This is a genomic window from Carnobacterium maltaromaticum DSM 20342 (genome assembly GCF_000744945.1).
GTDB classification, from domain to species: domain Bacteria; phylum Bacillota; class Bacilli; order Lactobacillales; family Carnobacteriaceae; genus Carnobacterium; species Carnobacterium maltaromaticum.
This window is the reverse complement of sequence record NZ_JQMX01000001.1, coordinates 461,372-576,714: the sequence shown is the minus strand read 5'-3', so window position 1 is coordinate 576,714 and position 115,343 is coordinate 461,372. Positions and strand designations below refer to the sequence as shown.

Genomic DNA, 115,343 nt, shown 5'->3' with positions numbered 1-115,343 from the left:
TTTTCTGATATTTTACCTTTATGCATCACTCCCCCAAAAAGTAAGGAGTCATCTTCTGTATGAGCAACAATGGCTGTATTATTTTTAGCTGCCTCTACCATGGCTAAATACATCGTTCCAGCTGTTTGAACACCCACACCATCGTTTGTAAATGCAAATGCACCTGCAGCTAGTAAGCCTGGTTGATTAACTAGTTCATCACTTTTTAAGCCTGTTGTAATAGGTGCATAATGTAAAACTTTAACAACAGCATCTTTTTTAATTAGTGCTTGTAATTCCTCAAATTTTTCAACAGTATCAGGAACAGGATTTGTATTAGGCATCGCACAAATTGTAGTAAATCCACCTCGTGCGGCAGCTTCACTACCTGTTTGAATCGTTTCTTTATATGTGAAACCAGGCTCTCTTAAATGTACATGAACATCAACTAAACCGGGGGTAATCAAAGCATCTTGACCATCAATTGTTTTTTCAGCTTGGATTCCAATCAAACTTAAATCCGTCCCAATTGCTTCAATTTTATCATCCTTAATCATTAATTCAATTGCCTCTAACTCATTACGATGGTTCACCATTTTTACATTTTTAATCCAAGTATACATTTAGTTGCCTCCAAGTTTTTATTTTTAAATTTTATTGAATTAGACCAGCTTTTCTCACACCTTAGAAAAATCAGCAAAAATAGTTTCAGTAGATAGCTACTATCCCTATTTTTACTGACCTAGTTTTTCTATTCTAAAACAGCTTCCAAGATAGCCATACGTGTATAAACACCGTTGGACATTTGTTGAACAATTCTAGAGCGTGGGCACTCAACTAATGACCCTTCTAGTTCAACATCTCGATTTACTGGAGCAGGATGCATAATGATTGCATCTGGTTTCATTTTACTTTCTCGCTCTTCAGTTAATCCATAGGTAGCTAAATATTTTTCTTTTGAGAAATTTCCGTAATATTCATGACGTTCATGCTGAACTCGTAGCATCATCATAACATCAACTTCTTCAACTAACTCGTCTAATGGCAAATACGTACCAAATTCATTGTAACTTGCATCAAACCACTCTTCTGGTCCAGAAAAGAAAACTTCTGCTCCTAATCGATTTAATAATTGCATATTTGAATTGGCCACTCTAGAATGAGTTAAATCACCCACAATTGCGACTTTCAATCCTTCAAATTTGCCAAATTCTTCATAAATTGTCATTAAATCTAATAGAGATTGGCTAGGATGTTGGCCGCTACCATCTCCACCGTTTACAACAGCTAGTTTAATCCCAGTACTTGCAATTAACTCTTCATAATAAGCTTCATCACCATGACGGATGACAGCTACATCAACACCTAAAGCAGACATCGTTAAGACCGTGTCGTAAAGTGTCTCACCTTTTTTCACACTACTAGTAGCAACTTCAAAATCAATAATATCCAAACCTAATTTTTTCTCAGCCATTTCAAAACTTTTATGGGTTCTTGTGCTATTCTCAAAAAATAAATTCACTGCATATTTTGGATACTTAGGATGATAACTTGCTCCATTTTTGAATTCTTGCGCACGTTTGATTAAAGTCATGACTTCTTCATTGCTTAGTGCTTCAACTGAAACTAGATGGTCTAATTGTAATTTTTGAATCGTTGCTGTCATGGTAATTCCTCCTTAGTATGTTGAACTTACAGAATCAGGCTTGACTATATCCTTGAATCTTATTTTATTTATGCTTTTGCTTCGTGTTCAATTTCACTTTGTGCTTTTTTTGGTAGGATTAGATTTAAAACAATTCCTACAACTGTTGCTAAACTCATCCCTGATAGGGTTAACGATCCAAATTGGAAATATGCACCACCAATTCCAATCACTAAGATAACTGAAGCGATAATTAAGTTACGTTTTTCATCAAAATTTATTTTATTATCAATTAGAATTCTTAAACCGCTTGAAGCAATAACTCCGAATAACAGGAAGCTAATTCCCCCAATAACAGGACCTGGAATACTTAAGATGACTGCACTAACTTTTCCAACGAAACCGAACAAGATGGCTAATGTTGCAGCACCTCCGATGACAAAAACACTATGAACTTTTGTTAAAGCTAAGACGCCAATATTTTCACCATAACTAGTTGCAGGTGGTCCTCCTAATAAGGAAGCAACAACTGTAGCGGCTCCATCAGCGAAAAGAGTTCTTGATAGACCTGGTTTCTTAAAGAAATTACGCTCTGTAATTTTATTTAAGACCATCAGATGACCGATATGTTCACTCATTGTGACAAATGCAATTGGTGCCATTGTCGCCAAAGCTGCTAGTGAAAAGGCTGGTTTATAGGATAAAAACGGAATTTCAAATTTCGGAACCTGGAACCAAGCTGCTTCTTGAACACCTGATAAATCAACGATTCCAAAGGCTAATGAAAGAATATATCCTCCAACTATGCCAATTAAAATTGGAATTAAGCTTAAGAATCCTTTTAAATACATGTTGCAAACAATTGTAATGGCTAATGTTGCTAAAGCGATTAAAATATATGTCACATTGTAATTTTCTGGTGCGGCTGTTGCGTGTTCATACATTGCTTGTGTTGCTGCTGTTCCTGATAAACTAAGACCAATTACCATTACAACCGGACCAACAACAATTGGAGGTAGCACTTTATCTAACCAATCAGATCCAATTAATTTAATCACCAATGCTACAACCCAGTAAACTAGCCCTGCATACAAAGCACCTTGGAATGCCGCTGGATAGCCACCTTTTTCGATGACAAGAATCATCGGTGTAATAAAAGCAAAGCTACTTCCCAGATAAGCTGGTATTTTACCTTTTGTGATTGCTATATAAAGAAGTGTACCGATACCAGATGTCACTAAGGCGATACCAGGATTCAAACCAACTAAAATTGGAACTAAGACTGTTGCTCCAAACATGGTAAAAAGATGCTGCAGGCTTAACCCAAACCAATGGATAGTGCCCGGCTTCTCATGAATATCTAAAACAACATTTTCATTTCTAAACTTTTCTTGCGACATAAACAAATTACTCCCTACTCGTTTTCATTATATTTTTTTATAAAAAGCTCTGTGAGTTCGCTCATACGAACTAGCTTACAAAAAAAGAACCTAGTGTCTGAGTGAGACTGCTAGGTTCTTCTAATTTATGCATAGAGTTAAGCCTCTAAACATAGCATAGTGTGACCTTCTGTGCCTCTCTGGACTCAGTTAAAGTTTCACTTTATTTAATTTTTTGTATACTTACTTTATCAAGCCCATCTAATTCTTCAACTTCGACTTTAATTTGCTCATCTAATGAAGTTGGGATATTTTTCCCAACAAAATCAGCACGAATTGGCAATTCACGGTGACCGCGATCAACTAATACTGCTAGAGAAATCTTACGAGGTCTAGCAATATCCATCAGAGCGTCTAACGCAGCACGAATTGTTCTACCCGTATATAACACATCATCAACTAAAATAACTTGCTTTCCTTCAATTGAAACTGGGATATTTGACCCGTTGATTTCAGGCTCACGTCCATCGCTTGTATGAACATCATCACGGTATAAAGAAATATCTAACTCACCAACTGGGATATCAACACTTTCTAATTGTTTCAAACGATCAGCAATTCTTCGAGCAATATAAATGCCTCTGGTTTTAATTCCGACTAAAACTAAATCTTCAATCCCTTTGTTTCTCTCGATAATTTCATAAGTGATTCGAGTTAAAGCACGTTTCATCGCGGCAGCATCAACTACTTCGATTTCTTTTCTTTCCGTCATGTTTAAACTCCTCTCAAATTTGGTATTGGCTCATTTCCACAAAAAAACCTCTCACCTAGTTTAAGGTAAGAGGGCACAGTTAGTCTATCTTTTACAAAAGTCTTAGCCTATTCCAAGCTTAACTTTTGTGCATGCTCCTTCTTAGCCTCACAGGACTATTGTTAAAGGAAATATTTAATTTTTTTACTGAATTAAATATACCTAATTAAGGGTTTAATGTCAATCATTATTTCTTAATTCAGTTAAAGTTTCTTCGAAAATTTCTGGAATTGGTGCTTCAAAAGTCAGAAATTCACCAGTCGTTGGGTGTTTGAAGCCCAATACTTTAGCGTGTAAAAATTGACCATGACCTTTAATCGTTTTTTTAGGACCATAAGTTGGGTCGCCCACAATTGGAAATCCAATATAACGCATATGAACACGAATTTGATGGGTTCTGCCAGTCTCTAGTTGTAATGAAACAACTGTGTAATCTTTCAATCCCTCAATTACTTTAAAATGAGTGACCGCTGGACGACCATCATCAATAATTGCTTGTTTTTTACGATCTTCCTTAGCACGTCCAATCGGTGCATCAATTGTTCCTTTTTCATGAGGAATTTCACCATGAACAAGCGCAACATATTCACGTAAAGATGTTTTATCTTTTAATTGAGCTGCTAACTTTTCATGTGCTTGGTCATTTTTAGCAACCATTAATAATCCAGAGGTGTCCTTATCAATACGGTGTACAATTCCTGGACGAACAACGCCATTAATACCAGATAAATCTTTAATATGATACATTAATGCATTGACCAGTGTTCCAGTCATATGACCTACAGACGGATGCACAACCATTCCTTGAGGTTTGTTAACAACTAATACATCTTGATCCTCATAGACAATCTCAAGGGGAATGTTTTCTGCCACAATTTCTAAAGGAACGGCTTCTGGTTCAATAATTGATATCTTATCACCTTGTTGAACTTTGTAATTCGCTTTTGACGGTTCATTATTTACTAAAGCATCGCCTTCTTTAATCCATTGCTGAAGTTGTGAACGGCTTTTATCAGGTAAAAGTTCAGTTAAAACCTTATCTAAACGTCCTTTTTCTTCATTTACTGTAAAATTATGTTCATCAGTGGTTCTCATTTTTTCAAATCCTTCTTCTGTTAAGACAGCTTTTTATTTTTTTCATCTAACAATACATAGAGAATAATTATGGCAACTCCAATACTTAAGGACATATCCGCAACATTAAAAATCGGGAAATTCATAAAATCTAAACGAATCATATCTACAACATACCCTAAACGTAAGCGATCAATAAAGTTACCCAAAGCACCTGCTAATATTAATGACAAGCCCAAAGAAAATAACCAATTGCCTTTTGCGTATTTTTGCATAATATAGATAACAGCAATTACTACTGCAAAGGTTATAATGTAGAAAAACCACATCTGACCCTCTAAAATACTCCATGCAGCACCCGTATTACGAATATACATCCATGATAAAATTCCAGGAATTACTTCTTTAACTTCATATAAATCAATATTGTTCACGACTACATACTTTGTAATTTGATCTATAACTAGAATTACAGCCGCAAGTGCATAATAAACAATCATTATATACCTCCTTGAATAAAAAGTTTGTGGAGCCGGTCAGCTCTGGCAAGAAAATAGGGAAATTTGATATGGCGTTTTTTGCCATCTCGAAATTTCATCTTTTTCTAGAAGAGTTGGCTCATAAAAACTAGCCTAATAAAAAGTTTGTGGAGCCGATTAGCTCTGGCAAGAAAATAGGGAAATTTGATATGGCGTTTTTTGCCATCTCAAAATTTCATCTTTTTCTAGAAGAGTTGGCTCAAAAGAACTAGCCTTGATAAAAATCTTCTACCTCTTATTCTACAATAATAGTGGACGTAAGGATAGCTTTTTATTCCTAGATTTAGAATTTAGTAGAATAAACAGGTTAATTTTATTAATGATAACAAATTCTTAGCCTATTTATTTTTCTAAAATGAAAAAACCATCTACCCTCAGATGGTTTATTACATTTAAAAGACTAAAACTGGGGTTCCTACAGGAGCAATAGCAAATAGTTTTTCCATAACTCCAGGTGGTGTATTAATACAACCATGAGATCCTACTGTTAAGTATAAGTTTCCCCCGTACGCTGATTGCCAATTTGAGTCATGAATTCCTACTCCATCCCAATCAATCGGCATCCAATATTTGACTGGTGTTTCGTAATCGACACCGCGCAAGATAGCATTTGGTTCACGATTCCAAATATAGAAAGCACCTGGTGGAGTGGGAGTAGTTGGCTTACCTGTTACAACGTCTGTCTCTAGAGCCACTACACCATCTTTGTAAAACCACATATGTTGATTTGTTAAATCAACCTCTACATAAGTTTTCCCAATATCAACTCCATACCCACTACCTTCATGTTTCGGCTCTCTATCTTGTAAATTCGTTTTTGTTCGTATATCAGCAACTAATGAATTGACCTCATCATTAACTAAAAACGTCCATCCATAAATTCCTGGCGGCACATCAACTATGCCCTTTTTTGTACTAACAAACTTACGAGATTTAGTTTTAGTGCTATATTTAGTTGCCAATTCTGTCAAATAACTTGTAACTTTATCTTCATCAATCACAATATTATTTTCAGCATCTAAACTAATCCACTGAAATAAACGTTCTGCCGAAATAGTTTCTTTTTGGTCAACAATTAAATAAGATATGTCTAATTTACTAAGGCTATTTGCTTCATTTGTTATTTTGATTAGCTCAGGATTATCTTTATAAATAGTTGGTTTTTGATAATAATCATCTAAACTAATCCGAGTTTCTTCTGATTCGATTGTCATAATCAACGAAGCTTTCACTTTATCTAAATCAAATGTATTCCCCATAACTTCTGGCTTTAAGTTAAAATTACTTTCGGTTTTCTCTATTTTGGCATTCTCTGGCTTGATACGATTAGCACTCACTAATGGCAATCCTGCGAAAAATCCAGCAAAAGTTTCTTTATTGTAAGTGATTTTTTCGAGTTTTTCTTTTTGAACTTTATTTTTCAAGATTCGAATTGGCCAACTCCACTGATCTTGTTGATCTTTTATCAGCGTTAAACTTTCAGTAAAATCATCTGTGATTCCTACGTCAGACCCAGTGAATTTAAATAATTCCATTCCACCTTCCGTGGCAACAAAAGTTTTTCCCCGATATGATTTCTGTAGCTCTTTGTTTACTTGAAAAACAGTTTTATTAGAAATATCCATATCGTTTATCATTGTTTTTGGTAAAAATTTGGTTTGATACGTTAATGCTTTTCCTGTATATATTCCTATAACTATTAATAAAGCTATACTACTAAATATAATTGCTATTTTTTTAAAAGACATCATCTAATCCTTTCTAAACCTTTAAATATAACTATAGTTACAATTATACCGTACCTTCTACTTTTTTTCAATTTCTTATTCTAGATTTAGATGCTTAATCAAACATAACTAAAAAAGCTCCAGAAAATTCCAAATTTCTGAAGCTTTTTAGTAAACTATTTATTTTTGACTACCATAGACTTTCATTGCAGCTAACGTTGCTTCACCTTTAATAATTTCTCCACCATGGTAAAGAATTGCTGCTTCCAATGCGCCAAGCGTATGAAGTACATTTTCTTTTCGACTACTATAGCCCATATTTCCAATCCGCCAAATTTTTCCTTTTAACGAACCAAATGAGCTTGCAATTTCTACACCAAACTCGTTTAAAAGAGTGCTTCGAACAGCTTCTCCATCCACACCATTCGGGATTTCAACACATGTAACAGTCACCATTTTAGATTTAGGGTTTCCAAATAAATTAAGACCCATGGCCTTGATTCCAGCCATCATAGCCTTCTCATTTAAAGAATGACGTGCATAACGCACCTCTAAAGTTTCTTCTTCAACAATACGTAACCCTTCATGGATCCCATAAATCATTGAAGTCATTTCAGTATGATGATTAATATGTTCTGGTCCCCAATAACGTTGGATTTGGCTTAAATCTAGGTAGTTACTTTTAATAAAGTCAGAGTTGCGATGTTCGTCTGACAGGCCTAATTCCATTTGATAACGTGAAGTTAAAATATCTTCTACTTTTTTATTGTAGGTAATTGGTGACATACCGGAAGGAACACTTAAACATTTTTGAGTTCCACCAACAGCTATATCAATCCCCCATTCATCAACTTTAACAGGTGCACCGCAAAAAGTAGCTACTGCATCCACTAAAAATAAATGACCATTTTCTTGGCAATATTGACCAATTTCTTTAAGTTCTTGAATTTGTCCGGTTGATGTTTCACCATGAACTAAAGCAACTACTTTTGGGTTAAATTCTTTAATTGCTGCAATAACTTCCTCTGGCGAGAATGTTTCGCCCCAAGTTTTTTCAATTAATTTAACTTCACCACCCGCTCGCTCTGCTAATTCCACAAATAAATAACCAAAGCGTCCATATGCAGGGACTAAAACACGATCACCTTTTTCAACTAAACCTAGCATAGCCGCTTCCAAACCTGAACGAGATGTACCATCTACAACAAAAGCCTGTGCATTTGTTGTTTCAAAAGGTGTTTTTAACAGGGTGGATACTTCCCCCATTACTCTAAAAAATTCTGGATCGTACTGCCCAATAATCGGTGTAGATAGCGCTTTTAAAACACGAGGCTCAACTTCTACTGGACCTGGTGTCATAATTGTACGCGTTGGCACTGAAAGTTGTTTAATCATATTTTTTTCCTCCAATTAAATAATTTCTAGCTAAATAGATTGATTGTATTCATTAAATTTGTTTTTTTGTATAAACTAAACGTAATTCCATAAAATTTAATGCCTATTTAGCAATTAAATGACATGTTCTCACTACTATTTTAATCGAAATCAACTTGTGAATCTTTGTTCAATACAAACAATAAAACAAACTATATTCGTTCAAACTAACTAAATTCAGATTGCTTTAACTTAAAAAAAACGGTAAGATAGGAGAATAATACCAAAGAGATAGGAGAATTTTTCATGACAACAATTGGCGAATTATTACAAATTCCACGTTTTTCAAATATTCAAGTTCTAAACAGCCATGCAGATTTAACTAAAATAGTGGATACAATTGAAATTTCTGAAACTCCTGATGTGGCCGCATATTTACCTAAAAATGTTTTTTTACTGACAACAGCTATGGTTTTCAAAGATGACCCTAAAGGATTATGTGATATGCTTCGGTCATTAAATGCACTACCCGCAGCAGGAATCGGCATAAAGTTAGGACGTTTCATTAACGAGCTAGATCCAATGGTTTTAGCTGTTGCTGATGAATTAGGCTTTCCTGTACTTCAAATTCCCTCAACCGTTACTTTGGGTACCACTTCCCATCAATTATTATCCTATTTATGGGACACAGAAACTGAAAAATTAAATTTCGCACTAGATATTCAACAAAAATTTTCAAATATGATGATTAAAGGAGCAACTTTAACCTCTTTAACCAGACATCTTGGAAGTATTTTAAAAAGACCTGTATTACTTATTAATCCTTTTCTTGAAGTCGTTGCAGAATCTCGTCATCTTCAAAATGATCCTAAATTTTCAAATACCACCATTGAAAAAATAAAGCCTAAATTGAGAGAAGCCCAATCTTCAGGCAAAGAGTATTCTTTCCTTTTAGAAGACGAGGAAGAAAACCCACTATTAGTTTCTGTTTTTCCAATTATGAGCAGTGCCTATTTCCCATATTTACTAGTTATTTTTAAAGCCGATCAAATTCCCTATCCTTTTTCACAGTTTGCTATTGAACAAGCAAATACTGTCTTATCCTATACTTTATATAAAAACTTGAAATTAACAGAAAATCTTTTAAATCAAAAGAAAGATTTTTTCTATCAATTAAGTGAAAAAAAACTACCTGCAGAAGCAAAATTAATCAATTGGTTAGATTATGGTAAAGATTACGGAATAATTAAATCCTCGTATTATCGTGTTATTATAATTAATTTTGAAGAAACCTTACTTGATCAAACGAATCAGCAACTTTCTGATGATCGTTCTTATTTAAGTTATGAATGGCTAGAAAAACAAATAAACCTGCATTTTAAAAAGGCACTTTTATTTCCTATCAAACATACCCATTATTACGCATTGCTTTTGCAAAAATCAACTAATTTGCTTGCTGATAAGTTAGTAGCGATTCATAATGGATTGATAGATCAACTCCCAATCTCCTTAAATTTTTCAATTGGGAATGAAGTAACGGACCCTGCAAGTATTCATTTTTCTTTTAGAGAAGCTATGGATGCCCTTGATATTAGCTTAAAAGAAGATGTTCAACCAGTTGTTACTTTCTTTCAATCAAAAGGTTTAAACAAGTTAATCGATTATGTACCAAAAGAAGATATTGAGCACTTTTGTTTGGTAAATTTAAAAAGTCTGGCTTTTCCTCGCAGTGAAATGAATCGTGAATTGAGGCGCACACTAAAAGTTTATCTTGAATCACAATGTGAAATCACTATCACAGCAAAAAAATTGTTTATCCATCGTAATACAGTGAAATATCGAATCGCAAAATGCGAAGAATTATTTGAATCTCCGATTAATGATCCAAAACTATCATTAAACCTACGATTAGCATTAGTACTATCTGATACAGAGGACCAAATTTAACTAAAACCCACTTACTTTTTATGTAAAAAAGTAAGTGGGTTTAATGCTATCAATTAAGCGGGTAATACACGTGTCCCAGCTTCGCCACGAAGAGCAGCAACAGCTTCATCTAAGGAACAGATAATGGATTCTTTCCCTTGTGCTGCAAAAGCAATCGCAGCTTCCATTTTAGGTCCCATACTGCCATCAGCAAAATGACCTTCTGCCATATATTTATTAGCATCTGCTAACGAAATTCCTTCTAACTTCAACTGATCTGGTTGACCATAATTTAAATATACATTTGGAACATCTGTTAAAATCATAAAAACATCTGCATCTACTTGCTCTGATAAACGTAAAGCTGAGCGATCTTTATCAATAACAGCTTCCACGCCTTTCAAAAAGCCTTTTTCATCTGCTACAACAGGAATACCTCCGCCACCTGTTGAGATTACAACAGTATCCATTTCAATTAACGCTTTAATTGCAGATACTCCATGAATTTTAACTGGTTGTGGCGATGGAACAACACGGCGATAACCACGTCCAGCATCCTCTGCCATTACCCAACCTTTTGATTTTTCTAATTCATTAGCTTCTTCTTCAGTAAAGAAAACCCCAATTGGTTTTGTCGGTTCAAGAAAAGCAGGATCTTTAGCATCTACTTCAGTTTCCGTTAATAAAGTGACAACTTCTCCTTTTACATCTGCTAATTTCAAAGCGTTTTTCAAAGTTTGTTCCATCATGTAGCCAATGAAGCCTTGTGATTCAGCACTACAAACATCAATAGGTAGAGGCGGAACAAAAGCTTTAGCTTCTTCATTTTGACGTAAAATATTTCCTACTTGCGGACCATTGCCATGAGTAACAACTACTTTATGACCGGCTTTTTTTACTTCTGCTATTAAATCTGTGCTAGTTTTAACGTTTGCTAATTGATTTTCAAATGTTGCCTCTTGGTTTGGACGTAAAATAGCATTTCCTCCAAGCGCAATGACTACGCGTTTTCCCATAGTTAACTTGCCCCTTTTTTTATGTCTTTTGTTCCAATTAATAATCCCACCAAAATCCCTGTTAAGGTATCTATTCCAGATGTATGGCCATTTTGAATTATTTTTGTAAGAATATCTGGTAAAGCAGTCTTATTTTTTGTGCCAGCTAAAACATCGATTAGTTGGTTGATTGATGTGCTAAACCGCCCTTTTAAAGCAGCTTGCAAATATGCCTCACTAATATCTGTTGTTAATTTTTCTGATGAAACGAATGTCTCTAATATAATTTCAAATTGATTATCTATTATAGAAAAACCTTTTTCAAGGCTTAACAAACCAACTAAAAAATCATCACCTGATGGAGTTAATCCTTGTCCTCGACCAATAAAGTAGCGTAATCCATGTTGAATTTCAACTGGGTTTTCTGAAAATAAATAACCAATAGCTTGTTTGTTTTCGATCATCCAATTGTCCAATATGAATTCAGTCGTAGGCAAGTATTCACCCAATCCATTTCGCTTTTTTTCTTCCTTACTTGCCCATTTAAATAAAGAATCAACTGCGTCACTATTTAGCTGACCTTTTTTTTCTAGAGCCACAGAATAAGGAGTACTATTTTTTAAGGATAGGCTATATTCTAGATTTTCTTGATTAACAAATGTTAAATTATGATAATGAAATCGAGTGTTTTTATTTAGTTCTGCTTTAAAATGAACTAAATTTCGAAACGTCAAATGAAGACCAAATGGCAATTCACCATTTTTATCTGTTCCAATAAATAATAAATTCCCAGCCTCATCTACTAAATTCACACCATTTGTAAATTCACTATGAAGTTGCCAAATACTATCTGGTATTAACTCGTTGATTCGCTCAATGGGGTATTTCCAGACCTCAATCATTTGACAACCTCCTTTCGTGAATTAAACTATTAATCAAAGCAAAATAGCTTTTTACACACCTTATTAATCTGGTTTCAAAAGCTTGCTTCTCGTAAACTTCATCAACTACGCTCAATCGAAAGAAACCGATTGTTTGTACTTGTCTCCAGTTTAATCAAAGCAAAACAGCTTTTTACACACCTTATACTTAACTATCCATTCCTAATTTTTTTTGCATAAGCAACAATCGCTTTTTCAAAACATTCAATTGGTGGATGGACGGTTCCTGCTCCAATTTGTCCTGCTCCAGCTTTTTTATTCGCAATTCCTGTATTGATTACTGGAGTAATTCCAGTTTCAACGACTTTACGAGCATCAATTCCTAAACAAATCCCTTGGAAATCCCAAGTTGGAACTGTGAAATTAGGGTTTTGATCAATCACAATTTCTAACATTTCATTGCTGATCGCTAATGCATCTTGGAAACCACCTGTTCCGATAAAACGGGTAACTGCAGGTGCAGCTATCATAGCCATTCCTCCAACACCAAAGGTTTCAGTAATCGCACTGTCTCCCATATCCGGGCTAGCATCTTCTCCTGTAAATCCTGTAAAGTACAGTCCTTGAGGCGTATTTACAGGGCCTGTGAACCATTCGTCACCCATCCCACTAATACGGATACCAAAGTTTTCTCCATTGCGACACATTGCTGTGACAATCGTTCCTTCTTCAATCATTCGTGCTCCATCCATAACAGCTTTAGTTGCAGCCATCATAATATTTAAGAAGAATTGATCTGTATCAGCTAAAAATTTAATTACAGCTTGACGATTCGTATCATCCATATCTAAACCAACAATAATAGGTGCCATTTCTTTTAAGAATGCTAATGATGCAGCAATGTTACGTTGATGGAATTCATCTCCCATTGCAATTGCTTTAGCAATTAAAACATTTAAGTTCAAACCATTTTCAATTGTTTTTAAAGCTTGGCTTAGTGTTGGTCCTAAAACATCGCGCATCCAACGTAAACGATTTACAACTTCTTCTGAATAAGCCCCAAAACGTAAAACTGCTCCAATACCTTCATTCATAGTACAATAAGCAAAGTTACCATCTGTTTTATTTTCAACAATAAAAACAGGCATATTGCCAGAAGTAATTCCGCCCATTGGTCCGACTGCATCGAAATGATGACATGGCATAAATTCAACTTTGCCACTCTCTAATAAGGCACGAGCACTTTCTTCATCTGTTTCCCATTCTTCAAATAATACTGCTCCAATACATGAGCCTTTCATTGGATCAGGCATGTTTTCCCACTTGATAGGTGGACCTGCATGAAGTAAGACTTTTCCTTCTAGCACTGGAATAGCTTCTTTGGCAGGAACTACATCTAATAAAAAGGGTGAAGATGCAACTACTTTAGCTGCTACCGCTTTGTTTGCTTCATCAATTGTTTTGTATGTCATTGGTATGGCCTCCTAATAATTTTAAAATGCTCTATTTAGTTTGATAATTGTTCAAGAAATATAAGACTTTTTGCAATCTTACATCTCCGCCTGCAGCTGGACGCCAATCAAATTGGACAGCTTTCCCACCCGTTTCACGGATTGCTTCTGAAAAGCTTTTTAGACCAAGGTTAATTACATAAGGCTGAGTCGTTAATAGAGCTGACACTTTTTCAGATACTTCTGGAATTGCAACAGGTTCAGTTGCATCCGCTGCTTCCACTTTTTTCTCAGTGTCCGTTACTTGATAGCCTAAAATACCTAACCCTGTGCGAACAGCTTTATTATTACTTTCGCAAACAATTACGCCAGCTTCTTCTAAAATTTCTTTTTGACGCATCAAGTTTTGAGGGTCACTAGTTGTTCCAACAACTGTTCCTAGAACAACTAATTCGCGACCTGCTGCATGGGCTTTAGCTTTAACTTCTTGGATTGCTGGTGCTAATTCGCTTGCCATATCCATATGCGCGCCGTAACCTAAAACAACATCTAATAAGATAATCGCCGTTTCAGCATCATCTGCAGCATGCTTAATCATTTCAATACGTTTTTCTGGATCAATCATTGGATGAGGTTTTCCTTGAGTATACATATCATCCCCTAAATCAATGATTTCATTACCATCTGTTTTTAAAACAAAGCCATCTTGTTTAATTAAACCGTCTTTTAATTGAAGAGCATCAGCAATTAACATACCTGCTTCGCTCGCTAAAGTTCCCCCTGAATAGTAGCCTTTTAAATGCTTTTGATTTGGTTGTAAGATTACTTCTGGAATTGTAATTGATTCATCAAGCGCTGTTACTTCCTTACCATTTAAAACATCAACAGCCAATTTTGCAGCCTCTTCAAGCGTATAAGCAAAATATAGATTTTTTTCATGATGGGTTGGTTTTTCACCTAAGAAAATTGCAACAACTGGTTTTGAAACTTCTCTTAATAGAGCCACAACTTTGTCACGAACAACTTTTGCAGGTGGCTTAGAAATCACAACAATGACTTCTGTTTGAGGATCTTTTTCCAAAGCTGCAATACTATCCAACATTGTAATTCCACCAATTTTTTCAGATAAATCGCGACCGCCAGTTCCAATTGCATTCGTCACTCCTGCACCCAATTTATCAATAATTGTTGAAACTTCTTGAATTCCAGTGCCAGAAGCACCAACAATCCCTATTTTTCCAGGTCGAACAATATTTGTAAATGCCATAGGAACGCCATTTATAATTCCAGTTCCACAGTCAGGTCCCATGACTAACAAGCCTTTTTCATGTGCTTTTTGTTTCAAATGTAATTCATCTTCAATTGTCATGTTATCACTAAATATAAAGGCATTTAATCCTTCATCAAGGGCTTTTTCAGCTTCTAAAGCTGCGTATGTTCCAGGAATAGATAGTAAAGCTAAATTAGCATCTGCGCCCATTTTCATCGCTTTATCCCAAGTGCGAACCGTTTCATCTGCAACTTCATTGTCTGATGTAGCTTGAGAAGTTAAAAATTCGTCCACTTCAACTAAAACTCCATCAATAATAGAAGCATCTTCTGTATCTAAAACAATTGCTAAATCATTAGCTGACGCTTTTTCTAATTCTGGTGTGCGTAATCCACTACCGCCCATAATATCTTTATTAGCAGGTGTTCCCATCATAATAGAAACTCGATTTACACCGTCCATCGTACTAATTTTATTGGTTAAAAGCATTAAAACAACTGAGTCTTGGTAGGCATTTTCTTTAATAATTGTGTGCAACATTGAAATTCCTCACATTCTTTTTTTAATTTTTATTCAGCAAATTTATTTTTGTGATCGTATCGATCAAAATGAATGGCATCACCAATCAGATAATTATAGATGTCATCAACAATCTCAATGCCAGTTTCTTCATACTTCTTCTCACGCATTCGACCACGCTCACCAGGATAGTTAACTTCTGAAAATCCTTCACTAGGTTTAATTTCTTTGAGCTCATCTAGCATTTGACTGATGTTTTCTTTAAAGAGGTCTAAATCTGTAAAGAATGCTGGATTAATAACGATGTGTAATTGGCCAAGCTCACGACCAGCTGATAAATCATGGTACATAGAACTGACATGTTTGCCGAATGGTAAACCCAATAACATGCCTGACAAAATATCTACCATCATCATTAAGCCATAGCCTTTTGGTCCTGCAATTGGAACTAAAGCACTTACTTTGGTTGAATCAGTGGTTGGATTTCCGTTTTCATCAACTGCCCATGTATCAGGAATAGCTTCATTTCGTGAACGAGCATGAAGAACTTTACCCCAGGCTTGAACCGTTGTCGCCATATCAAAAGTAATCATCCGATCATCATGGCTTGGAGCAGCAAAGGCAATTGGATTGGTTCCAAAATAGGCTTCACTTCCACCAAAAGGTACGACCATTGTATCGGATTGACAGACAGAGATCCCAACTAAGTCATTTTCAGCAGCCATTTCAACAAAGTAGGCTAAAGCTCCACTATGTGACATATTTCGTACTCCGACAACTGCTAAACCTGTTTCTTTAGCCATTTTGATTGCCTCATCCATCGCCAACTTTGCAGCAACGTGGCCGGAACCATTATCAGCTTCAAACACACCACAACTCGGAGCTGTTTTTTTAAAACTAAATTCTGGACGATTTGTAATGCCACCCTTTGCAATTCGCTCAGAATAATATTCAACTCGAACAGCACCATGAGAATGAATGCCTCTTGCATCTGCAAAAGTCAAAACATCACTTACAATTTCAGCATGTTCTTTCGTCAATCCTGCCGCTTCGATTTTTGCTTCAATAAGTTTATGCAATTGCTTCTTTGGTATTTTCATAGTCTTCCTCCCTCTAAAATAAATTTGTCTATTCTTCCCCAAACTACTATTTATATCTGGTTAATTTAACTTCTCATTTGATAAATCAACCTAATTTTCAATTTTAGTGACTAGTCTTGCTCCCCAAAAGCACTAGCCTTGTCATAGCGATTAAAATGAATCGTTTCACTAACTAAATAGTCATAGATTTCTTTCACTATTGGAATACCCTCTTTTTTATATTTTTCAGAAACAATTTCAGATAGTTCCCCTGGATATAAAACTTGATCAAACCCTGATGCCGGCTTCGTATTATGAAGCTCTTCCACCATTTGATTCACATCTGCTTTAAATTTATCTAAATCAGTAAAGAAGCTTGGATTAATAATAATGTGTAACTGTCCTAAATTACGACCAGCTGTAATATCAGTATACATGGAAGAAACATGTTTCCCAAATGGTAAGCCTAATAAGGTTCCAGATAAGATATCGACCATCATCATTAAGCCATAGCCTTTTGGACCAGCGATTGGTAACAATGCTTTTACCTCATGAGGATTAGTTGTTGGATTGCCTGAACCATCAACGGCCCACGTATCTGGTATATCAACATTGCGAGCACGAGCATCTAAAATTTTTCCCCAAGCTTGAACCGTTGTCGCCATATCAAAAACAACAGGAGTATGATCTTTTCTAGGGGCAGCAAAGGCAATTGGATTGGTTCCGAAATAAGGTTCTGCACCACCAAAAGGTACGACCATTGGATCTGACTGACAAACTGATAAAGCAATCATATCAGCTTCGGCTGCTTGTTTAACAAAATAAGCTAAAGCTCCACTGTGCCCCATTTGGTGAACACCTACAACGCCAATTCCAGTCTCCTTAGCCAAACGAATAGCCTCTTTCAAAGCTTCATTGGACGCATAATGCCCAACTCCATTATCGGCTTCAAAAATCCCTGTACTTGGTCCAGTTTGATTGAATTTAAAATTAGGTGTTAAATTACTTCCACCTTTAGCGATTCTTTCAGCATAATAATCAACCCGAACAGCTCCATGAGAATGAATACCTCTTGCATCGGCAAAAGCTAAGGTTTCAGCTACAGTATTTGCATGTAAACTTGATAAACCTGCTTTTTCTAATTTTTTTTGAATTAATTCATGTAATTCGGATTCGGTTACTCGAACCATTTCTAATTCTGTCATGACTAAAAACTCGCTTTCTACGAATAAAATTTATATTTGTGCATCTCGGTTACAATCTTTAGAGTATAAATAACTAAAGCTTTCATCACGTCCAACTGCATAAGTTGCTTGAGGAACGTATGCTCCCATAAATAAATAGTCTCCCTTTTTAATTGGTAACCATTCATTATCTAGTACATAGACTCCAGCACCCGATAACATATAAGCACCGTGTTCTTGGACATGGGTTTCAATATAACCATGGCTAGCTCCAGGTTTAAAAGATAGAATATGGAAATTCATATCAAACCCTAAACCTTTAGGTAGTAAATCAGTTAAAAGAACATCGCTCATACCTTCATACTCTTCAGCTTGAATGTCATTTGTATTTCCAGAAACTACATGAGCTTCATATCCATCAATTGCTTCATAGCGTTTTTTATATAGGAAGAGTTCACTATTTTCGCCATAAATATTTTCTAAATACATTTTTTTTCCAGCGGGTAAGTAGACATAGCCTCCATCCGTATGAATGTATTCGTTTTCACCATCACTTATTTTAACTTTTCCAGAAAGTACATAGACAAAAGTCTCAACTCCTGGTTCACCGAATCCACGTGTATTTTTCCCATTTGGTAACAATGTAACCAAATAATCAACAAAGCTTGCACCTAATTTAGGTGATGAAAGAATTGATAGTTCACAATTTTCAAAACCTGGAATTGTATTATTCACTAAACCATCTGGTGGAATCAAAGCAAAGTTGCCTCTTCTTATAATTGAACGTGACGCTAATAAATCATCATTGTAACCTGTATTTTTATTTCTATAACCCATTTAAAAATCCCTCACTTTAATTTTCTTCTGTTTTATTGGTTGAAATGAGGCTGAGAAAGTCTCAGCCTACATTCCCAATCTATTTGCTAAAAATACTTATTTCGCTTTAGCTTTTTTATTTTTCATCATAATGTTGGCTCCTAAAAATAGAACGGTCCCAACAACCATGATAATAGCTGATAAAAAGAATCCATTAACTTTTGAACCTGTAGCATCAGAGATCACTCCTGTAACCCAAGGTGCCAATACTGAGGAACTCATACCAAAGAAATTGAAGACTCCAAAAGTTGTTCCATAGCCTTTTTTCGGTGCAGTATCCCCGATATAAGAAATGATAATTGGTTCAACAGCTAATTTTCCTAATAATCCATATAACACTAACCCAACAAGTAAGACACCAGATGTAGGAGCCATAACAGTTAAAACAAGCATCGCTGCAGCTAATAATTCTAGTACAACAATAAATTGAATTTTTTTGTCTTGAAACTTATCAGATAAACGACTAAAGAACAACGCTCCAGGAATAGCTGAAAAAGCAACTAAGGCAGAAGAAAAACCAATTGCAACCCCTTCAAATCCACGTTCTTGCTGTAAAAATGATGGCAACCATGTAACAACCATATAATAGCCATAACATGTTGCGAAATAAAGAACATAGGAAGCAATCATATGTGGAGCAAATAAAGTGCTCATTGAAACTTTATCCTCAGGATCATGTTTTGCTTTAGCCGTTGGATGATTCACAACAGCATCTGGAGTCGTACGAATAACTTTTATAAAGACAATCATGATTAAGACAACTAAGATTGCTACTAAATACATCATAATTTGCCAAGGCAAACCTAATTGTTTTACTAGTAAACTTGATAAAATAAGACCGATCCCCATACCCACTGCGGAACCACTATTAATAATTGCTGTTGAAAGTCCACGACGTTCTTGCGGAATACTTTCAGATGATAATGAATAGGCAGAACCATAATAAGATCCACATCCAATACCAGCCATTAAACTTCCTGCATAAACCATAGTAATACCATTAGCATTTGCAATGACGATTGCAGCTAAAGCAAACAATGTAAAACCAGGAATTAAAACCATTTTCTTCCCAAATTTATCAACTAAAATACCTGCTGGAATTTGCATCCCTGTATAACCAAAGAAATAAAAGCTGGCAATAGCCCCTAAAGAACTATCACTAATTCCGCCACCTAAAGATAGGTTTAACTCTGGAAAAATTGGCGACAAAGCTGAACGATAAATCCAAATAACTGTCCAACCTAAACACAACATAATAATAATCTGTTGCCAATATTCCAAGCCTTTTTTCTTTGCAACTTGCTGATTCTCCATTAATAATTCCTCCTATAATAAAAAGTTTGTTGAGCCGGTTAGGCCTGGCAGAAAAATAGGGAAATTTGATGTGGCGTTTTTTGCCACCTCGAAATTTTATCTTTTTTCCGAAGGACTGGCTCAAAAGAACTGGCCTTAATAAAAAGTTTGTTGAGCCGGTTAGCTCCGGCAAGAAAATAGGAAAAATTGATATGGCGTTTTTTGCCATCTCGAATTTTTATCTTTTTCTCGAGGAGTAGGCTCAAAAAAACTAGCCTTAATAAAAAGTTGACCCAAATAACTCACTAATTTATCGCATTTGGGTCAATTAAAATTTTCTGATTAACTAGTCTACATAAGCTAACTTATAAAGTGCCGCTGCCATTGTTCGAACACCCTCAACTAAATCCTCGTTTTTAGTATCTTCAGCTGGGTTATGGCTAATTCCACCAATACTTGGTACAAAAATCATAGCAGTTGGAATATGAGGTGCAATAATTTGTGAATCATGACCCGCTCCACTATGCATCATTCGATAATTAATTCCCTCAGCTTCAGAAACTTCTTTTAACACATTGATAATTTTTTCGTCCATTGGAACTGGAGGCTCATTCATCCAAAGATCAATCTCAATCTCCATTCCCATTTCCTCAGCTATTCTCTTCATATCTGCTTCAATTTCAGCTGTAAAAGCATCTAATTCAGCTTGATTGGTATGACGACAATCCATCGTGAATAGAACTTCTCCTGGAACAACATTAACTGTATTTGGTTTTGGTTCAACTTTTCCAAAAGTTAACACTAATGGTTCTCCAACCTCACGAGCCTTATCAATTGATTGAGCACATATTTTACTAAACGCGTAAACTGCATCTTTACGGTATTTCATTGGTGTCGTTCCAGCATGATTTGCCTGACCTTTTAACACAATTGTATAGCGTTTTTGTCCAACAATGCTTGTCACAACTCCAACTGATTTGCCTTCAAGCTCTAAAACATTTCCTTGTTCAATATGAATTTCAACAAATGCTTTAATATCATCACGAATTGGTTCAGACTCATCTTTAAAATCAAAACCTACATTATGCATAGCATCGACAAATTTTATGCCGTTAAAATCTGAAATATCAATAACATCTTCTTTTTTCGCTTCATTAAACAGGTTTTTACTTCCCCAAAATGCATAAGGAAAACGGCTACCTTCTTCTTCAGCCATTGAAATAACTTCTAAACTACGTAATGGTTGACCATACTTTTCTTTTAATAATTTAACTGCTAAATAGGCCGATAACACTCCGAATTGCCCATCTAACTTCCCACCGTTAACAACGGTATCAATGTGCGAACCAGATAAAATAGTTTCTTCTGGATATTTAGATCCTTCTAAACGACCAAATAAATTGCCAATAGCATCAAATTTAGTTGTCATGCCAATTTCCTCTAATTTAGCCTTGACGCCATTTTGAGCTTCTAACCATGAATCAGAGTACAATAAACGTGTTGTTCCGCCTGTAGGATCTGCGCCAATATTAGAAAGCCATTTAACACTTTCTAGTACTTCCTTATCTAAATCTAAATGAGTCATTTTTTTCTTCCTTTCTTGGATAAAATTGATTCAACTATAGGTCTTTACTACACTTATAATTGTAAGCGCTATTCATTGAGATAGCATTGTCCAAATAAGCTAAATCCATGTGCAACTCTTTGTCCATAACAGCCAAATCGCTTTAATCAATTCGTTCCTTTTGCTCTGGTACTTTAGTCAACATTTCGTTATACTAAAATTAAATTAAACGTACAGACTACTTTTTTTAGAATGTACCAACTCTTGGAGGGATTTCATGCTCTTATACAAAGATTTTATTTTTCATACAACTGAAAAATACCAATTAGAAGCATCACTTTATCAACCAACAGGCACCCCTTTAAATCAAACCATCATCTATCTCCATGGCGGAGGGTTAATATGGGGTTCACGATTTGATTTACCTGAAGAATATATTCAATTATTTTTATCAGCTGGTTATCACTTTTTAACATTAGACTACCCTTTGGCGCCAGAAGTAGAACTTCCTGAGATTGAAGCTGCCATTCAAACTGGGATTAACTGGTTTTTAAATCAAGCTAATCAGAGCTTAGAATTAAAAAGTAATGAATTTATTTTATTTGGTCGTTCAGCCGGGGCTTACCTTGGATTTTTATATCAAAAAAACGCCCTAGCCGTTCAGCCAAAAAAATTCATCAGTTTTTATGGTTATCACAGTATCAATGAAGCTTTTTATTTAAGACCTAGTTCATTTTATCTTCGCTATCCTAAAATTTCTGAAGAAACAAAAAAGGCCTTAATTCAAACAAAGCCCCTTGTTTCTGGGCCATTAGAGACTAGGTACGCTATTTACATCTATGCACGACAAACCGGCCGATGGATTGATTTAATTTTACAACACCAACAAAACTATTCCAACTATTCCTTAACTAATGAAGAGCTGAAAATGTTACCTCCAACTTTTATTGCTCAAAGTACTGCAGATCAAGATGTTCCCTATTCAATTGGAGCATACTTAAATCAACATATTTTAAATAAAGAGTTTATAACAATTGAAGGTCTAGCTCATGATTTTGATAAAGACCCGAACATTAAAGAAGCTCAAATGACCTATCAAAAATTAATCGTATGGCTTTCTAAGGACTGATTTATAAAAACGGATTACTTCTCTAAGAGATAAGTAGTTCGTTTTTTTCTATAAAAAATTATTAAATATCTATTAGGTTTTAATGTGGAAATATTTAAGATACATGGAATTTATGTCAATTAGGAGTATAATTTCTAATAGAGAATACTCTCTGTATATTTATATGAAGTAATTCAATATTGGAGGACGAAAAACTGTGAAAAAAGAAAAAACCTTTTTCGGTCAACCTAGAGGATTATCGACCCTCTTTTTTACTGAAATGTGGGAAAGATTTAGTTACTATGGAATGCGTGCTATTTTAATTTATTATATCTATGATTCAGTTGCGAATGGTGGACTTGGCTATTCAAAATCCTTAGCCGCTTCAATTATGGCAATTTATGGTTCAATGGTTTACATGTCTAGCGTCATTGGCGGTTGGCTAAGTGATCGCGTTTTAGGTAGTCGAAAGACAATCTTTTATGGCGGGATTTTAATTATGATTGGACATATTATTTTAGCTACCCCTTTTGGAGCACCTGCACTATTTGCTTCAATTGCTATTATCGTATTAGGGACAGGGATGCTAAAACCAAATGTTTCAGAAATTGTTGGTGGATTATATCATAAAAATGATTTAAGGCGAGATTCTGGTTTTAGTATTTTTGTAATGGGAATTAATATTGGTTCATTCTTGGCTCCAATTATATTAGGAGCTGTTCAAAAAGAATACAACTATCATGTCGGTTTTTCTATCGCAGCCTTTGGGATGTTAGCTGGTTTAATTCAATACTATTTCCAAGGGAAAAAATATTTAGGTACTGTAGGTCTTGAACCTACTAATCCGATTTCAGAAACTGAAAAAAGTGCAGTCTATAAAAATTTAATCAAGGGTATAGGGCTTCTCGCAATAGTTATTTTAGGTGCGGCATTACTTGGAAAATTAACGATTGAATTTGTTATTTTCCTACTAAGTATTTTAGGGGTAGCATTACCTGTTTATTATTTTACTAAAATGATTCGTAGTAAAGATGTAAATGATATGGAACGTTCTAGAATATGGGCTTATATTCCCCTTTTTATTGCAAGTATCTTTTTCTGGTCGATTGAAGAACAAGGGTCAGTTGTCTTAGCTATCTATGCTGATGAACGAACAAATTTAGATTTTATGGGTTTTCACCTAATTCCAAGTTGGTTCCAGTCACTCAACCCCTTATTTGTTATTCTGATGTCAACAATGTTTGCTTGGCTTTGGACGAAACTTGGTGAACGTCAGCCTTCAACAACCATTAAGTTTTCAATAGGAATTGTCTTTGCTGGTCTTTCTTTTGTTATATTAGTCATCCCAGCGTTATTAAATGGTGTGGATACTTTAGTTAGCCCATGGTGGTTAGTTCTAAGCTTTTTCCTAGTTATCGTTGGTGAAATGTGTTTGTCCCCTGTTGGATTAAGTGCCACAACAAAACTCGCGCCAAGAGCTTTCCAATCTCAAATGATGAGCGTCTGGTTTTTAGGTGATGCAGCCGCACAAGCAATCAATGCTCAAATCGTTTCCCTTTACTCACCAGAAAATGAAGTTATGTATTTTGCGATTGTCGGCGGATTTACAATTGCTGTTGGTTTACTATTATCTCTGATGAATTCAAAAATAAAAACGTTAATGCAAGGCTTGAATTAAGTAATAAATGAAAACCATTCTAAAGCTCCTTATTTCCAGGTCTTTTAGAATGGTTTTCTTTGTAAAATAACTATTAAAATTAACTATCTAAGCGGCTTAAATATTAAGTTTATGTCAACTTTGTGTTTTACGCTAGACAAAATAGTAAATTGACGTATAATGATGGTAACACAACAGAAAGGAGTGACAAATTAAAGATGATAACAACAACTATTGAAAAAGTTTGGGCAATTCAAGGCTTACTATTTAAAAATGAAGATTATCAACTTGCGTTAGAACTAGAAGATAGTGGAAATCGTGTTCAGTTACGCTATATCGTTTTAAATGAAGATTCGCCAAACTATCAAATCAACCAAGAATTTGGTTGGAACCAATCAGATTTCGAACTTTACAAAAGTTCCCGCGATGCAGAAGAAAACCTTCTAGTAATCGCCTAAGAGTAGGTTATTGCAGCTCGTCCATGAGGGTAGCAACCTACTTTTATTCATATAAAATAAACAGTCATCCCTTCTATGTAAAAGAAGAGGATTATTTTTTTGTCTTTTTTTAATCTTATATGTTATATAGTCGCTGAATCGATTTAGCATTTAGCTGCTGACTACCTTGAGTTAAATCTAAAAAATAATTCAACTGCCATTTTTGCGTTTGGATTGCTTGTGGATTATCCGGCTGATCCCACAATGGATAAACTCGAAACCCTCTTTTCCCTCCCACCCCATTGACTGATAAAATCCCTTTTTCAATTAATATTTTTTTTGGAAAAACAAATTGACCGATATGCTCACCTAATCTTGTATTAATCACGACAAAATCCATTTTATCTTGACTTGTGTACGGCTCAATTATTCCTTTCACATTTCTTTTCCATAAAGTAACAAACTGGCCTACTTTTGTTGGTGTGGTTTTCGCTACTCTGAATCTAATCAATAAATGATCGAGCTTAATTAAATAAGCCCCATACTCACTATTTTGTTTTTCAACCTCCCAATCTAATTGATTCCAGTCAAAATAACGAAAAACTTCTTCTGTAGTTACGATTAAATCCGGATGAATAGAAGCTTCAGTAAGCTGTGGATTATTATCTAACTTCCTTTTTTTATTTTCCATAATTAGAATCCCTACCTTTTCAATTTAATTTAGTATAACAAACAAAACCAGACAACTGAATGTCACCTTTTAAACAATATGGTTTACATAATAAAATTACTGTATACTAAATTTTTTTTACAGTTTAATGACAATTTTAACAAATTATAAATAATCCATTAAGCTTCGGCTTAATTCTTAGGCAGTTGGATAGATTCATGTTATAGTAAAGGATAGTAAAAGTGTAGAAAAGGTGGATCAAAATGAAGAATAGAAAAGATTATTTAAAGTTACTATTTTTGATCAGCCTATCCGTATGCTTAATGTTCTTTATTAATGAGCATTATATTAAAGCTGATAAAAAAAATCCAGTCATCTCATCAACTGAACCAGCGGTCACTCCTAAGAAAAAGACGAAAACCTCTGACTTACCTATTTCGGCTCAATTGGATGTACCCTTACTCTATCAATTTGACGAACCAAGTCTTTATAATGGCTGTGAAGTTACTTCCTTAGCAATGCTAATTCAGTTTTACGGATCAACAGTTACAAAAAATGAATTAGCAGATAATCTTGTTAGTGTTCCTTTAATGGACGATGATGGCTATATGGGTAATCCTAATCAAGCTTTCGTTGGAGATGTTAGCGGGAATGATTCACCTGGTTTAGGTGTTTATCATGGTCCTATTGCTAATTTAGCTAAAGAATACGTTGGAAATGAGAATGTACTTGATAGCACTGGTTCTGATTTTACCGATGTTATGGCACAAGTTGCCGCTGGTAACCCTGTTTGGATTATCACCACAGCAACATTTTCTCCTGTAGATGATTTTTTTACTTGGGAAACAACAACTGGTAAGATTGATGTAACATACAGCATGCACAGTGTTGTGGTAACTGGCTATGATGCTGAATCAATTTATTTTAATGACCCTTATGGTGAAAAAGATGCTTCTATGGATAAAGAAAATTTTATAGCTGCTTTTGAGCAAATGGGCTCTCAAGCGATTTCGCTTTTCAATAATTAAAAAACTGACTTAAGCAGTCTCCCTCTGTATCCAGGAGCAACTTAAGTCAGTTTTTTTTTTATTTCTCAATTAATAAAGTCTTGCCAATACTTAACAAACATAAATAAGCTACTTTAACAGGTTTGCCACTGATATTTTCAAGGGCTTCTCTATATAAATTCATTTGTCCACGATAGTTCTTACTAATTTTTTCAAGTGCTATTGTAGAGTTTTTATCTACATAATCTGTTTTAAAATCATATAAAATCAACCCATCTTCTTCTTCAAGAAAGCCATCAATGATTCCATGAATCAATAGCTTATCACTGGCATCTTCATGCATATCCGTAAATATTTTTTCAGCATCCATCAATAATGAAAATGGCGCTTCGCGAGTGACTAATTTAGGCTTTTCCAGCATTAATTCACCTAATTCTGTTGTAAAAAAAGCTAATATCGCATCTACTTGGATCTTTGTAGCTAACTTATCTGTTAATAAACCTTTTGCAACGAATGTAGCAATTAAATCTTTAACACTTTCTTTTGTTGGAATCTGTGTTAAATCTATATTTTGCATGATTAAATGCGTCGCTGTTCCAATTTCGGCAGCTGATGGTTCACTTTCATCACTCATAAATTTAGGACGAGATAATTTTTCAGAAACAAATCGATTTCGAGGTTTATTTACATCAATTTTTACCATTCGAGCATTTTCAGGCTCTTCAAACAGCCGCTTAATTTCTGACACCGACTGATAACTAGTAGTCCGTGTCGCACTTTCGTGAGTATACTCATACTCCATGCGCTTAACAGCTAGTTGAAAAGCTTCATCATTTTGATGTTTGTCATTATTTTTAGCTTGTACTTCTAAATTTTCTAACCAGGTTGAGTCTTCTTCCAAGTCGATAGTTTGTATATTTTCACGTATTGAGCTCTCGTTGTGAAATGAAACCTTAAAACGAGCTGGATGTTGCCAAATACTGCCAATTTTTGCTGGAGTTTCTAGATAATCGTTTTTCCCATCTGGATGTCTGACTAATGACATTCCAATCCATTTCATTAAGCTAGAGGCATTAAAACGTTCACTACTTGGTAAAATAGCTTCACTATAATGTGCCGTTTGGCCCCATTCTAACCAAGCGGATTCTTCATTTTTATACGATCCGACTAAAAATAATTTTTCTTCCGCTCTTGTGACAGCTACATATAACTTACGCATTTCTTCAGATAATAATTTTTTCTTTTTTTCTATTTTTAAAGCAACCTCTGGCAATGTTGTATAACTAATTCTTCGCTCTAAATCTTTAAAACTCGTTCCAACACCGTAATCTTCATTAAATAAATAACTTTTTTGAATATCCTGTAAATTAAAGCGCTTGGTCAAATCTAAAACAAAGACTACTGGAAATTCCAAACCCTTACTTCCATGAATAGTCATCACACGCACGGCATCTTCAGACGCTGAGATTGCTGTAGGTTCAGCCAAATCTTTATCTTTTTCTTGCATTTTCTCAATAAAGCGAACAAACTGGAACAATCCTTTAAAGCTACTGACTTCATAACTCTCTGCTCGTTGATACAAAGCATGCAAATTGGCTTGACGCTGTTTTCCTGAGCTCATTCCACCAACGTAGTCTAAAAAGCCTGTATCTTCATAAATCGTCCATATTAAGGTCACTAATTGTTCACGTCTAGCGATTCTGCGCCAGTTCTCTAATTGCTCCATAAATCGTTTAACTTTTTCAAATAGAATCGTATCAAAATGACTGGCTTTTGCTTGACCTTGATAAGTTTTATAAAAATTTTCTAGTGCTGCGTAATAATCACCCGTTTTTTTCGTAATTCTAATTGAAGCTAGTTGATTTTCATCTAATGCAACAATCGGCGAACGTAGCACAGCAGCTAACGGAATATCTTGATAAGGATTATCAATAATTTTCAAAAGTGCCATCATAATTTTGATTTCTGTAGTTTGAAAATAATTTTGCGTATCACTAACATGAATTGGTACAGACATCCGTTTAAAAACATCCAGTAAAATCAAATTATTTTTTTTAGTTGGAGTCAATAAGACAATATCTCGATATGAAATCGGTCGATTAACCTTTTTATCTTTATCATAAATGGGAAATTTCTCAGCAATTAATTGTTGAATACGCTGAGCGACCATTAATAACTCACCTTCTGTTTTATCATCAATCCGCATGTCCCACTCAACCGATTCAACTTCTTCAGAGTCAGTATCCTCATTAGAGCCTTTTTCGTAAATCAACAGCTCTGGTTGGTGGCAATTGGTTTCTGGAAAATCAGGAAAACCATGAATTAACTTCGCATCTTCATCATAAAATAGTTGACCAACAGATTTATCCATTAATTGTTCAAAAATTAAATTAGTAAAATGTAAGACTTCCCCTCGGGAGCGGAAATTTTCAGCTAAAATGATCCGTTCGCCATCAATATGTTGACCAAATTTTTCATATTTTGTTAAAAATAAACTCGGATCAGCTAAGCGAAAAGAATATATAGATTGTTTGACATCCCCCACCATAAATAGGTTTCCATTTACAGAATCTTCACTACTTAGCCAACGAATAATATTTTCTTGTAATTGATTGACATCTTGATATTCATCCACTAGTACTTCACTAAATTTTTCTCGATAGTAGTTAGAAGCTTCTGTTGGTGACCATGTGTTTCCTTCAAAATTCGCTAAAATTTCTAAGGTTAAATGCTCTAAATCATTAAAATCCAGCACATTTTGACGACGTTTTTCTTTAGAATAAGCTTCTGTAAATAACTGTGTTACCCGTGCCATCTCGTCCACTAAAGGTGTCGCTTTTTCCATGATTGCGCTCATTTCTTGCGGAGAAGTAGTAAAATAATCTGTCACAAGTTGATTGTATCGTTCTTTGTATTGGTCTCGTAATGCTTTTAATTCAGCTCCAGCTTCTTTAATGCTCTCATCTGCGGCTTTTTTTACTGTAGCTATGCGCTCAAATTTAAAAGCACTTAGTTGATTATAGGCTGTTTCATAGTGATTTCCCATAATTGATTCCAATAATTCTTCAAAAAATAAGGTTTCACTAAAAACAAGCGCATGTTGTTTGGTTAATTCTTCAGTTCCTTCCGCGATACTGCTAGCCTTTTGTCCTGTTGCAATTAATCTATATAAACTCTCTATTATTTGCGGTTTTAAAAGCTCTTTAAATAATTTGGTATCTGCTAAATCACCAGAATCCACTCGATATAAATCCGATAAATGTTCTAACCATAAACGAGGATTTGGGTTTGCTCTAGAAAATTCATATAGAGAAAAAATTAATCGCGTTAAACCATCATCATTGCGATCATTTGAATAGGTGGCCGTTAAAGCATAAAAATCATTATTATCCGTACCATAAAGCTCTTCTCTTAAATCACTCCAAACATCTTCTTTCAATAACAGCATTTCCGTTTCATCTGTCAATAAACGAAAGACCGGATCTAAATCAATTAAATAGTAATAACGACGAATCACTTGCAAACAAAAAGCATGTAATGTACTAATCGAAGCTTGTGGCAATAAAGGGACTTGTTTGACTAAGTGTTGTTTCATTGCTACGTCGCCCTCGCCAGTGATTGCTTTTTGAATCGCAACTTGAATTCGAGCTTTCATTTCGCGTGCAGCGGCTTCTGTATACGTGACAATTAACAATTCATCAACATTTACACCTGCTTTAATTTTTTCAATCACACGCTGAACTAAGACCGTTGTTTTACCAGAACCAGCCGAAGCAGAAACTAAAATATTATGCCCTTCTTCGTAGACAGCCTGCCATTGTCCATCTGTAAAGCGACTATTCTGTGGTTTAATAGGCAATTCCATCATTCGGTTTCTCCCTCCTTACTAGCCATGCGACGTAAAACCTCTTTTGGATCAATCGGTTCCACTCGATGATAATTATTTTCTGGCAACATCACATCAAATTCACAAACCGAACGAAATGGACACATGCCACAGGCAATTCTTTGTTTATCTTTATAATATGGATTTAAATCAGTTGCTCCTGCCATGATTTTATTCCCAGCTTTCGTAAATAATTCTTGATTGTGGGATCTCAAAGCATTCATTTCTGATTCATTCACAAATTTAGCTGATTTTAAACTTTCATTTTTTAATTCGCGGTAAGGATAAACAATCGAGCTTTTAGTTGGTTCTAAACTTTTATCAAGTTGCCGCAACATTGCTTCATCTTCAAGTAAAATTCCATCTAACTTGAAAGGTTTTAATAGCTCTTCTTGATAATTTTCTTCATCACTGATTTTATCATTTGAAATAAATGGATTTTTGACATGTAAATAAAAAGCACCTGAAGGTTTAGCCTTTCCTCCAATTAATGTCTCAGAATTCATTAAAGCTGTATCCAAATAGGTAATCATTTGCATCGCTAAACCATAATAAGCATCACGGTAATCAAAAGTATGTGCGCTTGATTTATAATCAATGACACTTAAATACTGTTCCCCAGCAACTTCCATCGTGTCTACTCGGTCAATTTTGCCTCGTACATAAAGTTGTCCTTGGTTTTCTAAAGGCAGAACCAGCCCATCAATGCCTTTTTGACTGGCTATCTGACCAAATAAAACTTCAGTTTCAACTGTCGTCATCCCGCTACGTCGACTTTGATTGGCTAAAGCCCACGCCACACGCTTAATTGTATTTCCTAACTGAAAACGAATATAATTCATTCGATTAGATGTCGACAAAATCAGATATTTTGGTTTTCCATATAAAACTTCTAAAACATCGTTTGCGACATTCTTTAAAGAAGCTTCGTCTAAATTTTCTAATTGTAAGTTGCGTTCTTTTAACGATTTAAATAATTGATCCAGAGCATCATGGAAAAATTCACCTGTACCGGCGGAAGATAACTCAAAAACATCTCGTTCTTTTAAGCCTAAACCATAAGTTGCATAATGTTTAAAATGACAAGAATAAAAATTTTCCATTCGTGATACAGAGGTGTAAAGATCCTTACCATATAGCTCCTCAACAATTTCAGGCTTCAATTGAATCGGAACGTTTTTATGCTGTAAACTACTTTTAAGCCTTTCTAATAACGCTCCTGTTTTAGTGCCATCCATTTTGATTCGGTGATATAAACTTAGCCAAAATGGAGGTATCTCTTCACCATTTTCTTTTCTTTGACGCAATAAAACTAATAATTGTGTTAACGTACTTCGTTTTGTTCCAATAAATTCCAGTTGTTCTTCAATAGAGGCTGTTGGTGCTAAATCGGCGACTGTTCCAACTTTTTCTTGAATTATAATTTCTAATCCCGCAACTATTCGTTGAACATAAGGGGATAATTTTGGACCCTCTTTTGAATCATCTGCCACTGGATAACTAAAAATCAGCTTTTCTGTTGAGGCTAAATAGGCTAGATACGCTAAGTAAGGTTCATTAGCCGTTTGCGCTTCAATCGAAGGCCTTAAATACTTGCCTTCCTCTAAAAATGCAGAAAATAGTTCGCGATCTGTTTCTGTTAAAACACTTGCATTTTCACTCTTAGCTGGCAAATTTACTTCTGTCATACCTAAAATAAAGGTAACTTTAGTTGTACCGATTCGTGTACTTTCAATACTAGAGAAAGTAACTTGATCAATACTTGGAGGAATCATACTGTAAGTGGCTTGTTCAAAACCAGTCATGATAATTTCATAAAAAGCGTCTAAGTCAAAAGATGTTTCCCCTAAAACCTCAACATATTCATCTAACAATTGTAAAAATGTATCCCAAGCTTGCTCGTGCTCTTTAGAAGTCTCTAGATCACCAGATTCAATGGCTTGATCACGCCAAAAAGCGATTTGATCCGATACTCCACTACTTTCTAAAAAGGTATAAACGATTTCTGCAGCAGCTAACCCATTCTTTGCTTGATCTAATTTTTTAAACAATGGCTCAAGCAAATTTTTCAGAAAAAGACGGACACTATTAGAAATTTCTTCAATTCGTTGATCTTCTGTTGTTTGTCCAGCATTCTCTTCATGAACAAATTTAGTATAATGCCATGGTTTATTAGAGGTCCAATGATACCCTTCATAGCCATAAGCTAAAATAACATTTTCAGCAATGTCAATTTGACTTCTAAATTTATTCACTTGTTGTTGCCTGACTGCGACACGTATTTTTCGATCATCAGATAACTCAGAATCGCTTACAGGAATAAGTAACTCTGTTCTAAGTAACCGCATAATATCTTGGTAACGCCAATTGTATTTTTTGATAGCTAGAAGTGCTAGTACAAATTCAACTAAAGGATGATGATTCATCGTTTCAGCTTGATCGTTAAATAGCTCTATATCATTTTCTTTAAAGATTGGATTCACAAGTGCCCGATAGTCATTTAAATGACGGGTTAAAACCAATACATCTTGATAACGATACTTACCAGATTCCACTAATCGTCGAATTTCTTTTGCTACATGAGTCACTTCTGCTTGCTTATCGCTTGCTGCCCAAACTTCAATGCCTTCATTGACTGAAATAAGCTCTTTAGCTTCACTATAATTACTGGGTAACAGGCGGCTACTTGTCAACCAAAAATCTTCCAATTGATTTAATTCTTCTGAATACTCAGCTGATTTTTCAGAAATGATACAATCCTGTTTCACTGGAATATTCCCATTACGAGCTAATTGATAGAGTTGATAGTAGGTTTCACCTGTTGCATAAAAAAGTTCATGTAAAGCTGGTTTTTCAACTGGATAGCCTTGATCTAAATTAAGTGCGATTGTGACATCTTTACATTTTTTTAAAAGTGCTCCAATTAGTTCCTGTTCCTGAGCGTTAAAACTTTGGTAACTTTCGATATAAATCGTTGTTTGACTTAAATCAAGCGTTTCAATTTTTTTTGTTAATGCCGTTAAAATATCTTCTTTTTCAATATAAGAACCAATTAAATTTCTTTCAAAACCACGGTATAATAATAAAATATCTTGTAATTTTAATTTGAAATCAGCTTCTTTAAGACTGTCACCTTGCTTTGCAATAATTTCTGCAACATCAGCTTCATTGATTCTGCCACTACGAAGTTCTAAAAACAACTCCGTCAACTGTTGCACGAATCCTGACTTCCGGACCTCACCACGATAAATAGTTAATTCTTCTTCATGCTCCAAAAGTAATTTACGAATTAACATAGCCAGCCCAGCATTTGTTAATTGTGGTTTAATGAAAAGATCACTATCTTGTAAAAAATACCAAGCCAATCGACTAAAACTAAATACTTGAAGACGCATAGCACCCATTATTTTTTGTTCATTAAAAGGAGGCAAATCAGCTAACCTCTTTAAGACTGAAACTTCCGCTTCAAATTGAATATGATCTGGAACTAAATAAAAAATCATTGCCTGCTTGTTATTTGTGATTGTAGTGGCAATTTCTTCTAGCATTATTGCTCTTTTGTCTGTATTTCCACGTCCTAAGACAAATTGCAAACCCATTTTCCCACAACCTTTCTAAAGTTGACTCATTGCTATTTTAACATAGTTTAGACTTTTCGGGCTTTAATTTTCACTCAATAAAATAAATTAAAGGTCTCTTATTTTGACACCTTTCAGTGATAGAATAAATTTAATCAAACGAAAGGGGAAGATATAAAATGAAAAAAATGTTTTTAACTTCATCATTTAAAGATAGCTTCCATTACCTAGAAGCATTTGCCAAGGAAGAATTACGAGGAAAGACAGTTACTTTTATTGATACAGCAAGTCTAGTAGAAGAAATGACTCATTATGTTGATTCAGCCATTGATGCTTTTAATCAATTAGGAATGCTCATCGAAAGACTAGATATATCTAGACAGAATCGGGAATCTATCGAAAAAACCATTAAAAAAAATCAATATATTTACGTTTCAGGTGGAAATACTTTTTATCTTTTACAAGAATTAAAAAACAAAGCAGTTGATACTATTTTACTTTCAGAAATTAATAAAGGTAAAATATATATTGGAGAATCAGCTGGTTCAGTTATTATGTCTCCAAATATTGCGTATATAGCACTAGCAGATAATTCCGATAAAGCAGATAATTTAAGTGATTATACTGGATTAAATCAACTAACTGGCTACCCTGTACCTCATCTTAACAGTGCTTTTCTAGGCAAGGAAATGAACGAAATAATAAAATGCTATCAAGATAAACTCGAGCTTATTCCCATTACGGATGAACAAGTCATTCTATTTGAAAATGACACTATAACAATTATTTGAAATAAACTTAGTAGAAAACCAAGGGGATAACGCTTTTAGTTATTACTCTTGGTTTTTATCTTGTATCCAAAGCTTTGATCAGTTCAACTAATTTCAATGATGTATTCCAGTTACGAAGGGTCCAATCATTTTGTTTAAATAACTTCTGATAGTCTTTCAACAACTTTGATTCTAATTGCGGACCAGTGATTTGCATACAAACAGCTTTTTTGACTATCCAGCCTGATTCAACATCATTGCTTAAAGTTAATGCCTCTATGTCAACTATTTCTTCTTGTTGATAGGCTAGAATCAGTTGTTGATCATCACGCAATCTGCTTGCAATCGAAAGATTTTTCTCAACTATTTCTTTAAATTCACTACCCGTATAAATCACGATTGGAATTAAAAAACCTGCCAATTGACTTAATTTCAACTGAATCTCTTGAGCCAATGCTACTGTATCCATCTTTTTGCCAACCATAACAACATTCCCGCTACGAATATAGGTTGTAACTTGAGTAAAGTTAAGTGATTCTAGCAGCTTTTTTAAATCTGACATGGCTAAAAGATGATTCTTACCAACATTTATCCCTCTTAATAATACAACATAGCTTTCCATAAATTACCTCCCAAAATTGTAACTAGCAAAAAAGCGCAGACCTACGGAATAAATTCCTGAATAAGTTGCGCTTTTTACCTAACATACTAAAATAAAAAATAGAGAATTCCGAGCATTAAAATCGTTCCTAAAGAATAAATAACCTTAAATTTTGGTACACGTGTTTTATGATGAAATAAGGTCATACCTATTAAACCACCTAATCCACCACCTAAAATACCAAAGGACAATAATGTTTTTTCTGGAATTCGCCACAATCTTTTTTTAGCTCGATACTTGTCTACTCCCATTAAAATAAACAATAAACTATTCACACTAACAAAATAAAGACATGCTATAATTGTATCCGACAATTATCTTTCCACATTCAACTTAGCGATTTCAACAATCACATCTGTTGCTTTTCTCATACTTTCAACGGCTACAAACTCATAACGTCCATGAAAATTTTCTCCACCTGCAAAAATATTTGGTGTTGGTAATCCCATAAATGAAAGCTTAGAACCATCCGTTCCTCCACGAATAGGTTCAATTATAGGTTTAATTCCTAAATTAATCATAGCTTTTTCAGCTAAATCAACAATTGATAAATCTTTCTCAATAATATCTTTCATATTATAGTATTGATCAAATAAAGTTACATTTACTCGCTCTGAACCAGACTCTTCATTGATTTTGTTAGCGATATCTTGTAATTGATTTTTTCTTGCTATAAATTTATCATGATCATGATCTCGAATAATATACGTCATTTGGGCTTCTTCAACTTCTCCACTCATTGAAACTAAGTGAAAGAAACCTTCACGCCCATCTGTTTTTTCTGGAACTTCATCTTGTGGCAATGCAGCATCAATTTTTAAAGCTAATTTCAAAGCATTTACCATCGTATTTTTAGCTGTTCCTGGATGAACATTTTTCCCTTGGATTTTAATTTCAGCTTGGGCAGCATTGAAACTCTCATATTCTAATTCACCAACAGGTCCGCCATCCATTGTATAAGCAAAATCAGCTCCAAAATTAGTAACATCAAATAAATCTGCTCCAATCCCGATTTCTTCATCTGGACCAAAAGCAACTTTTATCGTTCCGTGTTTAATTGTTTTATCTTTTAAGAGTATTTCCATCGCTGTCATAATTTCAGCAATTCCCGCTTTGTCATCTGCGCCAAGTAAGGTCGTGCCGTCGGTTGTAATCAGCGTTTGACCGATATAATTTTTTAAATTAGGAAAATCATTTGGAGCTAAACGAATATTTTCCGTTGCACTCAAAATAATTTCTTCACCATTGTAATTCTCATGGAACTGCGGATTCACGTTTACTGCATTAAAGTCAGCCGTATCCATATGGGCAATAAAGCCGATTGTTGGCACTTCTTTATCACAATTACTTGGCAATGTTGCTGTAACAAAACCATTTTTTTCATTATATGAAACTTGTGACATCCCCAAATCAGCCAACTCTTCTTTTAATGTTTGGGCAAACTCTACTTGACTTTGCGTAGAAGGAACAGTCTTACTTGTTGCATCTGAACGTGTTTCTGTTTTAACATAGCGTAAAAAACGTGGAATTAAATTTTCATACATATTGAATACATCCTTTCAGTTTTCCTAAATTAGTTGTTTAAATAAATGTAAATGGATCGGTATTTAGTGTTGACTGTACAATCTCTATATCCCAATGATTGGTTTGAGACCATTCAGTAAATAAATCTGCTAGTTCCGAAATGCAAATACTTTCAATATGGTGTCCCGGATCAATTACAGTCATGCCTGAAGCCAACATGTCATGGGCAGTATGATAATAGACATCACCTGTGATATATACATCCGCTCCATGTTTTTTGGCATCTAAATAATAATCACCTGCAGATCCACCACAAATAGCTACCCGCTGGATCATTTTTTCCGGTGTTGCTGTCACAACTCGTAAACCTGAAACAGAAAAAATTGTTTTTAACTTCGTTGCAAAATCTAAGACTGTAATTGGTTCTGCTAAATTTCCTACTCGTCCAAAACCATAGCTATCAACAAAATTTTCAATTGTATATAAATCGTAAGCAGGTTCTTCATACGGGTGACTACTAAATAAAGCCCGTTCGACTGATTCTGTTAGACGTTGCGGGAAAATAACTTCAACTTTAGCTTCATTTACTTCCTCTGCTTGATTTAATTCACCAATTGCTGGAAGTGCATTATTAATAGGTGTGAAACGACCAACACCATCTAAAGTATAGCTACACAGCGCATAATTAGGACCGATTTTCCCAGCACCAGCAGCTGTTAAGGCTTCTCTAACTTGCTTTTCATGAGATTTAGGAACATAGGCTGCCATTTTTTTATAGCTTTCTTGCTTAGAAATAGACATAATTTCTGTATTGTCTAATCCAATCGCTTGTCCTAACCAATCATTTAACCCGTTTGTGGCTACATCTAGATTTGTATGCGCTGCATATACGGCTATATCATGTTTTAACAGTTCTGCATACATCTTATTTTGTGGATTGTCGATCACCAGATTTTTAGCACCACGGAAAATTGGCGGATGATGTGCAAAGATTAAATCAACATTTTGTTCAATTGCTTCCGCTACAACTTCTGGTCGGACATCAAGTGTAACTAGAATGCGTTTAATCGTTTTATTTAATGTCCCGATTTGTAAACCAACTGGATCACCATTTTCAGCTAAGGACTTTGGCGCAAATTCTTCGAATTTTTGAATAAATTCATTTCCTAGAATTTTTTTCATTGGATTAACTCCTCAATTTCTGCAATTTTAGTTTTAAATAGAGCTATTTTTTCTTTTTGGTCACTAGTAGCTGCCTCAAGGCTTGCTAAAATAGTATATTCTTTTTCTAGCTGACGTTGCCATTTTTTTATAAATAAGTCAGGATAATTTTCTTTTAATTCCAAACCAAATTTTAATTCGGACTGACTATAGCTTGGCTGTACGATGCTTTTTTCAGCGACAATAATTTCATATAATTTAGCGTCTTCTTCTAATAGCTCTTCTGCAATAATTTGATAATCGTGATCCATTAACCATCTGCGAACATTTTCTTCACCAATATTAGGTTGTAAAATCAAACGTTCTCCACCTGTTAATTTTCCCGCATGGAACCCATCATCTAAAATCGAGGCAATTAACGTACCACCCATTCCACAAATTGTAATCGCTGTAATTTGGTCTGCTAAATCAATAACGGCAAGACCATTTCCTAGACGAACATCAATCATTGCTTGAAAACCTAAACGCTTAACTTGCTCTTTTGCAGTTAAAAAAGGACCTTCAACTACTTCTCCTGCTACTGCAAATTGAATTTTTTTTTGATAAACTAACGCACATGGTAAATAAGCATGGTCCGAACCTATATCAGCTAATTTACTATTATTTGGTACATAATTACTTGCTTTTTCCAAACGTAATGATAACTGCTTTTCATCCATAAACTAACTGTCCACTCCTTTTATGATTCTTATCTATTATACACTAAATGTCAAAAAAATTCCTTACTAATCCAATTCATTTAACAGATAAAACAGACAAAAAAGCTAGCAAGAAATAAAAATCCCTTGCTAGCTTTTTAAGACTACACTGTATGAATTGTCAACGTTTGTCCAATAAATAATAAATTATGCTTCATATCGTTCCAATGTTTAATTTCAAGTGGTGAAACATTGAATTTTTTAGAAATTGTGTAAAGTGAATCACCTTCTGCTACTTGGTATTCTTCTTTAACACTCCCTTGGTTTAAATCTGATGTTGTTTCATCAAATGCCAACGTGCCATTTTGTTTTTGTTGGAAGCCAGTTAAATTAGTATTAGTATCTTCTACTTTTTTTGTATCCGTTGCAGCAGCAGATACATTTTCAACTGGTGCTACCACTGGTGGAGCAACTGGAGCCTTTTTAACAATCAATTCTTGATTCACAAAAATTAAATCGCTAGTTAATTGATTCCATTCCATCAATTCTTGAACACTCACACCAAATGTATTTCCTAAATCCCATAATGTATCGCCACTAACAATAGTATGCATAACATCTTGTTGAACTTCAGTTTCCGAAACCTTCTTCACACCGTCATCATATTGTGTCAAATCATAGGTCTCAATTAATTGATCTAGCTTTTCAGCATACCTAGTATCTGTCGCATATTTTCCAGTTAAAAAAGCTGTTGCATCTTTATAAGATGTTGTGTTTGATTTCCAAGTACCTGAATAAAAACTTGCATTAAATGACGTTCCACCAGTTAACAACTTAGAGTAATCTTCTAATGATTCTTTGTAAGAAGGATATTTTCTAAATTCTCCTGTAATTTGATAATAATTTCCACTACCATCATCTTCTAACGTCAATAATGCTACAGATTGATTTTCGAAAGTTCCTTTGATTCCAAATAAATTATAATTAGGCTCACTAGATAACGAGCTATTTCCCGATCCACTTTCTAGAATTGCTTGGGCAATCATAACAGATGCATATAAATCTTTTTCTGCGCCAATTTCAGCAGCAGATTCAGAAATCTTATCAATAAATTCTTGCGTGCTCTGATTTTTAACAAACATAATTTTTTCTGCTTCTGAATGATTGGCTTCTGGTACTTGAACCTCAGCAATATTTTGTTGTGATACTTCTTCTTTAGAGAAAGGACGAGTCGTTTCTACTTCCACTTTAGGCGTAGGTTTTGTTTCAACTATCGGTGCCACGGGTTTCGTTCCAGGTGTTTCTGGCTTTACTTCCGGTTTTGTTTCAGGCGTCTCTGGTTTTGTCTCAGGTACTTCAACCTCTTCTTTAGGTATCTCTGGCGTTTCCTCAATTGGTGTCTCAGGATCTACCGGTACCGGTGTTGGAGCTATTTCTGTGGCTGTATCACTAGCAGAATTTGAGCTATCAGCAACTGCTTTAATAACGCGTTCACTAGTCGTTGCATTTTCTTCTGCACTAGCTAAAACAGAAAAAGTTGGAATTGCTAAAGATGCCATTATAATAGATGTATTCACAATTCCAGCACTTTTACGAATCATTTTTTTCTGGTTTGTTTTTTTCAGTTCAGCAATTCGTTCATTTCTACTTTTCATCATTTTCATTTCCTCCCATAGTAGTCACATCAATTTGTGAAATTGAGTTTATCTTTGTATCAATATCTTCAAATAGATTTGTCACGTCTAATTTTGTTCCTAAAATAGTTTGTTGCGTTTCTTGCAATTTTTTTTGAAATAAAGCCAATTCAATGGCAGCTTTATTTTTATAACCTACCACTTCTTCATCTGCTGTTTCAACAATTTTGCGAGCGCGCATTTTAGCATCAATTAAAACTTCAGCAATTTCAGCTTTTGAATTTTTTAATTCAAGCTTAATTTGATTCTTTTCTTCAATTAATGTTTCAATTTGAATTTCTTGTAATTTTATCTTTTCCAATAATTCATCTTGAGCAAATCTTGTAGAATCCTCTTTCACTACTTCATTATATCTTGGGGTTGTATCAAGTTGATTTTGTAACACTTGATTTTCAGAAGCTAGGGAATCTACCATCTTTTTATAGTATTCTAACTTTTCTTCAACATCTTGATAATGTGCAGGTAAAGCTTTTTCCTTAAATGACTCTTCTTGAATTTGATTTTTTTCTAGCTCCATAGCTTTATAAGCCTCATAGGAGTGTCTTAATTTTTGACGAATTCTACGATTTTCTTTCTCTAATAGGCTAACTTGCTCGCGCAAATTTTCTGTCATAATAACTGCTACACTCCTTTAATTTTTCAATTTTTTAAAAACAAGTTATGTACATGTTCTTATCTAAATCACTCAATTAATACTTTTTTACTTATGTTATTAATTATAACACAATTTCTTCTATTTAAGCACATAAACTCCTTTCTTTTTTTTCCATATTTGAAGGAAATTTGAACACTTTACTATTTTCAAATTACATCTAGGAGATTTACGCTTCGGTTAAATAAAAAAAGCCCAAATTTTAAATTAGACTTTTTTTTCTAATACTTCCATTCTCTCTTGTAATTCGTTTAATAAGTCAACTTGTATATTTTGAATATTAACTAAATGTTCCCATTGTTCCGTCAACATGTGATCCATTTTTTCATGTAGTAACCTAATTTCAATTTCAGATTTCAGATTCACTTGGTAATCACTATCTGATTGTTGTCTATCTCTTTTTTCCTGACGATTTTGACTCATCATAATAACAGGAGCTTGAATTGCTGCTAAACACGATAAAATTAGATTTAATAAAATAAATGGATATGGATCAAAAGGTTTCGTAAATAATGCAATTGAATTAATAATAATCCATGCAACTAGTACAAATAAAAACAAGAATATAAAGCCCCAACTACCACCAAATTTAGCGATTCCATCAGCTACTTTTTCACCTAAAGTTAGGTTTGTTGTTACATCTTCATTTGTATTTTTTGCTATGGGCATTCCCTCTTTAATACTATCTAACACATTTTTATTCAAAGACTCAATATTTTCAGAGTCAGTTTTAATCATATCTTTGATGTAATGCAAACGATAATCCATCAAATCATCCATACAAATAAAGGCTTCTTCAGAAAAATCTGGATGCTCTGATAAAATTAATTCCCTTAGTTCTTTACTTAGTGTAGTTAAATGAAGTCCGTCAGTTTCACTATAATCTTTATGACATATTATACATTTTTCTTTTTTTTCATTAAAACCACCTCTCTTCCCTATATTCATTTATTGATAACGCGTATCAATTTCCAAAGCATTGTCACTGTTTCCTGAACTAAAAGTAATCTTAACAATTTGAACTGGATTAATATAAATGGCATCTTCTTGATCATTGTAAAAACGGATTAAGCGGCTTCTCAAAAATCCATCACCATTTGATATTTTTGAAAAAAGTTCTTTTTCTGAAATTTTAAGGATTACCTTTTCACCATCACTTAAACTAACCAAGCATTCTGACATCGGATTTTCCCACCTTTTTAAATTGATACTTCATTATAACAAACACGACTATATAAGCAAATTTCACGCAAATTAAAAGACTGGAAAACGAATTCCAGTCCAGTTAAGCTTTATTTAACAACTATTTTATGAACATCTTTACCAGGGATTTGAGGTGGAATTGACATTGTTGAAACAGGTTCGGCTGCTAATGTAACTTCAAGATTAGTCCCAGCTTTAATTTCATCTAAGGAAATTTTTTCATTTGTTTTTCCATCAAAAACATTACTTCCATCTGTTAATAAAACAACTTCTTCTTTGAAAATTGGGGGTGTTTCCTTATTGGAGTCAACCGGTAATAAACTTTTTACCCATACTTGCCCAGTTTCACTATTACTATCTTGTTTGACAACAGCTGTATACACAATTGGCTCTTCTACAGCGGGTGCAGTTGAAGATGTCTCTGCTTCTTTTTCAGAGTCAGAGGTTATTGAACTACTTGATTCTGTTTTTTTATCTGCAGCATTTCCACATCCTACTGCAACTACAACTAAAATAGCGACTACTAAACTAAAAGCTAGTTTCTTTTTTTTCATTGTTAATTCCTCCTAAATATCATCTGTATCACTACTACTAGTATCTTAGAATTTAAAAAGAATTGCAAATATAATCCTCTGTCTTTACTATTTTTTAAGCTTAACGCAAAAAAGAAGAGTAAGAATTTAATCTTACCCTTCTCAAATTTACTTTTATTCCAAAAAGTCCTTTAATTGTTTAGAACGACTTGGATGACGTAATTTACGTAAAGCTTTGGCTTCGATTTGACGAATACGTTCTCTCGTTACACCAAATACTTTACCCACTTCTTCAAGCGTTCTCGTACGTCCATCATCTAATCCAAAACGTAAACGCAGAACATTTTCTTCTCTATCCGTTAAGGTATCAAGAACGTCCTCTAATTGCTCTTTTAATAATTCATAAGCAGCATGCTCTGCTGGGCTAGTTGCATCTTGGTCTTCAATGAAATCACCTAGATGTGAATCGTCTTCTTCACCGATTGGTGTTTCTAACGATACCGGTTCCTGAGCAATTTTCAATATTTCACGAACTTTTTCAGTTGGTAAATCCATTTCAGCTCCGATTTCTTCTGGTGTTGGTTCTCTACCTAAATCTTGGAGTAACTGACGTTGAATACGAATTAACTTGTTAATTGTTTCAACCATGTGCACTGGAATACGGATTGTTCTAGCTTGATCGGCAATTGCACGGGTAATTGCTTGGCGAATCCACCATGTAGCGTAGGTAGAAAATTTAAAGCCTTTTTGATAATCAAATTTTTCAACAGCTTTCATTAATCCCATATTTCCCTCTTGGATTAAATCTAGAAATTGCATGCCACGTCCAACATAACGCTTAGCAATACTTACAACTAAACGCAAGTTTGCTTCTGCTAGACGTTGTTTAGCTTCTTGATCTCCTTGTTCAATCAATAAAGCTAAGGCTACTTCTTCTTGAGCATTTAAAAGTGGAACACGTCCAATTTCCTTTAAATACATTCGAACTGGATCATTAATTTTAACACCCGCTGGAGCAGTTAAATCTTCTTGCTCTTCAGCAGCTTTTTTATCTTTTTCTTTGGCTAAAATTTGACGGTCAGTTGGACCACCATCATCTCCTACAACACTTACGCCACCATCTTCAACTTGCATGATCACATCATCAATTTGATCCGCATCTAATTCATATGGTGTAACAACTAAATTTGTTAATTCATCGTAATGAATTGAACCTTTCAGTTTGTTATCCTTGATTACTTTTTTTATTGCTTGTTCTAATAATGTTACCGTGTTGTTTTTTACTTCTTCTTTTTTAGCCATTAAAAAAGCCTCCTTTAATCAATCCTATAAAATTCATTCATTTATTCTTCAACTGGCGTGACAAGTCAACAATTTCTAACATTAATTGTTGTAAAACCGCTTGATCGCCAATTCGTTGAGCTTCTTTCATTGCCGCTTGTTTATGTTTTAACTGTTCTGATAAACTTGATTTCCGGACAATTACATCCAAATAATCATCTATTTCTTTAGCAGTCATTTCTTCACTTAAAGAAAGCATTTCAATTTCCACTAATAAGTTTTTTAATGGAGGTTCTTTTACAAAATCAATAAATGCATCAATTGATCCATATTCCCCTACAGTATCTTTGAAACTCTCAAACAAAAGATACAAAGTCTGATAGTCGTCATGAATAAAGTGGTAGTCTTCAACTTGACTCTGAACTTGAATCCAGGCCTCTTCAAAGTGAAATAAGCGATTTAGCAAATAACGTTCTGTTTGCTCAATTAAATCAAGCTTCCTTTTTTGAGTATCGACTTGAACGACCATTTCCTCTTCTGGAAAATAAGGTTCTATTTCAGGTTCTGGTCCAAAATTAAATTGATTTTTTACCTCTTTGCGCTGAGCTCGCTTTTCTTTAAAAAGTTGTTGATACTGTTCATTTAAAGAATCTAACGAAATATCAAATTCAGACGATAACTGTTTAAGGTACATCTCTCTTTCAACAGCAGAAGTGATAGTGAGCATATCCGTTAAAATTAAATCTAGATAACTCAACCGCTCATTTTCGTTTTGTAAATTTAACCCTTTTCGATGATAACGCATTTTAAATGCAAATAAAGTATCTCGTCCATGAGCTAATAACTCAACAAATGCACTCGCTCCATATTTTTTTATAAAGTCGTCTGGATCCAAACCTTCCGTGAAGCTAACAACTTCAACATCAAAGGCTGTCTCAGTTGTCAATAAGTCAACACCACGTTTGGTTGCTTCGATTCCAGCATTGTCACCATCATAAGCAATTAAAACTCGATCTGTCACTCGATCTAACATATGAATCTGTTCATTTGTTAAACTCGTCCCCATCGAAGCAACACCATTTTTAACGCCTGCATTCCAAGCTGCAATCACATCCATAAAACCTTCAAATAAAACAACCTCTTTTTCTCTTCGAATTGCTCCACGAGCCATATCAAAGTTAAATAGGACATTTCGTTTATTAAATAAATAGGTTTCAGGACTATTTAAATATTTGGGTCCGGCTTTATCTTCGGTTTCTTGCTGAAAAATTCTTCCTGAAAACGCAATTGTCTTTCCTTGTTGATTACGAATTGGAAACATAATTCGATTATAAAAACGATCAATGAGTTCACCGTTATCTCTTTCAACAAACAATCCAGTCTCGTTTAATACCTCGTCTGTGTATTCTTTGCCTAATAAATATTGGTGGAGCATCGTTCGTTCCCTTGGGGCGAAACCAATTTTAAATGTTTCAATTAATTCCTTGGTTAATCCACGATTTAATAAATAATGATAGGCTTCTTCACCAACTTTAGTATTTAACAAAACGTGTTGAAATAAGTCAGCCGTTTCTTCATGTGCTTGAATTAGCTTCTCCCGTTTAGAGTCACTCTCTTGGTTTTGATGAGATCTATTGTTTAATAATGTATCATCCAGTTTTATTTGACTCATTTCGGCTGTTTTAAAAACAGCTTCTGGAAAACTTAAGCCATCCACTTCCATTAAAAACGTAAATACATTTCCACCTTTTCCGCAACTAAAACAATGAAAAATTTGTTTATCTTCCGCTACTGAAAATGACGGCGTTCGTTCTTCATGAAACGGGCAGAATCCAAAAAGATTTTTCCCACTTTTTTTCAATTGAACGTATTGGCTAACCACATCAACAATATTTGTTTCCTGTCTAATTCGATTGACTGTTTCCTCCGGTATCATCATAGCCACATACATCACCTCTTTGGACGATCAAGAAAAATTAGTTAGTCATAATTAGTTAAAGATCCACATAAAACTGACTGAGGATCTTAATTAAAACTATTTGGTGACATAACTATACATTTTGCAGTATAACATATAATCCCCATTCTAACAATAAAAAAAGCTTATTTTACAGCGTGGAAATTGTAGGATTTTAACAAGTTTATTATTAAAAAAGTCATGAAATCAGCATTAAGCTTTATTCACGACTTTTTGTTCAGTTAATCTTTAAATTGTGCGTCATATAATCGTTTATAAGCGCCATTTCGAGCCATTAAATCATCATGGGTTCCTTCTTCTGCAATTCCCTCTTCATTTACGACCACAATTCGATTCGCGTGCTTAATCGTCGCTAAGCGATGCGCAATAATTAAAGTTGTTCTTCCTTCAGATAGTGAATTTAAAGATTCTTGAATGACTTGTTCAGTTTCAGTATCCAACGCAGAAGTCGCTTCATCTAAAATTAAGATTGGAGGATTTTTCAAGAACATTCGAGCAATAGCTAAACGTTGCTTTTGGCCTCCAGATAACTTCACTCCACGTTCTCCAATAATCGTTTCTAACCCATCTGGCATTTCTGCTACGACTTGTTCTAAATGTGCCAATCTAATCGCATGATTAATTTCGTCTTCCGTAGCGTCAAGTTTCCCGTAAGCCACATTTTCCTTAATTGAACCTGGGAATAAAAAGACATCTTGCTGTACAACACCAATTTGACTTCGAAGACTACTCATTGTCAATGCGTCAATAGTATACCCATCCACTAAAACAGCACCTTCATTCACTTCATAAAAGCGCGGTAATAAATTACAAATAGTTGTTTTTCCAGCGCCGCTTGGTCCAACAAAAGCAACTGTCTCGCCTTCTTTAATTGACAGATTTATTTTATCTAAAACCTTCTTAGAATCATCATACCAAAAAGAAACATCTTTATATTCAATATCTCCAGTTAAAACAATATCGTCACGAGCATTGGGTACATCTTGAATCACAGGTTCTTTATCAATTTCTTCAGTAAAGCGTTTAAAACCAGCAATTCCTTTTGGATAACTTTCAATCATATTATTTACCTTTTCAATTGGTCGGACAAAAACATTAGTTAACAAAATAAACCCAACAAACTGACCATAGGTGATCTCGTTAGTAATCGTATAGTATGCTCCAAAAAATAAGGCAAATAAGTTAATTAGGCGCATCAATAAATAATTATAAGCTGCGCTAATTCCCATCATTTTATAAAATAAAACTTTTGATTTTCTGTACGCTTGGTTTAACCCTTCAAAACGTTCTTGTTCATGAGCCTCATTTGAAAAGGCTTGGACAACTCTCACACCACTAACAGAAGCTTCAACACCTGCATTAAACTCACCTAAGTCACGATAAATTTGGGTATTCACTTTTGTCATTCGCTTATTAAAAAAGACAAGTGCCAATGTAATGAAAGGTATCATAATAAAGGTAGCTAACGCTAATTTAACATGGATAGAAAGCATTAAAGCAAATGAACCAACTAAAGACATAATGGTAATGAATACATCTTCAGGTCCATGATGCGCTACTTCTGATATCTCGAATAAGTCTGTTGTTAAACGACTCATTAGCTTACCCGTTTTTTGATTATCATAATAGCTGAAAGGCTGTGATTGCAAATGAGCATAAAGTTCTCTCCGCATATCCGTTTCGATATTAACTCCTAGCATATGACCGAAATAAACAACAACATACTGCAAAGCTGTATTTACAACGTAAAAAAATAATAATGATAATGCAGCGGTAACGATTAATGACCAATTTCCAGTGGGAAGAAGCTTATCAATGACTTGGTTAACCACGATTGGAAAAGCCAACTCTAAAATAGCAGCAACAATTGCACAAGAAAAATCTAAAATAAATAACTTACGATAAGGCCGATAATAACTAAAAAATCTTTTTAACATCTTTTCCTCCCCCAAATAAAAAGCTCGTTGAGTCGCTTAGCTCCGGCAGAAAAATAGGGAATTCCAAGAAAAGTGTCTCTTTACTTTTTTTGGAGTTCATCTTTTTTCCTAGGAGATGACTCATAAGAACTAGCCTTAATAAAAAGTAACCTCTCAGAAACAACTTTCTAAGAGATTACTGCTAATTTTTATTTTTACTTATTTGACGATCAATTGGTCAATACTTGCAAAAGATAATGCCAAGTTACCCAATTGAACTAATAAAGCTAAACGATTATTACGAATTTTTTCATCATCTGTCATAACCATATTGTCTTCAAAGAAAGCTTCAACTTTAGGCCCTAATGTTTCTAGAGCTAAATAATTCAATTCCATATTCTCCCCTGAGAAGGCTTCTTTCGCTACAAGAATAGCTTCAAAAAGAGCTTTTTCTGATTCAGTTTCAAACAACTCTGGTTTGACCTCTAATTGGCTTTCTGAAAGAAGCTCTTGTCCTTTTTTAGCTAAGTTCATAACGCGCGTTAAAGCTTCAATTGTAGGCTTAAAGGTTGCTTCTTGAATATGTTTTTCTAAAACTAAGGCTGTCTCAGCCATTTTGATTAAATCTTCTTGTTCAGATTTTAAAACAGCATCGATAATATCATAACGGATTTTTTGACTAAGCAAATGTTGACGTACTCTAGCTTTGATAAAATCAATAACTTCTGGAGTACTCGATTCTAACTGATCACTTAATTTACCTTGATGTTGGATTGCTGCACTTATCATCTCTCCACGCAATGTTTCAATAGGGAAGTACCAACCTTTGTTTTCAACGATTCGAACGACACCATATGCTTGACGACGTAAAGCATATGGATCATTAGAACCTGTTGGAATCATTCCAACTGCAAAAAAGCTCATAACACTATCTAATTTATCGGCAATTGCTAATACAGCCCCAACATTAGTAACTGGTAAGACCCCATCACTGCTTGTTGGTAAATAATGCTCTCTGATTGCAGTCGCCACAGAAGGGTTTTCACCTTGCATCAATGCGTATTTTTCACCCATAATCCCTTGTAACTCAGGAAATTCGCCTACCATGTTTGTCACTAAATCAAATTTATAAATTTCGCTTGCTCTTTGTAAATCACTTAATTCTTCATTTGTCAGACCAACCACTTTTCCGATTGTCTCAGCAAAATAAGAAACACGTTGCATTTTTTCATAAATACTTCCAATTTTCTCATGGAATGTAACCAATTTTAAACGTTCAACTGCATCTGCGATTTTAATTTGTTGATCTTCTTGGTAGAAAAATTCACCATCTTCTAAACGTGCAGTTAGCACTTTTTCATTTCCTTTAATGACGTTTTCAATATGAATTGCATTTCCATTTCGGACAGAAATAAAATAAGGAGCAAGTGCACCCTTTTCATCACGAACTTCAAAATAGCGTTGGTGTTCTTTCATAGACGTAACCAATACTTCTTCTGGAATACTTAAATATTTTTCTTCAAAACTACCTGCAAAGGCTGTTGGATATTCAACTAAATTAGTCACTTCTTCTAGTAAATCCGCGTCTAATTCAACCTGCCATTGTTTTTCAGAAGCAATTTTTTGAATTTGATCAACAATCATTGCTTTACGTTTTTGGCTATCTGAAATAACAAATTCTTTTTCCAATTTACTTTCATAATCACTAGCACCTGCAAAACTTGTATCTTCTCCAAGAAAACGATGCCCACGACTTGTATTGCTCGTTTCAATATCTAAAATTTTAAAGGGGATGATTGTTTCATCAAGCATAGCTGTAATCCAATGAATCGGTCTGATATATTTGAATGAATGGTTTCCCCAACTCATGCTGACTGGAAAAGTCATTCCAGTGATGACTTGATCTAATTTTGTTAAAATATCCATTGCTGGTTTTCCAGCGGTAAACTTATCAATGTGAACATACTCCACACCTTTAATTTCTTTAAACGTGATATCCTCAACCGTTGCTCCTTGACCACGAACAAAACCTTGTGCCGCTTTGCTCCAATTTCCTTCAGCATCAAGAGCAATTTTTTTGGCTGGTCCTTTGACAATTTCAGCTGTATCTTCTTGTTTATCTGCTACTGATTTAACAATGACTGCTAGTCTTCTTGGTGTTGAAAAAGGCACTATCTCTCCAAAAGTTAATTTATTTTCGGTTAAAAAGTCGGAAACACGTTTAACCAATTGTTGGCTACTTGGTGTGACATATTTAGCCGGAATTTCTTCTAACCCGATTTCTAATAATAAGTCTTTCGCCATCTTAATTTTCCTCCTTTACTAACACATCATTATTTTTTTGTAGTAATGGGAAGCCTAATTTCTCACGCTCAGCTACAAAAGCTTTGGCTAATGCTCGTGCCATATTTCTAATTCTAGCTAAATATCCAGCTCGCTCTGTTACTGATACCGCTCCACGAGCGTCTAACAAGTTAAACGTATGACTACATTTCAACACATAATCATAGGCAGGATGCACTAAGCCATGTTCAATTTGAACTTGTGCTTCCTTCTCATAAGCATCAAATAAAGTTAGTAATAACTCTTGATTGCTTGTTTCAAATGCATATTTAGAATGTTCATATTCTGGTTCAAAGAAAATTTCTCCATAACGAACACCATTTGTCCACTCTAAATCATAAACACTATCAACTTCTTGCATATAAGAAGCTAAACGCTCAATACCGTATGTGATTTCACTTGTGACAGGTTTACATTCTAGACCACCAACTTGTTGAAAATAGGTGAACTGAGTAATTTCCATTCCATCTAACCAAACTTCCCAACCTAAACCAGCACACCCCATTGAAGGATTTTCCCAGTTATCCTCAACAAAACGAATATCGTGCTCTAATGGATTAATTCCTAATAATTTCAAACTTTCCAAATAAAGCTCTTGAATATTATCTGGTGAGGGCTTCATTACAACTTGGAATTGATGGTGTTGGTATAAGCGATTTGGATTTTCTCCATAACGTCCATCAGCTGGTCTTCTAGATGGCTCCACATAGGCTGCGTTCCAAGGCTCTGGACCAATTGCTCTTAAGAAAGTATATGGGCTCATTGTTCCGGCCCCTTTTTCTGTATCATAAGATTGCATTAACATACAACCTTGATTTGACCAAAAATTTTGTAATGTTAAAATCATCTCTTGAATCGTTAATTTTTTACTCATTTTTATCGCTCCCTTTTTTTAATGTATTCTCACTTACAGTCTTATTTTCTAGCTTTTTTATTCCTCCTAGATTCATTTAAAATACAACAAAAAATCCCTATACTAACAAGAGATTCCTGTCAGTATAGGGACGATATTATCGCGGTTCCACCCTAATTCTAGTTAAAAAAACTAGCATCTTCATTGAATAAGCTCCAGAACGCCTTCAAAATTCCTTTTACATTTGGCTTCCACTATCCCAAACTCGCTATACTAAAATTAGAATTCTTACTACTTTCCTTCATCACTTCATTAGTATTTACTTGTTACTATAATAGCGTTAATCTAAGTCCTTTGTCAACTCATTTTAACATTTCCTTACTCTCTAGCAAAAATAGCTTGTTCCTCTGGAGATGCATCTGTCATTTTTAATTGTTTCTCAAAATCCGCTTGGACCACTAGACGCTCAACCCCAGCATCCGTGCTACATGTGTATAAGGTTAGTAACGTCTGTCCAATCACATCATCTAAAATATCCACACGTTCAGGTTCAACAACATAACTTTCTCTCGCAGTATAAATATAGATGTTTTGATTATCAGAAAGATAAATCTTCATACCTGGAGTCACCTGAAATAAGGGACCAAATAAAGAAGTGTCATTCCCTGGAACTTTATGCGCAGCCATTGGATAATTACCTTTCCCCATTTGTTGCCCTATTTTGTTAGTAGCTGCTCCACGATAGAGATTTTGTTCTCCAACACCTTTAACGATGGGTAAATTTAAATTTACATCTGGAATCGCTATACTCCCTAGATAAGTCTCGATATCTGAATCATCTAAATAGGTTTCAATCGGTTGGTAAGGTTGCTCTTTAAAAGCACTGCGCTCTTGTTTTTCATCTTCACTCTTCGCAGGATTGACTTTTTTTATTTTTTCCATAGTTATTTGCGTGTTTTGCTCAATTTTACGAGCCAAGTAAGTTCCATAAATGCTATTGGCTGAAAGTCCACCAATCCCAATAATTAATAGAACCACTGCTAAAATGCGCCATTTCTTTTGATTTGTTCTTTCTTTTGGACTTATTGATTGGTTCAATGAAAAAGCTTCTTCAATTTTCCCTTCTAATCTTAGTGCTAATTTTTGTCCCTCCAAATCAAAGCTATCCTGAGTTGGAAAAATAAAATGAGTACTAGCCCATTTATATTTTATTTTTAAAGGTTCTTTTGTATAATCTACTTTAATTCTATTTATATCTGACAAGTATGAAAAAATAGTTGCTTTTTCTGATGTTACTTTTGTCCCACTCTCTTTTGATTGATTGACCTCTATATTTTCTTGATTTAATTTATCTTTAGCCATGTTTTCCACCCTTGTATTCATTTAGAAACTAAGTATTATACGCAACAATGTACCTATGTATCCATCATAAATGCTCCCAAGCACGAACATTATAAAATAAGTCGTGCTTGGTTTTTATTTATGATGAAGTTATAATTTTTAGTGTTTATTTATTATTTTTTACGACGGCTTTTAAAGATAGCACCAATTGAACCACCCACTGCTGTCAAACCACCCACTGCTGGTAGCATACCTAATCCAGCATTAGTTTGTGCTAATTTAGTTGGTTTGTTTGCTTTAGCAACTGGAGCACTAACTGTAGGTGCGACTGTGTTACCTGTATTAGCTGCAACAGAACCAGTACCAACATCTGTTCCACCAGTACTAGTTGTAAAAGCAAAATTAATCGTATATTGATCTAATTGTTTGAAAATATCTTCATAGGTTACATCTAAAACGTAGCCAATTGTTGTATTAGAAGAGAAATTAAATTCTTTAACAACTGGCTGTCCTTCTGTAAGTAAATCAACTACATTTAATGTATAGTTGGTTCCACCTGTATTCCAAACATCAAAACGCAATGTGCCATCTTTAGCAGTATACGACGCTTTATTGTCTACATTGTTTTTAGCTGAATCAATAGTTAAAGTTGTTTCCTCTTTATATGTTTGGAATATTTCATTAACAACTGCAACTGGAACTGTAAAACTTGCAGTTTGTAATTCTGTTGTTGTTGCTTTTGTTGATTTTCCAGCTGATGCTTCGCGAGTTTCGTTAACTGTATACTGAACTGGATAGATACCCAGCTTAGTTGTATCTAGAGAACTAACATCAGCAGTAATTGTTCCAAGAAAAGCTTCCCCATCAGCATTTACAAAAGTGATTTTATCTAATGGATTAAATGTTGAACCTAAATTAATTAGTGGAAAATTATTTTCAGAAAATTCAGCTCCACCAAACAATAATGTGAAGTCACCGATATATTGGCCCACTTCTTTCTCTTCTTCAGTCAACGTCACTGTAAACGGAAAGGCATCTTCCCCATTTGTGATCGTGAATGTAAATTCAGTTCCAATAGTACCGCTTCCATTTGCTACAGCAGAATTTGGATCAGTATTTTCAAATGCAGCCCAGAAAAAACCAGTTTCTGATGTGTGTTTAAATCCAATTGAATAAGTATCATCTAACGCTATTGTTTGATCATAGTAAGCCGAATACTCATTTCCTGAATCTTTTTCTTTACTTGCAGTAATTGTTGCTGCATTTGCTGCAATTGGAGATAAAATAGCGGTTACACCTACTCCTAAAACTAAACTACTAACTACAATACCTTTAACTAAATTATTTTTAAAACTATTCTTCATTTTCTTCCTCCTAGAATCCTTTTTTCTTATAGTATCTTATGGATACATTTATAATGTTATCAATGTGCACTTTAAATTTCAATTGTATTTTTTAAATAAAAACCTCGACTTTGTTAATGTGAACAACATGTGAATTTTTATTTTTATTAAATAACGGTAATTTTAAAAACTAGAAATATAAAATAAATATCTATGTAAGCTTATTCAGGAAAAAAGCTAATATAATATAACAATTATGTATATTTTGTTTTTCTGATAAATTAGCAAGTTAATTATTTCTTTTTTAGAAAAAAGAAATTGCTAAAAAAAAAGAAACCAACATTATTCTATTGGTTTCTTTTTCGGTAAAAGCATGTCACCCCAAGTATGCATTTGATCAATAAAGCTTTTACTTTTTAATTTAATTCCAACCGATTCGTCATAAATCATATCTAGTAACCGTCGCAACTCCGTCTTTGTTTCCTCTTTTACCTTAATTTCACCTAGTTGCTCTAAATCAATTCTTGAAAAAATGCGTAAAAAATGAATAGCTCTTGGCGTAGCATGGTAACGATGTACATCTAAATGCCAATCTTTTTGACAGAGTAACCCACCATAGCTAGAAGAGTAATCAAAAATTCCTTCCGTTGTACCGCAAGCAACACAACCTCTAAGTTCAGGAGCAACACCAAAATAAGGTAAAAGTTGAACTTCAAAAATATTCAGCATGATTTCAGGATCATAACCTTCGTCGATATCTGTTAAGGTCATTTCAATTTTATGAAACAGAGTTGGATCGACAATACCATCTTCCAATGCTGCATCAGCTAATCCTAAGACATACGTTGCATATGCATTTAAAAAGATATCTTTTTGCATAGAAGAATAATGATGAACTTCTTTTGCATCTCTTAAAAAACAAAGCCCTGACTCACGAATATCGGCAATATATTGAGCTTTTGTAAAAGGTAAAATAGCAGATTTTAATTTGCTATTTGGTTTTCTTGTTCCTTTCACGAAAAACATTCGTTTTCCAAAACGATTGGTAAATATTTTAACCAACCGATCATTTTCACGATGATTTCGGACAGATAAAATGATTCCATCCACTTCTTCTAATTGAGACATCCTATCGCTCCCTCCTACAACTAGTATTTAAAATCAAGAAAAGCCGAGAAATTAATCTCAGCTCTTCTAAAATCTGGTTTAATAGTTATCTTTACGGTAACCATAATCGGTTAAATAGTTTTGTTTATCGCGCCAATCTTTTTGAACTTTAACCCACAATTCTAAATAAATCTTATCTCCTAGCATTACTTCAATATCTCGACGAGCTTTAATTCCGATGTCTTTCAACATTTTCCCGCCCTTACCAATAATAATCCCTTTTTGCGAAGAGCGTTCCACGATAATCGTCGCTTGAACTTGAACTTTATCATTTTCATTGCGTTTCATACCTTCTACTACTACTGCAACTGAATGAGGGATTTCCTCACGAGTCAACTCTAAAACCTTCTCACGAATTAACTCAGAGACAATAAAGTACTCAGGATGATCTGTTACTTGGTCTTCTGGGTAAAATTGTGGTCCAGCAGGAAGATAACGTAACAACTCATTCAATAGTGTTTCAACATTATTCCCTTCTGTAGCAGAAATCGGCACAATTTGTTCAAAAGGTAATAATTCCCGATAATTATCAATAATTTCCAATAATTTTTCAGGGTGTACTTTGTCAATTTTATTAATAACTAAGAAAATTGGTGTCTTATTTCCTTGCAATTTTTCAATAATAAAATTATCACCAGGGCCACGTTTTTCTTCTGCATTTACCATTAAGATAATAACATCTACTTCTCTTAAAGTACTTAAAGCTGAATCCACCATAAAATCACCTAAGCGATGTTTTGGTTTATGAATACCTGGAGTATCAATAAAGATCATCTGTGCTTCTGGTGTTGTATAAATCCCTTGAATTTTATTTCTAGTCGTTTGTGCTTTGTCACTCATAATTGCAATTTTTTGCCCTACTACGCGGTTTAGTAAAGTTGATTTTCCAACGTTAGGACGGCCAATAATGGCAACAAAACCTGATTTGTGTTCGCTCATGTAATTAAATCCTCCGGTGTAAAAGCGCCAGGTAAAAGACTTGCAATCGTCGTTTCCATTTGGTCACCCTTTTTATTTGTTAATAAGATCGGCATAGTAGACGGACAAAATTCAGCTATTACTTGTCGACAAGCTCCGCATGGTGCAATAGGACCATCTGTATCGCCTGTAATCACTAAGTAACTAAACTCTCTTTCGCCCTCTGAAATCGCCTTAAAAATAGCTGTACGTTCAGCACAATTTGATAAACCATAGGAAGCATTCTCAATATTACATCCTGAATAAATCTTACCATCTGTTGTTACTAAAGCAGCACCCACAGGAAAATGCGAGTATGGAACATAAGCTTTAGTTAACATTTCGTTGGCTTTTTGAATCCAAAGTTGTTTTTGGACGTCTTGCTTTGTCATAACTAGTTACCCCTTTAAAAGAATAGTTGAATTAATTTGGGAATAAAAATAATAGCTCCAACAACAACAGAAAAACTCGCTGTCACTAAAACGGCTGCCGCTGCCATATCTTTAGCTTTTTTTGCTAAAGGATGAAACTCTTTATTCGTGGCTAAATCAACAACATTTTCTATCACAGTATTCCATATTTCCATCACAATTACAAGAAAAATAGTCAACAGCATCCATAACCATTCATTTTTACTAATATTCAAATACCAGCTTAAGAGCAAAACAAGAGCACCAAGTAAAAGATGAATTTTCATGTTTAATTCTTCTTTATAGACCGTTACAACCCCATCACAGGCATGCTTAAATGACTCCAAAAAATTTTTATTTTTTTCACATCGTTCATCAAATTCTTTTTTGTCTTGAGCTTCTCTTTCATCGTTCCAGTCCATAGGCATCCAATATCTCTTTCTGCAAGTCAAACATCACTTTTTCTTCCGCTTCTTCCATATGGTCATACCCATTTAAATGAAGGAAACCATGAAGGGCTAGGAAACCAAGTTCGCGGTCAAAACTATGTCCATAGTCAGATGCTTGCTCTGCTGTTTTATCAACCGAAATAATAATATCGCCAATGTTTCTAGGCATTTTTTCATCTAATAAATCAAAATTGATTGCAACCTCATCAGGAACTTCATCCTCCATTGCAAAGCTAATTACATCAGTCGGTTGGTCTTTTCCTCGATAGTCCCGATTGATGACTTGTATTGCAGCATTATCAACAAAAGTTACAGACATTTCTGTATCTTCTGGCAAATTTATATGTGATCCCGCAAATTCTAAGAGAGTTTTCACCATTTTCGTTTGTTCTTCTGTAATTTTTCCTGTTTCGTCAAATAAATCTAATTCCATTTTCGGCCTTCCTTTCACCCTATTTTTCAGTCGCTTTATCTTTTTTTAAGCTAGGGTATTCTATTCTTGAGTGAAATGTTCCATTTAGACCTTCACAAATTGATTTTTCAATAATTTTGAGCTCTTTTAAGGTAATTTCACATTCGTCAAACTGTCCGTCAATAATTCGGCCATTAATTAAATTGTGAATAAAATCAGCAATTTTTTCTTTGGTTGGATTTGACATTGCTCGAACTGCAGCTTCAGCGCTATCGGCAATATTAATAACTGCTGCTTCTTTAGTTTGTGGCTTTGGTCCTGGATAGCGGAAATCAGACTCTTTAACCGTATCATCGTGCTCTTTAGCTTTCACATAAAAAAACTTCATTAACGTTGTTCCATGGTGCTGTGCACATATATCAATAATACTCTGAGGCATCTTAGCCTCCTCTAACATTTTAACACCTTCAGTTACATGATTAAAGATAATTTCTTTACTCTCTTCCGGAGTTAACATATTATGCGGATTATCCATGCCTACAGGAAGATTTTCAACGAAAAAGAACGGATGCCTAATCTTACCTACATCATGGTAATAACTAGCTACCCTAGCAAACATAGAATTTCCACCAATTGCTCCAACTGCATTGGCACTAAGGTTCGCTACCATTAGACTGTGATGGTAGGTGCCTGGAGCTCTTGTTAAAAGCTCTTTTAACAATTCTTGGTTTGGATTAGCTAATTCATTCATCGTCATAACCGCATTGTCTTCAAATAAAACTTCAATATAAGGATTTAATAATAAAGCCATTAAATAAGATAGTAACCCACTCAACGACCCATAAACAATAATCATTATTCCTTCTTGAGACGCAATTTGAATATTTAAATAGAAGATAAACGCGAATAAAAAGAGTATATTGAAAATAGTTAACCAAATAAAACTAATATACATTTTTCTACGCACTCGGTTCCGACTTAACATCGTTCCCATCGCTCCACTTAGTAAGTAAAATAATGTAATAATAATGCTAAAACTCGTTCCAGTATCTGAAATATAAATAAAGATAGAAAAAGCGGCAAGAAAAGCATTCGCAATTATACCGAAACGCCTAGATAAAAAGATCGTTAGCAACAACGGAACTAATGCCGCCGGATAAAACATTGCTAAGAAATCAGCTCCAACATCTTGAATTAATTGCAGGCCTTTCATTACTCCAATCCCCATGATCATCATAAAGGCATATAAAGTTAAATTTTTTCCACGTTGGACCATTTTTTCGCGTTGCGTCAACTCTAAGAAATACAATACCAACGCTTGAGCTATCAGCATAATCACTAAACCGTACATTGGTTGGTAAGAAGTTTTCTTATCTAATAGCCCTAATAATTTTAATTGATGCATCACATTAGAATCAACTATATGACCTTCTTGTACAATCACTTGTCCTTGTAAAATCAATGCTGGTTGAACTCTTTCAACGGCTTCCGCTTTCGCTAGTTCTGTAGCTTTTTTATCATAGATATCATTTTCGACAATACTATTTTCAATTAATAGTACACTAACTCGTTGATTGTTTCCTGTTAAATTTGTATAATCTAATTGATCTTTAGCTTTTTGTTTAACGTCAGCTAAAGCCTCAGCACGAATAGGATTTTCCATTGCCTCTTTAACTAATTTCAAGACATTTTCTTTAATCGTTTTTAATGTAGAACTTTCTGTATCTACTAAATGAACCAAAGCCCAATCTGGCAAAGCAGTAATGAATTCCTCAGCTTGATCATTTGTGTTTTTCATTTTTTCATGAATCAAACTTATTTTTTCTTTGGAGCTAGCCTCAGATGTTTCTGCAGTTGCATTAGGTGCCTCTGCTTTTTTTCTTTCAGCTAATTGACTTTTCACCTCATCAATTGTTGCAAATAAAAAGTTAATATTTGAAATTTTCGTCGTTGCGATCGTTGAGTTAAAACGATATACCGGCGTGACATTTTCTTTTGCTAAATTTTGAGATTCTAATGTTTTCTCTCTGTCTTCGACCGTTGCATTTGCTCGAACCGTTTCCTCTGCAACCTGGTAAAGTTTTACATCTAGTGATCGGGGTTGCACACTATGAAACATAATTAAGAAAAGAACAACAGAAAATAGGATTAGTAATGTAGGTATATAATATTTTCCCATCTTCTTTTGTATTCGTTCTATCGCTCGTTTCATTCCTTCACTTCCTATTCTGGTTCATTAAATTGTTGTTTCGTCTCTTGGTCATAGGCTTCTATAATGCTGGCAACAACTGGGTGACGAACAACATCATTGGAGTCAAACGTAACAAAGCCAATTCCTTTAATCCCTTGGAGCGTCCGTTCTGCATGAACTAATCCACTGGATGCGCCTCTGGGCAAATCAATTTGCGTTTTATCACCATTGACAATCATTTTAGAACCAAAACCTAAACGAGTTAAAAACATCTTCATTTGAGCGGCTGTTGCATTTTGGGCCTCATCTAGAATAACAAAAGCATCTTCTAGCGTTCGACCACGCATATAAGCCAACGGTGCAATTTCAATTACACCACGATCCATTAAACGACTTGTATGCTCGGAACCAAAGACACTGTTTAAGGCATCATAAATGGGACGTAAATAGGGATCTACTTTTTCTTTCAAATCACCTGGTAAAAATCCTAGTTTTTCTCCGGCTTCAACTGCCGGTCTAGTTAGAATTAATTTTTTGACTTCGCCTTTTTTTAAGGCATCGACTGCCATAACAACAGCTAAATAAGTTTTTCCAGTTCCTGCTGGACCAATTCCAAAAGTAATATCGTTCTTTTTTACAGCTGCTACATATTGTCTTTGCCCAAAATTTTTAACTCGAATGGGTTTCCCTTCACGATCTTTCCCAATCTCTTCATCATACATAGAGCTAAAATAATCAAGAGTACCACGATCCGCCATTTTAAGAGCACCTATAATATCAGGCGTACCAATTGAAATCCCTTTTTTTAATAGTTCTTGTAATTGTCTTAAAATAGAAACTGTTGTATCTACGTTTTTTTCTTGACCACTAACATCTATCTTTTCGCCTCGGCTATTAATTGTTACATTTAATGATTCTTCTAGTAAAGTTAAGTTTTTATCATGATTTCCAAATAATGCAACAGCAATATCGCCATTATTTATCTGGAGTTCTTTCGTTACTTCATCTGATTTGGTCAAACTAGTGACCCTCCTTTTCCAGTTACGATTCTGAATGGTTTCACTTAAAATGATAGCATATTTTAGCCTTAAAAAGAAGTATTGACTTTCGCTAGAGAAAGAAACATCCTTCTACAGTTAAAACAGAATAATAAAAATAGTTAAATCAAGTTTATAGAAAACCCAATTTAACTATTTTAATAGTAGTTTTTAGTAATTACTTATTTTTGATTTCTTTTTAAATAGAGATTAATTAAAAGCGATGTTGTGCTTAATACCCCTATCCCAAGACCCCATCCGTTTAATTTTTGATTGAGAACTAATTGACCGACTGGGACCGTCAACAATAGACCGTTTACTAAAGTATTCACCTTAAAGACTTTCCTCATTATAACAGGGTCTAACGCTTTATCTGTTAAATTTTCCGTTGTATCAACTAAATTCCTTGTAATTTCAAAACTTTTTTTTGTCGTATTTCTAATAAATTTTTCCATTTTAATAGCCTCCCTCGTATTCTTCCTCAAATAATTTGTTTCACTTATTAAAACATATACCTTTTGAACTAAATTGTCAACTACTAATAATATGTAAAAAAAGAAGAAAAGTAACGGTTACTTTTCCTCTTTTTTAGATTCTTGCGGTTTAATGATACCAGATAACTCGATAAATAATTGGTTAATTTTAATTAGTGTTGTATTCATTTCTTCTAGCTGATTTAAATCAAAATCAGCAAACAGTTTTTCAACAATTTCTGTTGCTTTTTTTGTATTTTCAATTAGTACTACACGCCTATCTTTCTTAGAACGAGTACGAAAAAGATACCCTTTTTCTTCTAATTTATCGCACATCGCGGTAGCTGCTCCCGGTGTCATAGCAAACATTTTTGAAATATCCGTAATTTTAACGTCTGATTTGATTGAAAGTGTGACTAGGACAATCATTTGACTTTCAGATAAATCCGAAGCGCTTGACGAAGTAAAAATGGTATTAAAGTCAGTGGTATTCTTTTGTATCTCACTTAACGTACTTAACACATGATTAATGAGTTCTTCTTTCATTTAATTCCTCCTCATTTAGTTGACTTATTAAAACATATACTGCTTAACAACTAAAGTCAAGGAACGAAAGCATAACAAAAAAGAGTCTAGTAGAATTTCTTCTACCACACTCTTTAAAGTTTTAGTTTAATAACTCTTTGACAATCCGATTAACTTCATTGCCATCTGCTTTACCTTTTGTTTCAGGCATCACAGCACCCATTACTTGGCCAAAGTCCTTCATAGAAGAAGCTCCAACTTTAGCAATTGCGGCACTAACAATTGTTTTAATCTCATCCTCAGAAAGTTGTTTAGGCATATATTTTTCAACAATTTCAATCTCAGCTTGAGTTTTATCAACTAAATCTTGACGATTAGCTTTTTTAAACTCTGCAACTGAATCACGACGTTGTTTCATTTCACGCGCAAGAATAGTTAATTCTTGATCTGCATTCAATTCTTCACCTAATTTAATTTGTTCATTTTGTAATGAAGCCTTAAGCATTCGAACTACAGACAAAGTTTCTTTGTCTTTTGCACGCATTGCTGTTTTCATATCTTCATTCAAAGTTGTTAGAAGTGACATTGGTGTCCCCCCTCAGTATTAGTGAAACTGTTGTTAGAATTTACGCTTTCTAGCAGCTTCAGATTTTTTCTTACGCTTCACACTTGGTTTTTCATAGAATTCGCGTTTGCGAGCTTCTTGTAAAGTACCTGTTTTAGAAACGGTACGTTTGAAGCGACGAAGAGCATCATCAAGAGATTCGTTTTTACGAACGACTGTTTTTGACATATTAAATTCCCTCCCTCCGAGCTTATAAAAGTAACCGTTTTTCATTATGCAACCAACTTAAGTTTGTCATAAATAATAACTGTCCTTCTACATTATAGCGAATGAATAAAATTACGTCAATAAAACATTTGAAATTCTTACGAAAAACTTCAAATTTTTTATTTATTTGTTGGTATATAAGCTTAGTGAGAGCTATTTATTTTAAGGACTCTCATTTTGCCTTAACATTTAATTAAAAATGTCATCCATTTTTTTGTTTATCTCTTAAAATAAGTGTATAAATCAAAAAAAGTATTTTAGAATCCCAACTAGAAAATCCTAAAATACTTCCTATTAAACGGCTACACATTTTTCACATTTTCCAAATATTTCAAATCGATGGCTTTCAATTTCACAACCTGTTAATTGATCTTCAAAAAAATTCATTGGACACATGTTAATTTCTCTCGTATTTCCACATATTGTACAGATAAAATGATGATGATGTCCTGTATGCATGCATCCAAAACGAAATATTTTTTCACCATTTAGTTCTGTTTCTTCTAGAATATTCATTTCTACAAAAGTGTATATATTTCGATAGATAGTATCATAACTTAAATTAGGATACTTATCTTTTAAACAAATTTGAACTTCCTTTGCAGTCAAGTAACGATTTTCGTTTGCAAATAATAGGAGCATATTTTCACGCTTGTCAGTGTACTTATACCCATTTTCTTTTAGTTTTTGAATTGCTTGTTCAACTGCTGTCACGCTTATTTACCCCCTTTATTCGATTAATTTCTCTATCCTCTATTATAACGATTCCTCTTCTTTTAAGCAACTATGCTTACTTATTATAAGCAAAAAAACAGAATAGAGTACTATTTACTTCAATATAAACATTTTTAATAGGTCTTTTTTCTATTTAATACGTCTTATTGCATTTTTATAGTATGTATTATATACTATTATTTAAAGAAATGACTGCAATTGAGGTGTAACAATGGAGTTAACAACAAGACAAAAGAAAATCATTCAAATTGTTAAAACAGATGAACCGATTAGTGCCGATAATATTGCGAAACAATTAAGTTTATCCAAACCAACATTAAGAAGTGATTTAGCTATTTTAACGATGACTGGCATTTTAGATGCTCGTCCTAAAGTTGGTTACTTCTTTTCTGGACAAAATTTTGACCCGCTGCTTTTCGATGATTTATATGAAAAGAAAATTACAGAAATCATGGTTCCCCCTATTAATGTAAAAAAGGAAACTACAGTTAGTGATGCTGTAACCATGCTTTTCATGCATGATGTCGGCACTTTATATGTCGTTGAAAATGATGAATTGTTAGGTGTTATTTCACGAAAAGATTTGTTACGTAGTACGATTTCAAGTACTGATACGCATACTATCCCAGTAGCTATGATTATGACTAGGATGCCAAATGTTATTACAATTCAAGAAAATGAACGTATTCTTGATGCAGGTTACAAAATTATTCAACATGAAATTGATTCTATTCCAGTTGTTGATACACAAAATCCTCTAAAGGTAATTGGGAAAATTTCAAAAACTGTTGTACTAAAACATTTTATAAACGAAGCATTACATTTAAATAGATAATTTTATTTAATCCCTTAAACAGCTATAGAAGGAGTTTAGGTTATGAATACAAATCCTGTTATTTATGTTTTATCTGATTCGATTGGAGAAACTGCTCAAAAAGTGGTCTCTGCTGTTCTTGTTCAATTTCCAACTTTAAAAATTACAGATATTCGCCGCCATCCTTTTATTGAAGATAAGATGATGTTAAACGAAATCTTAAATGAAGCCTTAAAAGAAAATGGCGTAATCGTACATACTTTAGTGACCGCTGAATTTGTAGATTTAGTGACTAATTTTTGCCAAGATACGGGACTTTCTTTTGTTGATGTGATGAGTCCTTTAACTAAAGTTCTCCATGCTAAAACAGGAATTGCTCCAAAAGAAGAACCTGGCGCCCTTCACAAGCTTGACGAACATTATTTTAGACGTGTCTCCGCAATTGAGTTTGCCGTAAAATTTGATGATGGTAAAGATCCTAGAAGTTTTTTATTGGCAGATTATGTTATTTTAGGCATTTCACGTACCTCTAAAACACCGCTAAGTATGTATTTAGCTAACAAAAATTATAAAGTTGCAAATTTACCTTTGATTCCAGAAGCAAGTTTGCCAAAAGAATTATTTGAAATTGATCCTGCGAAGATTATCGGTCTAACAAGTAGTCCAGAAGCTCTTATGAAAATCAGAACCTCTCGCCTAAAATCGTTAGGTCTAAATGAAGATTCTAGCTACTCTAGTAAAGAACGAGTCATTGAAGAATTAGCTTATTCAGCCAAGCTTTACAGTCAGCTTGGCATTAAAGTTATTGATGTTGAACATCGAGCTATTGAAGAAACAGCGGCTCTAATTTGTGAACTACCCTAATGACGTTTGTCCCTCCATATGGAGTACAATATATTCGATACCTTTAGGCATAAAAAACCTCATTTTTGTGTCTCCTAAACCTTTTGACTTGCCTCCTCAGGGCAAGTCTTTTTTTCTACCTTAAATTTGAGTTGCTTCACTTGTTAAATACGCTATAATAAAAGAAACAATAGAAATTATTAAAGGAGCTTTTTTTATGGAGAATCAAACAGATCAATTTGTTTACATTATTTCAGATTCAGTTGGCGAAACTGCCAATAAATTAAGTCAGGCAGCCATGTCTCAATTTCCAACAACCGATTTCAATGTTTCTCGTTACCCTTTTGTACGTGGAGAAGGAACATTACTTTCAATTTTAGAACAAGCTAAGAATGAAAATGCGATGATTGTTCACACCTTAATCACGGATGGTCTAAGTAAAATTGCGTGTGATTTTTGTCAGGAACATAATTTATTTTGTTTTGACTTGTTAAATCCAATGGTAGACGAAATTGTTAAACGGACTGGATCTACTCCTAGTAAAGAACCTGGTGCCCTACATCAATTAAACGACAATTATTTCCACCGTATCGGTGCGATTGAGTTTGCCGTTAAGTACGACGATGGAAAAGATCCAAAAGGCTTCCTAGAGGCTGATATTGTTATTTTAGGCGTATCTCGTACGTCTAAAACACCTTTGAGTATGTTTTTAGCTAATAAAAACTTAAAAGTGGCAAATCTGCCATTAATCCCAGAATCACATATTCCAGATCAGTTATGGAAAGTCAATCCTAAAAAAATTGTGGGGTTAACAAATGATCCAGAACTATTAAACTCTATCCGACGTGAACGCATGATTGCTTATGGATTAAATCCAGATACGACTTATTCTGATAGAGATCGTATTAATGAAGAATTAGAATTTGCGCAAAATCTCTATGAGAAATTAGGCTGCCTAGTCATTAATGTTGCCACGAAATCAATTGAAGAAACAGCTGCCATTATTTTGGACACCCTTCAATTAGACGATATGAGTTATGATAATTAATCGTTAATAAAAAAGCGTATTCTCAAAAGAGAATACGCTTTTTTCGTCTGGACACGCATTAGTTACCTTCACTAATGTCTGATTATTTGATTGTTCTTTTAAAGGTTAAATTAAGCTTGGATTTCAGCTACAACACCGGCTCCAACTGTACGTCCACCCTCACGGATAGAGAAGTTCGTTCCTGCTTCGATAGCGATTGGGTTGATAAGAGTTACTTCAATTGTAACGTTATCGCCAGGCATTACCATTTCAACGCCTTCTGGTAACTCACAAACACCAGTTACATCAGTTGTACGGAAGTAGAACTGTGGACGGTAGTTTGTGAAGAATGGAGTGTGACGTCCACCCTCTTCTTTTGATAATACATAGATTTCAGCTTTAAACTTTGTGTGTGGAGTGATTGTACCTGGTTTAGCAAGTACTTGTCCACGTTCGATATCTTCACGAGCTACACCACGTAGTAATGCGCCAATGTTATCTCCAGCTTGTGCGTAATCTAATAATTTACGGAACATTTCAACACCAGTTACAATTGTTTTTGTAGGGGCTTCGTTGATCCCAACAATTTCAACTTCTTCACCAACACGTACTTCACCACGTTCAACACGTCCTGTTGCAACAGTTCCACGTCCAGTGATTGAGAATACATCCTCAACTGGCATCATGAATGGTTTTTCAGTATCACGTTGTGGAGTAGGAATGTACTCATCAACTGCAGCCATTAATTCTAGAACTTTTTCTTCGTATGAAGCTTCGCCTTCTAGGGCTTTAAGAGCTGAACCAGCGATAACTGGAGTGTCATCACCTGGGAAATCGTATTCTGATAATAGATCACGAACTTCCATTTCGACTAATTCTAATAATTCTTCATCATCAACCATGTCTACTTTGTTTAAGAAGACAACGATGTATGGAACACCAACTTGACGAGAAAGTAAGATATGCTCACGAGTTTGTGGCATTGGACCATCTGCAGCAGATACTACTAAGATAGCGCCATCCATTTGTGCAGCACCAGTGATCATGTTTTTAACGTAATCCGCGTGACCTGGGCAATCTACGTGTGCGTAGTGACGAGTGTCAGTTTCATATTCGATGTGTGAAGTATTGATTGTAATACCACGTTCTTTTTCTTCTGGAGCGTTATCGATATCTGCATAGTTTTGCGCAGAACCGCCACCATGTTTAGATAATACAGTTGCGATTGCAGCTGTTAAAGTTGTTTTACCATGGTCAACGTGTCCGATAGTACCAATGTTAACGTGACTTTTTGAACGATCAAATGTTGCTTTTGCCATTTTATTATTTCCTCCTTATAATTACATCTTTTTTATTTTATTTAGAATTGGCTCGTTTAAATTAAATTTCTCCGCCATTTTTTTTAATAATTTCTTCTGAAATTGATTTTGGAACATCTTCATAATGATCAAATGTCATTGAGAATGTACCACGTCCTTGTGAAGCTGAACGCAATGTTGTTGCATAACCAAACATTTCTGATAAAGGAATCATACTTTGAACGATTTGAGCATTACCACGTGTTTCAGTTCCTTCAATTCGACCACGACGAGCTGTAACATGTCCCATAACATCACCTAAATAATCTTCTGGTACTGTAATTTCAACCGCCATAATTGGTTCAAGAATAACAGGATTTGCTTTTTTAGCCGCATTTTTAAGTGCCATTGAAGCAGCTACCTTAAAGGCCATCTCATTTGAATCGACATCATGATACGATCCATCATACAGTTTCGCTTTAATATCCACTAATGGATAGCCAGCTAAAACTCCATTTTCTAATGCGCCTTCCAAACCGGCCTTAACAGCTGGGATATATTCACGAGGAACAACCCCACCAACAATCGCATTTTCAAATTCAAACCCTTTACCTTCTTCATTCGGTGTAAATTCAATCCATACGTGACCGTATTGACCTTTACCACCCGATTGTCGAACGAATTTACCTTCGGCTTCAGTCGAACCACGGAAGGTCTCACGATAAGATACTTGAGGAGCACCTACGCTAGCTTCTACATTAAACTCGCGACGCATACGATCAACAATAATATCTAAGTGTAACTCTCCCATCCCAGCGATAATTGTTTCGCCAGTTTCTTGGTCTGTTTCAGCCCGGAAGGTTGGATCTTCTTCAGCAAGCTTTTGTAAAGCAATACCCATTTTATCTTGATCAGCTTTTGATTTTGGCTCAATCGCTACTTGGATAACAGGTTCTGGGAAAATCATCGATTCTAAGATAACTTCTTGTTTTTCATCACATAATGTGTCACCAGTTGTTGTATCTTTAAGGCCAACTGCCGCTGCAATATCTCCTGAATAAACGACAGGAATTTCATTACGTGAATTCGCGTGCATTTGTAAAATACGACCGATTCGTTCACGTTTGCCTTTAGTCGCATTTTTTACATAAGAGCCACCATTTAATGTTCCAGAATATACTCGGAAGAAAGTTAAACGTCCAACGAATGGATCTGTCATAACTTTAAATGCTAAGGCAGCAAAAGGGGCATCATCATCAGCTGGACGAGCAACAACTTCTTCAGTTCCAGGAACCGTTCCAGTAATTGCAGGTACATCCAATGGTGACGGCAAATAATCAATAACTGCATCAAGCATTAATTGAACCCCTTTATTTTTAAAGGCTGATCCACATAATACAGGATAAAATTCAGCTTTGACAGTCGCTTCACGGATAGCTTTAACGATTTCGTCATTAGTCAGCTCTTCGCCTTCTAGATATTTCATCATTAAGTCTTCGTCTGTTTCAGCAACGGCTTCGATTAATTTATCACGCCACTCATTAGCCAGTTCTTGATAGTCTGCAGGAATATCTTCCTCACGAATATTATTACCTAGATCATCTTCATAAATTTCAGCCTTCATTTTGATTAAATCAATAATTCCAGTAAAATTATCTTCAGCACCTATTGGCAATTGAATTGGATGTGCATTTGCCTGTAAACGATCATGGATTGTTCCAACAGAATATAAGAAATCAGCTCCTGTTTTATCCATTTTATTCACAAAAACAATACGAGGTACGCCATATGTTGTAGCTTGACGCCAAACGGTTTCTGTTTGTGGTTCTACACCTGATTGTGCATCAAGTAAAGCAACAGCTCCATCTAACACGCGTAGTGAACGTTCTACTTCAACAGTGAAATCAACGTGACCAGGAGTATCAATAATATTCACGCGGTAGCCATTCCATTCTGCTGTTGTTGCTGCAGATGTAATCGTAATTCCACGTTCTTGCTCTTGATCCATCCAGTCCATTTGTGCTCCACCATCATGCGTCTCACCAATTTTATGAATTTTACCTGTGTAATAAAGGACACGCTCTGTTGTTGTTGTTTTACCAGCATCAATATGCGCCATAATTCCAATATTACGTGTTTTTTCTAGAGAAAACTCTCTTTTTGACATTAGTTTCGTACACCTCTCTTTTGGTTAAAATTTAAGCTGTATTACCAACGATAATGAGCAAAAGCTTTATTGGCTTCTGCCATTTTATGAGTATCTTCACGTTTTTTAACAGCTGAACCAGTATTGTTAGCAGCATCCATGATTTCTTTTGCAAGACGTTGTTCCATAGTGTCTTCTCCACGTAAACGTGAATAGCTTACTAACCAACGTAAACCAAGCGCTGTACGACGATCGGCACGAACTTCAACTGGAACTTGATAGTTAGAACCCCCAACACGACGAGCTTTAACTTCTAGCACAGGCATGATATTTTTCATTGCTTGTTCAAATACTTCCATTGGATCATTGCCAGTTTCCTCTTTGATCATTTCAAATGAACTATAAAGAATTGTAGCTGCTTTTCCACGTTTTCCATCAACCATAATACGGTTAACTAAACGTGTTACTAATTTTGAATTATAAATTGGATCAGGTAAGACATCACGTTTTGTAATCGGACCTTTACGAGGCATCCAAATTCCTCCTTTCAAAGAGTATATTTTTTAAGTTTAACAATTTCATCTAAAATTTAAGCTTTTGGTCTTTTCGCACCATATTTTGAACGGCTTTGTTTACGATCTGTCACTCCAGCTGTATCTAAAGCACCACGAACAATATGATAACGAACTCCTGGTAAATCTTTTACACGTCCACCACGAATAAGAACGACACTATGTTCTTGTAAGTTGTGCCCAATTCCTGGGATATAAGCAGTCACTTCTAATAAGTTAGACAAACGCACACGAGCATACTTACGTAACGCTGAGTTAGGTTTTTTAGGCGTCATTGTTCCCACACGAGTACATACACCACGTTTTTGAGGTGATTTAGTGTCTGTTTGACGTTTCTTAAAACTGTTGTAGCCTTTGTTCAATGCTGGTGAATCTGACATTGATTTTGTTGACTTACGACGCTTACGAACTAATTGATTAATTGTAGGCATTTAATTTCCCCCTTCCTAAATTCTTTCATACTAGGTCCACACATCCGGGTGATTCTTTTTTTTGCAAAAAAAAACAACTAACTGTTTAAAGCAATAAAATCGTCCCTGTATGTACGCTGTTGGCTGATTAAATTTCCCAGCTACCTTTCCTTAAGACTGGTGTTAAAGGAATCTCTTTCAAAGCCACTACCAATACTATCAGCTTTAAATATTTTGTCAACCGTTATTATATAAAAAGTTATTTTTTCTTGAAATAGATAACACAAAAAAATATAAAAAGTTATTTTTTTATTTGAAATTTCATTGCCATCTCAATGTTATCCTTTGTTTTTGGTATTCATTTTAGATAACGTTGCTATTTTTTTTATTTTTTAACAATTTTTTTAAAAGTGCTTTTTTTAAATTCATTTCCTCTATCTTTATTCAATAAAAGAACCCTCAAATAAATAGTTGTTATTAAAAAAACTGTTAAGCACGAATTGCATTTCGTACTTAACAGTTTTTAATTTTAGATTTCTTTGATACTATTCTTAAAAACTCCTGCCAGCTCCGCCTCCGCCGCTAGAACCGCCTCCGCCAAAGGAGCCTCCACCACCAAAGCCGCCAGAACCTCCTGAACCACTGCCACCTCTGAAAATTCCGCTAGATAAGCCAAATAATAGTGGTGAAATGTTTCCTCTACGTCTACGTCCACCTGGGCCATTAGAACCGCCTCCACCAAAAAATATACTGACTACAACAATGATTCCAATCAAAATAAAAACACTTAGTATTCCAGAATCATCGCTATCTGAATATTTCTCAGCATCAACTTCGTATCCAGAGAAAATTTCCTCATTCTTAAAATCGTATTCACCATTTATTTTAACTGCTACTTCTGTAAAGATACTCTTTAAAGCTTCGTCAAATTTATCGGCTTTTAACAAGTCTATATTCCGATCCAAAATTGCACCTGTACCACTATCTGTTAATGCTCCTTCAAGACCATATCCAACTTCAATCCAAATTTGGCGCTCTTCAAGTGAAAATAAAATTAGCACTCCGTTATCCAATTTTTTATTGCCAATTTGCCATTTTTCAAATAATTGATTGGCATAGTCCTCCCGCGTTAATCCCTGCATATTTTTTACAGCTGCAACAGCAATTTGAGGTTTCTCTGTAGTTTGTTGATAGTTATTATTCACTGATTGAATAAATTGCTCAGTAGTTGAGGATAGAATTTTTGCGTCGTCCACATAATAATTAGAGGTCGCCGCTGGAAAAGTAGACGCTGCATTTATTGTTTGTGGAAAAAAGAACAGGGCCATTAAACTAACGACAATTACGCTCAGATACAAAGACAATTGTTTATTTTTAATTTGCATTTTCTTCAGCTCCTAGGCTCTTTTCACTCATAAATTCTTTTTAATCAAAATTAACTGATGGAGCTTTATCGGCTCCATCTACTGCAGTAAAGAATGCTCGCGGTTCAAAGCCAGTCATGTTCGCAATAATTGAGCCTGGAAATCTTTTGACTTTATTATTATACGTTTGAACAGCTTTATTATATCGATCACGCTCAACAGAAATTCTATTTTCAGTTCCTGCTAATTCATCCATTAATCCCTGTACATTTTGATTTGATTTTAAATCAGGATAATTTTCAACAACAACTAATAATCTTGAAACAGCTGATTCTAGTTCATTATTGGCTTTAACCTTATCATCTACTGTCTTTGCTCCACTTAACTTAGAACGCGCATCAGCAATTGCACCAAAAACTTCCTTCTCTTGTGTCATACTTCCTTTAACAGAATTGACCAAATTGGGAATTAAATCATATCTTCTTTGTAATTTTGATTCGACATTTGCCCACTGAGAATCGACAGCACTCTCGGCATTTACCAATGAATTGTATGAGGTAATAAATGGAATAGCTAGTAGAGCTAAAACCACCACCACTCCAATAACAGCTTTCATCCAATTTTTCATTTTCATTCCTACTTTCTATAATTATTTAAATTAAAAATGTAACTTAATTATACAATATGCACAATCTGAAAGAATCCATCTAAAGGTGTATCTTTATTTTGTATCTAGATTATTCCTTTTGACAATCACTAACGCTACTAATAGAACGACAATTCCAGCTGATAAAATTAATGTGTCAATTGGTTGGCCATGATTAGTAATAATGATTCTAATTACCGCTGTAATACCAATATAAATGAAATAATCCAAAGGAAAATGATAGTTGGATTCAAAATATTTCACAACGAGGGAAATAAACTCGAAGTACAAGAAGAAAACTAATATTTCTTGAATCAATTCATAATAGTCATGAAATCCATTTTGGGTAATCATTAAGAAAATATAGACAATCTCTTTGGCTAAACAATAGGCTAAAACTAAACCTAAAATAGATAACGCAACATTTAATAACAATCTTAAGAATTTAGCTATTTTTAAGGTATATCCTGAATAATTCATAGCTTTAATTCTTTGGTACATTTTATTGAAATATGTATCACTAATATCCCTATCAACTGATTTTGACTAAAAAGTTACTTCAAACATTCACTGTTCAAAAATATTGAGGAATAAATTTTGGGTGTAAGGCATTTTGAGCATACTTCTCCCTGGATAACTTCCCAGTAAAAAAATCGTTAGATTGTTGGATTAGATCCATTGACTGGCTCGCCTCAGGCGAGCAAAGACCCTGTAGAATTCATTCTGATACACATGATAACTAGATAATTTGAGATAGACTCGTCTACCCGTTTGGACTAATTTCCCAGCAACTTTCAGAAACTTCAATCGAATAGAATGAATGGTCATTCCCTTTTGGACTTCCTCAAAGCCAATCGTTCTTAAGAAGTTGACTAAGTTGTAAGCTATCAAGCTGAGCATCATTCGGACATGATTCTCCAAAAAGCGAGGACTGTCTGTCTTGTCAAAGTAAAAGCCAGCTTTCGCTTCTTTAATGAAGTTCTCCATTGTGCCACGTTTGGCATAGAGAGAAAAGATGGTATCAGGAGAAACATTTTCTGATAGATTCGTCACGATAAACTCATGTCGAAAGAGTAGTTCGCCCGCTTCACGTGTTGAGCGTATACACACGCGACGACTTTGTGACCAGGATTGTGCTTGATAAGTGGTGGAGAAGTACTGAACTTCTCGTTCTTCCCACTTTTGATTATCGCCATAAAGTACTGATTTCTCAGCTATTTGACCTAGTCTACGATTATTCTTCAGTCGAATAACATAATGACTCTTTTTTGATTCACACGAATCATACACACCAGGTGTAGCGAACCCGCTGTCTCCACGAACCAAGATGTCAGTGTTTGGTAGAGAGTGATTATAGTGCTCTAATAAAGGTGTGAGAAACTCCTTTACGCCTTTTGATGTATATTGATTTCCTGAACGTAGTTCAGCTTTTAAGAAGTCACCAGTCAATCCGTCAAAAGCTACCAATGGATGATAACCATAGGTTTGGTAGTGGGTATTATAATCCGTTTGTTCTTGGTGACCAAATGTATCTGAATGGGTCGAATCTAAATCAATGATTAATTCCGTATCATTACGGATGAGGCGTGCTTTATCAATAAGTTCTTGGTTCAAAGCTTGAAGTTCATGGATATTCTCCTCAGATAGTCGATCTAAAAATCGAGAAAGTGAAGATTGAGAAGCGAGTTCTTTCCTATCTAAAACAGCTTTAAACACAGGATCTTGTCTCAGGAGATTAGCTGCAGAATCAGCTGAGTAACCAGCAATTAATTGCATAATGAACTGCTCAAGTATGGATAAGTTGTCATGAGTAAAATATGCTCGTTCGTCTTCAATGTGAATGTGTTGCTTAGCCAGTTCAGAAAAACCGAAGGTGTTCATCAGCTCTTTCACTAGGACGAGACCCGAATCACTCGATAATTGACCACCTGTATGAGAAATAGTGATATTTGAATTGAATTTTACTTGGTTTTTGTGTAAGCTAGTCATTAGAAGAACTCCTTTCTTTTGGTTGGTTTAGTCACTTTAACCATAGCAGAAAGGGGTTCTTTTTTCATCACTTAACGGGTGAAGATGAAAAAGTAATTGTAAGCTGCCGTGAGGCAGTTTCACATGGTTTTAATTAAAAGTATGAATTATTCAGGGTATATTTATTCTCATTAAATTCCATCTTACTCACTCATTTCTTTTTGGGTATAGTTTATCATAACTTTTTTTTAGGAAAATAAAAAGAAATAATGTTTAATTTTCTCATTTTATTTAAATTTCTTACTAAATGTAAAGTATTTCTTTATTCCGATAAAAAACACACTATTTTAATTAAAACTTGGTATAATAGTTTTTAAAGAACTGATTTGCATGGCTTTTACTAGGATTATCTGAATTTTCAACCTATACTTACTTAGTGTGGCTATTTTAGTATTCTGTTTTTTCAAAAAAACTGAAAATTCGAATCTGATTGAACCTACTATTCTATAATTGGAGGAACTAAAATGAAAAAAATATTAATTGTTGAAGATGATAATGACATTAACAAACTTTTATCTGAATTTTTATCTGCTGAAGGATATGAGACACAATCAGCTTTTTCAGGCACAGAAGTTCAATTTTATACAAAACAAACTCAATTTGATTTAATCCTTTTAGATTTGATGCTACCTGGAATCAATGGTGAAGAGATTATTCAAGAAATTCGTCAAACAAACCAAACTCCCATCATCGTGATTTCAGCTAAATCTGATAAGCAATCTAAAATAGATGTTCTAAAATCAGGTGCAGATGACTTTGTTTCAAAACCTTTTGATTTAGATATTCTTTCTGCAAGAATTGAAACCAATTTGCGCAGAAGCAACACTCTTCCTATTGATACAAAAAACATGGAGTTAACGCATAAAGGGATTCTTCTACAACCAGATAGTCGCAAAGTATATTTAAATGAACAGTTATTGAAACTAACAAACTTTGAATTTGATATTTTAGCTCTTTTAATGTCTAATCCGAAAAAAGTATTTACTAAAAGTAATATTTTTGAAAGTGTTTGGCAGGAAGAATCTTTGGTTGGCGATGATGGGACTGTCAGTGTTCATATTAGTCATTTACGGACTAAATTTGCAAAAGTAAGTCCTGATATTGTTTATATTGACACTGTTTGGGGTATTGGCTTTAAAATGAATGATGATTAGTTTCTTGACTAACAAAGCTTATTAGTTTCTTACAGTTTATCTTTTAAACTTAAACTGTTGTTGCTTTAATTTTATTAGGCTAGTTCTTTTGAGCCAGCCCTTCAAGAAAAAGATGAAATTTCGAGGTGGCAAAAAATGCCACATCAAATTTCCCTATTTTCTTGCCAGGCCTAACCGGCTCAACAAACTTTTTATCAAGGCTAGTTCTTTTGAGCCAGTCCTTCGAGAAAAAGATGAAATTTCGATGTGGCAAAAAACGCCACATCAAATTTCCCTATTTTCTTTCCAGGCCTAACCGGCTCAACAAACTTTTTATGCAAAGGAGAACTTTTATGCTGGAACCTGTCTTAGTGACTTATAATTTAAGTAAATATTTTAAAAAAGAAGCCGTTGTAAAACAGGTTTCTTTACGAATCAATAAAGGCGATATCTACGGTTTTGTTGGGAAAAATGGGGCTGGTAAAACAACTACACTTGAGATGCTTTCTGCCCTTATTGAACCCGATTCTGGAGAAATAGAACTTTTTGGCGTACACGAAAAAGTCAAAAAAAGACGAGAAATGAAACGTATGGCCGTTCTTGTTGGTGAACCAGCCTATTTCCCTAAGCTAACTGCAAAAGAAAATTTGACTTATTTTTGTTCACAACACGGAATCGTAGAAACAGAATTGATTGATAAAACATTATTAAAAATGGGATTAGATCCTTGTGATAAGAAAAAAGCTCGCTCTTTTTCTTTAGGTATGAAACAACGCTTAGGGCTTGCCTATGTATTTATACATCCAGCCGATTTGATTATCTTAGATGAACCAACAAATGGACTGGATGCTTCTTCCATTACAACTTTAAGAAACTTAATCTTGGAATTAAATCAAAAATATCAAGTAACTTTTCTAATTGCGAGTCATTTGCTATCAGAATTAGAAACGATTGCGACTAAATATGGTTTTATTCATAATGGCGCCTTGATTGAAGAATTAGATCAACAAACTTTAGCTGAAAAGCTTAGCCCAAAAATTAAAATTATTCCATCTGATATTGAGAAAACCATCGTCTTGTTAGAAACGATGGTTGATTCAGATGATTTTGAAGTTTTGCCGCATAATGTCATTGTTGTTCGCTCAGATAAAATATCTGTTGAAGAATTGAGCTTATTCTTTTTTAATGAACAACTTTATATTAAAGAAATTTATGAAATCAAACCAACATTGGAACAATATTTCACGCACTTATTAAAAGAACAACAACGAAAGGATGGCCTGTGATGTGGCTATTAATTAAAGCTGATTTTTATCGGTACACTAGAGGCAAAAAATGGATTGGACTTTTTGCTACACTCTTGGTTATTTCAATAACAAGTATTGCAACTTATTATTATATTCCTCTACTGCTAGATTCGATTGCCGTTAGTAATACAGAAGAGCCACTTGACATAGAAACTATCCAGGAAGGTGAAACGATTAGGCGCGAAGTGCAAGAAGCTAATGCTCCAACTTTTCTTAAAGTGACTGGTGGGAATACTTTTTGGGTAGTCCTTTTAGTTATTTTTGTTAGTATTAACTTTTTGGTGGAAGATTTCAACTCTCGTATTCACAAAAATAATCTCTCCTTTGGCATCTCCAGGAAACAAATCTATTTAGGAAAATATTTTTTCGGTTTATTAGCCATAACTATTATCACTAGCTTCTATCACTTTTCTTCTTTAATTATTAACTGCTTATTATTTAATATTACGGATTCTTTTTTTGATTACTTTTCACGAACTGTACAAGTTGTTTTGATGCAACTACCTTTATTTTTTGCTATTTATGCCGTTTGCTTTGGTTTTGTATATCTACTTAAAAGCAAACTTAAAATCTATGGAATTATTTTTGGTGGTTCACTTATTTTGATTCCAATTCAAATGAAGCTATCAAAATTTTTCCCAGATGCGGTTCCAATGATTGATCGCTTCAAAATTCTTTCTAGTATTGGAAAAATAGGTAGTTGGGAAAATCATTCTCTCGACCGATATGCTTTAAATTTAATTATTTTTTCTTTGTATAGTCTGGTCTTCTTAACATTAGGTTGGATAGGATTTAAAAATTACAATCTAGAAAAATAATTTTTAATTATTAAATAAAATGAATTGAAAGGACTTATTATGACATATTTGTTTATTTTTGTTTTAGGTATTTTAGTTGGATCTGTATCTTTTCGTTTTTTTATTAATCAGCAGCTTAAAACAATGACTACGAATTTAAAAACAATTACTAAACGTTCGACAAATGAACGACTTCGAATTAGCTCCGGTCAAAAAGAAATCAAAAAGTTAGTAAAACAAATTAATCTTCAATTAGAAAAAGAGCAACAAACTCGTCTCTTAATCGATGAAGAATTTCTTTTGTTACGACAAGCAATGACTAATATGTCTCACGATTTACGAACTCCCTTAACCTCGATTTTAGGGTATTTAAAATTAGCAGAAAAAGACACTATTACTCCAGCAGAAAATAAACGCTACTTAGCGGTAGTAAAAAGTAAAACAATCAATTTAAATTATCTTATTGAGCAATTTTTTGAACTATCACGCATCGAATCTAAAATTCTAGTCGTTGTTAAGGAACCTGTTGATTTAACAAGTATTATCCAAGAGATTTTAGCTAGCTACTATGAAGATTTCATTCAAAAACAAACGATTCCAACAATTACGATTCCAGAGCATCCTGTTTGGGGTATGGGGGATAAAGAAGCCTTACGTCGCGTTTTTAATAATCTTTTACAAAATATGTTAAAACATAATGCTTCTAGCGTCTGCCTTTCATTAGAAGAACAACCTGAAAAACAAACAGTCTTATTAACATTCAAAAATCATGCACCTAATTTATCTCCAGAAGATGTGAAACAAATTTTCAATCGCTTTTATACAGCCGACCGCATGCGCAGCGGTCAAAATACAGGTTTAGGATTGACAATTGTGAAAGAACTTGTCATACAAATGGGTGGCGAAATCGATGCTCGTTTGCAAAATCAGCAATTAGCTATCTCAATTAAGCTTGCAATAAAAGAGTAGATTTTGGCTAATTAAAAAGCAGTGTACATCCTTAATTAAAAGGATATACACTGCTTTTTTCTAAAAGGCTCCGCCGCCTGATCCGCCACCAAAACCTCCTGATGAACCACCACTAAAGCCTCCGCCAGTACCGCTAGCGCTACTTGCATTTGAGACTGCATTGCCCATTGCATTATTAAAGCTAGTTTCAAAACCAGAATTAACACTTGATCCAAAATTAGAATGGAACATTGCTCCGTAAAGATAATAATGGCCAATCGTCATTGAGTCTAATGCTTCAGCAGGAAATTGAAGTGCCAAAGCTTTGATTACTTCTGTCGAAACACCTAATGAGATAGCATAAACCAAAAAGTGATCCCAAATAATTAATGAACCAACATCAGCCATTTTTAGATTGCTAACATCGCGTAACATATCAGAGAAGGCTTGCCATTGACGAACGGCTGTTTCTCCTTCTAGTGTGCGGACAGGGAAAAAACCAATCCATTGTACTGCATTTATAACTGAAACTACAAAAAGCAGAATCATTATAAGTGGATAAAAAGCATTTAGCGTACCCATCAGAATTAAGGTCACAATTAATAAAATAAATAAGAAAATACTATAAACACTAATAAAAGTCAGTGCTTTTGTATTAGTCTTTGAAATATACCCTTTCTCATCTGCAGCTAATTTGACTTTATCTTGCCATTTTTTATATGAATCAGTAAATTTTTTTGCTTTCTTTTGGTCTTTCTTTCCATAGTCTTCAATCATTTTCAAAGTGACTGCTTCGCCATTTCCAACTTGGTCAAACAACCATTTCATTAAATATTTCTCATGACTCAGTAAAGTTAACTCTGGTGGATTAGACACTTTTTTTAACAAAAATGTTGTTTTTCCTTTTTTCGACTTACCAATCTCAATCTCATCAATCGTAACTTGTTTTTTTCGAACTAAATCCATTAAAGTCGCTGTAATCTCAGTAGTCCTTGGCGCTTTATTCTTCGTAGCACTGTACATAACTGCTGGTGTCATATCTTCTGGCAATTCATACAAATGTTCTGGAACAAAAAGATCTTTGAATTTATTTTTTTGAGCTATTTTTCTACCCCAAATAGAGCCAACAACTGCTACCACAACTGAAACCACAGCTATAATAATAAAAATCCACATAATTGTTTGTCTTTTTCTATTGGCCGCCTCAGCCATTTCTTTTTCTTCAGCCATAATTTTAGCTAAGCGCTTTTCATTTTTAACATTTGGATTATCTGGAGTCACAGCCGTTGGAAAAATGACTCGAGCTTCAACAAAGGTATTGCTTGGATTATTTGGAACCTCAAGTTGAACTTTTTTATCCTTTATCACAGCAATTTTCCCACTTAAATCGCCATGAGCCCATGCTCGTAAAGTGCCTTTTTCAGCTGCTTGGGGTAAATTGATATGAATGATAATATTATCAATTGGATCTTCCCAACCCGCACCAATTAATCGTCCATTAAACTCTGCTGTATCCGTATAATTAGTTACTACTTCTGGAATTTTGTATCGATAAACGACTGTTTTTTGTTCATCATTCGCTTTTTGAAAAACTTTAAATTTCAAAAAGTTATTCTCTTCTGTTAGCTGATATGTCCCAACTTTTTCTGAATCATTTTGAGTAAAAGGAGCTGATTCTTGCCCATCTTTCCCTTTAACAGTTACTTCAATGTTTGTTACATCTTTAATACCTGTTCGATCTAGATTATAAAATACTCCATTAAACGACCCATCAAAATCATAGGTTATTTCTTCTTTGAATTCTCCACTACCGTCTTTTTGTAAATCAACATTGACATCGTAACTCGTTATTTCATAACTACCATCAGCTAGTGCCAACATGTCAAATGAACATAAAGCCAACAACAATACAACTAGTCCAACCAACTTTTTCTTCATTTCTCATCCCACCTTAACATAATATATATAATTATATTATGCCACATTTAGTTCTATTAAACCAATGAATTCGTTTTAATCTAGCAAGAAAACACCTGATTAAGTCTTCAATCACTTAATCAGGTGTTCAATAATAATCTTATTCAAATCCAACTTGATTTAAAATATCTTCAATCAAATTAGGATTAAATTTCTGTTCTCTAAACATTTTTATTTCATAGCCGTATGGTGCCTTTTTATCTTTCTTGTCTTCCCCAACATAAGGCGTTTCTAATATCTTAGCTAGATCTGATAATTTCGGATGATGAACAACTTTATTTAAGGCTTCAAACCCAATTGTTCCAAATCCAATATTTGCATGGCGATCTTTGTGGCTACCTTGTGGATTTTTAGAATCATTAACATGGATAACTTTCAAACGGTCTAATCCAATAATTCGGTCAAACTCTTCCAATACACCATCAAAATCTTCTCGGACATTGTAGCCTGCATCATTGATATGACAAGTATCCAATGTTACAGATAATTTCTCATTTAGTGTTACCCCTTCAATGATTTTAGCTAATTCTTCAAAAGTACGGCCAATCTCAGTGCCTTTTCCAGCCATTGTTTCAAGAGCAATTTGAGCCGTTTGATCTTTCGTTAGAACTTCATTTAATCCTTTAACAATTTGAGCAATTGCAGCATCAGCTCCTGCTCCAACATGAGCACCTGGATGCATAGTTATCTGTTTAGCTCCCAAAGCCTCAGAACGAACAATTTCTTCTCGTAAAAATTGAGTAGCAAAACCAAAATTTTCTGGTTTAATTGTATTACCTAAATTGATAATATAAGGGGCATGAACAACAATATTTGATAGTTTATGTTCTTTCATAAACGCTTCGCCAGCTGGAATATTCATCTCTTCAATTGCTTTTCGACGTGTATTTTGAGGAGCACCTGTATAAATCATAAATGTATCAGCATTGTAGCTCGCTGCTTCTTCAGCCGCACCAAGCAACATTTTTTTTCCACTCATCGAAACATGACTTCCTATTAAAACCATTATTTATCTCCTCTTTCTCTCTTTAGCAGTATCTCCTCTATTGTATGTGAAATTGTCTAAAAGTACAAATAATTTATTGCAAAATGATAAATTAACGTTACAATAAAGAGTAGAATATAATGAAGTGAGGAATGAACTATGAATCCAGTTATTGAAACAATTATCAAACATAAAAGTATTCGAAAATTTAAAGAAACTACTTTAAGTAAGGAGCAAGTTGAACTTCTAGTAACAGCAGCTCAACATACATCAACTAGTAGTTTTATGCAATCTTATTCTATTATTGGTGTCACAGATCCTATAAAAAAACAACAACTAGCCGAAGTTGGCAATCAACCTTACATTGCTGAAGCAGGTCATCTTTTCGTTTTTGTTGCTGATTTAAACCGCAATAAACAAATTGCTGAAAAAAATGAAAAAGATACGACTGTTTTAGAGTCCACTGATCGTTTCTTAGTAGGTTTTACAGATGCTAGTTTAGCTGCTCAAACAACTTTATTAGCTGCAGAAAGTCTCGGACTTGGGGGTGTATTCTTAGGAAGCCTTTTGAACAATGCAGAAAAAGTTATTGAAATTTTAGAATTACCTACTCAAACGTTCCCTGTCGTTGGTTTAGCTGTTGGCTATCCTGACCAAGAACCACAATTAAAACCACGTTTGCCAATGGCTCATATTTATCATGAAAATACTTACAAGGTTCAAAGTGAACCTCAGGAAGCTTTAGCAGACTACGATTCAGTTGTAACAGAGTACTATGATTTAAGAAATGCAAATACTCGCATTGATAGTTTTACAAATCAAGCGACTAAAAGTATGGATTTAAAACACCCTGGACGGATGAAATTATTAGAAATGATTCATGCACAAAACTTGCTAAAGTATTAGCTATACGAAAAAAGGTCCTTCTGCACTTAGAAGGACCTTTTTAAGTTAAACAGGATCTAGTTGGCTGGCTTTCAATAAATTCTCAGACACAACTGAGGTATCGGAAAGCAAATCCCCGACATGTTGTTTTTGAGGTGTAAAGAGCAATACTAAATATAGCGCTCTTAGAATACTTAGATTTAAAAAATAGCGACAGAATCCTTCACGAACAAGAACTGTGCTCCAACTTAAATTTTGCTCTTTAAAACAGACTACTCGCAATCCAAAAATCATTTTCCCAACAGTTTGCCCATTGGTGAATTTTGTCATTAGAATAAAATAAAGTAAATAAACAGCCAAATGAGCTAATGTATAGTAGCTAAAACTTGCAGTATCCTTCGGCAAATTGAATGCTGTAAACATATTATTAACGGCGATTCGACCAATACTTTGAATAACGATTAAATCAACAAGGTAGGCAAACAATCTCAACCATAAACCTCCATAAAAATAATCAGGATAGCGATGGAACGGGCGATTTTCTAAATCTTCTTTCACTTGCTTCTCTTGCCAATATTGCCTTCTTATTTCTCTCGTACTGAGGGTATTTTCAAGTGGGGACTCTTTTTCCTCTGTACTTGGCGAACTTAATTTTTTTTGACTAGTAGGTATGTTACTTGATAATTTTATGCCCTGTGTTTCAAAAGAAGGCTCTTTACTGCTTAATTCTTCTTTCACCAACTCTGCTTGAAATTCCTCTTTACTAAATTGTCTAGTTGAAGATTTTTTTTCTTCTTCGGAGTCAATTTTTTTATTTAAAAATTCTCTATCCATCTCATTCACCTCCGTACAAATACATCATTTTAGGTGATTCTACGGTTCCGAATTTTTCAATTAAGCGATTCAGCTCTGAAACAGTGTTTTTTTCTGGTGCAAGTGCACTACTGGCTTTAGAGAATAGTAGACTACTCAAGGGAAAACTAGCTGCTTGATATTCAAAAACTTGTGCATTTTTTAAATTAAAATCCTTTTTCAATGCGTTAATCGCATCTTCTTTATAGCCAATTTCATCAACTAAACCCACACTTTTAGCTTGAGCACCATCGTAAATACGCCCATCTGCCAATTCTCGAACACGAGCCTCATCCATTTCTCGTCCTTCTACAATAACATTTACAAAACGAGCATAGGAATCATCAATCATGGTTTGTAAAATGGCTTTATCGCCATCTGTTACTGGTCTTGATTGTGACATAATATCTTTATATTCGCCACTTTTGATTGTGGTATCACTAATACCTAATTTGTCATAAAGCCCGCTATAATTTAAGCCAGACATAATTACACCAATTGAGCCAGTCATGGTTTCTTCGGTTGCAAAAATTTTATCTGCGTTGGCGGAGATATAGTAGCCACCACTAGCAGCCATATTTTGCATCGAAACATACAAAGGCTTTTTCGTTTTATTTTTAATTTCAACTAGTTTATCTTTGATTTGAGCACTTTCAAAGGTACCACCACCTGGTGAATTCACCACTAAAACGATTCCTTTTACTGCTTTATCTTCTTCAATCCATTGTAATTGTTGCATAAAAGCAGCATGATCGTAACCCGCACTGCCAAAAAGTCCTGAAGTGCCTCCGGATACAATCGTTCCATCAACAGTTAAAACAGCAATTTGTTTATCGGTCGAACCGTCTTCAATAATCGTTTTAGAAACTTGATCTTCGCCAAATAAGGACTGATAGGTTCCTGTTAAAGAATCTGTTTGATCTTTTTCTTTTTTTACAACGCCCATCATATAAGTCGAAGCAAAGGATAACAGAAACAACCCTACAGCGATTCCAATTGCTGTCCATCTCTTTTTATTCATTTTGTATCTCCTCCTCTTGTTCCATTTTTATTCATTCAACCCATCTCTATTTTGGCAAAAAACAACTGATATTGCAAGCTGTATCCAATTAATGTTTTATTTTTTTAGTAATCTATTTGGGACATAAAAAAATAAATAATAAAGAGCAGTTAAATCAAGAGTTTGAAATCCTGATTTAACTGCTCAATCTACCCTGCTTTTACCTAATTTATTCTGTTTCTTCTTCTGCTTCAATACGAGTTGTCTTAATTGATAACTCATCCAGTTGGGCTGGGCTAACAATACTTGGTGCAGCAGTCAGCGGATCAACTGCTTTTCCATTTTTAGGAAAAGCAATGACTTCACGAATATTTTCTTTTCCTGCTAAAAGCATTGCTAGACGATCTAAACCTAATGCGATTCCGCCATGTGGTGGAAATCCATAATCTAAAGCTTCTAGCAAGAAACCAAATTGTTCCTCTGCAGCTTTTTTAGTAAAACCTAATGCTGTGAACATTTTTTCTTGAATATCACGAGAATGGATACGTAATGATCCACCACCTAATTCATACCCATTTAAAACAATATCATAGGCTTCTGCATAAACTTTACTTGGATCTGTTGTCAACAACTCAATATCTGACTCTTTCGGCATAGTAAATGGATGGTGAGCTGAAGTATAACGATTATTTTCTTCATCAAATTCAAGCAATGGCCAGTTTACAACCCATAGGAAAGCAAATTGTGATTCATCAATTAAATCCAACTCTTTACCTAATTTCAAACGAAGTGCTCCTAAAGTATCTGCAACGACAGATTTCTTATCAGCGACAAATAATAATAAATCACCTGCTTCTGCATCCATTGCCTGAATAATTGTCTCGCTATCTTCTGTAAAGAAACGCGCAATTGGTCCAGTAAGTCCTGTTTCTTCTACTTTTAACCACGCCAAACCTTTAGCGCCATAAACACTTGCAAATGTACCTAATTCATCGATTTCTTTACGAGTGAATTTTGTTGCAGCACCTTTAACGTTAATTCCTTTAACTTCTCCACCGTTAGCAATTGCTCCACTAAATACTTTGAAACTTGAGTCTTTCATTGCTTCACTAAGTTGAACAAGTTCTAAACCAAAACGAACATCTGGCTTGTCGCTACCATAACGACTAATCGCTTCATCATAGTCCATACGAGGTAATGGCAAATCTATCTTAACGCCTTTCACATCTTCCATCACTTTTTTCAGTAAACCTTCTGTTAAATCTTGAATTTCTTCCGCTTCTAAAAAGCTCGTTTCGATATCAATTTGAGTAAACTCAGGTTGACGATCACCACGTAAATCTTCATCACGGAAACAACGAACGATTTGGTAATAACGATCGAATCCAGCACCCATCAGTAATTGTTTAAATAACTGTGGCGATTGTGGCAAAGCATAAAAATGACCTGGATGAACACGAGATGGGACTAGATAATCTCTAGCTCCTTCAGGTGTTGATTTTGTCATATAAGGTGTTTCAATATCAATAAAACCATCATGGTCTAAATAATCACGAATTGATTTTGTAATTCCGTGACGCATAATAATGCTTTTAGCCATTTCAGGACGACGTAAATCTAAATAGCGATATTCCAAACGTTTTTCATCTGAAACACTAACGCCATCTTCAATATAAAATGGGGTTGTCTTGGCTTTATTTAGAACGGTTAATTTTGTTGCTTCAAGTTCGACTGCTCCTGTAGCAAGATTTGGATTGATTGCATCCGCCTCGCGTTTAACAACTTTACCAGTTACTTCAATTACGTATTCACTTCTAACTTTTTCAGCAATTTCTAGTGCCTCTTTTGAAAAAGTTGGATTAAACACAATTTGCACGAGTCCTTCACGATCACGTAGATCAATAAAAATTAGATCTCCATGATTTCTTCTCTTTTGTACCCATCCTTTTAAAGTAATTTCTTGTCCAACTAATTCTTCTGATACTTGCCCTGCATATATAGTCCGTTTTGCCATCTATTTCTTCACTCCTAGTCTAATTAATTCTTAGTCTTCCTTGTTGAAAAAGTCATTAAATGCTGTCATATCTGTTGTTTGCAAATTAAAGACTTTATCAAAATTTTGATAGATTTCTTTCATTGAAACCGTTTCTTGTTTACCAGTTTTCATTACTTTAAAGTTAACTACTTGGTTTTCTAATTCTGATTCACCAACTGTTAGTACAACTTTAGCATTTAATTTAGCTGCTGTTTTGAACTGCGCTTTTGCTTTACGATTTAGATAATCTCGTTCAGCAGAAAAACCGAATTCTCGAATGTTTTGAACTAGTTTCAATGTTTCAATATTAGTTTCATCTCCTAAACCAACAACATAGACATCTAATTCATTCAATTCAGGAATTTCAACGTTTTCAGAGTCAAGTGCAATCATTAATCTTTCTAGTCCCATTCCGAAACCAAAACCAGGTGTTTCTGGTCCACCGATTTCTTCCACCAATCCATTGTAACGACCACCTGCACATAGGGTTGTTAAAGAACCAAAACCATCTGCATCACTCATTATTTCAAAAATAGTGTGATTATAGTAATCTAGTCCGCGGACCATTTTATGATCTAATTCAAATGGAATCTCTAACGCTTCTAACATTGTTTTCACTGTTTCAAAGTGGTTACTAGACTCTTCATTTAAGAAATCTAAAATAGAAGGCGCATTTTTTACAATTTCATTATCTTTTTTATCTTTGCTGTCTAAAACACGTAATGGATTTTTGTGTAAACGAACTTGCGAATCATGACTTAGTTCATCAAAATGTGGTTCAAGGTACGCAATTAAAGCGGCACGATAGGCATCACGGCTCGTTTTATCACCTAACGAATTAATCACTAATTTAAATTCTTTTAAACCAAATTGGTGAAAAAGATCCATTGCTAAAGCCATTGTTTCAACATCCGTCGCTGGATTATTGCTACCAAAAACTTCAACACCTAACTGGTGGAATTGACGTTGTCTTCCACCTTGTGGGCGTTCATAACGAAACATAGGTCCCATATAATAGACTTTATAAGGGTTGCTATGCTCAGGTCCAAATAATTTATTTTCAACATATGCACGCACAATTGCGGCTGTTCCTTCTGGTCTTAAAGCTAATCGACGATCACCTTTATCCATAAAGTCATACATTTCTTTTGAAACAATATCACTTGTTTCTCCTACTCCTCTAGAAAACAACTCATAACTTTCGAAAATTGGGGTTCTCATTTCATGGAATTGATAATCCCCCATCACCATTCTTGAAATTTCTTCCACATACTGCCATTTTTTTGAAACACCTGGAAGAATATCCACGGTTCCTTTTGGTTTTTGAAATGCCATTTTCAGACACGCTCCTTTTCAATCTATTTTTGTTCATTACTCTTGCTTTTCAATGGTCAACTTTCTTTTTAAAAATAAAAAAACTCGTCCCTATTCTTTGTAAGAATAAGGACGAGTGTATATGAATAGACCGTGGTACCACCTTTTTTTGAAAGCTTCATGCTTTCCTCAACGATTAACGCTCGTAACGTAGCAACTTTGTATTGCTAGTCCTCCAGAGTGTCTTTCAATAATACAAATGGGAATTAGTTTCAGCCACGCTAATTCTCTCTATCTACACATTATCCATTATTTACTCGCTCTTTCATCGGATATTTCTATTAGATTAAGTACTAGATTACAAGAAATAATGCCTAAAGTCAAGATATTAAATGAGAAAAATCAAATAAATGACCCGTTGTTTTAGATTGTTCATAATAATGAAAGATACTATAATTATTTTCCGCCTTTTTAATCTGCGATTTAGATTGAAATATAGTAGTGCTTTTATCTTTAAATCCATTTGATAAAATAACTTTTATATTTTTTGTTAAAAGACTTCTTTACATCCTATATTCATAGAAAATCGATAAAATAATGTGAAAAATTTAAATTTTTAGTGGTTTTTATGATTCTATAATTGCTAAATAGAACAATTTATTGCTATAATCAACTATGAAACCAATTTTTATACAAACTCGGTTTATTTGGCTAATAGAAAGTAGTGAACTCGGTGATGAAATCAAAAAACATACCTCAACAACATAAAAAATATTTTTTACTTTTCTTTATCGTCTTACTCAGTTTAACCATCTTTGCAACAGTTGCTTTGGCTAATTTTAGTACGATTAAGGTTGATGCTGCAGTAGTAAATGTTCGAACTGGACCTGGACTGTCTTACGATGTTATGAGTCAAGTTGGTGCAGGAGACACAGTCAATGTTCTAGAAGAAAAAAATGAATGGTATAAAGTTCGCTTAAGTAATGATCGGATTGGTTGGGTTGCCAGTTGGTTAGTAAATAATACCGAAATTAGTGCAGCAACAAATACCGTCGGAACAATTACAGGTGAGAAAATTAATGTTCGTAGTGAAAGTAATGAACAAGCTGAAATCATTGGTTCTGTCGTTAAAGGGACAGAATTAACAGTACTTTTCCAAGAAAATGGTTGGACTCAAGTTCAATACAATCAACAAGTTGCTTGGGTTAATTCTAATTTTATTGAAGTGAAAGCTGCTGCTGTTCAAGAGGCGCCTCAAACCGTGGCTACAAAAGACAATTCAAACGCTGATGTTCAAACAATTAGCATTCGAACAGAAGGTACGCGCATTCGAACTAGCCCTTCTACGGATAGTAAAGTGGTGCTGACAGCTTCTCAAGGCCAAAGTTTTAGTTACATTGGCACAGAAGGCGATTGGTATCATGTTAAAGCAAGTGATGGAACAGAAGGATATGTAGCAAACTGGTTAGTTGATTTATCAGCAACTGCAGAAGCCGCTCCTACTGCACAAATCTCTTCCCTTTCGGAAGCAACGATTGTCATTGATCCAGGTCATGGAGGCAGTGATCCAGGAGCTGAAGGGTCAAATTACTACGAGAGTGAAATCACATTAAGTACAGCTGAAATTTTAGCAAATCGTCTAAGACAATCTGGAGCCAATGTTATTTTAACTCGAACAACTGACACAGATGTTGGACTTCGCGATCGAGCTTATATCAGTAATCAAGCAAAAGCAGATGTTTTCATCAGTATTCATTATGATTCAACTCCGAATCCAAATGAAGGTAGTGGAACCACAACTTATTACTACAGTGATAGCAATAAAGCCTTAGCTAAAGCCGTTAATAATGGGCTTAGCAAAGGACCTTTACCAAATAATGGGTACCGCTTCGGTGATCATCAAGTCACTCGTGAAAATGCTCAACCTGCTCTATTGTTAGAAATGGGCTATGTTAACAACGATACGGATAGTGCGTTAATTACAACAAAATCCTATCAACAAACGATGTCAAACCACATTGTCGATGCCTTGACAAATTACTTTAATAAATAAAAATTCCCAGTTTAAAACAGTTCGAACTGTTTTAAACTGGGGTTTTTTTATTTATTTTGACTATCCAAAATGATGGTAACTGGACCATCATTTACTAAAGAAACGGCCATATCTGCACCAAACTCACCGGTTTCTACAATTAAACCACTTTTCCGTAACTTGTTGTTTAAGGAATCGTATAAAGCTGTCGCTTGTTCTGCTCCCGCCGCTTTTATAAAGCTTGGTCGGTTCCCTTTTTTAGTATCTGCATATAAGGTAAACTGAGAAATAGAGAGAATTTTCCCACCGATTTGTTCAATGGAAAGATTCATTTTTCCTGCATCGTCTTCAAAGACACGCATTTTGCTAATTTTCCCGACTAAATAATCAACATCAACTTCAGAATCTGTTTCTGTTACACCAACCAATAATACAAAACCCTTGTCAATTTCACCGACTATTTTCTCGTTAATTTTTACGGATGCTGCTAAACTCCTTTGAACAACTACTTTCAAATTTATCCATTCCTTTCTCTTCCCAGAAAAAAACAGACGATGACTAGCATCATCTGTTTTTTATTAAGATGTTATTCTGCGTACGCTATAAACATCTGGAATTGTTTTAATTTTATCAACAATTTTTTCTAACTGATTCAGATTTTGAATCCCGACAGTTAAAGTAATTGTTGCCATTTTATTGTTATCTACTTTGCCATTTACACTAGTTAAATTACGGGTCATGCTGTTTACAACTTGTAAAACTTCATTTAAAAGACCCGTACGATTATACCCTTCAACTTGAAGTTCAGCGTCATAATCTTGACCTTTTGATGCAGCATCTTCCCACTCAACTTCAATTAAACGATTTTCTGTATCATCTGCGCCTTTAATATTTGGACAGTCTTCACGATGAATCGATATTCCACGCCCTTTTGTGATATACCCAACGATTTTATCACCAGGTACTGGACTACAGCAACGACTAATACGCACTAAAAGATTATCGACTCCCTGAATGACAATTCCGCCTTCATGACGAACTTTCATTTTTTCTGGTTTTTTATCATTTTTCTTTTCGATTGTATCAAGTGATTGATTCTCTTTTTCTTTATCACGTTCACGACGTTCTTTTTCCGTCAAGCGATTCGCAATAATCAACGCTGTTAATTCTCCATAGCCGACTGCCGCATATAAATCATCCTCATTAGTAAAATTAAAGCGTTCTAATAGTTCTTTGATATGTTGTTTGGTTAAAAAATCTTTTGGTGCAAATTGCATCTCAATTAATTGTTTTTCAATCATATCTTTGCCTTTTTCAATATTTACATCACGATCTTGTAGTTTGAAGAAACGCTTAATCTTATTTTTAGCTTTACTTGTAGAAACAAGATTAATCCAGTCACGGCTTGGTCCAAATGAATTTGGCGATGTCATCACATCAACAATATCCCCATTTTTCAATTTATAATTGAGAGGTACAATTTTCCCGTTTACTTTAGCACCAATGGTTTTATTGCCAATTTCTGTATGGATATTAAAAGCAAAATCTAAGGGACCAGCGCCTGAAGGTAATTCACTCACGTCCCCTTTAGGAGTAAAGACATACACTTTATCTTTAAAAATGTCCTCTTTAACACTTTCCATAAAGTCACTAGCATCATTAGCCTCATCTTGTAACTCAATAATATCTCTAAACCAGCTTAATTTCGTCCCTACAGCATCATTTTCAATTTTCTTCGTGATACCCTCTTTGTATGCCCAATGTGCGGCCACCCCAAACTCAGCGACTTCATGCATTTCAAATGTACGAATTTGAACCTCAACGGGGTTGCCTCTTGGCCCAATTACTGTTGTATGAATTGATTGATACATATTAGCTTTAGGCATCGCGATATAGTCTTTAAAACGCCCTGGCATTGGTTTCCATCTAGTATGGATTGCCCCTAAAACAGCATAACAATCTTTAATTGAATCCACCATAACCCGAATCGCTAATAAATCATAAATTTCATTAAATTGTTTTTTCTGGTCTTTCATTTTACGATAAATCGAGTAAATATGTTTTGGGCGACCATAAATCTCTGCTTTTAATTTTAATTCATCAACGGATTCTTGAATTTTATCAATCGAATCTGCAATATAAGCTTCACGCTCTTCACGTTTTGAATTCATTAAATGAACAATCCGGTAATACTGTTGCGGATTTAAATAACGTAATGAAGTATCTTCCAATTCCCATTTAATTCGACTAATCCCTAATCTATGAGCTAACGGTGCATAAATTTCTAAAGTTTCATTGGCAATACGGCGCTGTTTATCCGCACGATGATGTTTTAATGTTCTTAAATTATGCAAACGGTCCGCTAACTTAACCATAATAACCCGTAAATCTTGCGCCATAGCTAATAACATCTTCCGATGATTTTCAGCTTGCTGTTCTTCATGAGATTTATATTTAATTTTCCCTAATTTTGTCACGCCATCAACAAGCATTGCTACCTCAGGTGAAAATTCTTTAGCGATATCTTCAAGAGTCATCTCGGTATCTTCGACAACATCATGCAAAAATCCAGTTGCAACAGTTGCTGGATCCATTTTTAATTCAGCTAAAATTGCTGCCACTTGGATAGGGTGAATAATATATTCTTCACCAGATTTTCTAAATTGACCCTCATGTGCCTTGGTCGCGTATTCGCAAGCTTTTTTTACAAATGCTACATGTTCACTGTTCATATAAGTTGAAGTTAAAGCGATTACTTCTCCAGCAGAATAATTTTTATTTTTTGGCATAAGGTCACCCTCTTTTCATTAATTTATTGGCGTGTCCTTAGCGATAACTGTTCTCGCTAGGCTAAATTGAGATTGCATCTTATGACATCAATCTGACTTTATAAAAAACAGCACCCGTCATCGAGTGCTGTTTCTTCATACACTTTAAATTAATTATAACTTCTCTCGCCTTTTAATTCAAACAGAAAAGTCGTGAATCATTAGGTTTTCTTCATTTAATTTAAAAATAACTTAAAAAGATTGGGGATTTTTATTAATTTACCTTTTGTAACCAAGAACAAAATTGATAAAGGCCACCACATTAAAGCAAAAATCGGATAAATTATCCAGATTTTATTCAGAGGGTGGCATAGTTTAAAATGAAAAACAATCTTTATTACATTAATAATTGTTTCTCACGGAGCATCTCGTAAGGACCAGGTTATCGCCGCCACATAATCACCTGTAAGATTTCCTTGTGGAATATATAAACTTGGTCCACCACTTGGATAATAATTACCATTACTGTGCATCTCCCACATATAGGGAACTCCTCTTGAATCTGAATGGAAATCGACTGCCCAAGAACCTAATCCAGTATCTTTTTCAGCTACCAATATAGGAAGTTCCGTATCTGGAATAGGAAATGACACAGCTTTAGAACTAGGTGGTGAGTCATATTTCCGATTATAGATATCTGGATAAACATCACTTACTGGAATTGAAAAAAGTGCGCCTTTTAATTTCCGACCATCATCTTTTTCGCTACTAAATTCTGTAATTTTAGCGCTTAAAGTCCAGCCTGCTCCTGTTCCTCGAACATCTGTTACTTGCGCTCCCAATGTATAATGCTTGGATGGGATAGGTTTTTCTCCGTTTATTTCCTTTTTAGCTACCAATGCATATGATAAACGTCCTTCCTCATAAGAGCTTATTTTAAGTTCAAAAAAGTGAAAACCGGTTGCCGCATCTAAGGTTAAGTCCCCTACATTATTCGTCGGTGCCCAAATAGCAGTAATCAATTCATGTGGTTTTGTTGAATTTCCCGGCTCTAAACCAACTTTTGCTTCTGAGGGATAACTTTGCGATTCTAAAGCCTTAGCGTCTACTGTAAAAAGTAAAGAAAATACACTACAACTACATAACATTATTTTTCTTTGTTTATTTTTCATAACTATCTCCTATTCCACTGTAACCATTAGTTGTTCCTCTAATTGCTTAGCTTCACCAAAGTAATACGTATTATTTAGAATCAAGGTTGTTGTTCCAACTGAAAGTGCCTCTAATTCTCCAGTTTCTTCATTGATTTTAGCCACACTTGGATTGCTACTCTTCCATTTTAACTTTTGATAAAATGGATCATTAATATTACTATCAACAATCGTTCCAACAAATTGTTCTTTTTCACCTACTTTAAACATCGTTTTCAGGTTTTCTTTTGAGGTGCCTTCAGAACTAGCCCAAACTAATTTCCCAAATTTAAATTCGTCACTTTTCTTAAATTCAATATAATATTTGGAACCAACAGTCGTTTTAGCCCAATCACCTAATGGATTATTAAATCCTAAACATTGGGCAGTTGCGCTAATTTCAACAATATCCCCTTTTTTTAGTTTTTCAGTGAAAAAACGATCCGCAATGGCAAGTCGATAGGGACCATCATTTATTGAAAAATCTGATCTAAAAATATCTTGTGTGCCTGTGGGCGTTATCGCATAACCATGAGTTGTATAGTTACCATCTTCTGGAATCGTATAGAGGAAGACATCACTTCTGTTGTACCATGGATTTTCAGAAATATATTCATTATCTGCCAAATCAATATAACCTTCCATTGGCTGACCTATTGTTAATTTTGTTGCTGTTTCTGTTGAAAATCCATGATCATCTGTAATAATAGTCAACTGATCTTTGATTTCAGGATTTTGTTTTGAACAAACGTTAATTACAGTTCGGCCAAACCCTTTAGCTGTAACTGTTCCAGATTGATCAACTTCTGCTATTGATGAATCTTTGCTGCTCCACAATAAGTCTTTCTTTTTTGCACCTTCAGGAGCTAATGTTGTATCTAGTACGATAGGTTTATTTTTATAAACAATTTTAGGATCTATTTTATTTGTAATAGCGACGGATGCTATTTTATTTTCTTCACTTGTTACACTATCAGTCGCAGCAGTCAAAAACAAATTAGCCTTTGTAGCCCAGTATTCTCCTTTAGATGTATTTCGCCAGCGAAAACCATTGTAACTAACAAGGGTATCCCCAGCTTCTAAAATAGGTACGTTATCTTGTTGATTTCCTTCTTTCACCTTTTGGGCAGTAAAGTATTGCAGCTCTAATTCAGAAGGATAAATTAATTGAACAACTATTCCATAATTTGAGTCGGCTGGAATTTCCACTTCTTTTGTAGGAATATTATTCATTCCCGCTTCTATTTGTGTTCCTTCTGCAATTAATTCTGTAAATATGCTAGAATCAAAGTAATCTGATTCAATTTTTTTATTCACATAATAAATCTTATAATCAATATTGTTTTGAATAGTTAAAAAAGCTACTGTTTTTAGAATTTCTTCATTAGTATTGGTTTGATAATTAGCTGCTAGATAAATCTCATTAGATGGATTTTTAGACGCTTCTATTTTCCCCCACGCATCACTAGTAGAATTAACATAACTGTTAAAATTATCATACAATTCAGATTTAGAACTTATTGCACTGTAAAACTCACCTGTTGCAATAAAAATATCCTCATAACTTACATAAAAATAACCTTTATCGCCAAACGAAGTACCCCATGAATTTTTCACTATAAAGGCGCCCTCTTGCTTTGGTTGAATTGAAAAATTATCTTTACTATAATCATCGTCCCATCCGACAATTGTCACTGAATGATCGATAGCAGGCCGTCCTTGAGATGAATAATTAGGAATTTTGTTAAAATCAGCCACCGGAACGTAACTTGCAGCTTTCCCATTATTATAATATTTTTTTGAGTGAGAAACCGTTTCAGATTGATAATTATAGGTAACCGCCCCACTTTCTTGAATAAATCGCTTAATTTTTGTTCGCTTTATTTCTTTTTCCGACTCCGAAATGGTATATTCATTAAGTGGAATATGTTTAAGTTCATTCATTGCTAATGATGATTTTTTTGCTTTAACCATATTAAAGTCATCATTTAATAGTGGTTTATTTTTTGCTTCTACAGTAGGTGTGGTAAACTCTTTTTCTGTAACACCTTGATTGTTTAACATATTTTGAAACAGAGGATACTGATGAAATCCTCCTTGATTTAAAGTTCTTTTCTCCGCCAACTGTAAAAATATAGTATTTGGATTAAATCCATCTGAAAAAGCATTTTCTGCTGAATAATAGTTATAGTAATTGGGTGATAAAAGTTGTTCTATCCCAGTTTGTTTTTGATATGCTGCTGAGATGATATCTGTGCTTGAATACGCCCAACAAATACCTATACCACCTTGACTTCTGACAGTTTGCTCAAAATCAGTTCCCCGTGGATCAAGTTTTTTTGGTAAAATCCCTCTAGATTGAACTATTTCTTTTGATTGTGGAATAACAGGTTCATCGCTATTCCAAGACCCTTTATTTCCATCTATTCCTAGTGGATGAATCTCAATAAGCTCTGGTGTGTCCAACGTATCAGCTGAGACATGCAAGCTCCATGTACAAAGGAATAATCCAGTTGTAAGTAAACCAATCATTATTTTTTTCATTTTTCTTCTCCTCCAATTTTTTATTAAGTCTTCAATCAAATATATAAAGCTTCATTTATATGTCACTGAAATTAATTCTCCATAAGTACAATCTTATATAGCTGTACAATTAGTTTCAGTAAAAAACTTTTCCCTGATTAAATTATATCTAGTATAGCACTATTCTAAAATAAAATATAGTCGTTATTTATAAATAACAATTTCAAAATAATAAAAAAAGAATTAACAGAATAATTTAATAGATGAAATAGTACATATACTAAAAAAATTGCTTTTTTAGTATATGCACATCACTCTATGAGACTATTTAAATAATGAAAAAGTAAATTACTTTTTTTTATAATATAACGGTAAAATTCCATCTCTTTTTAAATAACTTTTTTTAATTTAACTATTAATATCTATTTCTTCCAATATAAAAAAACATAGTGCATTAATTCAAAGTAAATTGAATTAATGCACTATGTTTTACCTATTCTGTTCTTCCATCTAATTAAATTATTTTGGACTACTTTTCTTTTATTAACCTTCTTGACCTAAATTTAAATTACCAATTAAAGGGGCTGGATCGACTACATGTCCAACTCCACCTTCTGGACTAGTCCGGACTTCTAAATGTAAATGCGGTCCATCTGATTGACCTGTTTGACCAACTTTTCCAATCACCGTTTTTGTTTCTACTCGATCACCAACTTTTACAAGGAGTTCAGACTGATGAGCGTACAACGTCCATGTTCCATTATCATGTCGAATCACAACGACATTTCCATATCCCTCGTACATAGGTCCATCTTCTTGGGCGACAACGACTTCACCAGCCATCACTGGATGGATTTCTGTTCCAATAGCTGAGGCAAAATCAAGCCCTTTATGGAAACCATTTGTATCATAACCAGATCGTAAACCAAAAGTAGATGATATCGGATCTTTAACTGGCGCTTCAAAGCCAAATTGAATAGATGGTAGTTCAGTACTTTCTGATTGTGAAAATACAGCTATATCTTGAGAAATTTGAGTTGCTCTTTTATCCCACAACACATTTTGTTGTTGATAGGAATTTTTAACGGCTTCAATTTGTTCAGTAGCGATACCAGAATCTGGTTTAGTCGCTGCAGCTTCTAAGACAACATACTCTTTTTTTAGATTCGCACGTTTTAACTCAAGCTTTTTTTGAACTAATTCTGCTGCTAATAATTTTTTTTGTTGTGTAGTTACCTTAATCTGCTCTTGAATCATTGGAAATTTAGCTTCTTCAGAAAAATGAATTTCTTCTTTTTCAGGAGGAGTTGAATCATTTACTGTTAGACGTTTTTGATCTGACCAAGTAGCTCCTTTTTCTGCTAATAAAGGTTTTAAATTATCTTTTTGACTTTCAAATTTTTTTACAGCAACTAGTCCTTCTTTTATTTTAATTTCTTGCTCTTTAATTTTTGTTTCTAATGCCTTTATTTGGCTATTAAATTTACCTATACTCACATCTGATTGCGTCATGGCTTCGTCTAGTTCTTTGATTTTGGCTTCTATTTGACTCACTTGAGTATGTACATCGACAATTTCAGCTTCTGTTATCGCATAAGCAGTATCCGTTTGAAAAAAAATAGGGCTAAGTAAGCTAGCAACGGTTATGACTAGTGTTAATTTATTGGAAAAAAAACGCATTTTATGGGTTCCCCTTTACATTCTTGTATTAAACTCATCCAAATTATAACACATCACTTTTTTTAAGTATGACGTTCTGTTAACAGTTAGATGACATTTGAATGACTTGAGGGACTTTACTTGACATATAATTAATCTCAAAATAGGCCTAGGATAATAATCACCCTAGGCCTATTGCTTCATTTCTGATTAATAATCGTTTTTAGCTGTTTGACCTTCCATAATGGCAACGCCACTAGAAGCACCTAAACGAGTTGCACCAGCTTCAATAAATGCCAAAGCATCTTCTAAGCTACGCACGCCTCCACTAGCCTTAACGCCCATTTCTGGTCCAACTGTTGCACGCATTAATTTCACATCTTCAACTGTTGCCCCACCTGTTGAAAAGCCTGTTGATGTTTTAACAAAATCAGCTCCAACTTTTTTAGCAATTTCACAAGCTCTGATTTTCTCTTCTTCAGTTAACAAGGCTGTTTCAATAATCACTTTAGAAACTGCACGATTTTTAGCAGCTTCAACAACGCCACGCATATCACGCTCAACTAATTCATCATCTTTGCCTTTTAAAGCACCAATGTTAATAACCATATCCACTTCATTTGCACCGTTTTTAATGGCATCATTCGCTTCATATGCTTTGACTTCTGGCGTGTTTGCACCTAATGGAAAACCAATTACTGTACAAACTTTAACATCTGATTCTGCTAATAAAGCAGCTGCTTTACTAACCCATGTTGGATTAATACAAACTGACATAAAATTGTATTTTGCAGCTTCTTGGCAAAGAATAGTAATTTGTTCCTCCGTTGCCTCTGGTTTTAATAACGTATGGTCAATGTATTTATTTAAGTTTTCACTCATGTTTTTTCTTCCTACCTTCTCATAATTATTTAGTATCTTCATTATACCCTACTTCTTGCTCTTAGGACATAGCCGTTTCACTTATTTAGATTGATTTAATTCTAATTGATAAGATAACGCAGATAAAACATATAAAGGTGCTGTTTCAGTTCTTAAAATCCGTGGTCCCAATGCACAACAAATAAAACCCGCATCCGTCAAACTTGAAATTTCTTTTTCGGATAATCCGCCTTCTGGACCAAAAACAACTAATACTTTTTCACCTGTCTCCAGATTTTTCAAGACTTTGGCAAAGTTCTGGTCCTCTCCAACCTTAGCACTTTCTTCATAAGCAACTAATAATCTATCATACCCCTGACTCGTTTCAATCAACTGACTCAGTGAGTGAACAGCTTCGATTGTAGGAACAACATGACGCTGTGCTTGTTCTGCTGCTTCAAGTGCAATCTTTTCTAAACGTTGGATTTTTTTCAGTCCTTTTTTTTCATCCCATTTTGTAATCGAAAATTTAGCAGCAAATGGGATAAAATGACTTGCACCTAATTCTGTTCCTTTTTGAACAATTAATTCTAGTTTATCGCCCTTAGGCAACCCACTAACTATGGTTACTTCTACAGGTAATTCTTTATTTTGATGCTCATCCGCAATCCATTTTAAATCTAAATAATCATTTTCAATTGTTTGAATTTCGGCAATAAAAGCCTGACTGTTGGGTAAAACTAAAAAAACCTTATCTTCAACTTTCATCCGCATCACACGAACCATGTGATGATATTGATCTCCTTCAATGGAAATCAGCTGATTTTGATAGTCATCTATCATTTCCTTTAAAAAGTAACGTTGCATTTACTCTTCCTCCGCCGGTTTTCTAGCAATAATCGCGAACCAATCTTTCATTTGTAAAATTTGTTCAATTTCAAACCCTTGTGCAACTAAATGTTCTAAGACTTCATCACGTTTGCTATCAATAATACCTGAAGTAATAAATAAGCCGTTTGGTTTTAAAACACGCCAAGCATCTTCAATTAATAAAAGAATAATTTCAGCTAGAATATTAGCCATGACAATATCCGCTTCGATTGTGATGCCTTTTAATAAATCATTGGCTTTAACAGGCACATCTTTAGCGTAGTCATTTAAAGCCATATTTTCTTTCGCCGCTCGAACAGCTACTTCATCTAAATCGTAGGCAAAAACATCACCTGCACCTAAAGCTTTACTGGCAATACTTAACACACCTGAACCTGTTCCGACATCTAACAAGGTTTCTCCGCCAGTAATACTGGTTTCCAACGCTTGCATAGATAAACGAGTCGTTGGATGCGTTCCTGTTCCAAAAGCCAAACCTGGATCTAAGCGAATAATCCGTTCATCGCTAAACTTTGGTGTATAGTCTTCCCAACTAGGTACAACAGTCATAAAACGTGTGACTTGTAGTGGATGATAATATTTTTTCCAAGCTGTTGCCCAACTCGTATCGCTGACCTCCGTTGTTTCAACCTGATTCGCTCCAATATCCAATCCAAAAGTTTCCAATTCTAAAATTCGTTGTTTAATCCCTGGTAAAATTTCTGGTAAAAAAACGGTCTCTGGAAAATAAGCTTTAATAATAACACCATTTTCTGGAAAATCCTCTTTATCTAAAGCCCAAATTTCACCAAATCCATCATCTGGTGTATGATCAAAATCAAACATATCTTCAATTGAAACACCACTTGTTCCGGCCTCAACTAGTATATTTGAGATCGCCTCTACGGCTTCACTTGCGGTTAAAACACTTACTTCTGTCCATTTCATTCTGTTTCCTCCTTGTATGATAAAAACTAACCTGATAAAAAGTTTGTTGAGCTGTTTAACTTCGACAGAAAAATAGGGAATAGAAAGAATGACACTTTTTGTCACTTTTTCCATTCATCTTTTTTCCGAGAACTTGGCTCATAAAAACTAGCCGAATAAAAAGTTTGTTGAGCTGTTTAGGCCTGGCAAGAAAATAGGAAAAATTGATAGGACGTTTTTTGTCCTCTCGAATTTTTATCTTTTTCTCGAAGGACTAGCTCATAAAAACTAGCCTAGTATTTAGGATAAGCTATTAATGTGTCCTCATAACGTCCTGTTTCTTTTAATGTTGCAATTGTTCCTGCAAAATCATTGTCATTCCAATGCATTTCAAAGGTTTCAATTGTTGGATCCGTTGCAAAATCTAATAGGTCAGCTTGTCCTTCAGTCACGACAATGCGTAAATATTTTGCAGCAGCTTCAATTACACCCTTTTCAATTCCTTTTTTACTATCAAATGGGATTCCAACTAAATAATCGTCTAAATTTAGTTTTGATTTCAAGGGATCGTAAAAAACAATTCCATCTTCAAATTCAATAATATCATTTTCTGCCACTGTTCCATCAACATCTTCAATTACAGTTGAACTATCAGTTTCAACAAAAAGTGTGAAAAAGACTTCAATTCCATGCTGACGTTTATTCCATTGTACCAACCAATCAAATTCAAAATTAGCTGCTTCAAATGTTTCATTAATGTAATCAAGTAATTCTTCTTTTGCCATTAAAATCCCTCTTTTCTTATTTTTCCCATCCATAATCAGGTTCTATCGTTCCTTTTAATTTAGAAACATAAGGATTTCCTTTAACACTATAACGTAAGAAAGCTTCTGTCCATTTACCTTTATTTGGAATCCCAATTCGTTTAGAAAGCTCAACTTCTTGAGGGTACCGACGCTCTTTTTGTGAAATTATTAAAGGTGGTACTAGTATCGAACTTCCATCATCACTTTTATCGATGCCCATTGCTTTAGTTAACTTGCCTGGTCCGTCTGTAACAGCGAAGCCGGTTTGAGCTCTTCGTTCTTCCATTATAGCGAGCCCTTCAAATGGTTCTATCCCTCTAATTAAAACAGCTTCTGGTATACCTTTAGCTTGTACAACTAGATTTAACATATGGTGTGTGTGCATACTATAAATATAAATAGTCCCTGCTTCCTGATACATTGAATTCAATCGTGGTGTTTTTTTCAACTTGTAACTATGTGCAGCTTGATCAATTTCACCTAGATACGCTTCTGTTTCAACAATCCAACCAGAGACAATTCCAGCATCGGTTTCTTTTACAACTAGCATACCTAATAACTCTTGCGCGATTTCTTCTGTTGTTTTTTTTGAATCAAACCAAGGATTCATCTTGCACCTCCTAACTCCCGAAATGCCACTTATTTATCCATCTACTAGTATACCTTAAAATAAGCTTTTCTGTTATAAAAATTAGTTGATTTCTTTGACCAAATTTTCTACTTAGTTTTTTAGTTCATTTGTAAAAAGCTTAGCAATAAATAAATTACAAACAATATTTATTTTTCATACAAAATAAAATTAATTTTTTTATCGCATCTGACTTTATTCTATGCTAGAATACAATTTGTTGTAAAAATTATAGATGGAACTCTCTCAGAGTATTCATAGATTGGAGTCGGGAAATGAAAAATAGAGAAAATTCTTATTTTGATGGTGGTTTGTTTGAATTAATTGGTTGGAATATTTTAGGTACATTGATTACAATTTTCACACTTGGCATTTGCGCACCATGGGCAATTACAATGGTTTATGGTTGGAAAATTAATCATTCTGTTATCGAAGGACGTCGCTTGCAATTTAATGGCTCTGCTGTTGGCTTGTTTGGTCACTGGATTAAATGGCTATTATTAACAATTATTACGTTTGGAATCTATGGCTTTTGGGTATCAATCAAGTTAGAAAATTGGAAAGTTAGCAATACTACTTTTAGAAACTAGCATTTATTTATTTATAAAAAAGCATCCCTCTATTTTTAGAAGGATGCTTTTTGTTATTATCTTAAAGACTGAATTTGAAGATAGAGCTTACCTCACTATGCTTTTTTTTCTGCTAAATTTTCATAGTTATGTTTAATTATTGCTATTAAATCTGAGTTTGTTAAATTTGTGACAGTAGAAATCACTTCACTAATAGATGCATTTTCAATTAAACGAGCTAACTCGATACTTTCTGGATCTTTCTCGTCCCGGTAGGTTAAAATCATTGCAACGGTTTTTATTAATGCTTCATTCTTTAAATGAGAGTCATTTGTTTCTCGAATTGGGCGAATAAAGCGTTCGTCGTACCCTAATTTACGGAGAGGTGTTCTAGCTACTCGACTAATTTCATCTGAAATATATGGATTTTCGAAACGAGAAAGAATTTTATTAATATAGGCTTGGTGCTCGGTTGGATTAAATTTCCATTTGGTAATCAATAAATCTCCCGTTTCTTTTAAGACTGCTTGGACTTGATTTTTTACAGTTGGGTCTTTAATTGCTTTTTCAATCGTTTCAAATCCATGATATTTCCCAGCATACGCTGTTGTTGCATGACCTGTATTGACTGTGAATAGTTTACGCTCAATAAAAGGCAATAAGTTTTCTACATACTGAACTCCTTTTAATTGGATTGCTTCATTTTTAAGAGTTGTTGCATCAACAACCCACTCTTTAAAAGGTTCAACTGAAACAAATAACTTATCTTCATGATGCTGAATCGGTACAATTCGGTCTACTGCAGCATTTGGAAAACCGATATAAGTAGTCAAATATTTTTTTTCATTTTCTGATAAGTGTTTTTCAACTTCTTCTTTTAAATAGTCACTACCGCCAATCATATTTTCACAGGCAATCACATCAATCGGTGTTGTTATATTTGCCTCAAATCTACGCTTGATTCCTGCTGCAATCAATGGCGCAATCAACGGCAAAATATTGGGACCAATTGCTGTTGTAATAATATCAGCCTGAATAAGTGCTGCGACAACCTCTTCTGGATTCAGTTGGTTATTTATGCCAGATACATTTTTAACAGTAATTTGTTCTTTTCCAGCTGCAGCTAATTCTATTTTATAACTTCCGAATGTATTTAAAGCATTTATAATTTCTGTATTGACATCAACAAAGATAATGTCAAAGCCATTTTGAGACAACACTTCACCGATAAATCCTCTACCAATATTTCCTCCACCAAAATGAACAGCTTTCATTTAATCCACCTCCTGAAGTAAAGCCACGATTTCTTCTGCAGTTTGTGCACTAGCCAATTCGACAACATTGTCAATATCAGAACAAAAAATAGCAATTTGTGACAAAATATCCAAGTGTTCGTTTTCGACTCCTGCTATCCCAAAAAGAACGGTTACCATTTTTTCTTCTTCTGGAGTACCAAAATCAACACCATTAGGAACTTGAATAATAGAAATACCTGATTTTTTAATGTATTTTTTGGCCTCATCTGTTCCATGGGGAATGGCAATAAAATTTCCCATGTAAGTTGTCACGTCATTTTCACGTTGTACCATAGCATCAACATAGTCAGCTTCAACATATCCAGCAAGAACAAGGACTTCTCCTGCAGCTCGAATGGCACTTTCTTTCGTCGTAAAATGTTGGTTTAATTTGATATTTTCAATTGTTAATATATCCATCTTCAAACATCCTTTTCATTTATATTTAGTTAATTCTATGAGAAATAATTTACTTAATAGACGATAAATCTCATCTCGTGCACCGGAATTATACAATTCCATATTTAAATTACTTTCTATAATAGATGCGCTAATTTCACCTAAAACTTTCTGATCATAATCAGACAATGGCTCAGGGCCTAGCAGCAACAAAATTCGCTTCATCTTTATCGATGTTCGATCCATGCCAATAATACTTAGTGGCTCTTTGATTTCATAAATTGAAAAGTAGGGAAACTTAATTTCACTAGAAATACAATGGAATAATGCCAAATTAGTTTCTGGTATACCAATTGGCGCCTGTTTTAGACGTCCCATTAGTTTAGCGGCAACAACTTTTGCATCTGTTAAAATAAGTCCTTCTAAAGACTGACAAATTTCATTAATTGTACTTTCCAAAGTTTGACTATAGCGTACGGCTTTTATATCGAAATTTTCTAAAATTTGATTTGCTACTTTCATTCCTTTGTAGACTTCTTGAAAACTTTCTATTTGATCATTTGTAGTGTTTATCTGCTGACGAGTATCTTTAGTTAAAAAGGTTGTACTAGTAAAGTTACTTTTAATATAGAGCTGAATATCACGGATTTCCTCTTCTAGTAACAACGGTGTAATCACTTTATACTCCGCTCTAAAACCCGACAAAAAAATTGTTGATAGTATCAAATCAAATGAGCCTAACTCCAAAGAATCCAATTGTGCAATTCTAGAAATAAGCACCTCATTAATTTCCGGTATATTTTTCTTTAGTCGATTTTCCAAGATCTTAGCGGTTCCAATGCCACTTGAACAAATAACTAAAACCGAAAGTTTTTTTGTTTTCGACTTTTTTTCATACGTTGAAGCAAAGTGAATGACGATATAAGCGACCTCATTTAACAGAAAGACTGTTTCAGGAAATACACTGGCTAAAGATTCCTCTAAAATTTGATAAAGTTCAGTATATTTAATTTTTATTTTTTCTAGTAAAGGATTATTCATTTGTGGGATTGGGGCAACAGAACGTTTTAATGCTGCTGATAAATGTGCCATTAAATCATAAAACAAGGTAGTATCATGACTAAAATCCCATTCTATTCGTGTTGAAACAAGATGAATTAACTCTTTTATTTTGAAAGATAGTTCTACATCATAATTCTCCAGAAAAATATCTCTTTGAATATGACCATTCATTCCTCTAATTTGTAGTGCTAAAAAATAAATTTCATGATCTGTGACGTTGACTTCGATTAACTTTTCTACATCAGCAAATAATTCACTGGCAATTTCAATAGGCTGATGAATATCCGTTTCTTTAATTGAGTATTGAATGTCTGTGATTTCCTTGCCTAACTTCAATCTATGAATTGAAATAGCCAATAAAATAATTAATTGTTGTAACTGACTATCTGTTACTTTTTCAAAGGACCTTTTTTGAATGCTCTGAATCGCATGATTTGCTATATATAAAGACTCATTATCGATGTATTTCATAAAATAATTATCTAATGTATCTAGCAATTGCTCTTTTTCTAATCGTTTTAAAAACTCAAAAAAATCATACTCATTAAGCTCACTATTAATGACGCCACTTAAAATTTGACGACGTTCACTTTCTGGTGCTTTAACACTAATTCCAATTGATTTTTTTCGTTGCACTTGAATCGTAAATCCGCTTAAAATTTCTTCAATGGAGACTAAGTCAGCTTGGATTGTGCCGATACTTACTCCAAAATCAAGCGCCATCGCTTCCATCTTCATTTCTTCATCTGTCGTTAAAAGAAGGCAAGTTATTGCACTTTGTCTTTGTTTCGGATCAAATTCATTTTTGATTTTACTCAGTTTCATTTTTAATTCAGCCAATAAAAACTCATTGCCTATTAATTTATACCCAGCACCTTTTTCTTTAATCAATTTCATTTGATACTGCGCTAAAGTGCCTTCAAGACTCGATAATTCACGATAAATAGTTCGCTTACTGACTTTGAACTCTTCACATAAATAATCAATCTGCACCCCTAGTGGATTGTGTAAGAGTATTTCAACTATACGTTTCTCTCTAGCTGAGAAATACATCACTACTTCACCCTTTCTATGCTAAAACCAACTATCAAGCAACAGCTGAGAATCAACTGCTACTTGATTTGGAACACCTTATTTTTTTAATTTATCGACAATTTCGTCGTATCTTGGACTATTTAAAAAGTTCTCAACCGATACATGAATTGCTTGCGGTGTCTTAACTTTTGCGCGTTCTGCCAATTCTTCTTGAGTGATGATTAGTACACCCTCTTCATCAACTAAATTATTAATCGCCGAGTTAGTAACAGACATATCTAAACCTGCTTTCTTAACTTTGTTGCGTAAAATAGATGCACCCATAGCACTTGAACCCATCCCAGCATCACAAGCAAAAATAATACGTTTAATCGTTCCAACACTTACATCAGTTTCAACTAAATCGGAAACAGTTTCGATTGTTTGACCTTTAGATTCAGCTTTTAAAGCTTGAGTAGCTGCAACTTGTCCTTCAAAATCATCTTCATCTGTTGTTTTGTCTGCTTTTAAAATAACCATTGCTACTAGGAATGAAACAATTGCTCCAACTGCTACCCCGGCAATTACTGGGAAATAGCCATCTCTTGGTGTCATTGCCAACACAGCTAAAATGGAACCTGGTGAAGCTGCAGCGACTAAACCTGCGCCTAAAATTGAGAATGTAAAGGTTCCCGCTACGCCACCTGCAATTGCTGCAAAAAATAGTAGCGGTTTCATCAAAATATACGGGAAGTAAATTTCATGAATACCTCCAACAAATTGAATGACTGCTGCGCCTGATGCTGAAGCGCGAGCAGAACCTTTGCCAAAAAACATATATGCGACTAAAATACCAAGACCTGGCCCTGGGTTTGCTTCTAACAGAAATAAAATTGATTTCCCTGTTTCAGCTGCTTGTTCGACCCCTAAAGGTGTTAAAATCCCATGATTTATCGCATTGTTTAAGAATAAAACTTTTGCTGGTTCAATAAAGATATTAGCTAGCGGCAATAAGCCAGCATTAACAATCACTTCAACACCATTGGCCATTGCTTGACTTAGTGCTGTTACGATTGGACCAACTCCAAAATAGGCAATAATAGCTAAAATAAATCCAATAATTCCACTTGAAAAATTATTTACCAACATTTCAAAACCTGGTTTGATTTTAGCCTGAAAGACATCATCAAATTTTTTCGCGCAATACCCGCCCAAAGGACCTAATAACATGGCACCAATAAACATTGGGATTTCCGAACCAACAATGACTCCCATTGTGGCAATTGCTCCAACAACGGCTCCTCTTTGACCGTAAACCATATTTCCTCCTGTATACCCAATCAATAACGGCAATAAATACGTTAACATTGGACCAACCATGTTAGCTAACTCTGCATTTGGCCACCAGCCCGTTTCAATAAATAAAGCTGTAATAATTCCCCATGCAATGAAAGCTCCAATATTCGGCATAACCATTCCACTTAAATAGCTTCCCATTTTCTGAATAATTGCTTTAATTCCTTTTTTTTCTCCATGCTTCTGTGCCATTTGTTTTTCCTCCTTTTTAAATTAGAAAGCTTCTTGAGCCAGTTAACGCTAGCAGAAAGATAAGAAAATACACGCAAAGTATCTTTTGACTTTGTAGGGATTTTCTCTTCTTTTCGAAGAGTTGGCTCATAAAAGCTGACCTAAATTAGAAAACCATTCGTTTCTTACTGCCTCATCATAAAGCCAAATGAACGCGTTTCCAATAAATAGAAGAGGCAATTTTGTCACAGACATTTGTGACAAATCCCTATCAACTAGTCTTAACACTATGGTATATAAGCATTTCTAACAGCTCTTAGAAAATCTTCTATTTTTTTCACAAATTTCTTCAACTCAAAAAAGCAGTTTTAAAAGCAATTTTTTACTCATAATTATTTAGTAGTAAATTAACTATTTATTTACGACTCTTTATATTACAATATCCTTATAGGTGTTTTAGATTACCTAATTGAAAAAAGGGGGAAAGTGCTATGGCTAAAAGTTATTTATATCCTAGAAAGAAGAAAAAATTCACAAAAATTAAAGCTACTTTACTTATATGTATTTTGCTTATTTTAGTTTTAATGAGCTTTTATTTTTATAAGACCACAATCAAGAACCAAACAATAGTTTTCCAATCTCCAGTTGTTTTTGTGGAAAAAGATCAGCAAAAAAAGACTCTTTCAGCTCCATCAAGGATTTCTACTTTTAAAGAGAATTCTTTTGAAATTTCAACAAAGCAGATAGTAGACAACAATGAGACAAATAATCAAAATAAAGTGATTGTTTTCGATCTCACAATTACAAACAATAGTAAAAAAGATAGTACTTTTTCAGATAATGATTTTACATTAGTCCAAGGGGGGACCCATTTTACTGGAAATATGTCGGGTTTGACTGATAAAGAGACTTTCAATTCTGAAGTGATTAAACCAAAGACAACTTTGACACGTTCGGTTGCTTTTTCGGTTCCTGCAAACATCGCCGAAAAAAAAGAGTTTGATTTAATTATTTCCAATGATAATTGGGCAAATCAACAAACGACCATTCACATTACAAATTAAAAAAGGCTAAAATTCAGAGTTTACAATCTCTGGATTTTAGCCTTTTTTACTAATCCTATTTATCTTACGTTTTAAATAATTGGCAGACAGTCGCTTTTCCATCTTTAATTTCAACGGTTGCACGCGCACCATTTATCCATGTAATTTGTGGTGGGACATGGCCGCAGTCAACATCATACACAATTGGAACGCCAAGTTCTTTTTCCAGATCCTGATACAATTCCTCTACTGTATAACCATCTTGCGGTAAATTGGCGTCACTACGCCCAAATAAAATTCCGCTAGTTGAATCAAACCAACCAGCTAACTTCATTTGAAGCAAACTTCTTCTTAAATCTGGTAAAGTTAATTCGCAATTTTCTAAATACCATAAAATGGGTTCATCTAAAAGTTGCTCTTTTTGGAATTTTTTTACGTCGCCGTAGGGAGTTCCAATTAAACTCCGAATGACATCTACACACCCACCTAATAAACGTCCATTTAAAGTTTTTTTCGTTCCCGACACTAACTTCCATTGCGTTTTATGTGTTAAATCAAAAATCATTTCTGTCGGTTCTTCAAAATTCCAGTCTTTTTGATACCTTTCAGAAGAAAATTGCTGAACGGTTTGGTTGACTTTAGTTCCTAAAACTTCTAGCCATTTTCCAGTTGTGTTATCCGTTCTCTCCCCTCTTAAATCGATTAAATTAGTACCATGCGCAGTTGCAATTCCAGTATTTAATGTAATAGCAAGTAGTAACATGCTTGTGTCTGAATAGCCTAAAATCCATTTAGGTTGAACAGCTGAATAATCGATCAAATCAATAATTTCCAAGAGCAATTCTCCGCCCCATGGAGGAATAATTAAATCAATATTTGGATCAGTCAGCATCCGATTTAACTCTTCGGCTCTTTGATAGGCTGGTGCAGATTTCAATTTGCTGTGCATCCAAGGAGTTTCCCCACACTGAACAGCAAAACCTCTTGCCTCCATACGTTCAATTGCTTCTTTCAAAATTGGATGGAGCTCTTTTTTTACTCCAGATGATGGAGCTGTTATGCCAATTGTTCCATTTCTTTTTAAAATCGGATAGTTTAACATATCTAATTTCCCCCTTAATATGTAGTATCGTCTTTTCATTATAGCTTACTTACTAAAAAATTAAAAATAGTAAAAATCATAACATTCTATCCGTTTATTTGATACAATAAACCTACTAAAGAAACTGGGGGAATACTATCTTGACTGATTTAAATTATCTTTGGAAAATAAAAATTGAAGAATTGCCTTTTGGAGCAGAAGGTGCTGTCCTAGAAGCAATGCATGACTATCCTAAAGGAAAAACAATCTTATTGCCGCCTGCCGATTGGAATGGCGATTCAGAAGAAGAATTCTTTTTTGACCCCATCGGTTTTAAACACAAATTGATTGCTTTATTCCATCACTACGCTGCTCAAGCGACAACTATTATGGAAGCTAATTTAACATTTCAAGAGCGAGCAAATCAAATTATTAAACTAGATGCTACTCTTTATACAATTCTTTATTACTATTTAAACCAAGAGCATGATGCTTCTACTCTTGATTCTTCCGATATAGAAAGGTTAATCTTAATGTCTACGGATCTTTATTTTAAGCCAACTACTTCCACTAAAAATGACTGGTTAAATCAACTTAACCAAGCTAAATTTTTGAAACTTTAAAAGACTGGGAAAATTTCACTTAATGATGAGACTATTACTTATTAAGCGGCTCTTTTTTATGCTCAGGAATATTTTGATTGACAACTAAATTGATTCTTAAGTTATTTTTGTTGCTTATTCTGTCCACATAAAAAAAGATGCGGCTTTTAATTAAAATAGCGGCACCTTTTCTTATCATTCCTGACTAGGAACTCATTTTATATCAGTTCATTTGTTCTTGTCTTTCTTTAACATTGTCTAATATTTTGATTAACATTTCTGCATTTTTAGGAATCGTGATCACAGAAATTCGGTCATTTTTTTCAATTACCAAGTTCATTTCAGTTACTTTAACATTTTCAATTGCATGTAATTTTATATAGTTTAAAGCAACGTCACATTGGTTTATATAATTCGTTTTTCGAAACAAGATACCAACCCTTCCTCAGTTATTTAATATAGCATAAAATTAAAAAAATGGCGAATGATATGATTATTATCCACTATAAAATAATTTCAGAAAGCACTAAATATAATTCAATACCACTCCCACTCTTTAAGGAGACTACCCTATGAAATCTGCTGAAGAACTTGCCCATTACTATGTAAAAAAGAAAACTTTAACTGGACTCTCAATTGAAAAATATATTTCTATTTACCAAAGAATATCTCACTATACAATTCCAAGTGACGTTATTTTATTCTCGTTTTCCGGATTTCAAAAACGGCTGAATCCTTATCACCATGAAGGCTTCTTTATCTATGTATTAACAGCTGATTATTTGATTGCTTTAGATACTTCTGAAAAGCTGCTAGACCAAAAATTCCCTTTAAAAACAATGACTAAATTAAGTAGTCAACCTGGCTTGTACTATAGTCATTTGACCCTAACAATCAATCACCAACTTTATCAAATTGATTCACCCGTAATAGAAGAATTTATTATTTATTTAACTAAATTGCTTCCAGCATACACAATTAAACAAGCTACTTTAGAAAAAAACGAAAATTCTGAGGCAGAACGTAAAGCCTTAGAAACTAACCAGTCAGCCAAAGAAAATTGGTTGATTACTTTATGTTTTGGTCAATCTAGATCTAAAAAATTATCACTAGCTGTAGAACTAGCCAAAAAAACTGCCACTTATTATGAAGAACACATGCTGGATAATAAAAAAAGCTTTCAAGCCAGTTATACAAAGGAACATTATCTGAAATTTGTTGAGCTATATGAGATAGTAGGTTTATGGAAATCCACTTCAATTAAAATTCAACATGTCCCCATAGAACGATCAATAGTTGGCGGTTTAAATTATTGTTATGGAGACAAATTGAAATCTAACAATAATGGTTTCTGTTTTGGTGCAAGTGCTTATACGAATAATCCTTTTGGTTGCCACCGTTTAAAAATTAGTGTTGGAAACCATCCTTGGTGGTCATTTGGGCGTTATAACGATGAAAAAAATTGGGTAATTGATAAAATAGCTTTGAAAAAAAGAATGTTAGAACAAGCTCAATCTTATCTGTATTGCCCTGCCTTTGATTTAGAATACAGTTTGCTTGTACTGGATGCTTTACCTAAGTTCCTTAATCCAAAAAAAGATCAAGAAAATTGGATTTTTTATAATGATTCTGTTTTACCAAAACGTCCGGATGAAGAACGAATTGAGTCAAATAATCATTTTATAGATCACTAAACTTTACTTAAAAATAAAAATGCCCACGAGGTTATTTTCTCGTAGGGCATCTTAAGTAACACAGTCAAAGAATTTCTAGCTTATTATTCTTATTTACTGCCATCAAAATTATTAAAAATTTCAATAATTTTATCTTTATCTGGATGTTCAGAAGCAATTAATATAAAATTACCGTTGACTTCAACTGGGATTTTAGCAATTCCTTCAATTTCAAACTCTTTATTTTTAGTGATTTCTTTAAGCTTTTTATCATTTTTTTCAAATTGATAAATTTCAATATTTTTATTATTTACTGGTAATGCAAAACCTTCTTTAGCCCCAATAAATTCTGCCATTTTTTCTTCACGTTCACCAAGATCATATTTTTCCTTCTTTAAAGCTTTTTCAAAATTTTCAAAAGTTAAGGCTTCTTTTTTTGGTACCTTAGAATCTGCATTCCCACAAGCGATTAATCCAACTGCTAGAAACAAAAACATCATTAACACTAAACTTTTCTTTTTCATTTATCCATAACCTCCTAAATATAATAAATTTAATTATATCATTTCGATATACATAAATATATAGATAACAAAGCTTACTCTAAATAAATTATGACACTAGTGCATATGTCTCATAGGACTAATCCGCAACTGATTTTTATTCTTTATTAGTATTTGATCTTCGTCAGTTATAGGATGCTACTGATTATACTTTTTATATTTGAGACATATAAAACACACAAAAACAATCCCCCTTTAGTATTAACCTAAATTAGTACTTATGTGTGATTTAACAACTTTTTCTAAATGGTAAAATTAAGTTACACATGAGGAGGTAGTTTGCATGGAAAATAAATTAAACAGTTTTCATTTGAAAGTCATTGCCATTATTGCAATGCTAATTAATCACATTGGGAGTGGTTTCAGATTATTTGAGTATTCAGAATCATTATTTTTTTTCACGGAATTTATTGGAAAATTAACCTTTCCAATAATGGCCTTTTTACTTGTTAAGGGATTTCATTATACAAAAAATGTAAGGAAATATGCTTTTCGATTAACTTTTTTTTGGATTATTTCAGTTTATCCATTTCACATGTTGCATTATCCAAACTCGCCATTCGACTTGATTGAATTGGTGAATAATATCTTCTTTACTCTTTTTATAGGGCTTATCTTACTCGTTCTATATGAAAAAACCAACAATCAATTCGTTCACATCGGATTAGTTATTATTTTTACTTTAGCCACATTTATGTCAGATTGGAATTTATTTGGAATATTAATGATTTTTGGATTTTACGTGATCAAAAATGACAAGTTGAAAAAAATAATTCCTCCAGTTTATACAACCGCTTTTTTATTCTTAATTATGTTAATTGGTTATCTGGTTGCACCAAGTTCAGTCCCTTGGTATGAAATGTTTTCAACTTTAGGTGTGCTTATGACAATCCCATTATTGCTCAATTATAATGGACAACGTGGCTATTCTCCTAGCTGGATTAAATGGGGCTTCTACCTATTCTATCCTCTTCATCTTATCGTTTTAGTTCTAATTAGAGCATTGATATAAGTTGAATCTGTATTTAGCAAGCTGATTTATCCTAATAAGGTAAGTTAGCTTTTTTCATATAAAAAAATTCCCACGAGTTTAATCTCTCGAATGAAATTTATTTCTCAATTTTTTTCGTTTTGTTAATCTCTCTGCTTCAGTTAGCGTGAAATAAACCTTCGTTTTTGATTTCCATTTTGGCTTAACCTCTTGGGTAGTTAAAACGTCATCATGTTCAGCGAAGTAATGAATCATCTCATAGAACAATTTTTCGTTTGTACCAACTTTAGTACCAACTAAGATTTTATATAGCTTAGTCATTTTTTTACCTCCCTCAGATAACCAATTTCTTTAGCGTATTCAATTATTTCTAACTGGCTTGATTTATCGTAACCCCAATGTTCGCAATCCAAACCTCGATAACCTTGCTTTCCATGAACCTCCTTGCCTAATCTAATGAATTCGCTAAATTCCAAGACTAATGCTTGCAACGTTCCACCATGCGAAAACCCATGCGTAAAATATTTATTTTGATAAGCATAAATATGATCTTTAGTGTAATCATCAACTATATATATCACGTCGCTAAAACAGAAATGTAAATACTTTTGTTTCTGATTTAGAAATTAATTTATTTCTATTATGGAAACATGTTAAAATAATATTGCTATTATAGAAAGGAAGGTGATATTTTTGGATATCGGAGAACGAATCACTGAACTTAGAGAAAATAAAAATATGACTCAAAAAGAACTTGCAGATAAAATCAAGCTTAATAAAAGTGTTATGAATAGAATTGAATCTGGTGAAAGACCAATAAGAGAAACGGAATTATCATCTATTGCTGATGCTTTAGAAGTTAGTACGGACTACCTTTTAGGTAGAATTGAACCAGAAAAAAAGTATTATGAATTAACGGATAAAGATGAAAAAGATATCTCTGAACGATTGCAAGCTATGATAGAAGATTTGGAGAACAATGCACACTACTCAAAAGAAAATGGAGAAATGGACGACAACACTAGAGAGCTATTAATCATGTCGCTTGAAAATTCGTTGAGAATTGCTAAACAAGAAGCAAAAAAGAAATTTACTCCTAAAAAGTATCGAAATTAGGTGACTAAATGAGTTTAGATATTATTGATAAAAAATTACATTTATTAGTTAATAATCATCAAACCAGAGACCCATTTTAATTAGCTGATAAACTAGGTGTAAAAATTATTATGGAAGATTTAGGTGGCATATACGGATATTACAATAAGGAATTGCGAATTAAGTTTATTCATTTGAACAATAATATAAGTAAAGATTATTTGAACTTCACATGTGCACATGAATTAGCTCACTCAATATTTCATTCAAATTCCAATACTCCTTTTCTTTCATCGCAATCATTAACTTCGTCTTTAAAAATAGAAATGGAAGCCAATTATTTTGCTTCTAATTTGAGAATTGACGGATCGCATGAAGGCTTAGGAATCGATAATAAATATACAATATTAGATTACTACAACCTCCCCCTTGAAATGGAAAGGTTTCTATACAAATAAAAAAAGCTCTAACAAGTCGTGGGGACTGATTAGAGCAGATAATATTTTGACAAATATATTATAACATAACTGGAGGAGAAAAATGGAAATTTTAGGAGCATTTTCACTTTTAATTGGTTTTTTAGCTATTGTAGTAGGTATTTGTTTGTTCATTATTGGATTTATTAGAAAAAATTCAAAGGTTAAACGTAATACTGGAATTTTAGTTGCAGGATTTGCTATCTTTATTTTTGGTATTATATTACTACCGAAAAATTCTGAAAGTAATGAGGCTTCAT

The 115,343-nt window shown here is 34.3% G+C and carries 104 protein-coding genes, 1 pseudogene and 2 other annotated features (2 of these 107 running past the window's edge); of the genes and pseudogenes, 23 read left to right on the top strand and 82 right to left on the bottom strand.

What is annotated here, in order from left to right; all coding sequences use genetic code 11:
• The 8 genes from BR77_RS02685 to BR77_RS02650 all read right to left on the bottom strand — a co-directional run.
• On the bottom strand, window positions 1–602 hold the 5' portion of the coding sequence (locus BR77_RS02685; RefSeq protein ID WP_015076408.1) for a dihydroorotase. 676 nt of this gene lie to the left of the window's left edge; 602 of the gene's 1,278 nt are visible here — the first part of the coding sequence; it begins with the start codon at window positions 600–602; its stop codon lies beyond the left edge, outside the window.
• Window positions 603–730: 128 nt separating this feature from the next.
• Window positions 731–1,645, bottom strand: a complete 915-nt coding sequence (locus BR77_RS02680) for an aspartate carbamoyltransferase catalytic subunit (RefSeq protein ID WP_010053782.1) — start codon at window positions 1,643–1,645, stop codon at window positions 731–733.
• Between the two features lie 68 nt (window positions 1,646–1,713).
• The gene (gene uraA, locus BR77_RS02675) at window positions 1,714–3,024 is read right to left on the bottom strand and encodes a uracil permease (RefSeq protein WP_010053778.1); all 1,311 of its coding nucleotides are present in this window, start codon (window positions 3,022–3,024) and stop codon (window positions 1,714–1,716) included.
• A 202-nt stretch (window positions 3,025–3,226) separates the two neighbouring features.
• Entirely contained in the window at window positions 3,227–3,775 is a 549-nt protein-coding gene (pyrR, locus tag BR77_RS02670; protein WP_010053777.1) for a bifunctional pyr operon transcriptional regulator/uracil phosphoribosyltransferase PyrR, read from the bottom strand.
• Between the two features lie 219 nt (window positions 3,776–3,994).
• Window positions 3,995–4,909 (bottom strand): RluA family pseudouridine synthase, encoded by a 915-nt coding sequence (locus BR77_RS02665; protein WP_010053776.1) that lies wholly within the window; start codon window positions 4,907–4,909, stop codon window positions 3,995–3,997.
• A 20-nt stretch (window positions 4,910–4,929) separates the two neighbouring features.
• Window positions 4,930–5,391 (bottom strand): signal peptidase II, encoded by a 462-nt coding sequence (gene lspA, locus BR77_RS02660; RefSeq protein ID WP_278752076.1) that lies wholly within the window; start codon window positions 5,389–5,391, stop codon window positions 4,930–4,932.
• 428 nt (window positions 5,392–5,819) lie between these two features.
• Window positions 5,820–7,178, bottom strand: coding sequence for a L,D-transpeptidase family protein (locus BR77_RS02655; RefSeq protein ID WP_231857789.1), 1,359 nt, complete (start codon window positions 7,176–7,178; stop codon window positions 5,820–5,822).
• Between the two features lie 156 nt (window positions 7,179–7,334).
• Window positions 7,335–8,549, bottom strand: a complete 1,215-nt coding sequence (locus tag BR77_RS02650; protein ID WP_015076411.1) for a pyridoxal-phosphate-dependent aminotransferase family protein — start codon at window positions 8,547–8,549, stop codon at window positions 7,335–7,337.
• Between the two features lie 285 nt (window positions 8,550–8,834).
• Between BR77_RS02650 and BR77_RS02645 the strand changes: the two genes are divergently transcribed.
• The gene (locus BR77_RS02645) at window positions 8,835–10,475 is read left to right on the top strand and encodes a PucR family transcriptional regulator (RefSeq protein ID WP_010053771.1); all 1,641 of its coding nucleotides are present in this window, start codon (window positions 8,835–8,837) and stop codon (window positions 10,473–10,475) included.
• Between the two features lie 53 nt (window positions 10,476–10,528).
• Here the strand turns inward: BR77_RS02645 and arcC are convergent, their stop codons facing one another.
• The 9 genes from arcC to allC form a co-directional block, all read right to left on the bottom strand.
• Window positions 10,529–11,470 (bottom strand): carbamate kinase, encoded by a 942-nt coding sequence (gene arcC / locus BR77_RS02640; RefSeq protein ID WP_010053770.1) that lies wholly within the window; start codon window positions 11,468–11,470, stop codon window positions 10,529–10,531.
• 2 nt (window positions 11,471–11,472) lie between these two features.
• Window positions 11,473–12,351 carry an oxamate carbamoyltransferase subunit AllH family protein gene (locus tag BR77_RS02635; RefSeq protein WP_035063858.1) on the bottom strand — a complete coding sequence of 293 codons (879 nt, stop codon included), beginning with the start codon at window positions 12,349–12,351 and terminating at the stop codon, window positions 11,473–11,475.
• Window positions 12,352–12,542: 191 nt separating this feature from the next.
• Complete coding sequence (locus tag BR77_RS02630; protein ID WP_035063856.1) at window positions 12,543–13,802, bottom strand: YlbE family protein; 1,260 nt, start codon at window positions 13,800–13,802, stop codon at window positions 12,543–12,545.
• A gap of 31 nt (window positions 13,803–13,833) precedes the next feature.
• The gene (fdrA, locus tag BR77_RS02625) at window positions 13,834–15,591 is read right to left on the bottom strand and encodes an acyl-CoA synthetase FdrA (RefSeq protein WP_035063853.1); all 1,758 of its coding nucleotides are present in this window, start codon (window positions 15,589–15,591) and stop codon (window positions 13,834–13,836) included.
• 29 nt (window positions 15,592–15,620) lie between these two features.
• A complete protein-coding gene (gene allD, locus BR77_RS02620; protein ID WP_035063850.1) occupies window positions 15,621–16,670 on the bottom strand; it encodes an ureidoglycolate dehydrogenase in 1,050 nt (349 codons plus the stop codon).
• A 110-nt stretch (window positions 16,671–16,780) separates the two neighbouring features.
• Complete coding sequence (gene allD, locus BR77_RS02615; RefSeq protein WP_015076416.1) at window positions 16,781–17,854, bottom strand: ureidoglycolate dehydrogenase; 1,074 nt, start codon at window positions 17,852–17,854, stop codon at window positions 16,781–16,783.
• A 30-nt stretch (window positions 17,855–17,884) separates the two neighbouring features.
• On the bottom strand, window positions 17,885–18,670 hold the full coding sequence (allE, locus tag BR77_RS02610; protein ID WP_010053760.1) for a (S)-ureidoglycine aminohydrolase: 786 nt from the start codon (window positions 18,668–18,670) through the stop codon (window positions 17,885–17,887).
• 96 nt (window positions 18,671–18,766) lie between these two features.
• Window positions 18,767–20,023, bottom strand: a complete 1,257-nt coding sequence (locus BR77_RS02605) for an MFS transporter (RefSeq protein ID WP_015076417.1) — start codon at window positions 20,021–20,023, stop codon at window positions 18,767–18,769.
• A 325-nt stretch (window positions 20,024–20,348) separates the two neighbouring features.
• Window positions 20,349–21,587: an allantoate deiminase gene (gene allC / locus BR77_RS02600; RefSeq protein ID WP_010053758.1), complete on the bottom strand. Its 1,239-nt coding sequence runs from the start codon at window positions 21,585–21,587 to the stop codon at window positions 20,349–20,351.
• Window positions 21,588–21,843: 256 nt separating this feature from the next.
• Here allC and BR77_RS02595 point away from each other — a divergent pair, with 256 nt between their 5' ends.
• From BR77_RS02595 to BR77_RS02585, 3 genes are all read left to right on the top strand, one after another.
• Window positions 21,844–22,695 carry an alpha/beta hydrolase gene (locus tag BR77_RS02595; protein WP_015076418.1) on the top strand — a complete coding sequence of 284 codons (852 nt, stop codon included), beginning with the start codon at window positions 21,844–21,846 and terminating at the stop codon, window positions 22,693–22,695.
• A gap of 196 nt (window positions 22,696–22,891) precedes the next feature.
• Window positions 22,892–24,352, top strand: a complete 1,461-nt coding sequence (locus tag BR77_RS02590; RefSeq protein WP_010053755.1) for a peptide MFS transporter — start codon at window positions 22,892–22,894, stop codon at window positions 24,350–24,352.
• Window positions 24,353–24,549: 197 nt separating this feature from the next.
• A complete protein-coding gene (locus BR77_RS02585; RefSeq protein WP_010053754.1) occupies window positions 24,550–24,789 on the top strand; it encodes a hypothetical protein in 240 nt (79 codons plus the stop codon).
• A 115-nt stretch (window positions 24,790–24,904) separates the two neighbouring features.
• On the opposite strand, the gene BR77_RS02580 is transcribed toward BR77_RS02585, so the two are convergent.
• A complete protein-coding gene (locus BR77_RS02580) occupies window positions 24,905–25,459 on the bottom strand; it encodes a MepB family protein (RefSeq protein WP_010053752.1) in 555 nt (184 codons plus the stop codon).
• Window positions 25,460–25,701: 242 nt separating this feature from the next.
• Between BR77_RS02580 and BR77_RS02575 the strand changes: the two genes are divergently transcribed.
• Window positions 25,702–26,466, top strand: coding sequence for a C39 family peptidase (locus tag BR77_RS02575; protein ID WP_035063845.1), 765 nt, complete (start codon window positions 25,702–25,704; stop codon window positions 26,464–26,466).
• Window positions 26,467–26,524: 58 nt separating this feature from the next.
• Here BR77_RS02575 and addA read toward each other — a convergent pair whose 3' ends face one another.
• Window positions 26,525–30,313 (bottom strand): helicase-exonuclease AddAB subunit AddA, encoded by a 3,789-nt coding sequence (addA, locus tag BR77_RS02570; RefSeq protein ID WP_035063842.1) that lies wholly within the window; start codon window positions 30,311–30,313, stop codon window positions 26,525–26,527.
• Window positions 30,310–33,930 carry a helicase-exonuclease AddAB subunit AddB gene (gene addB / locus BR77_RS02565; RefSeq protein WP_035063840.1) on the bottom strand — a complete coding sequence of 1,207 codons (3,621 nt, stop codon included), beginning with the start codon at window positions 33,928–33,930 and terminating at the stop codon, window positions 30,310–30,312. The genes addA and addB overlap by 4 nt, the downstream gene beginning before the upstream one ends.
• Window positions 33,931–34,088: 158 nt before the next feature.
• Here addB and BR77_RS02560 point away from each other — a divergent pair, with 158 nt between their 5' ends.
• A complete protein-coding gene (locus BR77_RS02560; protein WP_035063837.1) occupies window positions 34,089–34,700 on the top strand; it encodes a Type 1 glutamine amidotransferase-like domain-containing protein in 612 nt (203 codons plus the stop codon).
• A 55-nt stretch (window positions 34,701–34,755) separates the two neighbouring features.
• Here the strand turns inward: BR77_RS02560 and BR77_RS02555 are convergent, their stop codons facing one another.
• From BR77_RS02555 to BR77_RS02415, 29 genes are all read right to left on the bottom strand, one after another.
• On the bottom strand, window positions 34,756–35,301 hold the full coding sequence (locus BR77_RS02555; protein ID WP_015076426.1) for a DUF1697 domain-containing protein: 546 nt from the start codon (window positions 35,299–35,301) through the stop codon (window positions 34,756–34,758).
• An 86-nt stretch (window positions 35,302–35,387) separates the two neighbouring features.
• Window positions 35,388–35,615 carry a DUF1294 domain-containing protein gene (locus BR77_RS02550; protein ID WP_411674952.1) on the bottom strand — a complete coding sequence of 76 codons (228 nt, stop codon included), beginning with the start codon at window positions 35,613–35,615 and terminating at the stop codon, window positions 35,388–35,390.
• Between the two features lie 39 nt (window positions 35,616–35,654).
• The gene (pepT, locus tag BR77_RS02545) at window positions 35,655–36,884 is read right to left on the bottom strand and encodes a peptidase T (RefSeq protein WP_015076427.1); all 1,230 of its coding nucleotides are present in this window, start codon (window positions 36,882–36,884) and stop codon (window positions 35,655–35,657) included.
• Window positions 36,885–36,921: 37 nt separating this feature from the next.
• Entirely contained in the window at window positions 36,922–38,046 is a 1,125-nt protein-coding gene (locus BR77_RS02540) for a Nif3-like dinuclear metal center hexameric protein (RefSeq protein ID WP_015076428.1), read from the bottom strand.
• Window positions 38,043–38,744, bottom strand: a complete 702-nt coding sequence (locus BR77_RS02535) for a tRNA (adenine(22)-N(1))-methyltransferase (protein WP_010053738.1) — start codon at window positions 38,742–38,744, stop codon at window positions 38,043–38,045. Before BR77_RS02535 ends, BR77_RS02540 begins: the two co-directional genes overlap by 4 nt.
• A gap of 143 nt (window positions 38,745–38,887) precedes the next feature.
• Window positions 38,888–40,381: a glucosaminidase domain-containing protein gene (locus tag BR77_RS02530; RefSeq protein WP_015076431.1), complete on the bottom strand. Its 1,494-nt coding sequence runs from the start codon at window positions 40,379–40,381 to the stop codon at window positions 38,888–38,890.
• Window positions 40,368–41,030 (bottom strand): hypothetical protein, encoded by a 663-nt coding sequence (locus BR77_RS02525; protein ID WP_015076432.1) that lies wholly within the window; start codon window positions 41,028–41,030, stop codon window positions 40,368–40,370. Before BR77_RS02525 ends, BR77_RS02530 begins: the two co-directional genes overlap by 14 nt.
• A gap of 246 nt (window positions 41,031–41,276) precedes the next feature.
• A complete protein-coding gene (locus BR77_RS02520; RefSeq protein ID WP_015076433.1) occupies window positions 41,277–42,017 on the bottom strand; it encodes a DUF1003 domain-containing protein in 741 nt (246 codons plus the stop codon).
• Complete coding sequence (locus BR77_RS02515) at window positions 42,018–42,251, bottom strand: hypothetical protein (RefSeq protein WP_015076434.1); 234 nt, start codon at window positions 42,249–42,251, stop codon at window positions 42,018–42,020.
• Between the two features lie 110 nt (window positions 42,252–42,361).
• Entirely contained in the window at window positions 42,362–42,826 is a 465-nt protein-coding gene (locus tag BR77_RS02510) for a hypothetical protein (RefSeq protein WP_016356447.1), read from the bottom strand.
• Window positions 42,827–42,979: 153 nt separating this feature from the next.
• Complete coding sequence (gene rpoD / locus BR77_RS02505; RefSeq protein WP_010053730.1) at window positions 42,980–44,107, bottom strand: RNA polymerase sigma factor RpoD; 1,128 nt, start codon at window positions 44,105–44,107, stop codon at window positions 42,980–42,982.
• 37 nt (window positions 44,108–44,144) lie between these two features.
• On the bottom strand, window positions 44,145–46,031 hold the full coding sequence (gene dnaG, locus BR77_RS02500) for a DNA primase (RefSeq protein ID WP_015076438.1): 1,887 nt from the start codon (window positions 46,029–46,031) through the stop codon (window positions 44,145–44,147).
• Between the two features lie 254 nt (window positions 46,032–46,285).
• Window positions 46,286–48,001: an ABC transporter ATP-binding protein gene (locus BR77_RS02495; RefSeq protein ID WP_016356448.1), complete on the bottom strand. Its 1,716-nt coding sequence runs from the start codon at window positions 47,999–48,001 to the stop codon at window positions 46,286–46,288.
• 198 nt (window positions 48,002–48,199) lie between these two features.
• Window positions 48,200–50,284 carry a glycine--tRNA ligase subunit beta gene (gene glyS, locus BR77_RS02490; protein WP_015076442.1) on the bottom strand — a complete coding sequence of 695 codons (2,085 nt, stop codon included), beginning with the start codon at window positions 50,282–50,284 and terminating at the stop codon, window positions 48,200–48,202.
• Window position 50,285: 1 nt separating this feature from the next.
• On the bottom strand, window positions 50,286–51,197 hold the full coding sequence (glyQ, locus tag BR77_RS02485) for a glycine--tRNA ligase subunit alpha (RefSeq protein WP_010053724.1): 912 nt from the start codon (window positions 51,195–51,197) through the stop codon (window positions 50,286–50,288).
• Window positions 51,198–51,320: 123 nt separating this feature from the next.
• Window positions 51,321–51,490: a binding site (T-box leader), on the bottom strand.
• A gap of 64 nt (window positions 51,491–51,554) precedes the next feature.
• Window positions 51,555–52,538, bottom strand: a complete 984-nt coding sequence (locus tag BR77_RS02480) for a class A sortase (protein ID WP_015076443.1) — start codon at window positions 52,536–52,538, stop codon at window positions 51,555–51,557.
• A 152-nt stretch (window positions 52,539–52,690) separates the two neighbouring features.
• Entirely contained in the window at window positions 52,691–53,881 is a 1,191-nt protein-coding gene (locus BR77_RS02475) for a hypothetical protein (protein ID WP_015076444.1), read from the bottom strand.
• Window positions 53,882–54,202: 321 nt separating this feature from the next.
• The gene (gene recO, locus BR77_RS02470; RefSeq protein ID WP_015076445.1) at window positions 54,203–54,988 is read right to left on the bottom strand and encodes a DNA repair protein RecO; all 786 of its coding nucleotides are present in this window, start codon (window positions 54,986–54,988) and stop codon (window positions 54,203–54,205) included.
• A 78-nt stretch (window positions 54,989–55,066) separates the two neighbouring features.
• The gene (gene era, locus BR77_RS02465) at window positions 55,067–55,966 is read right to left on the bottom strand and encodes a GTPase Era (protein WP_010053720.1); all 900 of its coding nucleotides are present in this window, start codon (window positions 55,964–55,966) and stop codon (window positions 55,067–55,069) included.
• Window positions 55,963–56,376, bottom strand: coding sequence for a cytidine deaminase (locus BR77_RS02460; protein ID WP_015076446.1), 414 nt, complete (start codon window positions 56,374–56,376; stop codon window positions 55,963–55,965). The genes era and BR77_RS02460 overlap by 4 nt, the downstream gene beginning before the upstream one ends.
• 14 nt (window positions 56,377–56,390) lie before the next feature.
• Window positions 56,391–56,816, bottom strand: a complete 426-nt coding sequence (locus BR77_RS02455) for a diacylglycerol kinase family protein (protein ID WP_010053715.1) — start codon at window positions 56,814–56,816, stop codon at window positions 56,391–56,393.
• Window positions 56,800–57,276 (bottom strand): rRNA maturation RNase YbeY, encoded by a 477-nt coding sequence (ybeY, locus tag BR77_RS02450; RefSeq protein ID WP_010053714.1) that lies wholly within the window; start codon window positions 57,274–57,276, stop codon window positions 56,800–56,802. Before ybeY ends, BR77_RS02455 begins: the two co-directional genes overlap by 17 nt.
• A gap of 19 nt (window positions 57,277–57,295) precedes the next feature.
• Window positions 57,296–59,467: an HD family phosphohydrolase gene (locus tag BR77_RS02445; RefSeq protein WP_016356449.1), complete on the bottom strand. Its 2,172-nt coding sequence runs from the start codon at window positions 59,465–59,467 to the stop codon at window positions 57,296–57,298.
• A gap of 11 nt (window positions 59,468–59,478) precedes the next feature.
• Window positions 59,479–60,429: a PhoH family protein gene (locus BR77_RS02440; RefSeq protein WP_278752372.1), complete on the bottom strand. Its 951-nt coding sequence runs from the start codon at window positions 60,427–60,429 to the stop codon at window positions 59,479–59,481.
• Window positions 60,430–60,665: 236 nt separating this feature from the next.
• On the bottom strand, window positions 60,666–60,938 hold the full coding sequence (locus tag BR77_RS02435) for a hypothetical protein (protein ID WP_016356451.1): 273 nt from the start codon (window positions 60,936–60,938) through the stop codon (window positions 60,666–60,668).
• 117 nt (window positions 60,939–61,055) lie between these two features.
• Window positions 61,056–61,502 (bottom strand): MarR family winged helix-turn-helix transcriptional regulator, encoded by a 447-nt coding sequence (locus BR77_RS02430; RefSeq protein ID WP_015076452.1) that lies wholly within the window; start codon window positions 61,500–61,502, stop codon window positions 61,056–61,058.
• A 121-nt stretch (window positions 61,503–61,623) separates the two neighbouring features.
• On the bottom strand, window positions 61,624–62,067 hold the full coding sequence (locus BR77_RS02425) for a GatB/YqeY domain-containing protein (protein ID WP_015076453.1): 444 nt from the start codon (window positions 62,065–62,067) through the stop codon (window positions 61,624–61,626).
• A 33-nt stretch (window positions 62,068–62,100) separates the two neighbouring features.
• On the bottom strand, window positions 62,101–62,274 hold the full coding sequence (gene rpsU / locus BR77_RS02420) for a 30S ribosomal protein S21 (RefSeq protein WP_010053707.1): 174 nt from the start codon (window positions 62,272–62,274) through the stop codon (window positions 62,101–62,103).
• Window positions 62,275–62,607: 333 nt separating this feature from the next.
• Entirely contained in the window at window positions 62,608–63,027 is a 420-nt protein-coding gene (locus tag BR77_RS02415; RefSeq protein WP_010053705.1) for a Fur family transcriptional regulator, read from the bottom strand.
• 232 nt (window positions 63,028–63,259) lie between these two features.
• Between BR77_RS02415 and ccpN the strand changes: the two genes are divergently transcribed.
• The 3 genes from ccpN (at window position 63,260) to BR77_RS02400 (ending at window position 65,753) form a co-directional block, all read left to right on the top strand.
• On the top strand, window positions 63,260–63,883 hold the full coding sequence (gene ccpN, locus BR77_RS02410; RefSeq protein WP_010053704.1) for a transcriptional regulator CcpN: 624 nt from the start codon (window positions 63,260–63,262) through the stop codon (window positions 63,881–63,883).
• Between the two features lie 42 nt (window positions 63,884–63,925).
• Window positions 63,926–64,726, top strand: coding sequence for a pyruvate, water dikinase regulatory protein (locus tag BR77_RS02405; protein ID WP_010053703.1), 801 nt, complete (start codon window positions 63,926–63,928; stop codon window positions 64,724–64,726).
• A gap of 196 nt (window positions 64,727–64,922) precedes the next feature.
• Window positions 64,923–65,753 carry a pyruvate, water dikinase regulatory protein gene (locus BR77_RS02400; RefSeq protein WP_010053701.1) on the top strand — a complete coding sequence of 277 codons (831 nt, stop codon included), beginning with the start codon at window positions 64,923–64,925 and terminating at the stop codon, window positions 65,751–65,753.
• A gap of 110 nt (window positions 65,754–65,863) precedes the next feature.
• Here the strand turns inward: BR77_RS02400 and tuf are convergent, their stop codons facing one another.
• From tuf to BR77_RS02360, 8 genes are all read right to left on the bottom strand, one after another.
• Window positions 65,864–67,051 carry an elongation factor Tu gene (gene tuf / locus BR77_RS02395; RefSeq protein ID WP_035063830.1) on the bottom strand — a complete coding sequence of 396 codons (1,188 nt, stop codon included), beginning with the start codon at window positions 67,049–67,051 and terminating at the stop codon, window positions 65,864–65,866.
• Window positions 67,052–67,112: 61 nt separating this feature from the next.
• Window positions 67,113–69,197: an elongation factor G gene (gene fusA, locus BR77_RS02390; protein ID WP_015076456.1), complete on the bottom strand. Its 2,085-nt coding sequence runs from the start codon at window positions 69,195–69,197 to the stop codon at window positions 67,113–67,115.
• 41 nt (window positions 69,198–69,238) lie between these two features.
• Entirely contained in the window at window positions 69,239–69,709 is a 471-nt protein-coding gene (gene rpsG, locus BR77_RS02385) for a 30S ribosomal protein S7 (RefSeq protein WP_010053698.1), read from the bottom strand.
• A 56-nt stretch (window positions 69,710–69,765) separates the two neighbouring features.
• Window positions 69,766–70,179, bottom strand: coding sequence for a 30S ribosomal protein S12 (gene rpsL, locus BR77_RS02380; protein ID WP_010053697.1), 414 nt, complete (start codon window positions 70,177–70,179; stop codon window positions 69,766–69,768).
• Between the two features lie 530 nt (window positions 70,180–70,709).
• Window positions 70,710–71,543, bottom strand: coding sequence for a TPM domain-containing protein (locus tag BR77_RS02375; protein WP_015076458.1), 834 nt, complete (start codon window positions 71,541–71,543; stop codon window positions 70,710–70,712).
• A gap of 40 nt (window positions 71,544–71,583) precedes the next feature.
• Window positions 71,584–72,150 (bottom strand): LemA family protein, encoded by a 567-nt coding sequence (locus BR77_RS02370; RefSeq protein ID WP_010051800.1) that lies wholly within the window; start codon window positions 72,148–72,150, stop codon window positions 71,584–71,586.
• A 93-nt stretch (window positions 72,151–72,243) separates the two neighbouring features.
• Window positions 72,244–72,669, bottom strand: a complete 426-nt coding sequence (gene psiE, locus BR77_RS02365) for a phosphate-starvation-inducible protein PsiE (RefSeq protein WP_035063826.1) — start codon at window positions 72,667–72,669, stop codon at window positions 72,244–72,246.
• A gap of 168 nt (window positions 72,670–72,837) precedes the next feature.
• Entirely contained in the window at window positions 72,838–74,157 is a 1,320-nt protein-coding gene (locus BR77_RS02360) for an IS1380-like element IS1678 family transposase (protein WP_015075518.1), read from the bottom strand.
• Between the two features lie 503 nt (window positions 74,158–74,660).
• On the opposite strand from BR77_RS02360, the gene BR77_RS02355 reads away from it, so the two are divergent.
• From BR77_RS02355 to BR77_RS02335, 4 genes are all read left to right on the top strand, one after another.
• A complete protein-coding gene (locus tag BR77_RS02355; protein ID WP_010051798.1) occupies window positions 74,661–75,350 on the top strand; it encodes a response regulator transcription factor in 690 nt (229 codons plus the stop codon).
• Window positions 75,351–75,682: 332 nt separating this feature from the next.
• On the top strand, window positions 75,683–76,615 hold the full coding sequence (locus BR77_RS02345; protein ID WP_015076460.1) for an ATP-binding cassette domain-containing protein: 933 nt from the start codon (window positions 75,683–75,685) through the stop codon (window positions 76,613–76,615).
• Window positions 76,615–77,454 (top strand): ABC transporter permease, encoded by an 840-nt coding sequence (locus tag BR77_RS02340; protein WP_016356453.1) that lies wholly within the window; start codon window positions 76,615–76,617, stop codon window positions 77,452–77,454. Before BR77_RS02345 ends, BR77_RS02340 begins: the two co-directional genes overlap by 1 nt.
• Window positions 77,455–77,493: 39 nt before the next feature.
• Window positions 77,494–78,402 (top strand): sensor histidine kinase, encoded by a 909-nt coding sequence (locus BR77_RS02335; protein ID WP_015076463.1) that lies wholly within the window; start codon window positions 77,494–77,496, stop codon window positions 78,400–78,402.
• Between the two features lie 60 nt (window positions 78,403–78,462).
• Here the strand turns inward: BR77_RS02335 and BR77_RS02330 are convergent, their stop codons facing one another.
• Window positions 78,463–80,319, bottom strand: coding sequence for a DUF2207 domain-containing protein (locus BR77_RS02330; RefSeq protein ID WP_015076464.1), 1,857 nt, complete (start codon window positions 80,317–80,319; stop codon window positions 78,463–78,465).
• Window positions 80,320–80,458: 139 nt separating this feature from the next.
• Window positions 80,459–81,364, bottom strand: coding sequence for a deoxyribonuclease IV (locus BR77_RS02325; RefSeq protein ID WP_010053898.1), 906 nt, complete (start codon window positions 81,362–81,364; stop codon window positions 80,459–80,461).
• A gap of 138 nt (window positions 81,365–81,502) precedes the next feature.
• Between BR77_RS02325 and nfsA the strand changes: the two genes are divergently transcribed.
• Window positions 81,503–82,249, top strand: coding sequence for an oxygen-insensitive NADPH nitroreductase (gene nfsA / locus BR77_RS02320; RefSeq protein WP_035063821.1), 747 nt, complete (start codon window positions 81,503–81,505; stop codon window positions 82,247–82,249).
• Window positions 82,250–82,294: 45 nt separating this feature from the next.
• Here nfsA and BR77_RS02315 read toward each other — a convergent pair whose 3' ends face one another.
• The 4 genes from BR77_RS02315 to hisS form a co-directional block, all read right to left on the bottom strand.
• Entirely contained in the window at window positions 82,295–83,062 is a 768-nt protein-coding gene (locus BR77_RS02315) for an RDD family protein (RefSeq protein WP_016356454.1), read from the bottom strand.
• 1 nt (window position 83,063) lies between these two features.
• On the bottom strand, window positions 83,064–84,101 hold the full coding sequence (sppA, locus tag BR77_RS02310; protein ID WP_035063819.1) for a signal peptide peptidase SppA: 1,038 nt from the start codon (window positions 84,099–84,101) through the stop codon (window positions 83,064–83,066).
• 208 nt (window positions 84,102–84,309) lie between these two features.
• Complete coding sequence (gene aspS / locus BR77_RS02305; RefSeq protein WP_015076468.1) at window positions 84,310–86,094, bottom strand: aspartate--tRNA ligase; 1,785 nt, start codon at window positions 86,092–86,094, stop codon at window positions 84,310–84,312.
• A 30-nt stretch (window positions 86,095–86,124) separates the two neighbouring features.
• Window positions 86,125–87,450, bottom strand: a complete 1,326-nt coding sequence (gene hisS / locus BR77_RS02300; protein ID WP_015076469.1) for a histidine--tRNA ligase — start codon at window positions 87,448–87,450, stop codon at window positions 86,125–86,127.
• 104 nt (window positions 87,451–87,554) lie between these two features.
• Window positions 87,555–87,767 (bottom strand) — a binding site (T-box leader).
• Between the two features lie 398 nt (window positions 87,768–88,165).
• On the opposite strand from hisS, the gene BR77_RS02295 reads away from it, so the two are divergent.
• Entirely contained in the window at window positions 88,166–89,482 is a 1,317-nt protein-coding gene (locus tag BR77_RS02295; RefSeq protein WP_035063817.1) for an N-acetylmuramoyl-L-alanine amidase family protein, read from the top strand.
• A 47-nt stretch (window positions 89,483–89,529) separates the two neighbouring features.
• Here the strand turns inward: BR77_RS02295 and dtd are convergent, their stop codons facing one another.
• The 10 genes from dtd to BR77_RS02245 all read right to left on the bottom strand — a co-directional run bounded on the left by dtd (window position 89,530) and on the right by BR77_RS02245 (window position 101,675).
• Complete coding sequence (gene dtd, locus BR77_RS02290) at window positions 89,530–89,976, bottom strand: D-aminoacyl-tRNA deacylase (RefSeq protein WP_010053889.1); 447 nt, start codon at window positions 89,974–89,976, stop codon at window positions 89,530–89,532.
• Window positions 89,977–90,039: 63 nt separating this feature from the next.
• On the bottom strand, window positions 90,040–92,250 hold the full coding sequence (locus BR77_RS02285) for a RelA/SpoT family protein (RefSeq protein WP_010053887.1): 2,211 nt from the start codon (window positions 92,248–92,250) through the stop codon (window positions 90,040–90,042).
• Between the two features lie 395 nt (window positions 92,251–92,645).
• Entirely contained in the window at window positions 92,646–93,401 is a 756-nt protein-coding gene (locus BR77_RS02280; protein WP_015076470.1) for a WxL domain-containing protein, read from the bottom strand.
• Between the two features lie 9 nt (window positions 93,402–93,410).
• The gene (locus tag BR77_RS02275) at window positions 93,411–95,963 is read right to left on the bottom strand and encodes an Ig-like domain-containing protein (protein ID WP_035063815.1); all 2,553 of its coding nucleotides are present in this window, start codon (window positions 95,961–95,963) and stop codon (window positions 93,411–93,413) included.
• A gap of 522 nt (window positions 95,964–96,485) precedes the next feature.
• Window positions 96,486–97,622, bottom strand: coding sequence for a M23 family metallopeptidase (locus BR77_RS02270; protein WP_035063812.1), 1,137 nt, complete (start codon window positions 97,620–97,622; stop codon window positions 96,486–96,488).
• 189 nt (window positions 97,623–97,811) lie between these two features.
• Window positions 97,812–98,483 (bottom strand): deoxyribose-phosphate aldolase, encoded by a 672-nt coding sequence (gene deoC / locus BR77_RS02265; RefSeq protein ID WP_010053882.1) that lies wholly within the window; start codon window positions 98,481–98,483, stop codon window positions 97,812–97,814.
• An 81-nt stretch (window positions 98,484–98,564) separates the two neighbouring features.
• Window positions 98,565–99,329: a 16S rRNA (uracil(1498)-N(3))-methyltransferase gene (locus BR77_RS02260; protein ID WP_010053880.1), complete on the bottom strand. Its 765-nt coding sequence runs from the start codon at window positions 99,327–99,329 to the stop codon at window positions 98,565–98,567.
• Window positions 99,330–100,280, bottom strand: coding sequence for a 50S ribosomal protein L11 methyltransferase (gene prmA / locus BR77_RS02255; RefSeq protein WP_010053875.1), 951 nt, complete (start codon window positions 100,278–100,280; stop codon window positions 99,330–99,332).
• Between the two features lie 272 nt (window positions 100,281–100,552).
• Window positions 100,553–101,044 carry a DUF3013 family protein gene (locus BR77_RS02250; RefSeq protein ID WP_015076475.1) on the bottom strand — a complete coding sequence of 164 codons (492 nt, stop codon included), beginning with the start codon at window positions 101,042–101,044 and terminating at the stop codon, window positions 100,553–100,555.
• Between the two features lie 16 nt (window positions 101,045–101,060).
• Complete coding sequence (locus BR77_RS02245) at window positions 101,061–101,675, bottom strand: DNA-3-methyladenine glycosylase (protein WP_015076476.1); 615 nt, start codon at window positions 101,673–101,675, stop codon at window positions 101,061–101,063.
• A 293-nt stretch (window positions 101,676–101,968) separates the two neighbouring features.
• Between BR77_RS02245 and BR77_RS02240 the strand changes: the two genes are divergently transcribed.
• On the top strand, window positions 101,969–102,283 hold the full coding sequence (locus BR77_RS02240; RefSeq protein ID WP_010053870.1) for a DUF898 family protein: 315 nt from the start codon (window positions 101,969–101,971) through the stop codon (window positions 102,281–102,283).
• 95 nt (window positions 102,284–102,378) lie between these two features.
• Here BR77_RS02240 and BR77_RS02235 read toward each other — a convergent pair whose 3' ends face one another.
• The 4 genes from BR77_RS02235 to BR77_RS02220 all read right to left on the bottom strand — a co-directional run bounded on the left by BR77_RS02235 (window position 102,379) and on the right by BR77_RS02220 (window position 107,580).
• A complete protein-coding gene (locus BR77_RS02235) occupies window positions 102,379–103,536 on the bottom strand; it encodes a mannitol-1-phosphate 5-dehydrogenase (RefSeq protein WP_035063808.1) in 1,158 nt (385 codons plus the stop codon).
• On the bottom strand, window positions 103,537–103,977 hold the full coding sequence (locus BR77_RS02230) for a PTS mannitol transporter subunit IIA (RefSeq protein WP_015076479.1): 441 nt from the start codon (window positions 103,975–103,977) through the stop codon (window positions 103,537–103,539). It abuts the gene before it with no gap.
• A 15-nt stretch (window positions 103,978–103,992) separates the two neighbouring features.
• On the bottom strand, window positions 103,993–106,071 hold the full coding sequence (locus BR77_RS02225) for a BglG family transcription antiterminator (protein ID WP_010053866.1): 2,079 nt from the start codon (window positions 106,069–106,071) through the stop codon (window positions 103,993–103,995).
• Between the two features lie 78 nt (window positions 106,072–106,149).
• Complete coding sequence (locus tag BR77_RS02220; RefSeq protein ID WP_015076480.1) at window positions 106,150–107,580, bottom strand: PTS mannitol transporter subunit IIBC; 1,431 nt, start codon at window positions 107,578–107,580, stop codon at window positions 106,150–106,152.
• Window positions 107,581–108,050: 470 nt separating this feature from the next.
• Here BR77_RS02220 and BR77_RS02215 point away from each other — a divergent pair, with 470 nt between their 5' ends.
• On the top strand, window positions 108,051–108,623 hold the full coding sequence (locus tag BR77_RS02215; protein ID WP_015076481.1) for a DUF4352 domain-containing protein: 573 nt from the start codon (window positions 108,051–108,053) through the stop codon (window positions 108,621–108,623).
• A 64-nt stretch (window positions 108,624–108,687) separates the two neighbouring features.
• Here BR77_RS02215 and BR77_RS02210 read toward each other — a convergent pair whose 3' ends face one another.
• Entirely contained in the window at window positions 108,688–109,704 is a 1,017-nt protein-coding gene (locus tag BR77_RS02210; protein WP_015076482.1) for a S66 family peptidase, read from the bottom strand.
• 140 nt (window positions 109,705–109,844) lie between these two features.
• Here BR77_RS02210 and BR77_RS02205 point away from each other — a divergent pair, with 140 nt between their 5' ends.
• A complete protein-coding gene (locus BR77_RS02205; protein WP_015076483.1) occupies window positions 109,845–110,306 on the top strand; it encodes a hypothetical protein in 462 nt (153 codons plus the stop codon).
• Between the two features lie 202 nt (window positions 110,307–110,508).
• On the opposite strand, the gene BR77_RS02200 is transcribed toward BR77_RS02205, so the two are convergent.
• On the bottom strand, window positions 110,509–110,715 hold the full coding sequence (locus BR77_RS02200; RefSeq protein ID WP_010053137.1) for a hypothetical protein: 207 nt from the start codon (window positions 110,713–110,715) through the stop codon (window positions 110,509–110,511).
• 142 nt (window positions 110,716–110,857) lie between these two features.
• Here BR77_RS02200 and BR77_RS02195 point away from each other — a divergent pair, with 142 nt between their 5' ends.
• Window positions 110,858–111,979 carry a hypothetical protein gene (locus tag BR77_RS02195; protein ID WP_015076484.1) on the top strand — a complete coding sequence of 374 codons (1,122 nt, stop codon included), beginning with the start codon at window positions 110,858–110,860 and terminating at the stop codon, window positions 111,977–111,979.
• A gap of 89 nt (window positions 111,980–112,068) precedes the next feature.
• Here the strand turns inward: BR77_RS02195 and BR77_RS02190 are convergent, their stop codons facing one another.
• Complete coding sequence (locus BR77_RS02190) at window positions 112,069–112,482, bottom strand: hypothetical protein (RefSeq protein WP_015076485.1); 414 nt, start codon at window positions 112,480–112,482, stop codon at window positions 112,069–112,071.
• A 322-nt stretch (window positions 112,483–112,804) separates the two neighbouring features.
• On the opposite strand from BR77_RS02190, the gene BR77_RS02185 reads away from it, so the two are divergent.
• Window positions 112,805–113,533 (top strand): TraX family protein, encoded by a 729-nt coding sequence (locus BR77_RS02185; RefSeq protein WP_016356458.1) that lies wholly within the window; start codon window positions 112,805–112,807, stop codon window positions 113,531–113,533.
• Window positions 113,534–113,611: 78 nt separating this feature from the next.
• Here BR77_RS02185 and BR77_RS02180 read toward each other — a convergent pair whose 3' ends face one another.
• Window positions 113,612–113,833: a hypothetical protein gene (locus tag BR77_RS02180; protein ID WP_015076488.1), complete on the bottom strand. Its 222-nt coding sequence runs from the start codon at window positions 113,831–113,833 to the stop codon at window positions 113,612–113,614.
• A complete protein-coding gene (locus BR77_RS18955; RefSeq protein ID WP_185751405.1) occupies window positions 113,830–114,093 on the bottom strand; it encodes a hypothetical protein in 264 nt (87 codons plus the stop codon). The genes BR77_RS02180 and BR77_RS18955 overlap by 4 nt, the downstream gene beginning before the upstream one ends.
• 103 nt (window positions 114,094–114,196) lie before the next feature.
• Between BR77_RS18955 and BR77_RS02170 the strand changes: the two genes are divergently transcribed.
• The 3 genes and pseudogenes from BR77_RS02170 to BR77_RS02160 form a co-directional block, all read left to right on the top strand.
• Complete coding sequence (locus BR77_RS02170; protein WP_231857770.1) at window positions 114,197–114,628, top strand: helix-turn-helix domain-containing protein; 432 nt, start codon at window positions 114,197–114,199, stop codon at window positions 114,626–114,628.
• A gap of 95 nt (window positions 114,629–114,723) precedes the next feature.
• Window positions 114,724–115,065, top strand: a pseudogene (locus tag BR77_RS02165) (ImmA/IrrE family metallo-endopeptidase); the annotation flags it as partial.
• A gap of 82 nt (window positions 115,066–115,147) precedes the next feature.
• Window positions 115,148–115,343: the 5' portion of a DUF308 domain-containing protein gene (locus tag BR77_RS02160; protein WP_015076492.1), read on the top strand. Its footprint extends 455 nt past the window's final position; the window shows 196 of its 651 coding nt (coding positions 1–196); its start codon is at window positions 115,148–115,150; the stop codon falls past the right edge of the window.

Bases quoted from the DNA above. Each gene is read 5' to 3' on its own strand.
- BR77_RS02680 (WP_010053782.1), bottom strand. From the start codon at position 1,645: ATGACAGCAACGATTCAAAAATTACAATTAGACCATCTAGTTTCAGTT.
- uraA (WP_010053778.1), bottom strand. From the start codon at position 3,024: ATGTCGCAAGAAAAGTTTAGAAATGAAAATGTTGTTTTAGATATTCAT.
- pyrR (WP_010053777.1), bottom strand. From the start codon at position 3,775: ATGACGGAAAGAAAAGAAATCGAAGTAGTTGATGCTGCCGCGATGAAA.
- BR77_RS02665 (WP_010053776.1), bottom strand. From the start codon at position 4,909: ATGAGAACCACTGATGAACATAATTTTACAGTAAATGAAGAAAAAGGA.
- BR77_RS02655 (WP_231857789.1), bottom strand. From the start codon at position 7,178: ATGATGTCTTTTAAAAAAATAGCAATTATATTTAGTAGTATAGCTTTA.
- BR77_RS02650 (WP_015076411.1), bottom strand. From the start codon at position 8,549: ATGATTAAACAACTTTCAGTGCCAACGCGTACAATTATGACACCAGGT.
- BR77_RS02645 (WP_010053771.1), top strand. From the start codon at position 8,835: ATGACAACAATTGGCGAATTATTACAAATTCCACGTTTTTCAAATATT.
- arcC (WP_010053770.1), bottom strand. From the start codon at position 11,470: ATGGGAAAACGCGTAGTCATTGCGCTTGGAGGAAATGCTATTTTACGT.
- BR77_RS02635 (WP_035063858.1), bottom strand. From the start codon at position 12,351: ATGATTGAGGTCTGGAAATACCCCATTGAGCGAATCAACGAGTTAATA.
- BR77_RS02630 (WP_035063856.1), bottom strand. From the start codon at position 13,802: ATGACATACAAAACAATTGATGAAGCAAACAAAGCGGTAGCAGCTAAA.
- fdrA (WP_035063853.1), bottom strand. From the start codon at position 15,591: ATGTTGCACACAATTATTAAAGAAAATGCCTACCAAGACTCAGTTGTT.
- allD (WP_035063850.1), bottom strand. From the start codon at position 16,670: ATGAAAATACCAAAGAAGCAATTGCATAAACTTATTGAAGCAAAAATC.
- allD (WP_015076416.1), bottom strand. From the start codon at position 17,854: ATGACAGAATTAGAAATGGTTCGAGTAACCGAATCCGAATTACATGAA.
- allE (WP_010053760.1), bottom strand. From the start codon at position 18,670: ATGGGTTATAGAAATAAAAATACAGGTTACAATGATGATTTATTAGCG.
- BR77_RS02605 (WP_015076417.1), bottom strand. From the start codon at position 20,023: ATGGAGAATCAGCAAGTTGCAAAGAAAAAAGGCTTGGAATATTGGCAA.
- allC (WP_010053758.1), bottom strand. From the start codon at position 21,587: ATGACTCATTTAGATTTAGATAAGGAAGTACTAGAAAGTGTTAAATGG.
- BR77_RS02595 (WP_015076418.1), top strand. From the start codon at position 21,844: ATGCTCTTATACAAAGATTTTATTTTTCATACAACTGAAAAATACCAA.
- BR77_RS02585 (WP_010053754.1), top strand. From the start codon at position 24,550: ATGATAACAACAACTATTGAAAAAGTTTGGGCAATTCAAGGCTTACTA.
- BR77_RS02580 (WP_010053752.1), bottom strand. From the start codon at position 25,459: ATGGAAAATAAAAAAAGGAAGTTAGATAATAATCCACAGCTTACTGAA.
- BR77_RS02575 (WP_035063845.1), top strand. From the start codon at position 25,702: ATGAAGAATAGAAAAGATTATTTAAAGTTACTATTTTTGATCAGCCTA.
- addA (WP_035063842.1), bottom strand. From the start codon at position 30,313: ATGATGGAATTGCCTATTAAACCACAGAATAGTCGCTTTACAGATGGA.
- addB (WP_035063840.1), bottom strand. From the start codon at position 33,930: ATGGGTTTGCAATTTGTCTTAGGACGTGGAAATACAGACAAAAGAGCA.
- BR77_RS02560 (WP_035063837.1), top strand. From the start codon at position 34,089: ATGAAAAAAATGTTTTTAACTTCATCATTTAAAGATAGCTTCCATTAC.
- BR77_RS02555 (WP_015076426.1), bottom strand. From the start codon at position 35,301: ATGGAAAGCTATGTTGTATTATTAAGAGGGATAAATGTTGGTAAGAAT.
- pepT (WP_015076427.1), bottom strand. From the start codon at position 36,884: ATGTATGAAAATTTAATTCCACGTTTTTTACGCTATGTTAAAACAGAA.
- BR77_RS02540 (WP_015076428.1), bottom strand. From the start codon at position 38,046: ATGAAAAAAATTCTAGGAAATGAATTTATTCAAAAATTCGAAGAATTT.
- BR77_RS02535 (WP_010053738.1), bottom strand. From the start codon at position 38,744: ATGGATGAAAAGCAGTTATCATTACGTTTGGAAAAAGCAAGTAATTAT.
- BR77_RS02530 (WP_015076431.1), bottom strand. From the start codon at position 40,381: ATGATGAAAAGTAGAAATGAACGAATTGCTGAACTGAAAAAAACAAAC.
- BR77_RS02525 (WP_015076432.1), bottom strand. From the start codon at position 41,030: ATGACAGAAAATTTGCGCGAGCAAGTTAGCCTATTAGAGAAAGAAAAT.
- BR77_RS02520 (WP_015076433.1), bottom strand. From the start codon at position 42,017: ATGAATATAGGGAAGAGAGGTGGTTTTAATGAAAAAAAAGAAAAATGT.
- BR77_RS02515 (WP_015076434.1), bottom strand. From the start codon at position 42,251: ATGTCAGAATGCTTGGTTAGTTTAAGTGATGGTGAAAAGGTAATCCTT.
- BR77_RS02510 (WP_016356447.1), bottom strand. From the start codon at position 42,826: ATGAAAAAAAAGAAACTAGCTTTTAGTTTAGTAGTCGCTATTTTAGTT.
- rpoD (WP_010053730.1), bottom strand. From the start codon at position 44,107: ATGGCTAAAAAAGAAGAAGTAAAAAACAACACGGTAACATTATTAGAA.
- BR77_RS02495 (WP_016356448.1), bottom strand. From the start codon at position 48,001: ATGTTAAAAAGATTTTTTAGTTATTATCGGCCTTATCGTAAGTTATTT.
- glyS (WP_015076442.1), bottom strand. From the start codon at position 50,284: ATGGCGAAAGACTTATTATTAGAAATCGGGTTAGAAGAAATTCCGGCT.
- glyQ (WP_010053724.1), bottom strand. From the start codon at position 51,197: ATGAGTAAAAAATTAACGATTCAAGAGATGATTTTAACATTACAAAAT.
- BR77_RS02480 (WP_015076443.1), bottom strand. From the start codon at position 52,538: ATGGCTAAAGATAAATTAAATCAAGAAAATATAGAGGTCAATCAATCA.
- BR77_RS02475 (WP_015076444.1), bottom strand. From the start codon at position 53,881: ATGAAGAATAGTTTTAAAAATAATTTAGTTAAAGGTATTGTAGTTAGT.
- recO (WP_015076445.1), bottom strand. From the start codon at position 54,988: ATGTCTCAATTAGAAGAAGTGGATGGAATCATTTTATCTGTCCGAAAT.
- era (WP_010053720.1), bottom strand. From the start codon at position 55,966: ATGAGCGAACACAAATCAGGTTTTGTTGCCATTATTGGCCGTCCTAAC.
- BR77_RS02460 (WP_015076446.1), bottom strand. From the start codon at position 56,376: ATGACAAAGCAAGACGTCCAAAAACAACTTTGGATTCAAAAAGCCAAC.
- BR77_RS02455 (WP_010053715.1), bottom strand. From the start codon at position 56,816: ATGGACTGGAACGATGAAAGAGAAGCTCAAGACAAAAAAGAATTTGAT.
- ybeY (WP_010053714.1), bottom strand. From the start codon at position 57,276: ATGGAATTAGATTTATTTGACGAAACAGGAAAAATTACAGAAGAACAA.
- BR77_RS02445 (WP_016356449.1), bottom strand. From the start codon at position 59,467: ATGAAACGAGCGATAGAACGAATACAAAAGAAGATGGGAAAATATTAT.
- BR77_RS02435 (WP_016356451.1), bottom strand. From the start codon at position 60,938: ATGGAAAAATTTATTAGAAATACGACAAAAAAAAGTTTTGAAATTACA.
- BR77_RS02430 (WP_015076452.1), bottom strand. From the start codon at position 61,502: ATGAAAGAAGAACTCATTAATCATGTGTTAAGTACGTTAAGTGAGATA.
- BR77_RS02425 (WP_015076453.1), bottom strand. From the start codon at position 62,067: ATGTCACTTCTAACAACTTTGAATGAAGATATGAAAACAGCAATGCGT.
- rpsU (WP_010053707.1), bottom strand. From the start codon at position 62,274: ATGTCAAAAACAGTCGTTCGTAAAAACGAATCTCTTGATGATGCTCTT.
- ccpN (WP_010053704.1), top strand. From the start codon at position 63,260: ATGGAGTTAACAACAAGACAAAAGAAAATCATTCAAATTGTTAAAACA.
- BR77_RS02405 (WP_010053703.1), top strand. From the start codon at position 63,926: ATGAATACAAATCCTGTTATTTATGTTTTATCTGATTCGATTGGAGAA.
- BR77_RS02400 (WP_010053701.1), top strand. From the start codon at position 64,923: ATGGAGAATCAAACAGATCAATTTGTTTACATTATTTCAGATTCAGTT.
- tuf (WP_035063830.1), bottom strand. From the start codon at position 67,051: ATGGCAAAAGCAACATTTGATCGTTCAAAAAGTCACGTTAACATTGGT.
- fusA (WP_015076456.1), bottom strand. From the start codon at position 69,197: ATGTCAAAAAGAGAGTTTTCTCTAGAAAAAACACGTAATATTGGAATT.
- rpsG (WP_010053698.1), bottom strand. From the start codon at position 69,709: ATGCCTCGTAAAGGTCCGATTACAAAACGTGATGTCTTACCTGATCCA.
- rpsL (WP_010053697.1), bottom strand. From the start codon at position 70,179: ATGCCTACAATTAATCAATTAGTTCGTAAGCGTCGTAAGTCAACAAAA.
- BR77_RS02375 (WP_015076458.1), bottom strand. From the start codon at position 71,543: ATGCAAATTAAAAATAAACAATTGTCTTTGTATCTGAGCGTAATTGTC.
- BR77_RS02370 (WP_010051800.1), bottom strand. From the start codon at position 72,150: ATGAAAAATTGGATGAAAGCTGTTATTGGAGTGGTGGTGGTTTTAGCT.
- psiE (WP_035063826.1), bottom strand. From the start codon at position 72,669: ATGTACCAAAGAATTAAAGCTATGAATTATTCAGGATATACCTTAAAA.
- BR77_RS02360 (WP_015075518.1), bottom strand. From the start codon at position 74,157: ATGACTAGCTTACACAAAAACCAAGTAAAATTCAATTCAAATATCACT.
- BR77_RS02355 (WP_010051798.1), top strand. From the start codon at position 74,661: ATGAAAAAAATATTAATTGTTGAAGATGATAATGACATTAACAAACTT.
- BR77_RS02345 (WP_015076460.1), top strand. From the start codon at position 75,683: ATGCTGGAACCTGTCTTAGTGACTTATAATTTAAGTAAATATTTTAAA.
- BR77_RS02340 (WP_016356453.1), top strand. From the start codon at position 76,615: ATGTGGCTATTAATTAAAGCTGATTTTTATCGGTACACTAGAGGCAAA.
- BR77_RS02335 (WP_015076463.1), top strand. From the start codon at position 77,494: ATGACATATTTGTTTATTTTTGTTTTAGGTATTTTAGTTGGATCTGTA.
- BR77_RS02330 (WP_015076464.1), bottom strand. From the start codon at position 80,319: ATGAAGAAAAAGTTGGTTGGACTAGTTGTATTGTTGTTGGCTTTATGT.
- BR77_RS02325 (WP_010053898.1), bottom strand. From the start codon at position 81,364: ATGGTTTTAATAGGAAGTCATGTTTCGATGAGTGGAAAAAAAATGTTG.
- nfsA (WP_035063821.1), top strand. From the start codon at position 81,503: ATGAATCCAGTTATTGAAACAATTATCAAACATAAAAGTATTCGAAAA.
- BR77_RS02315 (WP_016356454.1), bottom strand. From the start codon at position 83,062: ATGGATAGAGAATTTTTAAATAAAAAAATTGACTCCGAAGAAGAAAAA.
- sppA (WP_035063819.1), bottom strand. From the start codon at position 84,101: ATGAATAAAAAGAGATGGACAGCAATTGGAATCGCTGTAGGGTTGTTT.
- aspS (WP_015076468.1), bottom strand. From the start codon at position 86,094: ATGGCAAAACGGACTATATATGCAGGGCAAGTATCAGAAGAATTAGTT.
- hisS (WP_015076469.1), bottom strand. From the start codon at position 87,450: ATGGCATTTCAAAAACCAAAAGGAACCGTGGATATTCTTCCAGGTGTT.
- BR77_RS02295 (WP_035063817.1), top strand. From the start codon at position 88,166: ATGAAATCAAAAAACATACCTCAACAACATAAAAAATATTTTTTACTT.
- BR77_RS02285 (WP_010053887.1), bottom strand. From the start codon at position 92,250: ATGCCAAAAAATAAAAATTATTCTGCTGGAGAAGTAATCGCTTTAACT.
- BR77_RS02280 (WP_015076470.1), bottom strand. From the start codon at position 93,401: ATGAAAAATAAACAAAGAAAAATAATGTTATGTAGTTGTAGTGTATTT.
- BR77_RS02275 (WP_035063815.1), bottom strand. From the start codon at position 95,963: ATGAAAAAAATAATGATTGGTTTACTTACAACTGGATTATTCCTTTGT.
- BR77_RS02270 (WP_035063812.1), bottom strand. From the start codon at position 97,622: ATGCGTTTTTTTTCCAATAAATTAACACTAGTCATAACCGTTGCTAGC.
- deoC (WP_010053882.1), bottom strand. From the start codon at position 98,483: ATGAGTGAAAACTTAAATAAATACATTGACCATACGTTATTAAAACCA.
- BR77_RS02260 (WP_010053880.1), bottom strand. From the start codon at position 99,329: ATGCAACGTTACTTTTTAAAGGAAATGATAGATGACTATCAAAATCAG.
- prmA (WP_010053875.1), bottom strand. From the start codon at position 100,280: ATGAAATGGACAGAAGTAAGTGTTTTAACCGCAAGTGAAGCCGTAGAG.
- BR77_RS02250 (WP_015076475.1), bottom strand. From the start codon at position 101,044: ATGGCAAAAGAAGAATTACTTGATTACATTAATGAAACATTTGAAGCA.
- BR77_RS02245 (WP_015076476.1), bottom strand. From the start codon at position 101,675: ATGAATCCTTGGTTTGATTCAAAAAAAACAACAGAAGAAATCGCGCAA.
- BR77_RS02240 (WP_010053870.1), top strand. From the start codon at position 101,969: ATGAAAAATAGAGAAAATTCTTATTTTGATGGTGGTTTGTTTGAATTA.
- BR77_RS02235 (WP_035063808.1), bottom strand. From the start codon at position 103,536: ATGAAAGCTGTTCATTTTGGTGGAGGAAATATTGGTAGAGGATTTATC.
- BR77_RS02230 (WP_015076479.1), bottom strand. From the start codon at position 103,977: ATGGATATATTAACAATTGAAAATATCAAATTAAACCAACATTTTACG.
- BR77_RS02225 (WP_010053866.1), bottom strand. From the start codon at position 106,071: ATGTATTTCTCAGCTAGAGAGAAACGTATAGTTGAAATACTCTTACAC.
- BR77_RS02220 (WP_015076480.1), bottom strand. From the start codon at position 107,580: ATGGCACAGAAGCATGGAGAAAAAAAAGGAATTAAAGCAATTATTCAG.
- BR77_RS02215 (WP_015076481.1), top strand. From the start codon at position 108,051: ATGGCTAAAAGTTATTTATATCCTAGAAAGAAGAAAAAATTCACAAAA.
- BR77_RS02210 (WP_015076482.1), bottom strand. From the start codon at position 109,704: ATGTTAAACTATCCGATTTTAAAAAGAAATGGAACAATTGGCATAACA.
- BR77_RS02195 (WP_015076484.1), top strand. From the start codon at position 110,858: ATGAAATCTGCTGAAGAACTTGCCCATTACTATGTAAAAAAGAAAACT.
- BR77_RS02190 (WP_015076485.1), bottom strand. From the start codon at position 112,482: ATGAAAAAGAAAAGTTTAGTGTTAATGATGTTTTTGTTTCTAGCAGTT.
- BR77_RS02185 (WP_016356458.1), top strand. From the start codon at position 112,805: ATGGAAAATAAATTAAACAGTTTTCATTTGAAAGTCATTGCCATTATT.
- BR77_RS02180 (WP_015076488.1), bottom strand. From the start codon at position 113,833: ATGACTAAGCTATATAAAATCTTAGTTGGTACTAAAGTTGGTACAAAC.